The 115,343-nt window shown below is 69.7% G+C and carries 69 protein-coding genes and 6 tRNA genes (2 of these 75 only partly in view); 32 read left to right on the plus strand and 43 right to left on the minus strand.

Going from position 1 to position 115,343, the window contains the following annotated elements:
* Positions 1–425 carry the 3' portion of a hypothetical protein gene (locus tag ACG02S_RS10490; protein ID WP_394470404.1) on the plus strand. Its footprint begins 85 nt before the window's first position, so the window shows 425 of its 510 coding nt (coding positions 86–510); its start codon lies beyond the left edge, outside the window; it ends in the stop codon at positions 423–425.
* Here ACG02S_RS10490 and rtcA read toward each other — a convergent pair.
* The 4 genes from rtcA to ACG02S_RS10510 all read right to left on the minus strand — a co-directional run bounded on the left by rtcA (position 415) and on the right by ACG02S_RS10510 (position 5,888).
* On the minus strand, positions 415–1,449 hold the full coding sequence (rtcA, locus tag ACG02S_RS10495) for an RNA 3'-terminal phosphate cyclase (protein ID WP_394470405.1): 1,035 nt from the start codon (positions 1,447–1,449) through the stop codon (positions 415–417). The genes ACG02S_RS10490 and rtcA overlap by 11 nt on opposite strands.
* A gap of 20 nt (positions 1,450–1,469) precedes the next feature.
* Positions 1,470–2,285: a nucleotidyltransferase domain-containing protein gene (locus ACG02S_RS10500; protein WP_394470406.1), complete on the minus strand. Its 816-nt coding sequence runs from the start codon at positions 2,283–2,285 to the stop codon at positions 1,470–1,472.
* Positions 2,286–2,342: 57 nt separating this feature from the next.
* On the minus strand, positions 2,343–3,560 hold the full coding sequence (locus tag ACG02S_RS10505) for an RtcB family protein (RefSeq protein WP_394470407.1): 1,218 nt from the start codon (positions 3,558–3,560) through the stop codon (positions 2,343–2,345).
* A gap of 753 nt (positions 3,561–4,313) precedes the next feature.
* Positions 4,314–5,888 carry a vWA domain-containing protein gene (locus ACG02S_RS10510; RefSeq protein WP_394470408.1) on the minus strand — a complete coding sequence of 525 codons (1,575 nt, stop codon included), beginning with the start codon at positions 5,886–5,888 and terminating at the stop codon, positions 4,314–4,316.
* 207 nt (positions 5,889–6,095) lie between these two features.
* Here ACG02S_RS10510 and rtcR point away from each other — a divergent pair, with 207 nt between their 5' ends.
* Positions 6,096–7,703, plus strand: a complete 1,608-nt coding sequence (gene rtcR, locus ACG02S_RS10515) for an RNA repair transcriptional activator RtcR (RefSeq protein WP_394470409.1) — start codon at positions 6,096–6,098, stop codon at positions 7,701–7,703.
* Between the two features lie 10 nt (positions 7,704–7,713).
* Here the strand turns inward: rtcR and ACG02S_RS10520 are convergent, their stop codons facing one another.
* The 8 genes from ACG02S_RS10520 to ACG02S_RS10555 form a co-directional block, all read right to left on the minus strand.
* Positions 7,714–8,274: an HNH endonuclease gene (locus ACG02S_RS10520; RefSeq protein WP_394470410.1), complete on the minus strand. Its 561-nt coding sequence runs from the start codon at positions 8,272–8,274 to the stop codon at positions 7,714–7,716.
* Positions 8,275–8,436: 162 nt separating this feature from the next.
* Positions 8,437–8,535 (minus strand): SEC-C metal-binding domain-containing protein, encoded by a 99-nt coding sequence (locus ACG02S_RS10525; RefSeq protein ID WP_394470712.1) that lies wholly within the window; start codon positions 8,533–8,535, stop codon positions 8,437–8,439.
* 134 nt (positions 8,536–8,669) lie between these two features.
* Positions 8,670–8,751 (minus strand) — tRNA-Leu (locus tag ACG02S_RS10530).
* Positions 8,752–8,867: 116 nt separating this feature from the next.
* Positions 8,868–8,943 (minus strand) — tRNA-Asp (locus ACG02S_RS10535).
* Between the two features lie 11 nt (positions 8,944–8,954).
* Positions 8,955–9,030, minus strand: a tRNA-Arg gene (locus tag ACG02S_RS10540).
* Between the two features lie 111 nt (positions 9,031–9,141).
* A tRNA-Glu gene (locus ACG02S_RS10545) sits at positions 9,142–9,216 on the minus strand.
* A gap of 10 nt (positions 9,217–9,226) precedes the next feature.
* A tRNA-Tyr gene (locus ACG02S_RS10550) sits at positions 9,227–9,311 on the minus strand.
* A gap of 28 nt (positions 9,312–9,339) precedes the next feature.
* Positions 9,340–9,416, minus strand: a tRNA-Arg gene (locus tag ACG02S_RS10555).
* Between the two features lie 575 nt (positions 9,417–9,991).
* Here ACG02S_RS10555 and ACG02S_RS10560 point away from each other — a divergent pair.
* The 3 genes from ACG02S_RS10560 (at position 9,992) to ACG02S_RS10570 (ending at position 13,313) form a co-directional block, all read left to right on the plus strand.
* Positions 9,992–10,360, plus strand: a complete 369-nt coding sequence (locus tag ACG02S_RS10560) for a hypothetical protein (RefSeq protein WP_394470411.1) — start codon at positions 9,992–9,994, stop codon at positions 10,358–10,360.
* 282 nt (positions 10,361–10,642) lie between these two features.
* Positions 10,643–12,541: a phosphoenolpyruvate carboxykinase (GTP) gene (locus tag ACG02S_RS10565; protein ID WP_394470412.1), complete on the plus strand. Its 1,899-nt coding sequence runs from the start codon at positions 10,643–10,645 to the stop codon at positions 12,539–12,541.
* A gap of 88 nt (positions 12,542–12,629) precedes the next feature.
* Positions 12,630–13,313, plus strand: a complete 684-nt coding sequence (locus ACG02S_RS10570) for a CAAX prenyl protease-related protein (RefSeq protein WP_394470413.1) — start codon at positions 12,630–12,632, stop codon at positions 13,311–13,313.
* A 13-nt stretch (positions 13,314–13,326) separates the two neighbouring features.
* Here ACG02S_RS10570 and ACG02S_RS10575 read toward each other — a convergent pair whose 3' ends face one another.
* Complete coding sequence (locus tag ACG02S_RS10575; protein ID WP_394470414.1) at positions 13,327–14,109, minus strand: helix-turn-helix domain-containing protein; 783 nt, start codon at positions 14,107–14,109, stop codon at positions 13,327–13,329.
* Between the two features lie 125 nt (positions 14,110–14,234).
* Here ACG02S_RS10575 and ACG02S_RS10580 point away from each other — a divergent pair, with 125 nt between their 5' ends.
* The 8 genes from ACG02S_RS10580 to ACG02S_RS10615 all read left to right on the plus strand — a co-directional run bounded on the left by ACG02S_RS10580 (position 14,235) and on the right by ACG02S_RS10615 (position 21,656).
* Positions 14,235–15,458 (plus strand): amidohydrolase family protein, encoded by a 1,224-nt coding sequence (locus ACG02S_RS10580; RefSeq protein WP_394470415.1) that lies wholly within the window; start codon positions 14,235–14,237, stop codon positions 15,456–15,458.
* Between the two features lie 107 nt (positions 15,459–15,565).
* The gene (locus ACG02S_RS10585) at positions 15,566–16,036 is read left to right on the plus strand and encodes a YiaA/YiaB family inner membrane protein (RefSeq protein WP_394470416.1); all 471 of its coding nucleotides are present in this window, start codon (positions 15,566–15,568) and stop codon (positions 16,034–16,036) included.
* Positions 16,037–16,054: 18 nt separating this feature from the next.
* Complete coding sequence (locus ACG02S_RS10590; protein ID WP_394470417.1) at positions 16,055–16,495, plus strand: hypothetical protein; 441 nt, start codon at positions 16,055–16,057, stop codon at positions 16,493–16,495.
* Positions 16,492–17,274: a DUF2145 domain-containing protein gene (locus tag ACG02S_RS10595; protein ID WP_394470418.1), complete on the plus strand. Its 783-nt coding sequence runs from the start codon at positions 16,492–16,494 to the stop codon at positions 17,272–17,274. The genes ACG02S_RS10590 and ACG02S_RS10595 overlap by 4 nt, the downstream gene beginning before the upstream one ends.
* A complete protein-coding gene (locus ACG02S_RS10600) occupies positions 17,271–19,169 on the plus strand; it encodes an MFS transporter (protein ID WP_394470419.1) in 1,899 nt (632 codons plus the stop codon). Before ACG02S_RS10595 ends, ACG02S_RS10600 begins: the two co-directional genes overlap by 4 nt.
* Entirely contained in the window at positions 19,166–19,435 is a 270-nt protein-coding gene (locus ACG02S_RS10605) for a hypothetical protein (protein ID WP_394470420.1), read from the plus strand. Before ACG02S_RS10600 ends, ACG02S_RS10605 begins: the two co-directional genes overlap by 4 nt.
* Positions 19,432–20,178, plus strand: a complete 747-nt coding sequence (locus tag ACG02S_RS10610; RefSeq protein WP_394470421.1) for a prolipoprotein diacylglyceryl transferase — start codon at positions 19,432–19,434, stop codon at positions 20,176–20,178. The genes ACG02S_RS10605 and ACG02S_RS10610 overlap by 4 nt, the downstream gene beginning before the upstream one ends.
* On the plus strand, positions 20,175–21,656 hold the full coding sequence (locus tag ACG02S_RS10615; RefSeq protein WP_394470422.1) for a radical SAM protein: 1,482 nt from the start codon (positions 20,175–20,177) through the stop codon (positions 21,654–21,656). Before ACG02S_RS10610 ends, ACG02S_RS10615 begins: the two co-directional genes overlap by 4 nt.
* On the opposite strand, the gene ACG02S_RS10620 is transcribed toward ACG02S_RS10615, so the two are convergent.
* The 10 genes from ACG02S_RS10620 to tgt all read right to left on the minus strand — a co-directional run bounded on the left by ACG02S_RS10620 (position 21,620) and on the right by tgt (position 70,111).
* A complete protein-coding gene (locus ACG02S_RS10620; RefSeq protein WP_394470423.1) occupies positions 21,620–23,605 on the minus strand; it encodes a DUF2075 domain-containing protein in 1,986 nt (661 codons plus the stop codon). The two genes, ACG02S_RS10615 and ACG02S_RS10620, sit on opposite strands and share 37 nt — an antisense overlap.
* A gap of 28 nt (positions 23,606–23,633) precedes the next feature.
* The gene (locus ACG02S_RS10625) at positions 23,634–24,119 is read right to left on the minus strand and encodes a hypothetical protein (RefSeq protein ID WP_394470424.1); all 486 of its coding nucleotides are present in this window, start codon (positions 24,117–24,119) and stop codon (positions 23,634–23,636) included.
* Between the two features lie 7 nt (positions 24,120–24,126).
* Positions 24,127–24,951, minus strand: a complete 825-nt coding sequence (locus ACG02S_RS10630) for an efflux RND transporter periplasmic adaptor subunit (RefSeq protein ID WP_394470425.1) — start codon at positions 24,949–24,951, stop codon at positions 24,127–24,129.
* Positions 24,948–26,948, minus strand: a complete 2,001-nt coding sequence (locus tag ACG02S_RS10635; RefSeq protein ID WP_394470426.1) for a preprotein translocase subunit SecA — start codon at positions 26,946–26,948, stop codon at positions 24,948–24,950. The genes ACG02S_RS10630 and ACG02S_RS10635 overlap by 4 nt, the downstream gene beginning before the upstream one ends.
* On the minus strand, positions 26,941–29,103 hold the full coding sequence (locus ACG02S_RS10640; RefSeq protein WP_394470427.1) for a hypothetical protein: 2,163 nt from the start codon (positions 29,101–29,103) through the stop codon (positions 26,941–26,943). The genes ACG02S_RS10635 and ACG02S_RS10640 overlap by 8 nt, the downstream gene beginning before the upstream one ends.
* A 4-nt stretch (positions 29,104–29,107) precedes the next feature.
* Entirely contained in the window at positions 29,108–30,826 is a 1,719-nt protein-coding gene (locus ACG02S_RS10645; protein WP_394470428.1) for an HlyD family efflux transporter periplasmic adaptor subunit, read from the minus strand.
* Entirely contained in the window at positions 30,826–32,190 is a 1,365-nt protein-coding gene (locus ACG02S_RS10650; protein WP_394470429.1) for a TolC family protein, read from the minus strand. The genes ACG02S_RS10645 and ACG02S_RS10650 overlap by 1 nt, the downstream gene beginning before the upstream one ends.
* 62 nt (positions 32,191–32,252) lie before the next feature.
* The gene (locus tag ACG02S_RS10655) at positions 32,253–32,858 is read right to left on the minus strand and encodes a PEP-CTERM sorting domain-containing protein (RefSeq protein ID WP_394470430.1); all 606 of its coding nucleotides are present in this window, start codon (positions 32,856–32,858) and stop codon (positions 32,253–32,255) included.
* A gap of 175 nt (positions 32,859–33,033) precedes the next feature.
* Positions 33,034–68,766 carry a calcium-binding protein gene (locus tag ACG02S_RS10660; protein ID WP_394470431.1) on the minus strand — a complete coding sequence of 11,911 codons (35,733 nt, stop codon included), beginning with the start codon at positions 68,764–68,766 and terminating at the stop codon, positions 33,034–33,036.
* 217 nt (positions 68,767–68,983) lie between these two features.
* Positions 68,984–70,111 (minus strand): tRNA guanosine(34) transglycosylase Tgt, encoded by a 1,128-nt coding sequence (tgt, locus tag ACG02S_RS10665; protein ID WP_394470432.1) that lies wholly within the window; start codon positions 70,109–70,111, stop codon positions 68,984–68,986.
* A gap of 53 nt (positions 70,112–70,164) precedes the next feature.
* Between tgt and ACG02S_RS10670 the strand changes: the two genes are divergently transcribed.
* On the plus strand, positions 70,165–70,770 hold the full coding sequence (locus tag ACG02S_RS10670; RefSeq protein ID WP_394470433.1) for an IMPACT family protein: 606 nt from the start codon (positions 70,165–70,167) through the stop codon (positions 70,768–70,770).
* On the opposite strand, the gene queA is transcribed toward ACG02S_RS10670, so the two are convergent.
* Complete coding sequence (gene queA / locus ACG02S_RS10675) at positions 70,722–71,771, minus strand: tRNA preQ1(34) S-adenosylmethionine ribosyltransferase-isomerase QueA (protein WP_394470434.1); 1,050 nt, start codon at positions 71,769–71,771, stop codon at positions 70,722–70,724. The two genes, ACG02S_RS10670 and queA, sit on opposite strands and share 49 nt — an antisense overlap.
* Before the next feature lie 155 nt (positions 71,772–71,926).
* On the opposite strand from queA, the gene ACG02S_RS10680 reads away from it, so the two are divergent.
* From ACG02S_RS10680 to ACG02S_RS10690, 3 genes are all read left to right on the plus strand, one after another.
* A complete protein-coding gene (locus tag ACG02S_RS10680) occupies positions 71,927–72,673 on the plus strand; it encodes a substrate-binding periplasmic protein (protein ID WP_394470435.1) in 747 nt (248 codons plus the stop codon).
* A gap of 37 nt (positions 72,674–72,710) precedes the next feature.
* Positions 72,711–74,777: an ATP-dependent DNA helicase RecG gene (gene recG, locus ACG02S_RS10685; protein ID WP_394470436.1), complete on the plus strand. Its 2,067-nt coding sequence runs from the start codon at positions 72,711–72,713 to the stop codon at positions 74,775–74,777.
* Positions 74,778–74,841: 64 nt separating this feature from the next.
* Positions 74,842–76,014, plus strand: coding sequence for a GGDEF domain-containing protein (locus ACG02S_RS10690; RefSeq protein ID WP_394470437.1), 1,173 nt, complete (start codon positions 74,842–74,844; stop codon positions 76,012–76,014).
* 25 nt (positions 76,015–76,039) lie between these two features.
* Here ACG02S_RS10690 and ACG02S_RS10695 read toward each other — a convergent pair whose 3' ends face one another.
* From ACG02S_RS10695 to ACG02S_RS10715, 5 genes are all read right to left on the minus strand, one after another.
* Positions 76,040–76,234: a hypothetical protein gene (locus ACG02S_RS10695; RefSeq protein WP_394470438.1), complete on the minus strand. Its 195-nt coding sequence runs from the start codon at positions 76,232–76,234 to the stop codon at positions 76,040–76,042.
* A 110-nt stretch (positions 76,235–76,344) separates the two neighbouring features.
* Positions 76,345–77,088, minus strand: a complete 744-nt coding sequence (locus ACG02S_RS10700; RefSeq protein WP_394470439.1) for a LytR/AlgR family response regulator transcription factor — start codon at positions 77,086–77,088, stop codon at positions 76,345–76,347.
* A complete protein-coding gene (locus tag ACG02S_RS10705) occupies positions 77,085–78,134 on the minus strand; it encodes a sensor histidine kinase (protein WP_394470440.1) in 1,050 nt (349 codons plus the stop codon). The genes ACG02S_RS10700 and ACG02S_RS10705 overlap by 4 nt, the downstream gene beginning before the upstream one ends.
* 34 nt (positions 78,135–78,168) lie before the next feature.
* A complete protein-coding gene (locus ACG02S_RS10710) occupies positions 78,169–79,065 on the minus strand; it encodes an alpha/beta fold hydrolase (protein WP_394470441.1) in 897 nt (298 codons plus the stop codon).
* A gap of 122 nt (positions 79,066–79,187) precedes the next feature.
* Positions 79,188–79,898, minus strand: a complete 711-nt coding sequence (locus ACG02S_RS10715) for a peptidylprolyl isomerase (protein ID WP_394470442.1) — start codon at positions 79,896–79,898, stop codon at positions 79,188–79,190.
* 155 nt (positions 79,899–80,053) lie between these two features.
* On the opposite strand from ACG02S_RS10715, the gene ACG02S_RS10720 reads away from it, so the two are divergent.
* The gene (locus tag ACG02S_RS10720) at positions 80,054–80,884 is read left to right on the plus strand and encodes an FKBP-type peptidyl-prolyl cis-trans isomerase (RefSeq protein WP_394470443.1); all 831 of its coding nucleotides are present in this window, start codon (positions 80,054–80,056) and stop codon (positions 80,882–80,884) included.
* Here the strand turns inward: ACG02S_RS10720 and panC are convergent.
* Positions 80,877–81,713, minus strand: a complete 837-nt coding sequence (gene panC, locus ACG02S_RS10725) for a pantoate--beta-alanine ligase (protein WP_394470444.1) — start codon at positions 81,711–81,713, stop codon at positions 80,877–80,879. The genes ACG02S_RS10720 and panC overlap by 8 nt on opposite strands.
* Before the next feature lies 1 nt (position 81,714).
* Positions 81,715–82,521, minus strand: a complete 807-nt coding sequence (gene panB, locus ACG02S_RS10730; protein WP_394470445.1) for a 3-methyl-2-oxobutanoate hydroxymethyltransferase — start codon at positions 82,519–82,521, stop codon at positions 81,715–81,717.
* Between the two features lie 62 nt (positions 82,522–82,583).
* Here panB and ACG02S_RS10735 point away from each other — a divergent pair, with 62 nt between their 5' ends.
* The 5 genes from ACG02S_RS10735 to ACG02S_RS10755 all read left to right on the plus strand — a co-directional run bounded on the left by ACG02S_RS10735 (position 82,584) and on the right by ACG02S_RS10755 (position 86,703).
* Positions 82,584–83,507 carry a hydrogen peroxide-inducible genes activator gene (locus ACG02S_RS10735; RefSeq protein WP_394470446.1) on the plus strand — a complete coding sequence of 308 codons (924 nt, stop codon included), beginning with the start codon at positions 82,584–82,586 and terminating at the stop codon, positions 83,505–83,507.
* Between the two features lie 72 nt (positions 83,508–83,579).
* Entirely contained in the window at positions 83,580–84,302 is a 723-nt protein-coding gene (locus ACG02S_RS10740) for a P-loop NTPase family protein (protein ID WP_394470447.1), read from the plus strand.
* 69 nt (positions 84,303–84,371) lie between these two features.
* Positions 84,372–84,875, plus strand: coding sequence for a Dps family protein (locus tag ACG02S_RS10745; RefSeq protein WP_394470448.1), 504 nt, complete (start codon positions 84,372–84,374; stop codon positions 84,873–84,875).
* Positions 84,872–86,194 (plus strand): hypothetical protein, encoded by a 1,323-nt coding sequence (locus tag ACG02S_RS10750; RefSeq protein WP_394470449.1) that lies wholly within the window; start codon positions 84,872–84,874, stop codon positions 86,192–86,194. The genes ACG02S_RS10745 and ACG02S_RS10750 overlap by 4 nt, the downstream gene beginning before the upstream one ends.
* A 41-nt stretch (positions 86,195–86,235) precedes the next feature.
* Positions 86,236–86,703, plus strand: a complete 468-nt coding sequence (locus ACG02S_RS10755; protein ID WP_394470450.1) for a hypothetical protein — start codon at positions 86,236–86,238, stop codon at positions 86,701–86,703.
* Positions 86,704–86,948: 245 nt separating this feature from the next.
* Here ACG02S_RS10755 and ACG02S_RS10760 read toward each other — a convergent pair whose 3' ends face one another.
* A complete protein-coding gene (locus ACG02S_RS10760) occupies positions 86,949–88,769 on the minus strand; it encodes a serine hydrolase domain-containing protein (protein WP_394470451.1) in 1,821 nt (606 codons plus the stop codon).
* A gap of 140 nt (positions 88,770–88,909) precedes the next feature.
* On the opposite strand from ACG02S_RS10760, the gene ACG02S_RS10765 reads away from it, so the two are divergent.
* On the plus strand, positions 88,910–90,562 hold the full coding sequence (locus ACG02S_RS10765; protein ID WP_394470452.1) for a peptide chain release factor 3: 1,653 nt from the start codon (positions 88,910–88,912) through the stop codon (positions 90,560–90,562).
* Between the two features lie 31 nt (positions 90,563–90,593).
* Here ACG02S_RS10765 and ACG02S_RS10770 read toward each other — a convergent pair whose 3' ends face one another.
* Complete coding sequence (locus tag ACG02S_RS10770; RefSeq protein WP_394470453.1) at positions 90,594–91,142, minus strand: DUF3617 domain-containing protein; 549 nt, start codon at positions 91,140–91,142, stop codon at positions 90,594–90,596.
* A gap of 108 nt (positions 91,143–91,250) precedes the next feature.
* On the opposite strand from ACG02S_RS10770, the gene ACG02S_RS10775 reads away from it, so the two are divergent.
* From ACG02S_RS10775 to ACG02S_RS10795, 5 genes are all read left to right on the plus strand, one after another.
* Positions 91,251–91,994 carry a zf-TFIIB domain-containing protein gene (locus ACG02S_RS10775; protein ID WP_394470454.1) on the plus strand — a complete coding sequence of 248 codons (744 nt, stop codon included), beginning with the start codon at positions 91,251–91,253 and terminating at the stop codon, positions 91,992–91,994.
* On the plus strand, positions 91,987–93,174 hold the full coding sequence (locus ACG02S_RS10780; RefSeq protein ID WP_394470455.1) for a tetratricopeptide repeat protein: 1,188 nt from the start codon (positions 91,987–91,989) through the stop codon (positions 93,172–93,174). The genes ACG02S_RS10775 and ACG02S_RS10780 overlap by 8 nt, the downstream gene beginning before the upstream one ends.
* A gap of 75 nt (positions 93,175–93,249) precedes the next feature.
* Positions 93,250–94,338 carry a PQQ-dependent sugar dehydrogenase gene (locus tag ACG02S_RS10785; RefSeq protein ID WP_394470456.1) on the plus strand — a complete coding sequence of 363 codons (1,089 nt, stop codon included), beginning with the start codon at positions 93,250–93,252 and terminating at the stop codon, positions 94,336–94,338.
* On the plus strand, positions 94,335–96,311 hold the full coding sequence (locus ACG02S_RS10790; protein WP_394470457.1) for a TonB-dependent receptor family protein: 1,977 nt from the start codon (positions 94,335–94,337) through the stop codon (positions 96,309–96,311). The genes ACG02S_RS10785 and ACG02S_RS10790 overlap by 4 nt, the downstream gene beginning before the upstream one ends.
* Positions 96,312–96,508: 197 nt before the next feature.
* On the plus strand, positions 96,509–98,779 hold the full coding sequence (locus ACG02S_RS10795) for a TonB-dependent receptor plug domain-containing protein (RefSeq protein WP_394470458.1): 2,271 nt from the start codon (positions 96,509–96,511) through the stop codon (positions 98,777–98,779).
* Between the two features lie 338 nt (positions 98,780–99,117).
* Here the strand turns inward: ACG02S_RS10795 and ACG02S_RS10800 are convergent, their stop codons facing one another.
* Entirely contained in the window at positions 99,118–99,552 is a 435-nt protein-coding gene (locus tag ACG02S_RS10800) for a hypothetical protein (RefSeq protein ID WP_394470459.1), read from the minus strand.
* 210 nt (positions 99,553–99,762) lie between these two features.
* On the opposite strand from ACG02S_RS10800, the gene ACG02S_RS10805 reads away from it, so the two are divergent.
* On the plus strand, positions 99,763–103,803 hold the full coding sequence (locus ACG02S_RS10805) for a hypothetical protein (RefSeq protein WP_394470460.1): 4,041 nt from the start codon (positions 99,763–99,765) through the stop codon (positions 103,801–103,803).
* 22 nt (positions 103,804–103,825) lie between these two features.
* Positions 103,826–105,112 carry a glycosyltransferase gene (locus ACG02S_RS10810; protein ID WP_394470461.1) on the plus strand — a complete coding sequence of 429 codons (1,287 nt, stop codon included), beginning with the start codon at positions 103,826–103,828 and terminating at the stop codon, positions 105,110–105,112.
* On the opposite strand, the gene ACG02S_RS10815 is transcribed toward ACG02S_RS10810, so the two are convergent.
* The 9 genes from ACG02S_RS10815 to ACG02S_RS10855 form a co-directional block, all read right to left on the minus strand.
* A complete protein-coding gene (locus ACG02S_RS10815; protein ID WP_394470462.1) occupies positions 105,102–105,761 on the minus strand; it encodes a glutathione S-transferase in 660 nt (219 codons plus the stop codon). The genes ACG02S_RS10810 and ACG02S_RS10815 overlap by 11 nt on opposite strands.
* Positions 105,762–105,899: 138 nt before the next feature.
* Positions 105,900–107,858, minus strand: a complete 1,959-nt coding sequence (locus tag ACG02S_RS10820; protein WP_394470463.1) for an AAA family ATPase — start codon at positions 107,856–107,858, stop codon at positions 105,900–105,902.
* On the minus strand, positions 107,851–108,093 hold the full coding sequence (locus tag ACG02S_RS10825; RefSeq protein WP_394470464.1) for a hypothetical protein: 243 nt from the start codon (positions 108,091–108,093) through the stop codon (positions 107,851–107,853). Before ACG02S_RS10825 ends, ACG02S_RS10820 begins: the two co-directional genes overlap by 8 nt.
* A gap of 268 nt (positions 108,094–108,361) precedes the next feature.
* Complete coding sequence (locus ACG02S_RS10830) at positions 108,362–108,652, minus strand: chaperone modulator CbpM (RefSeq protein ID WP_394470465.1); 291 nt, start codon at positions 108,650–108,652, stop codon at positions 108,362–108,364.
* Entirely contained in the window at positions 108,649–109,608 is a 960-nt protein-coding gene (locus ACG02S_RS10835; protein ID WP_394470466.1) for a DnaJ C-terminal domain-containing protein, read from the minus strand. Before ACG02S_RS10835 ends, ACG02S_RS10830 begins: the two co-directional genes overlap by 4 nt.
* A 79-nt stretch (positions 109,609–109,687) precedes the next feature.
* The gene (locus ACG02S_RS10840; RefSeq protein ID WP_394470467.1) at positions 109,688–111,043 is read right to left on the minus strand and encodes a hypothetical protein; all 1,356 of its coding nucleotides are present in this window, start codon (positions 111,041–111,043) and stop codon (positions 109,688–109,690) included.
* A gap of 7 nt (positions 111,044–111,050) precedes the next feature.
* Positions 111,051–111,839, minus strand: a complete 789-nt coding sequence (locus ACG02S_RS10845) for a hypothetical protein (protein WP_394470468.1) — start codon at positions 111,837–111,839, stop codon at positions 111,051–111,053.
* 10 nt (positions 111,840–111,849) lie between these two features.
* Positions 111,850–113,922 (minus strand): SH3 domain-containing protein, encoded by a 2,073-nt coding sequence (locus ACG02S_RS10850; RefSeq protein WP_394470469.1) that lies wholly within the window; start codon positions 113,920–113,922, stop codon positions 111,850–111,852.
* Positions 113,923–113,937: 15 nt separating this feature from the next.
* A complete protein-coding gene (locus tag ACG02S_RS10855) occupies positions 113,938–114,579 on the minus strand; it encodes a PEP-CTERM sorting domain-containing protein (protein WP_394470470.1) in 642 nt (213 codons plus the stop codon).
* A 249-nt stretch (positions 114,580–114,828) separates the two neighbouring features.
* Between ACG02S_RS10855 and ACG02S_RS10860 the strand changes: the two genes are divergently transcribed.
* Positions 114,829–115,343, plus strand: partial view of a YgjV family protein gene (locus ACG02S_RS10860; protein WP_394470471.1) — the 5' portion only. 16 nt of this gene lie beyond the right edge of the window; 515 of the gene's 531 nt are visible here — the first part of the coding sequence; it begins with the start codon at positions 114,829–114,831; its stop codon lies beyond the right edge, outside the window.

The following is a 115,343-nucleotide window of genomic DNA, read 5'->3' on the forward strand; positions in this document are numbered from 1 at the left end:
GCACGCTCGCCGACGCGCTGGCGACGCCGCCGTATCTCGGCATGTTCGACGTCGTTCCGTCACTTGTCCAACGGTTCGAAGGGCGAGTCTGGCTGGTCTCCAAGGCCGGCCCCCGGGTTCAAGAGAAGACGCGGCATTGGCTGCGCCACCACCGCTTCTTCGAGCGAACGGGCATCCCATCTGTCAACCTGCGCTTTTGCCTGGAGCGGGCGCAGAAGGCCGGGCACTGCGCCTCGCTGGGCATTACCCATTTCATCGATGACCGGCCCGATGTGCTGGATCACCTGGAGGGCGTTGTGACGCATCGCTTCCTCTTTGGTCCGCAACGCAAGCCTGTTGGCTCCCGCGGCGCGGAGGCGGTCATCGACTGGCAAGCGGCAGGCCAGGCCGTCATGGCCCGCCTCGGCGGCCCAGTCACGGCATGACCGTGACCTGCCAACCGTCTCGGGTCTTCTCCGTCTGGATGCACACAGGCAAGAACTTCTGGATCGTCTCGAAGTTCGTTGTCGCGTGGTCCGTCAGCTCGGTGGCCGTGTAGCTGGCACTGCATTGACGCTGCCAAACCGCCAGAGCCAGCGGCAGCACCCACTGGTCCGTGAGGTGGGGCCCCAACGCTGCATGGCTGACCTGATACGCGCGGACTTCACGCACGACCTCCCTGGCCACCTGCTCGGCGCTCACGCCCTTCTCGCCGAAGGCCGTGAACACCTCGCTGACGTGCTCGTAGACGAGGGTCGCCAGCAGCGCGTTGCCCGGACCTTCGTTCTGCCGGCAGGCGGCTTCGCGCAGCTGGGCGTTGCTCCAGCCCAGGCTGGTGCCCAGTTGCTCCAGCTCGCGACGGGCGACCGAGCGCGGCAGTGCCGGTGCGAAGCATTCGGCATAGCTCTCAACTTTCGCCCCACGGTCGTTCAAGTCGAAGGGCTGCAGGCTGTCCTTGGCAGGCCAGATCGTGGCTTCGATCTCGCCTCCACCGGCGGGGTAGAAGCCCAGCCGTCGCAGCAAGAGGTCGGCCTTCGCGCCTAGCTTGTGCAGCAGCGGCGCGTAGCTGCGCTCCAGGAAGTGGAAGGGCGGCGCCATCGGGTTGTGCGTGCCGCCGCCCAGCTTCAAGCGGCTGGTTGCGTCGGCCAGCATCAGCGCGGGCCAGACGGTCTGCAGCACGAGCGTGCAGCTGCCCGCCGTGCCGACGTTGAACTCGTAGTCGCCCGCTCGAACCGGTCCCGGCCTGAACACCAGGGACTGGGAGTTCAGCTCGGCACCGTGGACATCCGCCCCGCACACCGCGGCGGCTGCGTTCACGCACGTCAGGTGTTGGCGCATGAGGCCAGGCTTGGCGCGGCCAGCGCGAATCTTCGTCAGCGTGAAGGGCTGGCCCGTGCACATGGACAGAGCCAGCGACGTCCGCAGGATTTGTCCTCCGCCCTCGCCGACGGAGCCATCGATTTCGATCATGTTCTTCTTCTCTTGTTGTTCTAGGTTTCCGCTCCGAAGTGCAGAACGGCGTCGTGCAGATACCGGTCCAGCTGCCGCGCGTCGGCCTTGGGCCCCTTGTCCGGCGTGAAGCTCGTCGCCTCGGCCAGCTCGGCCTCGATGAAGTCGTGGATGCCCACCCAGCGTGGGCTGGTCGCCGATTCACCGGCGCGCATCTTCACTTCGAGCAGCGCGTTCACCTCCTCAAGCACCGCACGGTCGGTCAGCGTCTGGCTGGCCAGCTCAGCGAAGCGCATCGGCGGCACGCCGCGGCCTTCACGAATCCAGCGCGCCGCCAGCAAAGGGCGCAGCACGTAGAGGTACTTCTTGTATCGAACGACCTCGCCGTACAGGTGCTCGCGCAAGTTCTTCTTGGCCATCGACACATAGTGGTGATAGCCCCGCACCGGCGAGAAGCCTTCCTCGGCCAGCGTGAGCAGGCGTGAGACCCACTCGGCATCCTGCTGGTAGACGATGGGCGAGCGCAGCCACTCCAGCAGCGTCGGGTTGGACTCCTTCAGCAGTTGCAGCGTCTTGCGCAGGTCCCAGCCGTTGATGTCCAGCTCGCCGCTGATGGGCTGCTCGATGACGTCGCGGCCGGGCTCCACGGTCAGGTACCAGGGCAGGCGGTTCACGTAGATGAAGCGCACGTCATAGTCGCTGTCGGGCGACGCGAAGCCCCAGCCGCGGCTGCCGGACTCGCAAGCGAACAGCACTTTCACGTCATGCTGCTGCTCCAGGGTCGCCAGGTTCTGCAGCACGGTGGCGCGCATCTCATCCGACACGGGATGGGCGCTCAGTACGGATTCTTCCTTCATGCTCTCCCTCCTCATTCTTTTCGGCTGAGTGGGTGAAAGCACGAAGCCCTCACCCGCTCATCCCTTCACGCAAACCACCTGCTTCAGCGTGTGCACTACTTCCACCAGGTCGCTCTGCGCGGCCATCACTGCGTCGATGTCCTTGTAGGCCATCGGGATCTCGTCGATGACGTCGGCATCCTTGCGGCACTCGACGCCCTCGGTGGCCTTGACCTGGTCCTCGACGGTGAACATCTTCTTGGCCTTGGTACGGCTCATGACGCGGCCGGCGCCATGGCTGCAGCTCTCGAAGCTCTCCGGGTTGCCCAGGCCGCGAACGATGTAGCTGCGCGCACCCATGCTGCCCGGGATGATGCCCATCTCGCCGCGCTTGGCGCTCACGGCGCCCTTGCGGGTCACGAAGACGTCCTCACCGAAATGGCGCTCCTGCTGCACATAGTTGTGGTGGCAGTTCACGGCTTCGACGTGCGCCTCGAAAGGCTTGGTGATGACCGAGCGCACGGTGGCGATCAGGTTGGCCATCATCACCTCGCGGTTCTTCATCGCGAACCTCTGCGCCCAGGACACGCCGCGCACGTAGTCGCCGAAGTGCTGCGCGCCTTCCTCGAAGTAGGCCAGGTCCTTGTCCGGCAGGTTGCGCATGTTGCGCTCCGCGTCCTTCTTGGCCAGCTCGATGAAGTGCGTGCCGATGGCATTGCCCACGCCGCGCGAGCCCGAGTGCAGCATGAACCAGACGAAGCCGACCTCGTCGAGGCAGACCTCGATGAAGTGGTTGCCCGTCCCCAGTGTGCCCAGGTGCTTGCGGTTGTTCGTTTTCTTCAGGCGCGGGTGCAGTTCACACAGCGCGTCGAACTCGTCCACCAGCGTGGCCCAGACTTGGTCCACCGTTTCGGGCGGGTTCTCCCAGCTGCCAGGGTCGCGGCCACGGTGCTTGGGCGCGGAGCCGTGCGGCACCGCCTTCTCGATCGCTGAGCGCAGGGCGGCCAGGCTGTCCGGCAGGTCTTCAGCGCGCAGCGTGGTCTTCGCGGCCATCATGCCGCAGCCGATGTCCACGCCGACCGCGGCCGGGATGATGGCCTTGATCGTCGGGATCACGGAGCCGACGGTCGCGCCGATGCCCAGGTGCACATCCGGCATGGCCGCGATGTGCTTGAAGATGATGGGCAGCTTGGCGGCGTTCGCGAGCTGCTGCTTGGCCTCGGGCTCGACCGGGACGCCCTGCGTCCACATCTTGATCGGCACGCCGCCTTCAGGTTGTTCGATGTTGTAGTTCATGTTGTTCTCTTGGCTTTTCATTGGTGGACGCGACGGGATTCGAACCCGCATCAATGCAGCAACCACGGTTTCTAGGCCAGTGGCATCGTCGGCGATTGGAAACGCGCGCCAGTGACGACCCGTCATCGGAGCCGGCACCTGCATCCTCAACCGTGCTCGCCGACCAACTTGCCTGCTGCACCTGGTGCTACCCAGGCTGCCGGCATGTCAATCATTTTTGGCAGTGGCGCTCCCTTCTGTGCCAGCGCGCCCGGAATCAAAAAAGTGATGCCCCGCTGCGACAAGGGGCGGTGAAACGTCGTGCTCTACCACTGAGCTACGGTCCCCCTGATTTGGGACCGGCGGGACTCGAACCCGCGACATCGAGCTTAGAAGGCTGTAGTTCCACCTGCATTCGCAGCAAGGCATCTCAAAAAACAGCGCGACAAGGGACGGCAAGACGTAGCCGAACTGGTTGCCCAGCTGGGGATTCGAACCCCTGGCGTACCCGATGTAGTCCTGCCAGCATTCGCGCAAAACCAGAGCCCCCGCGTGGCGACTAACAGGCGGTGAGACACGTTTTGGATGTAGTCCCACCTGCATTCGCCACGCGACGACGCGTGCTGTGTTGAAAGGTTGGTGCCCCGGGTGACGAGAGTTGCAAGAGCGGCCTACGGGCTCTCCGTTGCGGGCTTGCGGGCCCGCGCGGCCAAAGGGTGCTGTACTCCTGCAGGCATTCGCCCGGGACACCTTCCAAAGGTTGGTGTCGTGGCCTTACTGAGCGGCCAGCGACACCTTGTCGATCTCACCGACCCAGTGTTCGGCGTCCATCGTGCCGGCGGCGAAATTAGCCACCATCGTGAACACTGCATCCGAGAAGCCGCCGACATTCAGGATGTCGTGCCGCTCCGCCGCCTGCGTGGTCGCGGTGGGCTGGATGTCGATGCACACCAGGCGCGCCTTCGGGTTGCGCTGCTTGAGCACTTCCCACTCGCGCAAGGTCTGCGTCGCACCGCGCCGGTTGGCGTCGACCCAGGACTCGTTGTCCGAGACCAGGATCACCACGTCGACCGCCCTTCGCTCACGGTTCAGCACCGCCAGCGGCGCGCTGCAGTTGGTACCGCCGCCACCGATCTTGGCCAAGGCCTGGGCATTGGTCATCACCGAGTCGCGAGCGTTCAGCTGCAGCTTCACCACATCCTGCTCGAACGGCAGCACCCGAGCCTGCGGGTTCTTGCGCAACACCGCCGCAGCCACCAAGGCAGCCACGTCAATGCAGCGCACGCTGGACGTCGCCGAACCCCGGAGACCCGTCACCGCCGAGCTCATCGAGCCCGACACGTCGGGGCACACCACGACACGACCCGTCAGTGCCGGCACGTTGGACAGCGCCAGCTCCATCGCATCCTGCAACGCTTCGCGCACCTGCGCCGGCACCGACTCGCCGGCCGCCTTGAAGGCGGACAGCAGCTGGTACGGCATCACTCGCGCCTTGGCCACGGCCTGGGCGTCGCTCAACTTAGCGGCCACCACCTCGGTCATGCCGGGGAGGTCGAACACGCCATGCCGCGCGAAGGTGGCCAGGTTCTGGCGCACCATCTGCCACGAGCCCTGGCGAGCGATCTGCGCCCATTGGGGGGAGGTCAGCGGCAATGCGGTCAGCATCTGGAATGGCACGTCCGGCAGCTCGGCGGCCTCGCCCTGCGCGGCCGCACGCTTGAAGCGTTCGAAAGTCTGGGTGATGGTCGGCAGAGCCGCTTCATCGAAAGGCCGGCCGATGAGCCACGCAAACCATGCGGCACGCCAGACCTCGGCAGGCTTGGGGTGAACCATCTTGACCACGTCCGCCAGCGACGGCGTGTTTCCCACGGCAGCGTTCAGCAGTTGCTTCTCGGTCGCCGTCAGCAGCCACTGCTGCACCAGCTTCTTGGGGCGCGACCCCAGCGACTTTCGACCCACGGCGCCGCTGCGCAGGATCTGCACGAAGTTGCGCAGCATCTTGCCGTTGTCGACGACGCGCGAGAACACCTGGTTCAGCAGGGCGACATCGCGCACGGCCAGGCTCGCGGCCAGCAGCGCCGGCATGTCCTTCATGTAGCCGGACTGGCGACCGTAGATCGCGGTCTTGGCGATGAAGGCGGGCTCCAGCGTCTGGGTCAGCGCGAGCACCTGGTCGAGCTGCTGCTCAGCATCCGCATAGAAGGTGCGGCTAAGGCAGCCGGTAGCCGCCAGTTGGGCGAGCCGGTGGCGGGGACCGAATGCGTAGGCCGGGGCTTGCTCGGCGTTACGGGCCGTGGCTGCGGGCAGCAGGGCACCTTTGATCGTGTGGAAGAGCTGGGTGTTGACCATGAGGTTCTCCTCTTGTGCATTCAACGTTTCGTTTGTGCCTTCTTCATTGCAACGGGTGTGCCAGGTTTACGCGGGGCGACGTGCCCAAGCGGCAAGTCCTTGATCTGATTGAATAAAACTTGCGAGTCGTTAACTGATGAACCATCAGCGCGCTGTCCGAAATGCTTTGGAGACTAGACTTGTAGCTAGTCATACATCTATTTAGCTATGCCCAAGAAAACCGTCGTCATCGGCTTCCTCGGCTCCCAGCTCGACGCCGGCCAAGGCGCGGGCCGCTGGGAAAAGTGGCGCCCGACGGTGTCCCTTGTCCAGCATGAAGACACGCTGGTCGACCGTCTGGAGCTGCTGCATTCGCTCAAGCACACCGCGCTCGCGCAGCAGCTCGTGCGCGACATCGCCAGCGCCTCGCCGGACACTTTGGTCAACCTCGTGCCGATGGACGTGGCCGACCCGTGGGACTTTGGCGAGATGTATGCCGCGCTCTACGACTGGGCGCGCGCCTACCGCTTCGACCTCGCTCACGAGCAGTACTGGGCGCACATCACCACCGGCACCCACGTCGCACAGATCTGCATGTTCCTGATGGTGGAGTCGCGCTTCATCCCGGGCGTGCTGCTGCAGACGGCGCCGCCCAAGAAGCAGCAGGCGGGCAACCCGGGCAGCTACACACTCATCGACCTGGATCTGTCCCGCTACGACGTTCTGGCCCAGCGCTTCAACCAGGCCCACGCCGAGGCGCTGGACTTCCTGAAGAGCGGCATCCCCACGCGCAACCAGCGCTTCAACGCCCTCATCGAGGAGATCGAACGCGTAGCCATCCGGTCGCAGGCTCCGATCCTGCTGACGGGCCCCACGGGTGCCGGCAAATCGCATCTTGCACGGCGCATGTTCGAGCTCAAGAAGTCTCGGCACCAGGTGCAGGGCGATTTCGTGGAGGTCAACTGCGCGACGCTGCGCGGCGACAGCGCGGCTTCGACGCTGTTCGGCCACAAGAAGGGCGCCTTCACCGGTGCGGCGGCGGACCGGGCCGGCCTGCTGCGCACCGCCCACCAGGGCGTGCTCTTCCTCGACGAGATCGGCGAGTTGGGACTGGACGAGCAGGCCATGCTGCTCAAAGCGGTGGAGGAGAAGCGCTTCTTCCCGATGGGCAGCGACCGAGAGGTCAGCAGCGACTTCCAACTGATCGCCGGCACCAACCGCGACCTGCGCGTTGACGTGGCCCAGGGGCGCTTTCGAGAAGACCTGTTTGCGCGGATCAACCTGTGGGCGTACACCCTGCCGGGCCTGGCGCAGCGTCCGGAGGACATCGAGCCCAACATTGACCACTTGCTGGCACGGTTCGCGACGGAGTCCGGTCGCGCGGTGCGGTTCAACGTGGAGGCGAAGGCCAGATACCTGCGGTTCGCGCGCTCTGCGGAAGCACTTTGGAGCGGCAACTTCCGGGACCTGATGGCCAGCGTGACGCGGATGGCGACGCTGGCGGATGGCGGGCGCATCTCGACGGCCCTGGTCGATGCGGAGATTCAGCGGCTGCAGTGGCTCTGGAAGCCCGTGGGGAATCGCCAGGCCGAGGCCGCGGTTGAACTGGGCTCGCTGCTGTCGCCAGAGATCGAGGAATCGCTGGATCTGTTTGACAGCCTGCAGTTGGAGGCGGTCGTGCGCGTCTGCCAAGCATCCTCAACGCTGTCAGAAGCAGGGCGCCGGCTCTTTGATCGGTCCCGCGCGCAGCGCACGGTCATCAACGACGCCGATCGACTGCGCAAGTACCTGCTGAAGTTCGGGCTGACGTGGGACGTGGTCAAGCGCCCGGGCTGACCGCTCAGGGTCAGCTCAGGCGCGATTCCTTCGGCAGCCGGGCGGCCAGCCATTCATGCACGTCCGCCCGAATGCGCCTGCCCTTAAGCAGGAAGTCCTCGAAGCGGCTGGGTACGTAGGGCATGAACAGCAGCGGCATGCGCGCCTGTTCCGGCGTGCGGTCGGCCTTCAGCGCATTGCACGCGCGGCAGGCGGCGACCGTGTTCATCCAGCTGAGCGGCCCACCACGAGACGCGGGCAGGATGTGGTCGACGGTCAGGTCACGCCGCTCATGCCAGGTGCCGCAATAGGCACAGGTCTGGCGGTCGCGCCGCAGGACCTTGCCCTTGCTGTAGCAGGGCGTGATGTCGAACAGGTTCAGCCGCGAGCTGCCGCGCAGCGCCAGGATCGCTGGCACTTCGAGCACGGACTGGCGCCCGGTGTCGGCATTCATGCCGCCACGCAGCACGGCCAGCGGCTCGTCGCCGAGCGACCAGGCCACCGAGTGCGTGGCAACGTGCACCGCCGCCTGCTCGACCGAGATCCAGGCCTGCGGGAGGCCAGTGATGTCCAACTGCAATACGTCGTGCATGGCGGCCTCCTTTCTGCGACAGGCACGGTTCAAGTTCTCTGGCAGAGGCGGCAGGGTTCGAACCTGCAACCTGCGGAGTCAAAGTCCGCTGCTCTTCCAATTGAGCTACACCCCACCTGGTGTTTGGATCGACGCGGGATCAGCGCCGGTAGTGATGCCGGTTCACGCCGTCAAAACCAGCCGCTGCTCAAGCAGCAGCGCTTGAAACGTCCTCCCGGATCCGCAAGGGCACGGATCGTTGCGGCCGAGCTTCTCGATCAGCTCCTAGTGCGCGTCCACGATGCGGTCACCGCGCTTGACCTGCGTCTCAGAGGGGAACCCCTTGCGGCGCTTGCTCATGACCTCGAAAGCTGGCTTCGTTCTGGATCTTCTTCATGGTGTTCTCCCGGCTGTGGTGGTCCCCTCGGCCCGGGTCGAACGGGCATGCCTTGCGGCCACGGCTTCTGAGACCGTTGCGTCTGCCATGTCCGCCAGGGGGGTGCGAATGCGCTTGGGGTTGACCGACCGGCTTCGAACCGGTGATGCAAGGGTCACGACCTTGAGCCTTAGGCCACTAGGCGACGGTCAACCCCAAACGCACTGAATCTTCAAACTGGCGCCGCCAGCGGGCTTCGATCCCGCGGCCTCCGGTTCGACAGACCGGCGCTCTTCCAACTGAGCTATGGCGGCTCCTTGGCTCTTGGTCCGTGCGGCAGGACTCGAACCTGCAACCGTCTTCGCAGAGCAGCAGCGCTCCCCCGATTGCGCCACATACGGGTCATCCTTCAATGCTCGGAATGGTTGTCGGTGACGGGTTCCGACGCCGCCCAATCGTTGCGGCCGGTTTGCGCCTGTCGAAGCGAGAGCTCGACGACAGGCTTCTGGGTCTGGTATCCCGTGCGGGAGTCGAACCCGCCTCTTCGGCTTGAAGGGCCGAGGACCTCACCCGAAGTCCAACGGGACGTTGTTGATGTGGTGGACGCTGATGGATTCGAACCACCGTGCCGTGAGGACCTGGTTTACAGCCAGGCGCAATCGACCAACTCTGCCAAGCGTCCGTGATGCGAAGCCGAGCTCCGCTGTGTGTGGCGCCTCGTGAAGGGGTCGAACCTCCGACCTCCGGCTTCGTAGGCCGGCGCTCTTCTCCACTGAGCTAACGAGGCAATGTCATCTCGGCTGTGTCCGCACGCGATCCAGGCGAGGAAAGCTCGACTGAACCGCTGCATGCCGGCTCCGTCTGCAGAACGTGCTGGGGCACACATGCACACCAGGCTAGCCAGTGCTTGTGCACGGGCACACCCGAGATGGCATCAGGTACGACTCGGCCTGCAGGAACGCCCGTCAGCGCAGCTCTGAGGGAATCGACGTGAACAGCAGGAGCCAAACAAAAAGCCCGGTTCCTGGGGGAGACCGGGCTTCTGGGGATCGCGAGATCCCTGGAGGTTGAAAGCTTCAGTGGGCTGGAGCTTTCCCCGGTCGTGTTGCATCACCCTCGTATCGGTCATGGCGCGGCTGGCTCAGTGCCAGCACGCTCTCATGGCGCCCCGCGGCGACGCACAAGGCCATCTCGCCCGGGAAGGGGCGCTTGGCGTTAGTGGCGTGGACTAGGCGAGACATGATGAGACCGAATGGGTTGGGGGTGAATCAACGAATGAGCGGATTGTGAAGAGTGTTCACGTCAACGTCAACCCTGTGGGAGCACCTAGAATGAATGTGAAGTGTTTTCACAACACAAGCCGTGTCCAGCATCTCGACGTTTCGCCGACTCAACGCCCTGTCGCTCTTCCAGGCCTTCGCCGAGGAGCGCATCGCGGCGGGCGACCCGCCCAAGGGGCTCGAGGCCGCGTGGGCTGCGCGGATCGAGGTCAGTGGCGCTACGTGGTCGATGGCCAAGAGCGGCGCCCGGCCCATCGGCGACAAGCTGGCGCGACAGATTGAGCAGCACTGCGGCAAGCCAGCCGGTTGGCTGGACGATGAGCGGGCGCCGACGGGGCTGTCGCCCGGCGAGCAACAGTTCCTGGCGCTGGCTTTGAAGGCGTACAGGGGCACAAACAGTGACGGGCGCAAACGCCTCAAGCAACTGCTCAGAACGTTCGACGGCCAGTGAACCCCGATGCGGGCAGCCCGGAGAGCTTGATTGCCGCCGCCCGCTGACACCGCTGTGTTTCATCGCGTTTCACGACGAACGACCGCAAACGGTCGCCGACTGACAGGTCCACCGCGCCACAGGCGCCGCCAGCATGGACCTATTCTTGTTTTGCATGGCACCACCCGCCTTGGTGGTTACGGCGTGATTACATTGGCTCAGACAATCCTGGCCCCAGGCCCGGTGTACTTGGGCCAGCTCCAGGGGCTGTCCCAAACACATCCCCATGATTGGAGCTTTCCCATGAACCAACCCGCCATGCAGGGCCTGCGGCTGAACCTGCCTGATTACGTGAAGAACGCCCGGCTCATCGCCTGGGTCGCCGAGATCGCGGCGCTGACCGAGGCCACCAACGTCTACTGGTGCGACGGCAGCACCGATGAGTACCAGCGCCTGTGCGACCAGCTCGTCGCTGCCGGCACCTTCAAGCAGCTGAACCCGGCGCTGCGCCCGGGCAGCTACCTCGCCAACTCCGACCCCAGCGACGTCGCCCGCGTTGAGGATCGCACCTTCATCTGCTCGGAACGTCAGGACGACGCCGGCCCCACCAACAACTGGATGGCCCCGGCCGCCATGCGCGAGCTGCTGCAGACCGGCCAGGCTGACGGAACCCCCGCGCTGTTCAAAGGCTGCATGCGCGGCCGCACGCTGTACGTCGTGCCGTTCAGCATGGGTCCGCTGGGCAGCCCCATCGCCCACATCGGCGTGGAGCTGAGCGACAGCCCGTACGTGGCTGTCAACATGCGCACGATGACGCGCATGGGCCGCGCCGTCGTCGAGTTGCTGGGCACCGATGGCGAGTTCGTGCCCTGCGTGCACACGGTCGGCGCGCCGCTGCAGCCGGGTCAGGCCGACGTGAGCTGGCCGTGCAACGCCACCAAGTACATCGTCCACTACCCCGAGACGCGCGAGATCTGGAGCTACGGCTCGGGCTACGGCGGCAACGCGCTGCTGGGCAAGAAGTGCTTCGCGCTGCGCATCGCGTCCACCATGGGCAGAGACCAAGGCTGGCTGGCCGAGCACATGCTGGTGCTGGGCGTCGAAAGCCCCACCGGTCAGAAGCGCCACATCGCCGCCGCCTTCCCCAGCGCCTGCGGCAAGACCAACTTCGCGATGCTGATCCCGCCCGCCGCGTTCGACGGCTGGAAGATCACCACCATCGGCGACGACATCGCCTGGATCAAGCCGGGCAGCGACGGCCGCCTGTACGCCATCAACCCCGAGGCCGGCTACTTTGGCGTGGCGCCCGGCACCAACGCGCACACCAACCCAAACTGCATGGCCAGCCTGCAGCGCGACGTGATCTTCACGAACGTGGCGCTGACGGATGACGGCGACGTCTGGTGGGAAGGCATGACGGACACGCCGCCCGCCCACTGCATCGACTGGCAGGGCAAGGACTGGACGCCCGAGATCGCCAAGGCCACCGGCGAGAACGGAAAGGCGAGGCCGGCGGCCCACCCGAACGCGCGCTTCACGATCGCCGCCACCAACAACCCGGCGCTCGACGAGAACTGGGACAACCCAGCCGGTGTCGCCATCGACGCGTTCATCTTCGGCGGACGCCGCTCGACGACGGTGCCGCTGGTGACCGAAGCGCGCGACTGGGCCGAAGGCGTCTACATGGCCGCCACGATGGGCAGCGAGACCACCGCCGCCGCCGCAGGCCAGCAGGGCGTGGTGCGCCGCGACCCGTTCGCGATGTTGCCCTTCATGGGCTACAACATGGCCGACTACTTCCAGCACTGGCTGGACCTGGGCGCCAAGCTGCAAGCGTCCGGCGCCAAGCTGCCGGCCATCTACTGCGTCAACTGGTTCCGCAAGGGTGACGACGGCAAGTTCGTCTGGCCCGGCTACGGCGAGAACATGCGCGTGCTGAAGTGGATGCTGGACCGCCTGGACGGCAACGGAGGCGGCACCGAGCACGTGTTCGGCGTGACACCCGGCTACGCCGACCTGAACTGGCAGGGGCTGGACTTCTCGCCGGCCCAGTTCGACGCCGTGACCCGCATCGACACCGCCGAGTGGCAGGCCGAGATGCGGCTGCACGACGAGCTGTTCGCGCAGCTTGCCCAGGGGCTGCCAGCCGCGCTGCCGCAGACGCGCGAGCGCATCCAGGCCCGCCTGGCCGCCTTGGGCTGACGCGGCGCCGTCGCCCGCCGCCCGGCACCCCGAACCTGGGGGCCGGGCGCGGCCGGGTCTTCATCTGCTGCGGCTAAGCTGGCGCTCGATGTCCAGCTCCGCCCCCCTCTTCAGCCCGGCCGCGCAGGCCCGCTGCATCCCCTTCATCGTCTTCATGGCCTTCCTGGCGCTGCGGGGTTACCTGCCCGCCGACCTGGGGCTGGACGCGCGCTGGATCTACGGCGTCCAGACCGTCGTCGTCGCCGGCCTGATGGCCTGGTACTGGCGTGGCTACGGCGAGCTGGTGCGGCAGAACCTGCCGGACGCCAGCGAGGCCGCCTGGGCCGTCATCGTCGGCATCATCGTGTTCGTCATCTGGATCCAGCTGGACGCGCCGTGGATGCAGCTGGGCAGCGCCACCGCCAGCTTCGTGCCGCTGGACGCCCAGGGCCAGCCCATCTGGCCGCTGATCGCGCTGCGCCTCATCGGCGCGGCGCTGGTGGTGCCGCTGATGGAGGAGCTGTTCTGGCGCTCCTTCCTGATGCGCTGGATCGAGAACCCCGTTTTCGAGCGCGTGGACCCGCAGCAGGTGGGCGCGCGCGCCATCGTGCTGTCGACCTTCGTCTTCACGCTCGCGCACACGCTGTGGCTGGCGGCCATCGTCGCGGGCCTGGCCTACGCGTGGCTGTACCGCAAGACCGGCAAACTGTGGATGGCGGTCATCGCGCATGCAGTGACCAACGGCATGCTGGGAGTGTGGGTCATCGCGACCGGCCGCTGGGAGTTCTGGTAAACCGCGAGTCGCGTCAGGCGCGTGTGCCGCCACCCGCCACGCCCTTGCGCTGGCCCAGCCCCGGCCGCTCCAGATCGCGGAACGCCTCGAACACCCATGACCGCAGGCCAATGACGACGCTGTAGGGCCGCTTTTCGGCCGACGGCAGCTTCTGGTCCAGCAGGTGCTGGCGCGCGAAGTCGTCGGCGGTGCGCTGCAGCCGCTCGGCCAGCTCGCGCGCATGGCCGGCGCCGAACTCGCCGTGCACCAGCGTCAGCAGTTCGCCCTCGCCGTCGAATCCGCCGGCGAAGAAGTCGGCCATCACGCACTCGCGGAAGAAGGTCATCACCGGACCCTGCGGGCGCCAGCGCAGCGTCTTAGCGACCTTCAACTTGTAGCGGTTGTGCGGGCGCAGCTCGATGACACCGAGCCGGTCCAGCTTGGCCAGCGCCGCGACCGCATCGGCCTCGCTGAGCCGGTAGCGCGCCAGCACGTCCTCCAGCGCCCACAGGCTCAGGCAGCAGATGGCCACCAGCAGCAGCTTGGGATCGGCCACGACCGCCTTTTCCTGCTCCAGGCTCAGCTCGCGCTGCGCGGGCGCCTCGCGCGCCAGCCGCGCGGCCAGCTCGGCGAAGTCCAGCTTCAGCACGCGGCAGATCTCATCCACGCGCGACAGCGGCATCTCGCCGCCCGGCGCCAGCATGCGTTTCACACTGGACTCGGACAGGTCCAGTTCGCGCGCCAGCTCGGCATAGCTGCGGCCCTGGCTCTTCAGTTCGGCCTTGATGAGGGCCACCAGCGATTGCGTGCTCGACATGGGCGCGAACGGTAGCGCATGCCGGCACCGGCGGACGCAGCCGCCGCGACGCCGCGACAAAACGACGGCTGATGCAGGGCGCGCCGTGAAGCTCGCGGCCCTCGGCAACCCCTGACCCTTCGCCTATGCTCAATCGACGCCACCTGCTGTGCTGCGGCGCCGCCGCCGGCCTGTTCACCGCGCTCGCCGCTCCCGCACGCGCCGGCCTGCTCAAATCCTGCCGCAGCGGCATTCCCGACGTGCTGCGGCCGCTGCTCGCGCGCACCTTCGACGGGGTGGATGTGCAGCAGCTGTGGGACGTGCACACCCACCTGCTGGGCACCGGTGATTCAGGTTCCGGCTGCACGGTCAACGCGCAGCTGAGCCAGTGGTGGCACCCGGTGGAGATGCTGCGCAAGCGCTTCATCCTGAACGCCGCCTGCGTGCCGGCCGACGCGCCCAGCGTCGACCGCGTCTATGTGCAGCGGCTGCGCGCGCTGGCCGACGAGTTCCCGGTCGGCGCGCGCTGGCTGCTGTTCGCGTTCGACCACGCCTGCGACGACGCCGGCCGGCCGCACGCGGCGCACACCACCTTCCACGTGCCCGACGCCTACGCCGCGCGCATCGCCGCCGAGCATGCGCAGCGATTCGCCTGGGTCGCGTCCATCCATCCCTACCGGCCCGATGCGCTGGCGCGGCTGGATGCGGCCCTCGCGGGCGGCGCCGTCGCGCTGAAATGGCTGCCGTCCAGCATGAACATCGACCTGCGCGACCCGCGGCTGCGCCCGTTCTACGACCGCCTGGCGGCCACGCGGCTGCCGGTCATCGTGCACTGCGGCGAGGAGCGCGCCGTGCCCGGCGCCGGCCGCGACGAGCTGGGCAACCCGCTGCTGGTGCGCGCGGCGCTGGAGCGCGGCGTACGTGTGGTCATCGCGCATTGCGCGTCGCTGGGTAGCGCGCTGGATCTGGACCAGATTCGCCCGCGCGAGGTCCCGGCCTTCTCGCTGTTCGCGCGGCTGATGGACGAGGACTGGGGCGGCCGGCTGCTGGGCGACATCTCCGTCGTGCTGCAGACCAACCGCCAGCCCCACGTCGGCCGCACGCTGCTGGCGCGCGACGACTGGCACCCGCGGCTGTTACACGGCTCCGACTACCCACTACCGGGCATTCCCGCCGCCGTACGCCTGCCCCGGCTGGTGGATGCCGGGCTGCTGGACGCCACCGACGCACCCGCCCTGGCGCAACTGCGCGAGCACAACCCGCTGCTGTTCGACCTGGCGCTGAAACGGCTGGCGCGCTGGCGCGGCGCGCGGTGGTCGGCAGCGGTTTTTGCGACCCGGCCGCACTTCGATCAGGCACCGGTATCGTGAAACGCTACTCCGCGGCGCTCGCCGCGCGCCTCGGAACTATTCCCGCGTGCACACCCCCCGGCTTCGCGCAACATCGCGCCCATTCCAAAACCAGCCAGGGAGCCACCATGTCATCCACCCCGTACATCCGCCGCGACAGCAGCGCCTGGCGCCTGCAGGTCTGGATCTCGTTCGGCCTCAGCGTGATGCTGTGCGGCTCCGGCCTGGCCTGGCTGCCAGGCCAAGACCTGGACCGTGCCTTCATGGTGATGGGCTACGTGTTCTGCCTGTCCACCGCGTTCGCGCTTGCCAAGTTCATCCGCGACAACCAGGACCGCACGGTCGATACGCCGATGTGGCGCATCGTTGTGTGGGCGGGCTTCGCGCTGGCCATGGGTCTGACGGGCTGGGGCCTGTGGCGCATGGAGATCCAGCCGGTGTGGAAGGCCTATCTGGGCGTCAGCTGGCTGTACCTGATCTCGAACGTGTTCACGCTGGCCAAGATGCTGCGCGACGCGCACGAGGCCGACCTGCTGCAAGCCCGCATGCAGGGCCGTCGCGAAGCGGCGGCTGCGCAACCTGACATCGGCAACGCCTGACCCCTAGGAGTCATCGACATGAAAACCCTGTTCGCCATCACCACACTCGCGCTGGCCCTCGGCCAGCCTGCCCACGCGCAGCTCAACCCGTCGGAGATGAGCGCGGCGCTGTCCGTCGCGCCCATCGTGCTGTCGGTCGGCGCGGTCAGCGCCACCGGCGCCGCGCTGAGCGCGTTGCCAGCCGGCATCCTGTCGGCCGGCGTCACGCTGACGGTGGTCAGCGTCGAGATCGTCGGCGACGCCACGGTCTGGGTGCTGGAGCGCGCGTCCGACGGCGCCCGCATCAGCCTCAGGACCACCGGCAAGCTCGCCGCGAGCGCCTTCATCAACACGGGCATCGCCGTGACCGTCTCCGTGGTCGGCGCCGGCACGGTGCTGTCCGCCGCGGGCCAGGTGATCGCCTTCATCCCGAACGAGATCGGCAAGGCGCTGCTGCACAACGAGCGGGTGAGCCGTTGAGGCTGACGCTCGCCATCGCCGCGCTGGCGCTCGCGACGGCCGCCCACGCCGGCCGCCCCTGCGAAGAGACGCCGCAGACCACGCGCCAGATCGAGCAGGGCCTCAACCTCGCGCAGGCCACAGCCAAGCGGCTGGACGCCAGCGGCGCGCAGGTGCTGATCCTGGCCCGCGCCGGGCAGGACCTGTCCAAGTACGGGCTGCGCTGGTCGCACCTGGGGTTCGTCTACAAGGACACGACGCAGCAGCCGGCCGTCTGGCGCGTCATGCACAAGCTCAACCAGTGCGGCACCGACCACGCCGCGCTGTTCCGCCAGGGGCTGGGCGAGTTCTTCCTGGACAACCCGCACCGCTACGAGGCCGCGTTCGTCGCGCTGAAGCCGGAGCTGCAGCAGGCGCTGCTGCCGCTGCTGGCGGACAACACCCACGTGCAACACCTCAACGAGCGGCGCTACAGCATGGTGGCCTATGCCTTCGGCACGACCTACCAGCAGAGCAACCAGTGGGTGCTGGAGACGCTGGCCGCCGCCGCCGCGCCAGGCATCGTCAGCCGCCGCGCGGCGCATGACTGGCTGCGCGCCCAGGGCTACCAGCCTACCGACCTGCGCCTGTCGGCCATGACCCGGCTGGGCGGCCGGCTCACGCAGGCCAACATCGCTTTCGACGATCATCCGACCGCGCGCCGCATGACCCGGCACATCGACACGGTCACCGTCGACTCGATGTTCGCCTGGCTGCCGCGCGCCGGCCTCTCCGAACCACCGCAACTCGTCCAGCCATGAGCACCGAACATCCGAACCAGTTTGCACTGCTGGGCCAGCGCCGCTTCGCGCCCTTCTTCTGGACGCAGTTCCTGGGCGCCGCGAACGACAACGTCTTCAAGTTCGCATTCACGCTGATGGTGACCTACCAGCTGCAGCTGGACTGGATGCCGCCCAGCCACGCGGGGCTGGTCATCGGCGCGCTGTTCATCCTGCCGTTCGTGCTGTTCTCCGCCACCAGCGGCCAGCTCGCCGACAAGCACGACAAGGCGCGGCTGATGCAGCTGGTGAAGAGCCTGGAGATCGCCATCATGGCGCTCGCGGCCTGGGGCTTCTATGCCAGTCACGTGCCGACGCTGCTGGCCTGCGTGTTCCTGATGGGCCTGCACTCCACGCTGTTCGGCCCGGTCAAGTACGCCTACATGCCGCAGCACCTCAACGAGCGCGAGCTGACCGGCGGAAATGGCATGGTGGAGATGGGCACCTTCGTCGCCATCCTGCTGGGCCAACTGGCCGGCGGTATCCTGGTCGACACGCCGGTCGTCGGCCCGCACCACGTCGCCTGGGCCTGCCTGGTGCTGGCCGTGCTGGGCCGCGTGACCGCACAGGCGCTGCCGCACAGCCCGTCCACCGACCCCGGCCTAGTCATCAACTGGAACCCAGTCAGCGAGACCTGGCGAAACCTCAAGCTGGCGCACGGGCAGCTGGCGGTGTTCCGCTCGCTGCTGGGCATCTCGTGGATGTGGTTCTTCGGTGCGGTCTTCCTGGCCAACTTCCCCGCCTTTGCGAAGGAGGTGCTGCACGGCAGCCCGCAGGTGGCGTCGCTGCTGCTGGCGGTGTTCTCCATCGGCATCGGCATCGGCTCGCTGATGTGCGAGATGCTGTCCAAGCGCCAGGTCGAGATCGGCCTGGTGCCGCTGGGCGCGCTCGGCATGAGCGTGTTCGCCATCGACCTGTACTTCGCCGCCAGCGGCCTGCCGGCCAGCGCGCCTTACAGCGTCAGCGCCTTCCTGGCCGTCACCGCGCACTGGCGCGTGCTGGCCGACCTGGCTTTGCTGGCGCTGTTCGCCGGCCTGTACAGCGTGCCGATGTACGCGCTGATCCAGCTGCGCGCGCAGCCCACGCACCGCGCCCGCATCATCGCGGCCAACAACATCCTGAACGCGCTGTTCATGATCGCCAGCTCCATCATTGCCGGCGCGATGCTCAGCGCGGGTCTCACCATCCCGCAGATCTTCCTGGCGGTCGGCATCGCCAACGCCGTCGTGGGCATCTACATCTTCCTGATCGTGCCGGAGTACCTGCTGCGCTTCGTCGCCTTCGTGCTGACGCGGCTGGTCTACCGCTTCAAGATCGTCAACGACCAGCGCATCCCGACGACCGGCCCGGCCGTGCTGGTGTGCAACCACGTGTCATTTGTGGACGCCGTGCTGCTGATGGCCGCCAGCCCGCGCCCGATCCGCTTCCTGATGGACGCGCAGATCTTCAAGACGCCGGTGCTGGGCTGGATGTTCAAGCTGGCCAAAGCCATTCCCATCGCGCCGGCCAAGACCGACCCGGCCACCTACGAGGCCGCCTTCACCGCCGCCCGCGCCGTGCTGGAGGACGGAGAGATGGTCTGCATCTTCCCGGAGGGCGGCATCACGCGTGACGGCACGCTGCAGCCGTTCAAGGGCGGCGTCATGAAGCTGATCGAAGACCTGCCGGACGTGCCCGTCATCCCGATGGCGCTGGGCAACCTGTGGGGCAGCTACTTCTCGCGCGTGGAGGGTGGCAAGGCGATGGTGAAGCCGTTGCGGCGCGGGTTCTGGAGCCCCGTGTCGCTGAAGGTGGATGAGCCGATGAAGCCGGCTCAGGTGTCGCCCGAGGTGCTGCGCGAGCGCGTGGCCTCGCTGCTGATGGCGTCGTCGACATGAGCGGCAACACCGGCTCCAAGGTTTGGCGCACCGTCGTCATCAGCCTGCTGATGATGGGCACGCTGGGATTCGGCCTCGCCAGTTTGTGCGGCACGATCTTCACGGCCATCGGCGTGGCCGGCGTGACGTCGGAACAGCGCGATCCTTACGCCATGGCCATCTTCGTCTTCTCCGTGCCCAGCCTGTTGATCGGCGGCGGGCTGGCCTGGTGGTGCGTGTCCGCGCTGCGCAAGCGGCTGCATGACGACAAACCGCCTTCCGCATGAGCGACAGCGCCTGGTCCACCGCCGCGTGGACGCACAGCGCCTTTGCATGGGCTGGCATGGCGCTGGGCGCAGCGATGTGGCGCCGCACGCTAAAGCACCAGCAACGCGGCGGCGCGCTGGCGCCAGGCAACTTCGGTGTGCTCGTGGGGCTGCTGATCGGCGCAGCGCTGGGCAACAAGCTGGTCTTCTTCATCGAACGGCCGGACATCGCGCTGTCTCTCTGGCAGACCCGCACCCTCGCCTGGCCCGGCCAAAGCGTCGTCGGCGGCCTGCTGGGCGGCCTCATCGGCGTAGAGATCGCCAAGACGCTGACTGGCCAGACCCGCAGCACCGGCGATGCAATGGTGCTGCCCATCGCCACCGGCCTGTGCATCGGCCGCATCGGCTGCTTCCTCGCCGGCCTGCATGACGACACCTACGGCGTGCCAACGACTGCCCCGTGGGGCGTGGACTTTGGTGACGGCACGCCGCGCCATCCGACGCAGCTCTACGAGATCGCGGTCGTGCTGACCCTAGGCCTGGCACTGCACCGCACCCGCTTCGCCACGCCGGGCCAGGCCTTCAAGTTGTTCCTGAGCGCCTACCTGCTGTGGCGCTTCGGCGTCGAGTTCCTCAAGCCGGTGCCCGTCGCGTATCCGCTGGGTTTGTCGGGCATCCAGTGGACCTGCCTCATCGCACTGGCCGTCTACACACCCCTCGTGCTGCGCGCCTGGCGCCGCCCATCTCGATTGGCCACGCCATGACACGCAAGGTCCGCCCCTACCTGTTCTACGGCACGACGCAGTCCGTCTGCACGACCTGCCTGCGCCCCGTCGAGGCCAAGATCGTCATCAAGGACGACAAGGTCTACATGGACAAGTGGTGCCCGGCGCATGGGACCGAGCGCGTGCTCGTGGCAGACGACGCGGCCTACTACCGCCAGTGCCGCGAGGTGTTCGTCAAGCCGCCCGAGATGCCGCAGCGCTTCGCGACACCGATGCAGTACGGATGCCCCTACGACTGCGGCCTGTGCCCCGACCACATGCAGCACAGCTGCCTGTCGCTCATCGAGATCAGCGACCACTGCAACCTGCGCTGCCCGACCTGCTACGCGGGCTCGGGGCCGGAACGCCTGAGCCACCGCACGATGGACGAGGTCATCGCGATGCTGGACGCCGTCGTCGCCAGCGAAGGCGAAGCCGATGTGGTGCAGATCTCCGGCGGCGAGCCGACGCTGCACCCGCAGTTCTTCGACATCCTCGACGCGGCCAAGGCCCGACCCATCAAGCACCTGATGGTCAACACCAACGGTCTGCGCATCGCGCTGGACGCGGCTTTTGCGGAGCGGCTGGCCAGCTATGCGCCGGGGCTGGAGGTCTATTTGCAGTTCGACTCGCTGCGGCGCGACGCACTGATGGACTTGCGCGGCGCCGACCTGCGCCGCCCGCACGATGAGGCGCTCGCGCGGCTGGATGCGCTGGGCCTCTCGACAACGCTGGTGATGACGGTCAAGCGAGGTATCAACGACGACGAAATCGGCGACGTGATCCGCCACGGCCAGCGCTACGGCTGCGTGCGCGGCGTGACGCTGCAACCCATCCAGAACGCCGGTCGCGTGGAGGCCTACGACGCGGCGAAGCACCGCCTGACCGTCAGCGAACTGCGGCGCCTCATCGCCGAGCAGAGCGGCATCTTCACGCTGGCCGACGTGCTGCCCGTGCCCTGCAACCCGGACACGCTGGCCATGGCTTATGCGCTGCGTGGACCGGACGGCCTCGTGCCGCTGACCCGCCATCTCGACGCCGCGACGCTGTTGTCCGGCGACCGCAGCACCATCGTGTTCGAAGGCGACCCGGCGCTGAAGTCGGCGGTGTTCCAGCTGTTCTCCACCAACCACTCGCCCGAGAGCCAGGCCAACTGCCTGTCCGAGCTGCTGTGTTGCCTGCCCAAGATCGCCGCGCCCCAGCTCAGCTACCGCGACGTGTTCCGCGTGCTCATCGTGCAGTTCATGGACGCGCAGTCGCTGGACATCCGCGCGCTGAAGAAAAGCTGCATCCACATCGCCCGGCCCGATGGACGCATGGTGCCGTTCGAGGCGTACAACCTGTTCTACCGGGATGAGCGGCAGGCGGAGCTTGAACGGATCCGCGCGGAGATTGATGGGCAGCGGGAGCAGCGGCTGCGTGTCGGGCCGAAGGCTGCCACTCACAGCGTTGGAATGCCGACGTCGCTTAAGTACTGAAAGATGGGGTCGTAGAACGCCGGCGCGCGCGTCGGGTCCTCGGGGTCGCCAGGCGGCACGACGATGACCATGCCTTGCCGAGCCCGCGTCAGCAGCACCCGATAGGCATTCTTCAGGTACAGCTGGCGCTCTGGCTTGTGGATGTGCTGCCACTTGTTGCCGACAAACTGGTGGTGACGCCAACCGCCGCTGCCGACTCGCAAGTCGGCATCCCACGCCACGCAGGCCCAGTCAAGCTCAAGCCCCTGGACGTGAAACTCCGTGGCGACATCCTCCAGGTAGTAAGAAGAACGCACATCGTCCTTGTCATCCAAGAACCAGTGCACCGGGTCCATTGGTGAGCGCACGTTGATGGCATGTGGCTTGAGCCGCTCGGCCTGGGATGACACGACGATGCCGTAGCGCTCCGTGCCGCGCGCCTGAGACTTGAGCCACTTCTTGGCCGCCGACAAGTCGCGCGTGGCAACGATCGGATAGCGACGCTGAACGGCGTTCAATGCCACGACCGCCTGGGCCGTGTCGCGGTCGAGCAAGTGCTTCACGAAGGTCGAGACATGCTCGGCCCTGAACGAGCGCATGGAAACGGCCAGGTGCAGGCCTTCGTCGAACACCACCTCGGCATGCTGCTGCAACGATGCGATCGCAGCCGTTGCCGCGTACTCGCTGTCGGTCAGATGCGGTGACACATAGACCTGCCAAGACGGGAAATGCCGTTCTATGGCCTGCAGCCATTCGCCGATGCCGGCCTCGCCCGTATTGATCTCCTGCCCACCGCCGACCAGGCAGACCACCACTGCCCAGTCCGGGTGACGGTCCATGCAGGAGATGAGGAACTCGGGCTCGGACCGATTGAAGTTGGGCCGGCCCTTCTTTTGCGCCATGAACTTGGCTGACTGTTCCAGCGTCCACGCGCGCTGCGCTTCATCGAAGATCACCACATGGTCAACGGGCGCCCGCTCGTCCGCCAGATAGGCATCGCGGAAGTGATGCACGTTCTGAATGAACGCCTCCACGGCTTTGCTCGCCTCACCTTTTCGCAGACGCATGTTCCTGGCTTTGGCCCGGGCGACTTCGTCACGGGTCAGCGCCTCACACAGAATCTTGACCAGCGGTCCATTCCCAGACAGGTAAACGCTGTGCAGCTCGCTGCTGGCGTCCATGTGCTTGGTCGCGACATCCAAGCCCACCAAGGTCTTCCCGGCGCCGGGGACGCCCGTGATGAAGCAGATGGCTTTTCGCCGCTGCCGACGTGCCGATTCGATGACCTGATCGACGACCGTCGAGGTGACCGACAGGTTCTTGGCGCCCGCATCACTGCGTGACAAGTCTGCAACCGAGTGCTGGCCATACAGAGCTGACGCAGCCTCCACGATCGTCGGCGTGGGCTTGTAGCGGCCGCGCACCCAGCCTTCCGGGTCAATGTCGGCGCCCTCACTCAAGGACAGCACTTGTTGGATGCACAAGCTCAGCGAGGCTGGCCCCGTGCTGATCGGCAACAGCACCCCGTCGTTGTGATGGCTGGCGGCGATCACGCTGACGCCGGCGGGCGCCTCTGTCGCCACGAGCACCGGCGCAATCGTCACGGCATGGCTGGGCTCGTGAAAGTTCTTCAGATCCAGCGCGTAGTCCCAGACCTGATCGAGTGCGGCGCGGTTGAAGTTCGATTCACCCACCTTGAACTCGATGACCAGCACGGTGTTGCGGATGATCACCAGCACGTCGATGCGGCGCCCCATCCGAGGCACGACGAACTCAAAGAAGATGTGGCCCGCGTGCGCCCAGTCCTCGAGCTGATGTTGGAGGATGTCGATCTGTCGAAGCCACGCATTGCGCTGCGTCGGCTCAATCGCAAAGCCCGAGTTGCGCGCCAATGCACCGAGCACGCCGACTGCCTCCGCGCGCAGGAATTCGTCCAGATTCGATGCGTAGTAGGCGCGGCTGACATTCATGCCGTTCAGTATCGAGTCTTCATCGAATTCAGCGTTGCCTGAACATCCGCCTCACCCGCAACTTGATCGCCCGCGCCCAGCGCCACACCGCGCTCGCCCGCACCCAGGCAAGCAGCTCGGCCTTCCAGTAGGTCCAACGCGCGTAAACACGCGCGAACCAGCCCAGCTGCATCAGCGCCGGCTGGATGATCTGGAACAACCAGGCCAGCAGCGCCGTGCCGACGAGCTTGGCGGCCACGATGACCGCCACGCCCAGCGTCACGCGGCCCTCGGCCACCAGCCACAGCGCCAGCAGCTTGACCGGCAGGATCAGCAGGCTGGGCAGCACCAGCACGACCAGCGCCCACCGGGGCGGCAGGCGCTTCAGCAACGCCTCGAACTGCCGCACGAGCGGCAGCTTCGCGATCAGCGCAAAGACGCGCCGCAGCGGCTCCCAGCCCCATTCCTCGAAGAGGATGAGCAGCGCCAGGACGACCCGGACGAGCCAGCGCAGCGGGGCCAGCAGGTGCTTCATCGGCGCGCTACAGCCTGACCTTGCACCGCAACCCCGCCGGCAGCTCACCCTTGACGTTGTCGATCTCCGCCACGATGCCGAAGGTGCCGGCCGCGGCGTCCAGCACCCGGTCTACCGTGCGCACCTTGGCCTGGATGGGCTTGTCGGCGAACGGCGCCTCGGGCGTCACGCTCACCATCTGCCCCGGCCTGACCTGCGTGAACGCCTTCACCGGCAGCAGCGCCTGCACCTTCAGCGGGTGCGTCTGCGCAATCTTCAGCACGGGCTTCTTGGTGTCGCTGCTGTCCATCAGCGCGCCGGGGTAGAGGTACTGGTCCACCACCACGCCGCTGAACGGCGCCAGGATCTGGCGGCGACGCAGCTGGTCGACGGCCTGGCGGTGATCCAGGCGGGCGATCTGGTTGTTCTCGGTGGCGGTCTTCAGTTCCGCTTCGGCCAGCTTGAGTTCGGCCTGCGCGTCTTCCACCGCCTGAGCCGAGACGAACTCCTCGGCGAGCAGGTCCTGCAGGCGCCGGGCCTTCTCGCGCAGCGCGCTGACCTTCGCACCCGCCAGCTGCGCCTGGCCTTGCGCCTCGGCTCGCGCCTTGGCCGAGTCCGCCGCACTGGCCTCCACGCTGCTCTCGATGCTGACCAGCACCTGGCCCTGCCGGATGGCCTCGCCACGGCGCGCGTGAACGCGCTCCAGGATGCCGACAACCGGACTGCGGATCTCCACGGTCTGCGCGGGCTCGATCATGCAGTCGTAGTCGGCGGCGGCGAAGGCTGGACCCGCGACCAGCAGGGCCGCCCAGGGCAGCAAGGCGAGGCGGGCAGGAGAGGTGTGAGGTGTCATGTCGTTGAACCGGCGATGCCGATGATGCGATGCAGCTCGCGATCCTGGCGGAGAGTTTGCTTGCGTGCGGCCCAGGCGCGGCGTTGCGCATCCTGCTGCGCCAGGCGCAGCGCCAGCCGCAGGCCGAGGCCACGCGCCAGCGCAGTGCGCAGCGGGGCGGGCAGCGTTCTGAACAGCGGGTCGTCGGCCGCCACCAGCGCGCGCACGCTGCCGACCTGGCCCTGCCGGCCGCTGCGGCCGAACAGCTGGCGGTCCACGCGCGGGGACTCGTGGTACTCGGTCAGGATGACGTGCAGCCCGCCGGCCGCGAGCGCCGCCTGGTCGGGCTTGATGTCGGTGCCGCGGCCGGCCATGTTGGTGGCCACGGTGATGCGGCCCGACGCCCCGGCGCGGCCGACGATGGCGGCTTCTTGCGCGTCCTGCCGCGCGTTCAGCACGGTGGCTTCCACGCCGCGCGCGAGCAGCGCCGTGGTGGCCGCCTCGCTGGCCTCAACGCTGCGCGTGCCCACCAGCACGGCCTGGCCGCGCGCGGCAGCGGCGATGGCGTCGTCGGCCACGGCCTGCCACTTGGCGGCGGCATCGGCGAAGCAGACCGCGGGCAGCTCGCGACGCTGCACAGGCCGGTGCGTGGGCAGCCGGCGCACGCGCAGCCGGTACGTGGCCCACAGCTCGGTGGCGGCCTCGGCCGCGGTGCCGGTCAGGCCGGCGAGCAGGTAGTAGCGGCGGAAGAAGCGCTGGAAGGTCATGCGCGCGAGCGTGTCGCGGCCCTTGGTGAGCGGCACGCCCTCCTTGGTCTCGATGAGCTGGTGCAGGCCCTGCTCCCAGCTGCGGTCGGCCATCACGCGGCCGGTGCTCTCGTCGACGATCTGCACCTTCAGCCCCTCTTCGGGCTTCTCGCCGGGCGCGAGGATGTAGTGCTGGTCACGCTGGTACAGGTGCAGCGCCGTCAGCGCCTGGCGCAGCACCTGCTCGCGCCAGGCGCGGGCGCGCCACACGGGGCGCACGCCGGCAGGCACTGGCGGGCACGCGTCCAGGGCGGCGGGCAGCAGCTCGATCTCGCGCCGGCCGTCGGCGCGGCGGAAGTGCGTGCCCTCGCGCAGCGCCTGCGCGCCGGCCATGGCCCAGTCCAGCAGCGCCGGCTCGTGGAGGCCCTCGGCCTCCTGCGACAGGATCATCGGCGTGCGCGCCTCGTCGATGAGCACGCTGTCGGCCTCGTCGACGATGGCGAAGTGCAGCGCGGGGATCAGTGGCTCGGCGGCCTCGCCTTTCACGAAGCCGCGCAGCCCCGCCACGCGCGCCGGCAGCAGGCCGTGGCCGGCGAGACGGTCCTTCAGGTAGTCGAACACCAGCTCCTTGCCGCTGACGTAGCAGACGGCATGGCGGTAGGCGGCGCGGCGCTCGTCGGGCTTCATGCCGCCCTTCACGAAGCCGCCGGCCAGGCCGAAGAACGCGAACAGCGGCCGCATTTCCTCGCAGTCGCGCTCGGCCAGGTAGTCGTTGGTGCTGACGACGTGCACGCCGGCGCCACTGGCGGCCATCACGGTGGCGGCCAGTGCGGCCACCAGCGTCTTGCCCTCGCCGGTGCGCATCTCGGCCAGGCGCCCGCTGATGAGCAGGCGCGCGCCGGCAAACTGCACCGCGTGCGGCCACAGGCCCAGCGTGCGCCGCGCGCCCTCGCCGACGGCCCCCAGCGCCTGCGCCAGCGCGACCCCGTCGCGCGCATCGGCGCGCAGCGCGGCCATCGCGTCACGCAAGCGCTGCGCCAGAACCTCGTCGCTCGCCTCGCGCAGCGGCAGCGCCGTGATGGCGGCGTTCAGCGCAGCGATGCTGCGGGCGGACTCGCTGCGCACCGGCAGCCACCCCACCGCATCGCGCAGCCAGCGCTCCAGCTTGGCATCGCCCTCGGCGCCGCGCTCGTCGCGCAGCGTGTCGGCACGGCGGAACTCGGGGCCGGCCAGCGCGCGCAGCCAGCGCAGATCGGCAACGGCGCTAGACATTCAGGCGTGACAGGAAGGCTTGGCGCAGCCGCAGCAGCCACTGCACGGCCAGCGGCGTGGCGCCGAGGTCAAAGCGCACCCAGACCTTGTCGCCGAACACCGCGCTGGGCGACGGCTGGGCCAGCTGAAGCTCGATGTCGAACACGCGGCGCAGGCTGTGGCGGCCGCCTTCATGGGTCGGGTCAACGCCGATCTCGCCGCCACCCGACGAGCCCAAAGCGGGCGACACCAGCTCGAAACCACCACCCGGCACCTCGCGGCGCACGCGGGCGTCGAGCATCGCGTACGGCGCCTGCATCAGCCGCACCTGCGCGGACTGCCCGCGGTGCTTGACCATGTCCGCGTCTTCCTGCGTGATGGCCACGCGCACGCGGTCGGTCGGGCCGGCGACGAGATACCCCAGCATCTCGCCGCGCTTGACGGCGCGGCCAGTCAGCTCGGTGGGCGCGTCAGGCAGCCAGCGGCCCGCCGTGGCGGCCGTCACGCCTAAAGCGGCGACACGCGCGCTCGCCTCGTCGAAGCGCCGCTGCCGCGCCGCCAGCTCGCTGCGCAGCGGGATGGCGCGGGCCGGCTCCGCCACCTCGGCGCGGCGCAGGCTGGCCTCGGTCTGCGCCAGCGCGGCGGCCGCCTGCGTCAGCTCCGCCTGCAGCGGCAGGTTGTCTATCTTCAGCAGCGGCGCACCGCGCGCCACCGCGCTGCCCGGCACGGCCTGCACTGCGCTGATCTGGCCGGGCGCCTCGGCGCGCACCAGCGCCTCGTCGGGCAGCCAGACGACCCCCTGGTGCACCGAGTAGAACGGCAGCGGCACCAGCCCCATGAACCCCAGCACGCCGGCCAGCAGCAGCAGCGTGCGGCGCTTGGCCAGGTCGCGCCGACGCGCCAGCGAGCCACCTTCGTCGAGATGCTTCCAGGCCTTCCAGAGCGGCATGACCAGCGCCTGCCAGCCGGCCATGATGGCCATGAGGGTGCCGACCAGCAGGTACTCGCTGGCCACGAACCAGATCAGGCCTACGGTGATGAGCAAGCGGTAGACCGGCGCGATGGCGCCGTAGACGAACAGGATGCCGCGCTCGCCGTTGGAGGCCAGCGGCGGCTCGGCGTCGCGGGCGCCGAACAGCCAGCGGTCGCTCAGGTAGACCCAGTAGGCCTGAGCGCGCTGTGCCAGGTTGGGCAGCTCCAGCAGGTCGGTGGCGATGAAGTAGCCGTCGTAGCGCATCAGCGGGTTGCCGTTGACGAGCAGCGTCGACACACCGGCAATCAGGATGACGTTGTACGCAATCGCCGTCACCAGCCCCGGCTCGGCCGCCAGCCACACGTAGACGGCCACTGCGCCCAGCGCCAGCTCGGCCAGGATGCCCGCCGCCGCCACCTGCGCCCGCGCCCACTTGGACGGGAAGCGGTACGACGAGGTTGCATCCACATAAGGCACCGGCGCGAAGATGATGAACAGCAGGCCGATCTCGCGCACCGTGCCGCCGCGCGCCTTCACGGCCAGGCCGTGCGCCCACTCGTGCACCGCCTTCACGGCCGGGTAGACGAACCACAGCAGCACGAGGTTGCTGGCAGACAGCACCCGGTCCGACAGGTTCTCGGTCAGCGCCTGCCAGTGCTGCGCGCCCAGCACCGCGGCCGGCAAGACCAGGGCCAGCCACAGCAGCGCGACCGGCGTGCTGAACAGCATGCGCGCCAGGCCCGTCTGCTTGTCGAACCACGCATCGGGGTGGAACAGCGGCAGGCGCAGGCTCATCGGGTTGAGCCAGTTCTGCTTGAACTTGGCCTTGCGCTGGCGCTCGAAGCGCTCGAACACCTCGCCGGCATCGGGCGACACCTGGCTCTGCAGCAGGTCGTTCGAATGCAGCGACGACACCAGCTGCACCAGCTCGTGCTGAGAGATGCTGGCGGCGCCGTCCTCGTGGCCCTCGCTGGCGGCGGCGCAGGCGGCATCCCAGACTTCGTCCAGCGTGCGGCGGCCGTCGCACAGCGACAGCACCCGCCAGACCTCGGGCGTCATGCGGTGAAAGCGCTGGCTGACGGGGTCGGACAGCAGCACCCAGGAACGGCCGCGCAGGCGGCGGTGCAGGGGTTCGACACCGTCGCGCAGGCGGGGGCGCAAGTGGCGAAGGGCATGCCAGTGCTCGGAGAGGAGCGCTTGCATCGATCTAGATCCAGTACTGCCAGAGCTTGAGCCGCAGCCAGGCGACGGATTCGCGCGTCCAGATCGTCAGCAGGTTGGACCGGCCCACGACGACCTTGGCCACGCCCTGCATGCCGGGGCTCAGCGCCGGCACCTCGCCCACCCACGCAGCCTCGGCGCGGAAGCCGTTGCTGCCCTCCTGCACGCTGGCCGTGGCGGTCACGCGGCTCAACTCGAAGTCGTGGCCCGCATGCGGCTGGCCGGCCAGGCGCAGCACGCCGGGCTGGCCGGTGCGCACGCGGGCGATGTCGCGCTCGGGCACATGCAGCACCACGCGGTAGCCCTCGGCGGCGATCTCGAACATCTCCTTGCCCAGCTCGACCGGCGCCCCCAGCTGCTGCACCCAGTCGCCGGTGACGACGAGGCCGTCGAGGGGCGCGACGAGCTGCGTGCGCGCCAGCTTCGCCTCCACCAGCGCGAGCTGGCCCTCGGCGCCCTGCAGCTCGGCGCCGGCCAGCGCCACGCTGGCGGCCTCGCGGTCGGCCATGGCCTGGCGCAGCTTGGCGGCGGCCTGGTCGCGCTCGCCGCGCAGCCGGGCCTGTTCCAGCTGCAGCTCGCGGTCGTCCAGCTTCAGCATGACCTGGCCCTGGCGCACCCGGTCGCCCGGCCGCACCAGCGCCTGGGCGATGAAGCCCTCGAACGGCGCCGTGACGAGCTGGCGGGTGCGGCCTTCGATGACGGTGGGGGCGGTGACGCGGTCGTCCACAGGAACCAGCAGCAGCACCGCCAGCACCAGCACTGCGGCCACGGCACCGCCTTTCCAGACCCAGTGGCCGGGGCCACGCAGCCGGGCGCCGACGCGGCGCAGCGCGCGCCACGCCTGCACCGGCAGCGGCAGCTCGGCAGCCCGCCAGTGGCGCAGCAGCGGTTCGGCCAGCGCGGCGCTGGTGCGCAACACCTGCCGGGCGGCGGGCGACGCGTCGCCCTGTGCAACCAGCACGGCGACGACCTCGCCCCGGTCCAGCAGCGGCAGCGCCCAGGCTTCGGGCTCGGTCAGCTCGCGGCCTTCGACGAAGGCGCGCTGGGCAATCTCGGTGGCCGCCTGCACGGCCGGGCTGCCGCTCTCGGCGTGGGCGACATCGGCCGCCACCCACCAGCGCGCGCGCTCGTGGCGCACCTCGAACAGCGCCAGCCTCAGGTCGGCTTCGGGGGCCAGCTCGCGCCGCGCCCAGGCCGCGGTGCGGTTGACCCAGTCCTGCGCGGCCGCGCGTGCGTCTTTATGCGAGGCGACGTGGCCCATCAGCTCCAGCAGCTCGGCCGCGCGCTGGTTGTGCGCCAGGCTGGCCGCGCTCAGCGTCAGCTGCAGCCAGCCCAGCGACAGCAGCAGCAACTGCAGGCTGCGGTCGTTGTGCGGGGCCTCAAGCAGCGCGCCGACGATGCCCGGCTGGCCGCTGGGCAGTGCCAGGTGCGTCGCGACCATCAGCTCGCCGGTCGCCACGCGGCTCAGCGCCACCGGGCTGTCGCGCGTGACGCGGGCGCGGGCTTCTGCCCAGGCGTCGGCCACGTCGGCACGCTCGAACGGCGCACGCCATGCCGCATCGGCCGCGTGCAGCGCCACGCCCTGGCAGCCCAGGCCTGCGGCATGCAGCCGCTGCAGCCACAGGGCCAGCGCAGGCGCCAGCTCGGCCGCCGGCGGCGTGGCCGCGGGAGGCGGCAGCACGGCCTCGTGGTCGCCCGTCGCCATCATGGGCCGTTCCCGCCGCGCTCGCGCGCCCGGCCGATCTCGCCCGGCTGGTGGGCGACAAGCTGCGCGTCGAGCGCCTGCCAGTCGCCCTCGCCCAGCGCGCCGCTGAGCGCGCGCAGCCTGAAATAACCCGCCCACGCATCGTGCCGCGCACGGGACAGGTCGCGCCGCGCCTCGAACAGCCGGCCCTGCGCCTCCAGCACATCGGCATTGGTCTTGATGCCCACCTCGAAGCCGCGCTGGTTGGCACGCACCGACAGCGCCTGCGAGCGCTCGGCCGTGGCCAGCGCCTTGGCCTGCGACAGCGCCGACAGCGTCGCCACGAAGGCCTGGCGCACGCCGATGACCAGCGTGCGGCGCGCCAGGTCCAGCTCACCGGCGGCCTTGTCGCGCAGCGCCAGTGTCTCGGCCACGCGCGACTGCGTGGCGCCGCTGGCGAACAGCGGGATGGTCAGCGTGGCGCCCACCGCGGTGGACGTGCCGCGGCGCGGGAAGATGCTGGTCACCGTGCCGGTGTCGCTGGAGCGCGTGTAGCTGGCGTTCAGGTCCACGGTGGGGGCATGCGCCATCGAGGCCTTGCGCGTCTCGGCCTCGGCCGTCTCCACGGCCAGCCGCGCCTGGCGCAGCTGCGGGCTCTCGACCTCGGCGCGCGACAGCCAGTCCAGCACGCTGTCGGCCCGCAGCGGCGGCAGCGCGTCCGCCACGACGCCGCGGGCCAGCAGCGCAGCCACGGGGCCGTTGGCCACCTCGACGAGCACCTGCTGGCGCAGATCCAGCTCGGCCTCGGCGGCGAGCGCCTGCGCGACGGCGCCGTCCACGCGCGCCTCGGCCTCGCGCACCTCGGGGGCTGCCGCGCGGCCGACCTGGAAGCTGCGCCGGGCCGAGGCGAGCTGCTCGCCGTAGGCCTCGCGCAGCGCGGTGGCATGGGCCAGCACGTCGCGCGACTTGAACACTTCCAGCACCGCCTCGGCCACGCGCTGCTGGGCCTCCTGCCGCGCCTGCTGCAGCGCGCCGTCGGCCTGCTCAAGCTGGCTGCGCGCGGCCTGCAGGGCCGGGTACAGCGCGCCGCGCCACAGTGGCTGGCTGACCTGGACGACGTACTGGTCGGACCGGAACGGCCGCGCCTGCTCGGCCACACCCTCGCGGTAGCGCGTGTCGCTGCTGGTGGCGGTCAGGTGGGCCGTCGGGCCATACGCTGCCCGGGCCTGGTACAGCCGCTCCTCGGCGGCCCGCAGCGACGCGCTGGTGGCGCGCACGGCGGGGTCGGCGGCCAGGGCGCGGTCGGCCAGTTCGGGCAGCGTCTGCGCGGCGACCGGCAGGGCAATGAACAGCGGAAGGAGGCGAACGACGGCAGAGCGGATCACGGCAGGCCTGAAACGGACGCGCCGGCTGCGAGGGCCGGCGCGTGAGTGTGCGCGAATGGAGCTCAGTCGCGGCGGCGACGGCGCGTGGTCAGCGCGACGCCGGCCAGCGCCACGGCGGCCAGGGCCAGGCTGGCAGGTTCGGGCACGGTGCCGCCGGTGGCGTCCTGGGTTTGCAGCGTGAGCTTGACGTAGCCCAGGCTGCCGAAGTCGCCCGCATCGACGGTGCGGATCTCGACGGTGTTGCTGCTGCCGATCAGGCCCAGGAGGCTGGCCAGGTCGTAGCTGTCCAGCCAGGCGGTGTTGACGAGGTCCACGCTTTCGTCGGCGTCCCCGTTGGTCAGCAGCCCGACGAGCTGGTTGTTCAGGTAGACGCTGGCGTTGCCGCCGAAGCCCCAGCCGCCGGAGAAGATCTGCAGCGAGGCACCGGTCACGCTGCCGCTGAAGGGCAGCAGGTTCAACGGCGCGGCGAAGCCGCCGGGCTGCCAGTCATTGGTGCCGTCGGCTTGCGGGTCGGCCAGGTCGAAGAACTCGAACGAGTCGCCACTGGCCAGTCCGATGCCGAGGCCGTCGGTGCTACCGAAGCGGGTCTCCACGACGCCAGCCTGCGAGGCCGAACCGATCACGGCCAACGCGAGGGCAAACAGATGAGTGCGGATCTTTGAGGTCATGGGATGGGGCAAACGTAATCGAGCGGGATCGTAGGTACGCCAGAGGAAGCCGACCACCCCGGAGAGCGGGGGTCAGGGAGGCTGAAATCGGGGTCACGTGGATGCGTGGCCCCGGGCACGGATGCCCGGGGTGCCTGCCATGCGCCCTGCAGGGCGGGGTTCAGGGCAGCCGATGTCATTTGCCACCCACGAGCGACTGCCACTGGGCCTTGGCACGCGCTTCCAGCTCCTTGAGCCACGCATCGCCCGAGGCGTTCGCCCGCTCCAGTTCGGCTTGGGCGATCTCCGCGGCTGTCTTGGGCAACACCGCCGCAACGGTCGTCGAACCGAGCTGCCCCTGACCGTCGGCCAGCAGCGCCATGGCCGCCACCGGGGTGACTGCGCCGTTGCCGGCCTGGATGCTCCGGACCTGCTCTGCCGCGGTCACCACGAACGGGTTGACGCCGGCCGGCGTGGGCACCGCCGTGCCGGGCAGCACCCGCACGACCATCGCTTGCTCGACGCTGGCGCTGGCGCCGTTGCTGGTTTCGGCACTGGTGACTCGCACGGTCAGCGACAGGCTGCCCGTGAAGCCCGCCGCCGGTGTGACCGAGAGCTGGGTCCAATCCCAGCCGGCCAGGTCGACCGGGCCGCCAGCGGTCACGCTGCGTGCGCCGTCGCTGAGTAAAACGCCCGCGGGCAAGCCCAGCAAGGTCACGCTCAACGTTTCCTGGCCGGTGGTGTCGGTTGACGTTGCCAGGATCCGGGGCAGCGCGATGACGGTGTCGGCCAGGCCGTACACCACCGCCGCGCCCGTGGGCAGCGTCTCGATCAGGCGGATGTCGTCGATGTTTGCCGAGCGTTGCGGCACGCCGCCGCCCGCCACCACATCGCCGCCCTCCAGCACGATGGCGATGCGGCGAACCTGGCCGTTGCCCTCGAACTTGAAGCTGAGCGATTCCCAGTTCAGTGCCGTGGCCAGGCTGGTGCCGGCGTGGCCACCCACCTTGACGCCGTCGACGTAGATGCCGATGGCGGTACCCGCGATGGGGAAGCCCAGGCCGCCCGCGTAGTCCAGGCTCAGCGTGTAGATGGCGCCCTGGATGGTGTCGACGCTGTGCTCGATGCCCGGTGTCTGGTAGGCCAGGCCGGCGCGGCTGTTGCGCAGCGTCAGCCACTGACCCCCGTTGCCTGCCATCGGTTGCACGACGACCTGGTTGCCGCCGTAGGTCATCACGCGGTCACCCGCAGCCTGGATCTCGAAGGCGCCCGTCTTGCTTGACGCCGTCGATGTGACGGTCCAGCCCTCCAGCGCCGGGCCGGCCACGATGGTGGCGGCCGTGTTCACGTTGGCCGGCGTCTCCCAGCCGGTCGCAAGCAGTTCACGGCTGACCACCACGTCACGCGGGTTCAACGTCAGCGTCGGGGCGTCGGCGACCGCGACGAACCCGGCCGTCAGCACCTGCGTGGTCGTGGCGTACGCGCCGGTCGCGCCTTCGATGGCTGTGGCCTGCAGCTGCAGGGCCACGCTGCCGTTGAAGTCGCGCGGCGGCGTCACGACGAGGGCTTCGAGCTGCCAGCCGGCGAGGTTGACCGAGCGCTGCGCGGCCGACGGCGTGAAGCTGCGCGTGCCGTCGCTGAGCGTGAAACCGTCTGGCAAGCCTGTCAGCGTCAACACCAGCGTCTCGGAGCCGTCGTTGTCGACCAGGCTGGCGACGATGGCGTGCAGTGCCAGCGCCACGTCTTCCAGCCCGGTGGCGGTGTTGCCGCCCGTGATGGTCAGCGTCGGCAGGTCGGCCACGGCAGCGATGTCGATGACCAAGCTGGCCGCCGGGCTGTACAGCGCGCCGTCGAAGGCCTTGAAGGCGAGGCGGGCGTAATGCGCCTGGCCGTTGCCCACACCCGAGCCGAAGTAGCCCGCGCCACCCGAGGCGTTGGCGGCTGGCACGAAGCGCAGGCCGCGTGCCGCGAGGCCCGTCTGGCTGAAGCGCTCGCCCACCACGACCGCCGCCCAGCTGCCGTCGACCTGCTCGCGCTGCAGCATGCCGTCGACCGGCAGGGCCGTGATCTCGACCTGCAGCAGGTCGGGCCCGCTGTCCGGGTCGACCACCGCGAAGTGCGCCCAGGTCAGCGCGAGTGCCTCATCCTCGGTGCCGGTGGCCTGGCTGTCGGCGGCCGTCGGCGCCGCGTTGGGCGTGCCGTCGTTGCTGACGGTGATGGCCACGGTGACGACGTTGGAATCGGCCTGGCCGTCGCTGACGCGATAGCTGAAGCTGTCTGCCCCGGCGAAGCCGCTGGCGGCCTTGTAGCTGAAGCTGCCGTCGGCCAGCACCAGCAGCACGCCATGCGCAGGACCACTGACCACCGAGGCGGTCAGCAGATCGCCATCGACATCGAACGCCGAGCTGAGCGGGTTCATCACCACGGTCTGGCCGGCGGGGGTCGCGAGGCTGCGGCCGGTCAGGGTCGGGGCGTCGTTGACCGGTCGCACCGTCAGCGTCACAGTGGCCATGTTGCTGGGCTGGCCGTCGATGACGAAGCGGTAGCTGAAACTGTCGGTGCCGTTGAAATCGGCAAACGGCACGTAGCTGAACTGGCCGTTGGCCAGCAGCGTCAAGGTGCCGTGCGCAGGGCCGTCCACCTGCTCGATGACGACGCTGGCCGCACCCGGCACCAGGTCGTTGGCGAGCACATCGAGTGTCGCTGCGGTGTCCTCATCGAGCGCCGCGGTGTCGCCCACCGCCAGCGCATCGGCCACCAGCTGCACGTCGCGCACGGTCATCGTGCTGGTCTGTCCGGCAAAGCCGAGCAGATCAAAGCTCAGCAGCACGGCCTTGCCGGCCAACTCTGGCGCCAACGTGACGAAGTACGTCGCACTGCCATCGACATTGACTTGCTTGCGCACCGTGCTGGCCAGGCGCTCGCGGCCATTCGTCTGCAGGTTCAGCAGCGCGTCCGAACCCGACAGGTCGATACGGCCGGCCAGCGGCAGGCCGGTGGTGGCGTCCAGCAACGCCACTTCGAAGGCGTCCATCGGCCCCATCGTGTTGGCCAGCAGGTGCGAGGCCTCGAGCGTGAAGCTCAGCAGCTTGTCGCGGGCGCCCAGTGTGAACACCTGCGACAGCTGGGCCTGGCGCGTGGCCGATTCGCCCAGCACGGCCTTGCCCTCCTGAATGACGACGTTGCCACGCACGCTCCAGCCGGCGGCATCGGTCAGGTCGCCACCACGCAGCGTCGCGTTTACCGGCAGGCCAGCGGCGAAGCTGGGGGCGGCGGCGCTGGCCGCTGCGACGGCGACAGCCTGGCGCTCGGTGCCGACCGGCGACGCGGCGGCCACGCCGGCTGCCGTGTGCTGCGTCACCGGTGGCGCGCCGAAATAGGCGTTCTGGCTGGCCAGCGCCTGCATGTAGCGGATCAGGCTGTCCACCTGCTGGTGGGTCAGCTTCTCTTCACGGTCTCCGCGGTTCAGCGCCAGGTGCAGCAGCTGGTTCACCTCGTCCGAACGCTGGCGCGAGTTGGCCTCGGCCATGAAGGTCGGCGTGGGCACGAGGACCTGCGGCCGGCCGCCGGCGTCGAGCTTGTACTCGTCGGGCAGGCCCAGGCTGTGCCCCAGCTCATGCGCGAACAACCAGCCGAAATAGCGGCCCAGCGCGACCATGCGCTGGTGGCGGTCCTCGATACCGCCCACCAGCTCCAGGCCTTGTCGCAGCGCGGCCGGCACGGAGACGAACGGGGCATCGCCGAACGCAGTGCCGTTCTGCTGCTGGTTGATCAGCCGGCTCAGCACGTATTCCTTGCTGCGGATGCTGTGCTCGTTGGTGACGGCGCCGCTGCCGGAGGTCAGCAGCGTGCCCATCTGCTGGGTGGCGAAGTCCCAGCCCGAGCGACCCGCCTCGCCCGCGTGACCGGCGATGCCGGATACCAGGCCGATGTTGGTGGTGCGCGCAGCGGTCGGGGCGTCCAGGTTGCCGGCGCTGACGAAGGAGAAGTCGATGGAGCGGTAGTAGATGTCGCGCAGGTAGATGCCGCCGTTCGGGCCGAGCGATTCCTTCACGCCGCTGGCAAGCGTTGCCAGATCGCCGGCGCCGAGGTCGGCGGGCAGCTTGTCAGCCAGGCCGGCGAGCAGGTTGTAGACGGCGAGGTCATCGCCACTCAGCGAAGCCACGGCATCGGTCTCGGTGTGCGCCAGCGCCGCCGCATTCAAAACCAGGGCACCGAGCTGTCCGAGATCAACGTTGACTTGCTGCGTCGCGCGCACGTCCACCCGCACCTTGGCGCTGAAGTAGGTCTGGTTGTTCAGCCTGAAATTCAGCGTGCTCTCGATGCGGCCACGGTCCTGCGCTGTCGAGACCAGCGTCAGCGTGGTCGTCGTTTCCACCGTCTTGACCTGCCAGCGGCCATCGCTCTCGATGACGACGCCATCGGGGTTGTGGATCCTCACCGTGCGGGTGTCGCCGGCACGCAGCGTCATGCCGGTCAGCACGCCGTCGATCTGGTTCAGGTTGGTCAGCTCGCCGAAGTAGTAGGTGCGCAACGTGACGGCGCCCGCGTCCACAGCACCGTCGGGCGTGCTGCGGGTGGCGTCGAAGCGCATCAGGCCGGACAGCAGCACGGCGTCGAACTCCGCGCCCCACTTCTGGCGCGCCTCGTCCGTCAGGCGCGCGGTGACGTCCAGCGTTGCCGACGCGCCGGCCGCCAGCGTGCGACCGCTGAACAGCTGCTTCTCGCCGCTGGCCACCGCGTCAGAAGGGCCACTGCTGCTGCTCGCCAGATGCAGGTACTCGTTGGCCAGCGCGGTGCCGCTGTAGGTCAGCGTGTCGCTGCTGCCATTCTTCAGCGTCAGCTGATGCTGGTTGGCGCGATAGAAGTCGCCCGGCCTGGACCAGGCCAGCGCCTCGTCGGCATCGACGGAGGCACTGGTGGGCCGGTCGTGCAGGAAGATGGTCTGGTCCTCGGCCTGTCCACTGGTCTCGGTGAGGCTCAGCGAGGCGCCGAGGCGGATGTTGTCGATCACCACCTCGTCACCAGCCGCCAGCGCCTTGCGCTCGCCGGTGACGTAGTCGGTGTTGACCAGCTCGAAGCGCAGCTTGACCGCCTGGCTGGACTGGCCACGCACGCTGTCCGGGATCCGCAGGTTGAACATCGCCTTGCCGTCCGGCAGGCCTGCCAGGCTGACCGGGTCCAGCAGCGTGACCCTCTCGGTGCCGTCGGCGGCCAGCGTGATGACGCTCACCTGAAGCTGCGGCGCGCTGTAGGGCGCCCGCTCGGCCAGTTCGACCTGGAAGCTCAGCATCTGGTCGTTGCGCTGCAGGCTCATCCAGTTGTGGGTCAGCTGGCCGTAGTCAGCATCGAGCTGGAAACCCCACTCCGCCACCTTCTCCAGCGTGAGGCCGAAGTCGCCCACCTCTTGGGCGAGGCCAAGGTCTGTCTTGAAGTACTCATGGTCGACCAGCTTCTGGCCGATCAGCTCGCTGACGGCCTGGATGAGCTTGCTGCCCACCTCCATCACCTTGGCCAGCTCGCCCACCACCTCGCCGACCACGTAGTCGCGCGCGAACTCCGCCGCCTGTGCCGCACGGACAGCGTTCGCCAGACTGCCCAGCATGAAGTTGTCGCCGTACACGATCTTGTAGCGCGCCAGCGTGCGCTCGAAGTCCGCCTTCTCCTTCGCGCCAAGCGCGTCCAGCCGCGTCTGGTCGACACCCTTGAACACCAGTCGCAAGGCCTGCTGGTCATCCTTGTAGTCCGGGTTGCGCGCGTCGTTGGCGTCCAGCAGCGCATTGCCGTTGTGGAAGGACCAGCCCGGCAGTTCGTAGGTCGTCATGAAGCGGCCGAAGAACGGCCGGATGCTGGATTGGAAGTCACCGTTGAACACGCTCGGGGCCGCTGAGCCCTTGGCGCCGAACTCGGTGTTGTCCATGTCCACGTCGACGCGCTGGCCCAGCCCGTCGGTGGGCCGCTCGTCGGCGCCGCCGCCCAGGCGCGTGAAGAAGAAGCCCGCACCCACGCCCTCCCAGGTGTCGGCAATTTCCTTCTTCTTCTCCGCCTCGGCAGCGATGCCGGACTTCTGCGGCGTACCGGTGATGACGGCGCCAACCAGCTCGTCCAGGCGCTGCAGATACCAGGGCGACTGTTCCTTGCCGTACCAGGCCGGGTCCAGGACCTGGCTGACGAGGTTCTTCAGGAACAGCGGCACCTCGGGGCGGTTGCGCTCGTAAGCACCATCCGCACGACGCTTGATGATCCAGTCCCGGCCGGACGGCGCCGTCGTGCCCTGGATGTCTCCGGCGCCGAAATACTGCTGGCTGGCCGTGATGGTGCCCGCATACCAGGCATGTGGCCGGGAGTGCGTCTCGGCCTTGGAGCCTGCGATGGGCACCTCGTCGTCCACCGTGAAACCCTTCAGGCCTGTCAGGTTGAAGTCGATGTCGAAGCCGTTGTGTGGCCGCCCGGGTCGCTGGCCCGCCAGCGAGGTGCCGTTGGGCGTCACCGTGTTGCCGGGTGCGGCCTTCTCGTCGGCCACCAGCTGGTAGTAGTTGTCGGCAAAGTTGACGCCGGACCAAGCCTGCACGTCGGGGTCGAAGAACTCGGCGAAGTCGATGTTCTTCAGCCCCAGCTTGCCCGGGTCCATCTCGGTCAGCTGCTTGAGCTTGATGGCCAGGTCGGCCGCCTTGCCGGCCTTGCCGGCGAGCTTGAGCAGCGTGTCCTGCACGACCTTGGCCACATTGGCTTCCATGTCGGCGCTGTTGATGCCCAGGGAGGTCAGCAGGCCACTGATACCCAGCCCCTGCATCAGGCTCTCCACCGGCAGGTCGACCAGACCGGCCAGCGCGGCCGAGAAGTACTGTCCCTGTTCCAGGTTGCCCAGGATCTTGGACAGCGCCTGTTCCATGATCAGCGAGTCCTGCTTGAAGTCGTGCGGGTCCAGCGTCGTGACCTGCAGATCGACCGGACGCGGCATGCCGTGCTTCTCGACGCCCAGCAGGATGCGCTGGCTCAGCTCCGAGTTGACGACGGTGCCGCGGCTGTGGCCGATCAGGTGCAGGTTGCCGTTGAGCAGCTTGCCACCGCTCAGCGTGTGGGCACTCAGCAACGATGCGTAGATCGCGTCGGCGGCGGCCTCCGCAAAACCCGAGTCGCTGAGGCCGGACTCCAGCACCCAGTCGGGCACCAGCGCCACCGGTTTACCGGCCGCCAGCGCGTCCTTCAGCTCCATGAACGGCGCGCCGCTGTCGGGGTCCAACACGGTCCACTTGCTGGTGTCCTTGTCGTAGCGGTAGGCATAGCCGCGCTGGTCGCGCGCGATCTGGCGCGCCAGCTCGGCCGACGCCGTGGCGCTGGGGTCCGTGCGCGTGCCGTTCATGAACGACGAGGCCGCATCGGTGCCCGACAGCAGCGGCGGTTGGTAGCCGTGCGTGACGATGGTGACCGAGCTGCCGGTGAAGCCCGCCTGCTCGTAGGCGCGCTTGACGGTGAAGGGCTGCGACGCTGTGACCTTGGTGCCGTTTGCCAGCACTGCCTCGGCGGCCCACCAGTATTGCTGGCCGGCCGTGAGCTTGAAGTTGGCGTAGGCTTCCAGCTCGGCGAAATCCTTGAACGTGAACACCTCACCGGCCTTCAGGCTCTCGCTGCCGGGCAACAGTTCCTTGGTGGTGAGGATGCGCTGATCGTGTGCCGGACCCTTGTCCCGCGGCTGACCTTCGATGACACCGCCATGCCAGTCGGGCAGCATGGGCTTGTCGCTCGGGAACAGGCCTTCGCCGGGCCCGAAGGAGCTGACGTAGATGCGCAGCGAGTTGAGGTCACGCGTCGCCTTCAGCTCGAACACCGGCCGCGAGTCGGCATTGATCAGCGGGCTGATCAGCTGCAGGTCGCCGTTGTTGGCGATGCTGTCCACCGCCCATGACTTCAGCAGTGGCTCGTCGCCGCCGGTCTCGCTGGCGGGCAGGCTGGTGTAGCGCTTGGGCAGCAGGCCCTCTACGCCCAGCCCGATGGGCTTGCGCAGGTCGGTGTGCTGCGTGGACGCCACGATCAGGCCTGGCACGTTGAACTCGTACAGCGCCGAGAAGAAGCGGCTGTAGTAGCCGTCGTCCGGGCCGCCGTACTCCTCGGTCATCGCGGTGGCCCACAGGCGGGTGCCGTCAGCCGAGAGGGACAGACTCTCCAGGCTGGCGCCCTCGATGGGCGTCGTCGAGCCCAGATACTTCGGGTTGGGGCCGAAAGGGTCCTTGATGATGCCTATCTTGCCGCCGACCTGCTTGTTGGCCAGCAAGCCGTCCATGAAGCCGATCTCATCGAAGATGTGGTTGTAGTCGGCGACGAAGGCGTACTGGCCGTCCGCGCTGACCACCACCCCGGCCGACCGCTGCACGTTCGGCATGAACGACGTGTACTTGCCGGTCGAGGGGTCCTGGAATCTGTTGTTCCACCACTGACTCTCGCCGGGCTTCAGGTAGGGCGCGGCGATGACAGGGTCGTTCCACGCCGCGGTCTCTTCGTCGCGCGACACGGTGAATGCCGCGAAGCCCTTGTTGTAGGCCTGCGTCGTGCTCAGCACGAACTGGCCGTCCTGCGGACCGTTGTCGATGTAGTAGGGCAGCTGGCCGGTGCGCGCCTCGACGTTGCCGAAGTCCAGCACCTTGACGTCGGCCGCATCGACACGCAACGCCGTGTCCGCGCCCAGCGTCGCCTCCAGCTGAGCGTCGTGGGCGTCCTGCATGGCCTCGAGGTCGATGACGTAGACGCCCCCCTTCTCGCGGCCGGCGAAGCCGAAACGGGTGAAGCGGTCCACCGGTGCCGTGATGGCCAGGTAGCGGCCGGCGCTGACAGCCAGGTCGAGGAAGCCATTGGGGCCCGGCGGCAGGTTGGCCGGCAGCATCAGCTGCTGCACCTGATCCATGAAGCGCGGATCCTTGCCGTTGATGTTCACGCGCAGCAGGCGCGGCGTGCCGGCCATGCCGTAGCCACTCCCCTCGGCCACGTAGAGCCAGTCGCCCGCGACGGCCAGCGACGTGATGTTGGTCGTCGCGTCGCCCACGTCCAGCGTGTAGGTCAGCTTGCGCGTGACCATGTCGATCATGTAGACCTTGCCGGCGCCAGCGACGAACAGCTCGCGATGGTTGGGGCCGTAGACCAGCGCGTCGGTCTTGGTGCCGGTCAGGTAGCCCGGCAGCGACACCGCATCAGCCAGCACCTTCAGCGTCTCGGCCGTGTCCGGCGGCGGCAGGTTGCCGTTCTCGTCCGGATGCAGGCCGAAGCTGTCCGTGAATTGCACCGTGGTGCGGTCCAGCACGACGCCCAGCTCGCGCTGCGGCTTGAACTCCACGCGGTTGCTGGGGTTGCCGCTGAACAAGCCGAACAGCCCGCCGCCCGCGCCATCACGTGCCGGTTCGTCGAACACGCGCTGCACCCACACCTCGTGCAGGCCGAGCGCGACGCCGTCCGGCACCTTGAAAGTGACGCTGCTCACATCGCTTCTCAGCACCTCCATGAAGCCGTAGTACAGGCCGCGGTCCGGCTGCGCCGTCATCTCGTCCAGCGCGCTGCCGACCGGCTTCAGCCGCACCTGCAGGCGGGTCTGCATGCCGACCAGCGTGAAGCCGCTGCCATGCAGCTTGAAGACGTTGGACTCCAGCTGCTCCAAGCGCGTGATGCTCGGGTCGGTCAGCAGAAGCGGCGGCGGTGCGCTGACGTCGATGCTCAGCTTGTCGCCGTCCATGCGACTGACACCGGTCTGCGAGTACTGCGCCGTCGTCGTGAAGGTCTTGAGATGGAAGGTCGTGATCGGCAGCATGGACATCAGTCCGATCGCCACCGAGCTGCCGCCCGGCATCGCCGAGACGCTCATCGCCATGTTGTACTGGGCGAACCACAGCATCTGCCAGTTGGCGTCCAGCGCGACGAACCGGGTCTCGGACGCACCGGTCTTCGGGTCCTTGCTGGTGCGACGGGCGGACACGAGGTAGTCGCCGCCGGCCGTCACGCCCGGATAGGGCGGGCTGGCGGTGCGGCCCATGCCGTCGGCGCCGATGTGGCCGTTGTCGACCACCCACCAGGTGTCCTGCACCGTGCCGTCGGCCAATGTGATGCTGCCGCGCCGCAGGATGAGGATCTCGTACTCGGCCGGGTTCAGGCCCTGCGCGTTCACGGCCAGCTGGATGGGCTGGGTGCTGCGCTCGGCGCCGATGTCCAGGTGGAAGCCAGCCAGCACCTCGAAGCCGTCGAAGCTGGGCGCCGCCAGCGGCAGGTTGTCCAGGTCCAGATCGCGCACGCTGACCTGGCGCTTCGCGTCGAACGCGCCGGCGGCAATCGCCACCTGCACGCCACCCGCCGTTTGCAGCACGGCACCGCCGCCGTCGACCTCGATGGCCTGCGCACCGGCCACCGTCGGCGCCGCGACATGCACCGTCAGCTCCACCTGACCGGACTTGTGCAGCACGTAGATGCGGGTGGTGCCCGCCGCCTTGGCCTTGATCAGACCTTCACGCGTCACCTCGACGACGCGGTCGTCACCCACCACATAGCGGGTGTAGATCGAATCGGCCAGGCTCACGTCGCCCAGCACGCCCGTCAGCTTGATCTGGCGCTGCCCGCCGCCGTCGACGCCCGGCGCCACCAGCGTGACCGAGCCGGGGTAGAGGTCCAGCCCGCCAAGCGCGATGGCCAGCGTCGCCTCGCTGGGCCCGTCGATCTCGAAGCTGCGCACGCCCTTCAGGTCTCCGCGCTGGGCCACGACGTGGCCCCAGCCGCTGCTCCGACCGGCCAGCAGGGTGTCACCGGGCGTGGTGATCACCGCGGCAGCACCTTCGTGCCAGTTCTTGACGCTCCACTGCAGGTAATTCCCCGTCAGCGCCACGCCCTTCTCGTCGGCAAAGTCGCCGTAGGCCTGCAGCTGGCGTGTCTCGCCGGAGCGCAGCGGGCCCATGTCGACGATGTTGATCGCCAGCAGCGCCGCCGAGCTGACGTTGAACTGCAGCACGATGGGGCCGCTGGAGCCCCAGCCGTCGTCGGCCTCGATGGTGACGGCGGCCGCGCCGGCATAGCCCGGCTCCGGCTTGAACAGCAGCGTGCGGCCATCGGCCGCCAGTTGCGCCGTGCCGTGGGTCGCGCCAATGACACGCCAGAACACGCTGTCGCCTTCGCGGTCGAGCGCGACGTTGTCGAGCGCCAGCCACTTGCTGAGGTCGGTGTGCGTGAGCACCGGCGTGGCGCCGGCCGCGCTGACCGGCGCGAGATTGGCGCGCCAGCCGTAGTTGGCGTACAGCACCTGGCGGTCGGTGTCGTTGGCCGTGCCGTCGCCGTTCAGGTCGACGCCCAAGGCCGCGAAGGCGGTGGAGTCGCTGCCGTCGATGCGGCCGTCGCGGTTCAGGTCGCCGGCAATGCTGACCTGGATGCTGGCCGCCCCGTTGCCGGTCAGCGTCAGCAACTTCAGGCCGGCCTCGGTCACGCGCACCAGCGTGACGGTCTTGCCGCCGTTGGCCACCTGGCCCAGCAAGGTGGCGCCCTCGATGGCCAGGCTCGTGCCGGCCGCGGTTTCGATGGCGTAGACGATCGCACCTGCGGCGCCGGGCGCCTTGATGGTGCTGGCGAGTTCGCTGTCGCGCACGACGAAGCTGAAGCGCGCGGGCGTGCCGGTGTTCAGCGTGCCGCTCCAGGCGTTGTTGGGCGTGGCCGTACTGGCCAGCCAGCCCGCCGCCGTGCCGAACTGGGCCGTGATGGGCTCGCTGATGACGCTGCCGTCGGCGTGGTAGCCGATGCTCAGGTTCAGGTTGCCGTCGCCATACAGGCTGCGCGCCAGTGCGAGGCGGCCGGTGCTGTCGTAGCGGTAGACGATGGCCGCGTCGGCCGTCGCCGTCTGGCGGCCGACCACGCGCTCGATGCGGCCCTGGCTGTCGCGCTCGAAGACGAGCCTCGCGTTCGGGTCGCTGCTGCCAACGAGAGCCACGCCCGCGTCGGACACCAGCCACTGCTGGCCGTCAGCAAAGCGCACGCTCTGCACCTGGCCGCGCGCATCGAGCCTGTAGCTGGTGCCGTCAGGGCCGGTCAGCAGATAGGCCGTCGGCTGCCACGGCAGGCCGGTGACGCGGTCCAGCAGGCGCTGGCCCTGGGGCAGCAGCGCGACGGGCATGGTCGGGTCCGCGTTGACCACCGACAGGCTCCAGCCCGCCGTGCTGCCCGTGAAGACCGGGCGCTGCACCAGCGGCGAGGTCGGGTCGCTGGACAGCGGCGTGCTGGTGGTGCCGAGCGTGAAGCTCAGGTACTCGGTGGCCGCGTTGGCGGCGGACAGGCTGGTGGGCAGCTGCAGCCAGACGCGCGCGCCCAGCGTCCAGGCGGCGGCCGCGCCGAGGGCGTCGCTGCCGGCCTGGTCGTGGCTGAGGCGGGTGTCCAGCAGCGGCAGCGTCCAGTTGCCGAAGTCACCGGTGCCGTTGACGTCCAGGCTGCGGGTCAGCGCGAGGTCGTGGTTGCCGAGGCGGAAGACCGCGTCGGTGGCCTGGGCCTGCACGAGCTGCTTGGCGGTCGAGTCGACCAGGATTCGGGTGGTGATCTCGGTCGTACGGCCGGCCAGGTCCCAGCCGCGCAGGCGCAGCTGGTAGACGCCGTTGGCCCAACGCGCGGGGTCCAGCGTCGCCAGCGTCAGGTCGCCGTTGGCGGCGGCGGCGCCGAAGTCGACCGACGCCAGCGTGCGCCAGGCGGACTCATCCAGGCGGTCGCCATTGGACGGTGCGGCTTCGAGCACATAACCCATCAACTGCAGGTCGGCCACGCGGGCGGTCAGCGTGGTGGCGCTGCCGATGACGGCGGGGGCGAGGCCGCCCGTGTCCAGCGCGCCGGTGAAGGCCAGCGTCGGCGCGGTCGCGTCCAGCGGGTCGCGCACGCGCACGGTCTGCGTCGTCGTGGCCGAGAAGCCGTCGGCATCGACGGCCGTCACGCGCAGCTCGATGAGGCCGGGCTGACTGGGCGTGATGCGCACGCGGCCGAGGCCGTCCAGCGTGACCGGCACCCAATCGGCCTGACCGATGCCTGCGCCACGCGCCTGCACCGTGATGCTGGCGATGGGGCTGAAGGCGTCGGCGCGCACGGTGGCGAGCACGACCTGGCCGGGCAGCACAGGGCTGCTGGGCGTCAGGTTGACGAGCAGCTTGGGTGCGTTGGCGCTGGCGTCGGCAACGACGCGCAGCACGAAGCTGTTGGTGGTCGTGTTCTTGCCGTCGCTGACCATGGCCAGCACGGTGAAGTCGCCCACTTGGCCGGGGCCGGGCGTCCAGTTCAGGCGGCCGGAGGCGGCGTCATAGGCCGCGCCCTCGGGCAGGCCGATGAAGCTGACGGCGAGTGCGGCCGTCTGGGCCGCGCCGTCGGCGTCGAACAGGCGCATCGCACCGGCCGGGGCTGCTGAGCCCTTGACGACCGGCAGCGAGAAGCTCTGGCCCACCAGCAGCGCTCGGCTGGCGGTGCTGATCTGCGGTGACTGGTTCACGTCGAAGACGCGCACCTGCACCGTGCGCGTGACGGTGGCCGTGCCGTCCGTCGCGCTGAAGTTGAAGGTGTAGGCCCGCGTGTCAGCGGTCGCGTTGTCGACGATGTCGGCGCCGGGCGTCCATTCGAAGTAGCCGGTTGCAGCGTCGAAGAACACACCGCTGGGCATGTCGGCGTCGTAGATCAGCGCCAGCTGCGCGGCGTCGTTGTCGCCATCGGTGGTGCGCAAGTTGAACGACAGCGTCTGGCCCTCGGGCACCAGTTGCAGCGGCATCGGGATCAGCACCGGCGCCTGGTTGACGTTGGCGACGACGATCTCGACGTCGCGCGTGAAGCTGGCGGCGCCGTCGCTGGCCGTCAGCTTGAGCAGGTAGCGGCCGGGCGCGGCGCCATTCTGGTTGTCACTCTGCGCGGCGAAGAGGCCGGGCGTCCAGCGCAGCTGCAGGCGGGTCTGGCCGCCACTGCCGGCGCTGGGCACCAGCAGCATGCCGGCAGGCAAGCCTTGCACGGTCCAGTGCAGCAGGTCGAGGTCGGCATCAAGACCGGACAGGTCGATGGCCAGCGGCGAGCCTTCGTCGACCTTGACGACGGTGCGCGTGCCGGCGAGCGGGTCGCCCTGCACCGTGCCACCGGTGGCTGCGACGGCAAACAGCGTCGGCGCGGCGTTGGCCGCGCGCACGATGATGCGCAGGTCCTTGACGGAGGTGCTGGGCACCGGTGGGTTCAGCGGGTCGACGACATAGCCGGCGTCGGCCGGCGGCAGGCCCGAGTCGGTGACGGCCAGGCTGATGTCGAAGTTGCCCGTCAGCCCGGCGGCCGGCGCCCACACCAGCGTGGCGTGGCCGTAGCGCGGGTCGCTCTCGATGCGCGCGCCTGCGGGCAGGTTGGTCGCGGCGTAGGTCAGCGCGTCCTGGTCCATGTCCGAGACGAGGATGGGCACGCGCAGCTCGGTGCCGGCCACGGCGACGACCTGCGTCGGCAGCGTGATGACGGGCGCCTCGCTGGGGCTCTTGACGGTGACGACGAAGCTCCTGGCCGTGGCCAGCACCTGGTTCACGTCGCCATCGCCGTTGTCCTGCGCAACGACCGTCAGCATGTAGTCGCCGCGATGGCCCGCGCCGGGCGCGAAGCGGATGACGCCGGTCAGGCGGCCGGCGCTGTTCAGGGTCTGCCTGTAGGTGGCAAAGCTGGGCAGGCCGCTAACGGTCAATGTCAGCGGGTTGCCGTCGGCGTCCAGCGCTTCCAGCGGGATCTCCAGCACCGCGCCGCGGTCGACGAAGGCATTGGTGAGGTTGCCGATCTCGGGCGCGCGGTTGGCGTTGGCGACGACGATGGGCAGCGTGATCTGGCTGGTCAGCGGCGTGCCTGTGCCATTGCCGTCATCGGTGGCCTTGACGGTCACGTAGTAGGTGCCGGCCTGGGCGTAGCCCGGCGTCCAGATCAGCTCCAGCGTCTCCTCGTCGAAGCTCGCACCCGGCGGCAGGCCGGTGACGGTGTAGCTGACGCTGCTCGTGGCGCCCGCGGGCCCGCTGGCCTCGCCGCCGGGTGTCAGACGGACCTTGGGCTCAAAGGTCGGGTTGTCGGGGTCGAAAGCGAACACGCTGATGCGCAGCGGCTGGCCTTCCAGCACGGCCCAGGTCTGTACCGGGTCGAAGACCGGCGCGCCGTTGGCGTTGCGCACGTCGAACTTGAGTTCGCGCTTCACGGCGGTGACGTACTTGCTGCCGTCCGCCGCGGTGAAGGTGGCGATCAGCGTGACCGGCAGCGTCAACACGCCTGCCTGCGCATAGCCCGGCGTCCAGGCCAGCCAGCCGGTGTCGGCGTCCAGCGTGGCGCCGCCGGGCAGCGCCTCCGCGCTCCACTTCAGCGTGACGCGGCTGCCGTCGGCTTGCAGCAGGCCGCCCGGCACGGCGCCGGGCAGTTGCAGGCCAAAGCGGTCGCCTTCGCGCAGCACCTGGGCTTCAAGCCCGGGGAAGATCGGCGCGGGGTAGCCTTGCTTGACGGTCAGGTTGAAGCGGCGCTGCACCTCGTGTTTGCCGTCACTGGCAACAACGGTGATGTCCTTGTAAACGCCCGCCTGGTCGTAGCCCGGCGTCCAGCTGAGGATGCCGGTGGCCGCATCGAAGAAGGCGCCGGCCGGCAGGTTGCGCACGAGGATCGTGACGGTGTCGCCGTCCTCGTCGCTGGCCAGCAGCGGCAGTTGCAGGCTGTCGCCTTCTTCCAGCGTCAGGTTCTGCACGGCGTCGACCACCGGCACGTGGTTCGCGCCGGCCACGTCGAGCGTGAAGCGGCGCAGCGCAACGCCACCGCGGCTGTCGATGACGCGCAGCAGGATCTGGTTGTCGCTGCGGTCGGTGGCGCGCGGCGTCCAGTGCAGCTTGGCATGGTTGCCATAGCCGCTGGCGCTGCTTTCCACCCGCGGATCCTGCGTGATGCCCATGCCTGAAGGCCCGCTGACCAGCTCCCAGTAGAACAGGCGGCCATCAATGTCCCGGGCACCCAGTTCGACACTCCAGTCCATGCCTGCTGTGGCGGCCGGCAGCGCGACGGTGGCGAGGTCCAGGCTGCCGTCGGCCTTGATCTGCCCCAGCACCGGCGGCGTGTTGTCGTAGGGCAGTGCGTAGACGCCATGGCCCAGGTTGGCCTTGACGATCTGGCCCGAGCCCGGCGTGGTGCCGAAGCTGCTCGCCGGGCGCACGGTGACCGTGCGGTTGGACAAGGTCTCGCCGGTCTTCAACGGCCGGCCCTGCAGCGCGGCCGTCAGGTCCAGCACCCACAGCTCAGCCAGGGCGCCGTCGCCCTGGGCGGCGCCGAGGATGCTGTCGCCGAAGTAGCGGCCCGGGTCCAGCAGCAGCATCAGCGGACCCTTAAGGTCGTCCACGCCGATGTTGGTGATGTTGACGTCGTAGCTGATGGCGCCGGTGAGGCGGTCGGCGCGGGTGTCGGCGAACTCCAGCCGCACGAGGTTGGAGATGTCGGTGACGGCCGTGAAGACCAGGCCCCAGGCTTCGCCCAGCGTGACCTGGGCGCTGCTGCGCACCGTGTTGACGATCTCGACGCGCCAGCCGCCGGCCGGCAGGTTGGGCAGCGTCAGGATGACGCTCTTGCTCGCCGCGTCCCAGCGCACGCTCTCGGGCGTGAGGATCAGGTGGCTGTTGGCGCCGGTGGCGATGAGGCTGTAGTTCTTCGGGTTCAGCACCGAGGACGCAACCGTGGTGTCGGCACCATCCGCGCCCGTCCACATCGCCTGGTCGAAGCTGATGGCCAGCTGCGTCAGCGGCAGCGGCACCAGGGCGCCGTCGGCGACGCTGGCGGCCACGACCTTGGGCGCCTTGATGGGCGCGAGCTCGTCGATGCGATTCGTCTGCGCGACCAGCACGCGGCCGTCGGCCGTGGCGACGATGCTCTCGCCGCGCGTGCCGCCTTCGGCGAGCTTGAGGCTGCGGCGGCTTTGCAGCTCGATGGCCCAGACCGCGCTCGTGTGCGCGACGGCCGTGCTGCCGTCTGCCGCCACAGGCCGCTGCGCCGTGTTGCTGCTGGCCAGCAACAGGCCGGCCAGGCCGGTTCCAGCCTGGCCGAAGCTGATGCTGTCGACCAGACCGGGCAGGCGGTATTCCAGCTCGGCGCGGCCCACGGTGCGGCCGCTCATCGGGAAGCTGACGATGTCGGTCGTCGCCTCGGGCAGCGCGCCCTTCACATCACTGCCGGTCCAGCGCACCGCCCACAGGCGGCCGTCCGGCCCGAAGGCGAGGTCGCCGACGCGGGTGTTGCTGAAGTGCTTCCAGGTCTGGGCGGCGCTGGTGGCCTTGGGGTCGAAGATCTCGACGCCGTTGCCGCTGGCCACATAGATAAGGCCGGTGCCGGGCTGGATGGCCAGCGCATGCGTCAGCGGCTCGCCCGCCGGTGCGTGGGTGCGGCTGATGACGGCGCCACTGGCGGCGTCGACCAGCAGCAGCTCGGCGCCGGTCATGACCCACAGGTTGCCGACGGCATCCACGGCCATATCGAGCACGGCGGTGGCGGTCGTGAACAGCGGCTGCACGGAGCGGCCGCCCTCCTTGGCGAAACGGAAGACCTGGTTGCGCTCGGCGCCCGCGCTGGCCAGCACCGAGCCGTCGGCCAGCTCGACCATGGCGAGCGCGCCGATGGCGCCCTGGCTGGCGCCGAACCCGCTGGCAAAGCCGCGCAGTTGCAGCGGCGCGAGCACCGATTGCAGGTCGCTGCCGAGACCACCGAGGGCCGGCGTGATGACGAAGCCGGGCAGCCGCTGCGCGGCTTGCGCGAACAGGTCGCTGGGGCTGTAGTTGCGGTCGGGTGCGGCGGCTGGCAGTTCGCCGGTCTGATCGAGCGTGTCAGTGACGCCCAGGCCTTGCTGGGCCTCGGTGCGGCTGCCGTCGTCGGGCAGCACGGCATTGCTTATGCTGGCAGCCTCGCGGTTGCCGGCGTTGTCGGTGGCGACGGCCAGGAACTCGTAGGTCTTGCCGGCCTGGCCCGCGAAGATGGCCGTGCTCTCGGCCCCGGCCACCTGCTTCTGCCAGATCCTGAAGTCGCCGCCGTCCTCGGCGACGTAGACGGTGACGTGCTTGACGCCGGCCGCGTCGTCCACGGCCTTCCAGTTCAGCTTGTAGGTGGGCTGGCCGGCGGCGTTGTTGCCGTTGCTGGCCACGGTCAGCGTCGTCACGGGTGCATCGGCGTCCAGCGTGTGGCTGATGGCCGAGCTGACGATGGGCGGCGTGGCGTCGAAGAACACGCGGGCCGACGCGCTGATGTTGGCACCGCTTTGCGCCGTGTCGCTGGCGCTGATCGTGTAGCTGGCGAAACCGCCGGTGGCCTTGCCATTCGCGTCCGGCGGCAGCAGGCCGCGCTGCGGGTCGCGCAGCACCTCGCCGGTGTCGGGGTCGATGGCCTGCAGCAGCCAGGTGGCCACGCGGGCCTCGGCATCGATGCCGGCGCTGACGCGCAGCACATAGCCCTTGCCCGGCGCGCCGGTGAAATCGAAGTCGCCCTGGAAGACGGCCTGGCCGGCGGGCACATGGATGTTGATGTCGCCGATCTTCAGGTCGCCCAGGCGCAGGCTGCGCGCGTCGAGGTCGGGGTCGATGGCCGTCACGAGACGGATTTCTCCCACGGCGGCGCTGGTGGGGTTGTTGAAGCTGATCGTGTACGGCAGCGCGTAGTCGGTCGGGATGTAGGTGGACCCGTTGGCTGCGGGCAGGGCCTGCGGGCCGCGCACGCTGACGGCAGCGCCGGCGTTGGCCTGCGCCTGCGCGGCCTGCTGCAGGTAGTTGGTGAGGTTGAGCGCCTGCGGGCCGACGGGGCGGAACTCGGCGTCCAGCACGCCGATGTGGCGCAGGTATTCCAGCTCGGCGCGGTTGCCGGCGAAGACGTCGAAACTGATGAAGTGGGTGGACTGGCCCGCGTGCTGGTCGTAGTCGGCCGGATTGGGCGCCACGGGCACCGGCACCTCGACGGTGACCTCGTCGGACACGCGGATTTCCTCGTAGTCGACCGGCGCATGTGCGGCATTGCGGTCACCGGCGTACTTGGCCGTGTCGCCGTACCACTGCTGCACCTTGGCGAAGAAGCCGAGCAGGTCGTTCTGCGTGCGGTAGCTCTCACCGGCCTTGGCCATCAGGATGCCGGTGGCCAGCGTCGCGTTCAGGCTCAGCACCAGCTCGTCGCTGCGGATGGCTGGGGCCTGGCCCTCGGGGCGCAGCAGCCCAGCGGCTTCCAGCGCGCCCAGCCAGCCCTTGACCCACTGCGCCTCGTCTGCCGCCAGCACGGCCAGCGTGTTGGGCGCGGTGGTGTCGGCCAGGATGGCCGCGCGCAGCCGCTTGGCGTGGGCGGTCTGGTCGGCGATGAATTCGGCGCGGGTCAGCGTCGTCACGCTGGCCAGCGTGTCGAAGCGGAAGGGCATCGCCAGCGCCTCTTCCTTGGTGATGTGCACCTCGGGGTCGGTGGACAGGAACTTGGCGGTCAGCCCCGGCGAGATCTTGTTCAGGCCGGTGACGCCCTCGTCGAGGATGCCGGCGGCCTTCCAGTCCGGACGGATGGCGTAGAGCTTGTCGCGCAGTCCTTCGAAGTCGTAGTTGATCCACTCCTGCAGGCCGGGGTAGGTCTGCACCTTGAACGTGGCGCCGGCAAAGCCATTCGCGGCCAGGTCGAAGGCATAGCCGGGCGCGAGGTTCCATCCGTTCGTGTTGGTCATGCCGTCCAGCGCGGCCCAGGGCACGTCGGCGCGCACGCCGGTGGTGGGCGTGGTGCCGTACTGCTGGTTGTTGCCGTCGCCAGCCGCGACGGCGCCGTCGGGCCTGCCGCCCACGTTGGTGCCGAACACCACGTAGGGCAGGTTCAGGCCTTCCAGCACGTACTTGCTATTGCCCATGTCGGTGGCGCCGACGTCGAAGCGCACATAGGGCGTGTCGACGTTGGTCAGGCTCTGCAGGCTGACGCTGTAGGTCGCCGCGTCGCCCGGCTCGATGTTGCGCGGGCCGCCGACGCCGATGGCGGCGTCGACCTCGATCATGCGTTCGACCAGGTAGCGGTAGGGCTCGACGACGCGCGAGCCGTCGGGGTTGGTGACGACGACGTCGTACAGGCCCAGCGGCACATGGCGCAGGTCGAAGACGGCGCGGATGCGGGTGGCGTCCAGGACTTGCCAGCGCTCGGGTTCGATCTCGAACTCTCCCGGGCGTGCCAGCTTGACCAGCGCGCCCGCCGCGAAGCGGGCGCCCTCAATGTCCATCGTCACCCAGCGGTGGTCGTCGTTGCCGACGCCGCCCTGGTCGGGCGTGACCTTGGTGATGGACAGCGGCAGCAGGTCGGCGCGCAGCGTCACCGGCGTCGCATTGCTGCCCTGGCGGGCGCGCACCAGGATGTAGTAGTCGCCGGCCTTGGTGGTGGGCACCACCAGCGTCTGGTCTGGCGAGACCGGGTTGCTGTAGGCCACGTCGAAGGCGCTGCCGGTGGGCACGTCGTTCCAGCGGATGTAGACCTCGTTGGCGCCGGCGGCGGCGGTCGAGTCGAGCAGCACACGCAGCGTCTCGCCGGCGCCGACGCTGACCTTGTAGACCTGGGTCTGGCCGGTGGTCAGCGTGGTGGCGAGCGTCTGCGCGACGGTCAGCACCGGCACGGTGACGTTCAGCGTCGCGCCCGAGGCGCTGCGGTTGTTGGCCTCGCCGGGCGGCAGGTTCAGGCCGGTGTCGGTGTAGGTGATGCGGCCTTCAAAGACCTCGTTGTAGAGGTCCGGGCGCACGATGACGCGCCAGCCGCCGTCCTTGAGCGCCGGCAGCTTGGTGGTGAGCTTGGCGGTGTAGGTGCCGTCCTGGTTCAAGTCGCCGACATGGGCGACCTTGCCGAGCAGGATGTCGTTCAGGTCCCAGGCGTTGTCGGCCGACAGGTAGAGCGCATCGGTCCAGCGGCCGTAGGCGGGGTTGATGGAGGTGTTCTGGATCGTGAAGACGATCTCGACCTCGTCGCCCACCTTGGCGCTGGGCGGCACGATGACGTTGGTGACGACCAGGTCGGCCGGCGGCGGCGTCTCGATGCGCATGGGCTGGATGGCCGCCGCGTTGTTGTTGTCGTCCTTGCCGAACTCCAGCACCTGGCCGGTCTCGCCACTGCTCCAGATGCGGGCCGGGTCGGTCACCACGAAGACGTAGTAAGGCCCTTCGAGGTCGCGCGGCGCGGTGTAGGTCAGGCTGCCGGTGTAGCTGGCGCCGGCGGCCAGGCCGCCGCCATGCTGCACATAGCCGAGGTAGCGGTCCTTGTTCAGGTCCAGGAAGCGGTCCTTGGACAGGTAGACCATGTCGTACCACGTGCCCTGGTCGACCGGTGTCTTGCCGCCCAGGTTCTCGACCTTGTAGGAGACCGTGAAGTTCTGGCCGGCGATGACGGCGTCGGGCGCCGTGACGCTGGTGACCTGCAGGTCGGGCGGCGCGGCCAGCGTGATGGGCAACGCGATCTGCGCGGTGTTGTTGGCCTCGTCCTGAAACTCCAGCACGCCGTTGGCACCGCTTTCCTCGATGACCGTCAGCCCGGCGCGGATGGAGCTGGGCACCTGGCTGCGGAAGTCCTTGAAGACGCCGGTGTCGGCCTTGACGATGAGCTTGAAGTCGCCGCTGATCGAGGTCGGGATCGCGAAGGTCGCGCTCTGCGTGTAGCTCTCGCCCGGCTTCAGGAAACGTGGCTTGCCGAGCGCGTCGGTCAGGTAGACCTGGCGGGCGCGCAGCAGCACTTCGGCCTCGCTGCCACGGTCCACCAGCGGGTAGTCGCTCGGGTCCAGCGTCGCGTCGCGCGACAGGTAGACGCCGTCGAACCAGCCCGGCACGCGGGTATCGCGCGTGCCGCGGTTGGTGACCGTCCAGGTCGCGGTGATCGTGTCGCCCGAGCCCGGGTTGGGGTTGTCGACCGAGATCTGGTCGATCTGCAGGTCGGGCTCGCGGTAGACGATGTTCAGCGTGCCCTGGCCCAGGTTGTTGTCGCGGCGCTCGCCTTCGAAGACCGAGGTGGTGTAGTAGATGTTGCGCGTGTAGGCGTTGTAGTCGCTGTGCGGCGTGGGAGGCGCGACGATCTCGTCTTGCGACTGGTAGCGCGGGTCGGTGCTTTCGCCACCGCCCAGCTGGGGCGCTAGCGACTCGGGGGAGTGCTTGCCGTCCGCCATCACGTAGATGTAGTAGACGCCGTCGGTGCCCGGCGGCAGCTTGACGACGGCGCTGGCGGTGTAGCTTTCACCTGTGCCAAGCGTCGTCGTGTTGCTGTGCACGACCGAGCCGATCTGCGTGGCGCGGTGCGGGATGAAGGTCGGGTCGGGGCTGACCCAGATGTTGTCCAGCCAGCCCTTGGTGCCGCTCCACACGGCGGCGCCGACGTTCTGCACGGTCCAGGTGACGGTGGTGTCTTCGCCGGAGTAGTTGGTCGGCAGCGTCGTGACGTTGGTGACGCGCAGGTCGGCCGGCATGTTGGTGACGCTGGACGCGGCGCGGTTAACGTTGTTGTCCTCCGCCACCTCGGTCACGTCGTTGCGGCCGGTGAAGCTGTAGCCGGCATCGGTCTGCACGACAAGGTAGGCGCCGCTGACCGACGGGCCCAGGTCGACCGTCTGGCTGACGCTGTAGCTCTCGCCATTGCCCAGGGCGCGCTGCTGCTTGAACTCGCCCAGCAGCCAGTAGACCTTGGCCTGCGTCGGGTCGGGGTTGTCCATCAGCCAGACCTTGTCGGTCCAGGCGCCGTCGAAAGCGTCGCCACGGTTCTTCACCGTGTAGTTGAAGGTGTAGCTGCCGGTAGCCACCGCGTTGGTGGGCGCGATGACGCTGGTGACCTGCAGGTCGGGCGGCGTGGTGCCCAGCACGCTTATCGCGCGGGCCTTGTAGTTGTTGTTGTCGATCTGGGTCGGATCGTCGGGATTGATGTTGCTGGAGAGGGTGTCCTCCAGCATCGCGTCGTAGGTGTCGCTCCAGACGGTGACGAAGTAGTTGCCGCTGCGCACGCCATCGGGGATCTGCGCGTTGACCAGGCCGAGGTAGTCCTCGCCGATGGCGAGGTGGCCGGTGTGCGTGACCTGGCCGATCTTGATGTCGCCCTTGCTGGGGTTGGGGCGGGTCTTGTCGACGGTCAGCCAGATGGTGTCGGTCCAGCTGTTGGTCGTCGCGGCATCGCCGCGCGTGGTGGCCGAGCCCTTGTTGGTGACCTTGTAGCGCACCTCGATGCTGGCGCCGTGCACGGCCTGGTCGGGCGCAACGACATCGCTGGTGACGAGGTCGGCGAACGGGATGGGCGTGATGTAGATGCGCTCGGCGCGGACGTTGTTGGCCTCGCTGGGGTACTCGTCGACACGGTTGCCGCCGTCGGCCGCCACGATGATGTAGACGTCGCCGCGGTAGCGGATCGGGATGTCGACACCGTTGACGGTGGTCGTGTACGGGTCGCCGCCCGGGCTCAGCGCCGAGCCGCTGTCGACACGGGCCAGCAGCACGTCGTCGGCGCTGACGATGCCGTCCAGCGACAGGTAGACGTAGTCCTGCCACTGGCCGCTGGTGGCCTCTTGCCCGTAGTTGCCGACCGTGAATTTCAGGCCCAGGCTGGTGCCGGCCGTCACGCTGGCGGGCAGGTCGATGTCGGTGACGCGCAGGTCGGGCCGGTCGTTCAGGCGGACGACGATGGCATCGGTGTCCGTCGTCGTGTTGTTGTTGCGGGCATCGCCGAACTCGTAGACCTGCGGGCTGCCGCTGCTGCCCACCAGGCTGTTGGTGACGACGCGCAGGCGGTAGCCGCCCTCGATCTTGCTGGGCAGGCGGACCTGCTCGGTGCGCGTGTAGCGCAGGCCGGCTTCCAGGCCGCGGTCATAGACGTAGTTGCCCAGCACGACGGTGGAGCCGTTGGGCGCCAGCAGCAGCACGGTGTCCTGCCACTGGCCGGCGGCGCGGGCGATGCCTTGGTTGAGCACCGTCCAAGTGATGTCGACGAGTGCGCCTTCCTGCGCGGTGGCCGGCGCGTCCAGCGCCTCGACGACGAGGTCGGGCGAATCGCTCAGCGTGACCGGCACGGCCAGCGAGCGGCCCACGTTGTTGTTGCCGTAGATGAACTCGTAGGGGCCGCTGGTGGAGACGTTCAGGAACCAGTCGCCCGAGATGCCCTCGGGCAGGCGCACGTTGATGCTGCGGTTGTAGGTGTCGCCCACGGCCATCTGGCCGAGGTGGCCGGCGCTGCCAAGCTCGAAGCGCTGGCCGCTGCCGTCGGCGTTGCGGCTGAGCCAGACGCTGTCGTTCCAGCTGCCGGTGTTGGTGATGCCGATGCCGCGGTTGGCGACCGTCCAGTTCACCATGAGGTCGCGGCCGCTGTAGGCCGTGCCGGTCGTGCTGACCGCCTCGACGCGCATGTCCGCGTAAGGGATGGGCATCACGTCAGTCGCGTGGCCGGCGTCCTGGGTGTTGTTGTTCTCGCTGCCGTTTTCCCACACCGCACCCGTGGCATCCGACTTCACGAAGATCGTGCCATGGCGGCTGAAGGCCGGGCCGAAGGCGTAGTCCAGGCGGCCGGTGTAGCTGGCGCCCGCGGCGAGCGCGCCATGGCGCTCGACGTTGCCCAGCACGATGTCGTCGCCGTCGCCCAGCACGGCGTTGGTGCTGTAGATGACGCGGTCGGTCCAGCGGGTCGCGCGGCCGGCGCCGGGGCCGTCGTTGCGGACGGTCCACTCCACCGTGATGCTGGCCGGGTCGTCGATGACCTGCGTGGGCGCGCTGACGCTGAGCACGGCCAGGTCGGCATAGGCATCCATGGCCACGTCGATGGCCAGGCCGTCCTGGTTGTTGGCCTCGTTCGTGGCCTCGTCGTTGGCCTTGTCGGTGTCGGTGACGACGATGAGACGCCAGGCGCCCGACAGGTCGACCGGCAGCGTGAAGCTCAGGCTGCCATCGCTGGACGCGCCAGCAGCCAGGCTGTCAATGAGGCGCTCGCCCAGCAGCGTGTCGGCGGCATCGACCAGCCCGTCGCGAGACAGGTAGACCTTGTCGCGGATGTTGACGGCCGGCGCACTGCCGGTGTTGCGCGTGAGCCAGTTCAGCGTGATGGCCTCGCCGCCCTGCAGCAGGCCGGTGGTGCTGAGGTTGCCGACGACGAGGTCGGGGGCGATGACGGCGACCGCTGCCGTGGCGATGTTGTCGGCCTCGTTGGACTCGACGACGTAGTTGCCCTTGTCGGCTGCGATCTCCAGGCGCCAGTTGCCCGGCGGGATGGCGGGCACGGCCAGGTTGAGGTTCTGCACCGCCGTGCCGCCGGCGGCCAGTGTCTGGAAGGCCCAGGTGCTGGTGAGCACCTGCGTGGGCGCCAGGCCCAGCGTGTCGACAAGGCGAATCTCTTCGCCGAAGAAGCCGCTGATGGCGTCGTTGCCGGCGTTGCGCACCGTGTAACTGAGCTGCACGGTCTGACCAACGCGCCAGCTGGCGGGCGCACTGACGCCTTCGATCAAGAGGTTAGGTTTCGGCTCGGCCTTGACCAAAGTCGCGTCGGTCGCGACGACGACGTTGTTGTCGGTGCGGCCCAGTTCATAGACCGCTGTGAAGGCGTCGGACTTGACGATGAAGTAGCGCTGGCCAGCGGCATCGCGTGGCACGGTGAAGTCCAGGCCAGCGGCATAGCTGTCGCCCACGGCCAGCGTGCCCACGCGGGTCACGGAGCCCAGCAGCGTGGACTGCGCGGTCAAGCTCGGCGTGCTGCTCAGGTAGACCTGGTCGACCCAGCGGTTCACATCGGTGGCGACGGTGCCCGAATTGCGGACGGACCACTCCACGCGCGCGCTGCGGCCCGCAAAGACTTCGGCCGGCACGACGGTCAGCGTGGGCGCTAGGTCGGCAAACGTCTGGGTGATGGCGATGGCCGCCGACAGCATCGCGTTGTCGGCGCGGGTATCAGGCTCGGTGACCTTGGCGGTGGCGTCACTGATGACGGCGATGCGGTAGGCACCGTCGATGCGCGACGGGATGCGCACGGTGGCGGTCTGGCTGTACTCGCCGCCGGCAGCCAGTGCGCTGCCGCGCGGGATCTCCGCCAGCACCACGTCATCGCCATTGCCAACGATGGCGTCACGGCTCAGCACGATGCGGTCGACCCAGCCGGTGGCGGAAGTCGCGGCAGCCGCGCCGTTGTTCTTGACGGTCCAGCCGACGCTGATGTCCGTGCCCGAGCTGGCGCTGGGCGGCACGTCAATCACGGAGACGGCGAGGTCGGCATAGGTGCGCAGCGCGGCCGTGAAGGCCCACGTCGCATCGTTGTTGGTCTCGGCCGTGCCGTCGGCATTGGCCTCGAACAGAACGCCCTGGCCGGTGCTGCTGCGGTCGACGCTGACAGTCACATCAAACGTGCCCGCGCCACGCAGGCCTTGCGGCAGCGCGAAGCCGTAGCTGCGCTGGCGCACCTCGCCGGCGGCCATGGGCAGTGCGGCTGCGCCGGTGAAGCTGACCAGCGTGTCCACAAGCACCGGGCCGGCGCTGCCGTCGGCATTGCGCTGGCGGATGACGACGCGGTCCTGGTGGCTCAGGTTGGTGGCGACGCGGCCCTGGTTGACGTCCTCCCAGCGCAGCGTCAACACGTCGCCGGACGTGGGCGTGACCGAGTCCAGGCTGAGGTTGCGCGCGATCAGGTCGCTGCCGACGTTGACGATGGTCTGCAGCTGGTTGTCGTTCTCAAGCGTGCCGGTGCTGTTGAACTCGGCGATCTCGTTGCCGGCGTCGACGATGACGCGCAGGCGGATGGCGCCCGCCGCGTTGGCGCCGCCGGGCCAAACGAAGGTCGCCGTGCGGCCGACGCTGGCGCCGGGTGCGGCTTCGTCCGGCATGCCGGTCAGTGCGACGCTGGCGATGACGACGCCGGTGGTCTGGTTGAGCACCTCGACGCGCTCGGTCCAGTTGCGGCCGGGCGGAATGGTGCCGGCGTTGGTGGTCGTCCAGCCGACGGTGACGGTGTCGCCGTTCTGCCAGTCGCTGGCGGGGCTGATGCTGAGGTTGCTGGCGGCGAGGTTGACGTAGTTGACGTACTCGGCCAGCGTGCTGGTGAAGGCGACCTGGCCGCGGTTGTTGGTCTCGGTGACGCCGCCTTCCTTCTGCGTGTTGCCGAAATCGCTCTCGATGACGGCCAGCAGGCTGCCCGCACCGGTCGGGCCGTCGGGCAGCTTCAGCGTGGCCGTGCGCGTGATGCTGGCGCCGGACGCGAGCGCGCCCGAAGTCGCCTCGACGTAGGGCAACAGGAACTCGGCCAGCACGTCGCCGCCGGCGGTGCGCAGCGTGACGCGGTCGGCGAAGTCGCCGATGGTGGCGGTGGGGCCCTGGTTCAGCGTCGTCCAGGTGACGGTGACCTGGCCGCCGGACAGGAACTGACTGGCGCCGGCGGCCGGCACAACGCTCGCGTTGCGAACGACGAGGTCCATGCCCACGGCCTTGTCGACCTCGGCGACGAGGGCGTTCAAATCCCAGGTCGTGCCGTCGTCGAACTTCACCTGCTGCAGCGGGTTGTAGCCGTTCTTCGGGTCGTTGTTGTAGAAGAAGTAGGAGACGGTCAGCTTGTCGTCGCTGTTGGCCAGGCCGATGCTGATGGCCGTGTACTGGGCCGTGCGGTAGTCGAAGACGCGGCGCACGATGACGTCGGCCGGCGTGATGCCCGGCTTGAACTGCAGCGTGTTGAGCTTGCCGGTGTTGTACGGGCTCTCCAGCAGCGTGTCCTGCCCGTCACCGCGACCGAACAGGTAGGTGTTGTTGCCGGCGCCGGGGTTCAGCGTGTCGTTGCCCGCGCCGCCGTCGAGGCTGTCATTGCCCTCTTCACCGGCGAGGCTGTCGTCGCCCGCACCACCCAGCAGCGTGTCGTTGCCCAGGCCCGCACTGATGCTGTCGTTGCCGCCAGCGCCGTCCAGCGTCTCCGACCAGTTGGTGCCGGTGATGCTGTCATTGCCCGGCGTGCCCGCCAGCGCGCGCGCGACGATGTCGGCCAACGCCCAGACCGTGCCGTCGGCGAACTGGATCTTCTGCAGCGGGTTGTAGCCGCGACTGGGGTCGTCGCTTTCGAAGAACGCGTTGACGGTGAGCTTGTCACCACCGTTGCCGTAGGCCACCTCCAGCGCGCGGTAGCTGCGCGCGCCTTCCTCCAGCACGCGCTTCAGGCGCACGTCGGCCGGCGAGATGCCGGGCTTGAACACCAGCGTGTTGGTCTTGGCGGTGTCGTAGTCGGTGGCGGCCAGCGTGTCCTGGCCGTCGCCCAGCCCGAGCAACAGCGTGTTGTTGCCGTTGCCAAAGCTGAAGTAGTCGTTGCCCGCGCCACCGTCCAGCGTGTCGGCGTCGCTGCCGCCGTAGAGCAGGTCGTCGCCATCGTCGCCTTCCAGCGTGTCGACGCCTGCCTCCCCGGACAGCACGTCGTTGCCGGCGCCACCGCGGATCGTGTCGTTGCCACCACGGCCGGCCAGGCTGTCGTTGCCCGTGCCGCCTGCCAGCGTCTCGCCGGCCACCGTGCCGGTGAGGTTGTCGTTGCCGTCGGTGCCGGCATTCACGCGGGCGACGATGTCGGCCAGGCTCCACACCGTGCCGTCGGCGAACGCGATGCGCTGCAGCGGGTTGTAGCCGCGGTTGGGGTCGTCACTCTCGAAGAAGGCGTTGACGGTGAGCTTGTCGCCGCCGTTGCCATAGGACACCTCCAGCGCGCGGTAGCTGCGCGCGCCTTCCTCCAGCACCCGCTTCAGCCGCACATCGGCCGGCGTTATGCCGGCCTTGAACGCCAGCGTGTTGGTCTTGGCGGTGTTGTAGTCGGTGGCGGCCAGCGTGTCCTGGCCGTCGCCCAGGCCCAGCACGACGGTGTTGTTGCCGGCACCCACGCTTAGCCAGTCGTTGCCCGCGCCACCCTCCAGCGTGTCGTCGCCTGCGCCGCCGTACAGCACGTCGTCACCCTCGCTGCCCCGCAGCGTGTCGTTGCCATTGCCGCCGTTCAGGGTGTCGTTGCCGGCGCCTCCGTCCAGCGTATCAGGCCCGCTGGTGCCGTCGACCACGTCAGCGCCGGTCGAGCCGGCCAGCGTGCGCGCAACGATCTCGTCCAGCGACCAGACGGTGCCGTCGGCGAACTGGATCTTCTGCAGCGGGTTGTAGCCGCGGTTGGGGTCGTCACTCTCGAAGAAGGCGTTGACGGTGAGCTTGTCGCCGCCGTTGCCGTAGGCCACCTCCAGCGCGCGGTAGCTGCGCGCGCCTTCCTCCAGCACCCGCTTCAGGCGCACGTCGGCCGGCGTGATACCGGCCTTGAACACCAGCGTGTTGGTCTTGGCGGTGTTGTAGTCGGTGGCGGCCAGCGTGTCCTGGCCGTCGCCCAGGCCCAGCACGACGGTGTTGTTGCCGGCACCCACGCTCAGCCAGTCGTTGCCCGCGCCACCCTCCAGCGTGTCGTCGCCCGCGCCGCCGTAGAGCACGTCGTCGCCGTCGCCACCCAGCAGCGCGTCATTGCCGTTGCCGCCGTTCAAGGTGTCGTCGCCGGCGCCGCCGTCCAGCGTCTCGGCGGCGGTGGAGCCGGTCAGCGAGTCGTCGCCCGCAGTCGGCAGGTTCAGCCGGGCAAACAGCTCGGTGGCGGTCCAGATCGTGCCGTCGGCGAACTGCAGCTGCTGGACGGGGTTGTAGCTGTTGGTCGGGCTGTCGTTCTCGACGAAGTAGTTGATGACGAGCCGGTCGGCCGTGCCGCGCAGGTCGATCTGCAGCGCGCTGTAGCGGTTGGTCTGGCTGTCCAGCGCGCGCGAGAGCACGAGGTCGCCAGGCAGGATGCCCGGCCCCAGGCGCACGACGTTGAGCCGGCTGCCGCTGGTGTCGCCGCTGTAGAGGATGGTGTCGGCACCGTCACCGCGGTTGAACAGGTAGGTGTTGTTGCCGGTGCCGCCGGACAGGAAGTCCGTCCCCGCGCCTCCGGCGATCACGTCGTTGCCGCCGAGGCCGGTGATCGTCTCGTCGGCCGGTGTGCCGGTCAGCGTGTCGGCCAGGTTGCTGCCGTTGATGGCCGTCGTGGCCGGCGCCGTCTCGACGCGCACGGCGATGGCGGCCAGGTCCCACGCCGTGCCGTCGTCGAAGCGCAGCTGCTGCACCGGGTTGTACGGGCTGACCGTGCTGCCGCCCTGGAAGAAGTGGTTGACGATCAGCCGGTCATTGCCACCGGCCAGCGTGATCTCCAGCGACTCGTTCGCGCCGCCCTGCGTGCCGGTCACGCGGCGCAGCACCACGTCCGTGGCGGCCACGCCGGCCTTGAACTGCACCGTGTTGAGCTTGCCCGCCGCCGCGTCGTGCTGCGAGATCACCACGTCCTGCCCGTCACCGCGGCCGAACAGGTAGGTGTTGTTGCCCGTGCCGCCATCCAGCGTGTCGTTGCCTGCGCCGCCGTCCAGCGTGTCGCTGCCCGTGCCGCCGTACAGCGCGTCATTGCCTTCGCCGCCAACCAGCGTGTCGTTGCCGGCCAGCCCTTCCAGGCTGTCGTGGCCGCGCCCGCCGGTCAGCGTGTCGGCGCCGGTCGTGCCGCGCAGCGCGTCGTCGCGCGCCGTGCCCGCGCCCAGCGTCGCCAGCAGGTCGCCGATGCTCCACGTCGTGCCGTCGTCGAACCGCACCTGCTGCACCGGGTTGTACGCGCTGCCCGGGTTGTCGTCCTGGAAGAAGTGGTTGATCAGCACACGGTCGCCGCTGTCGGCGATGACCAGCTCCAGCGATTCGTGCGCGCTGCCCTGCGTGCCCTGCACGCGCCGCACCAGCACGTCGCCCACGGCCACGCCGGCCTTGAACTGCACCGTGTTGAGCTTGCCCGCCGCCGCGTCGTACTGCGAGATCACCACGTCCTGCCCGTCACCGCGGCCGAACAGGTAGGTGTTGTTGCCCGTGCCGCCATCCAGCGTGTCGTTGCCTGCGCCGCCGTCCAGCGTGTCGCTGCCCGTGCCGCCGTACAGCGCGTCATTGCCTTCGCCGCCAACCAGCGTGTCGTTGCCGGCCAGCCCTTCCAGGCTGTCGTGGCCGCGCCCGCCGGTCAGCGTGTCGGCGCCGGTCGTGCCGCGCAGCGCGTCGTCGCGCGCCGTGCCCGCGCCCAGCGTCGCCAGCAGGTCGCCGATGCTCCACGTCGTGCCGTCGTCGAACCGCACCTGCTGCACCGGGTTGTACGCGCTGCCCGGGTTGTCGTCCTGGAAGAAGTGGTTGATCAGCACACGGTCGCCGCTGTCGGCGATGACCAGCTCCAGCGATTCGTGCGCGCTGCCCTGCGTGCCCTGCACGCGCCGCACCAGCACGTCGCCCACGGCCACGCCGGCCTTGAACTGCACCGTGTTGAGCTTGCCCGCCGCCGCGTCGTGCTGCGAGATCACCACGTCCTGGCCGTCACCGCGACCGAACAGGTAGGTGTTATTGCCGTAGCTGCCGTCGAGGTAGTCGTTGCCGGCGCCACCGTCCAGCGTGTCGTTGCCGTAGCCGCCGTACAGCGCGTCGTTGCCCTCGCCGCCGAGCAGGCGGTCGTTGCCGTCATTGCCGGAGAGGAGGTCGTCACCACGGCCGCCGCTCAGCACGTCGGCACCCGTCGTGCCACGCAGGTTGTCGTTCGCCGGGCTGCCGGCGCTCATCAGCTCCAGCAGGCGGGCGATGTTCCAGACCGTGCCGTCGGCGAACGTGACCTGCTGCAGCGAGTTGTAGGGGTTGGCCGGGTCGTCGTTGTAGAAGAAGTAGTTGGCCGTGATGCGGTCGTTGCTGCCGACGATGGCCAGCTCCAGGCCATTGACGGTGCCGCTCTGGCTCTCGTGGACACGGCGCACCGTGACATCACCCGGCAACACGTCGGCGCGGAACTGGATCGTGTTGAGCTTGCCCGCCGCCGTGTCGTAGCGGCCGGCGATGCTGTCCTGGCCGTCGCCGCGGCCGAAGACGTAGACGTTGTTGCCTGTGCCGCCGTCGAGGCTGTCATTGCCGGCGCCGCCAATCAGCGTGTCGTCGCCGCCCTCGCCGTACAGCGCGTCGTTGCCCTCTTCGCCATACAGCGTGTCGTTGCCGCCGCGGCCGGCCAGCGTGTCGTTGCCAGCGCCGCCATGGATCTCGTCGGCGGCCCAGGTGCCGGCGACGTTGTCGTCGCCGGGCGTGCCGGCCAGCAGCGTGGCGACCAGGTGCGCGACGTCCCACTCGGTGCCGTCGTCGAAACGCACGGTGGTGAGGCCGTTGTAGGCGCTGGCCGGGTCGTCGTTGTAGAAGACGCCGTTGACCGTGACCTTGTCGGTCGTGCCCGCGATGCTCAGCTCCAGCGCGCGGTTGCCGCCGAAGTAGTTGTCGTAGGCCTGCTTGATGATCACTTCGCCAGGGGCTACGCCGGCCTTGAACTGCAGCGTGTTAACGCGCGCCTGGCCGCCGCTGTGGTTGTAGTACAGCCGGTCCTGGCCATCGCCGCGGCCGAACAGGAAGGTGTTGCTGCCATGGCCCGCGTTCAGCGTGTCGTTGCCGGCGCCGCCGTCCAGCGTGTCGTCGCCATCGCCGCCATCCAGCGTGTCGTCGCCGTCGCCGCCTTGCAGCGTGTCGGCGCCACCTTCGCCGCTGAGGCTGTCATTCCCGTCGCCGCCCTGCAGCAGGTCGGCGCCGTTGCCGCCGCTGAGGCCGTCGTCGCCACTGCCGCCGCTGAGCTGGTCGTCGCCGTCGTCGCCCGCCAGGCTGTCGTTGCCAGCGCCGCCGTCGATGACATCGTTGCCGCCCGCACCGGCGATGGTGTCATTGCCCAGGCCACCGCTGAAGACGTCGTCCACGTTGGTGCCGCGCACGTTGTCGTCGCCGTCGGTGAAGGTCTGCACCTTGGCCACCAGCGCGGCGATGTCCCACTCGGTGCCATCGTCGAAGCGCACCTTCTGCAGGCCGTTGTAGGCGCTGGCCGGGTCGTCGTTATAGAAGAAGCCGTTGACCGTGACCTTGTCGGTCGTGCCCGCGATGCTCAGCTCCAGCGCGCGGTTGCCGCCCCAATAGTTGTCGTGGGCCTGCCGGACGATCACATCGCCAGGGGCCACACCGGCCTTGAACTGCAGCGTGTTGACGCGCGCCTGGCCGCCGCTGTGGTTGTAGTACAGCCGGTCCTCGCCGTCGCCGCGGCCGAACAGAAAGGTGTTGCTGCCGTGGCCCGCGTTCAGCGTGTCGTTGCCGGCGCCGCCGTCCAGCGTGTCGTCGCCATCGCCGCCGTCCAGCGTGTCGTCACCGTCGCCGCCCTGCAGCAGATCCTTGCCGTTGCCCCCGCTGAGGCTGTCGTTGCCACTGCCGCCGATCAGCGTGTCGTCGCCGTCCTCACCCGACAGGTAGTCATGTCCCGCACCTCCGTCGATGACGTCATTGCCGCCCGCACCGGCAATGCTGTCGTTGCCGCCCAGGCCGCTGAAGCTCTCGTCGGCATACGTGCCGCGCCAGTCGTCGTCGCCCTCGGTGCCGACGTACAGGCGCCCCAGCAGGGCCGCGATGTCCCACTCGGTGCCGTCGTCGAAGCGGACCTTCTGCAGGCCGTTGTAGGCGCTGGCCGGGTCGTCGTTGTAGAAGACGCCGTTGACCGTGACCTTGTCGGTCGTGCCCGCGATGCTCAGCTCCAGCGCGCGGTTGCCGCCGAAGTAGTTGTCGTAGGCCTGCTTGATGATCACTTCGCCAGGGGCTACGCCGGCCTTGAACTGCAGCGTGTTAACGCGCGCCTGGCCGCCGCTGTGGTTGTAGTACAGCCGGTCCTGGCCATCGCCGCGGCCGAACAGGAAGGTGTTGCTGCCATGGCCCGCGTTCAGCGTGTCGTTGCCGGCGCCGCCGTCCAGCGTGTCGTCGCCATCGCCGCCATCCAGCGTGTCGTCGCCGTCGCCGCCTTGCAGCGTGTCGGCGCCACCTTCGCCGCTGAGGTTGTCGTTGCCGCTGCCGCCCGAGATGACGTCGTCGCCGGCGGCACCCTCGATGCTGTCATTGCCGGCGCCGCCGGTGATGGTGTCGGCCGCCACCGTACCGCGCAGCTGGTCGTCGCCGGGCGTGCCGGCCAGCAGCATGGCCACCAGCGTGGCCGCGTCCCACTCGGTGCCGTCAGCGAACCGCACGCGCTGCAACCCGTTGTAGGCGCTGGCGGGGTCGTCGCCGTAGAAGAAGCCGTTGACGGTGACTTTGTCGGCCGTCCCGGCGATGCTCAGCTCCAGCGCGCGGTTGCCGCCGAAGTAGTTGTCGTAGGCTTGGCGGATGACGATTTCGCCCGGCGCGATGCCGGCCTTGAAAGCCAGCACATTGATGCGCGCCTGACCGCCGCTGTGGTTGTAGTAGAGGCGGTCCTGTCCGTCGCCGCGCCCGAACAGGAAGGTGTTGCTGCCGGCACCGGCGTTCAGCATGTCGTTGCCCGCGCCGCCGTCGAGCGTGTCGTTGCCGTCGCCCCCGTCCAGCGTGTCGTCGCCGTCGCCGCCCTGCAGCGTGTCCGCGCCCGCTTCGCCGTACAGCGCGTCGTTGCCGGTGCCACCCGACATGACGTCGTCGCCGCCGGCGCCGTTCAGCGTGTCGTTGCCGGCGCCGCCGCTGATGTTGTCCGCCGCCGCGGTACCGCGCAGGTTGTCGTCACCGGGCGTGCCGGCGAGCAGCATCGTCACGATCTGGTGCGCCGTCCATTCGGTGCCGTCGTCGAAGCGCACGCGCTGGATGCCGGCGTAGGCGTTGGCCGGGTCATCGTTGTAGAAGAACGCGTTAACCGTGACCTTGTCGGCGGTGCCCGCGATGGCCAGCTCCAGCGCACGGTTGCCGCCGAAGTAGTTGTCGGCGGCCTGTCGGATGACGATGTCCGCCGGTGCCACGCCCGCCTTGAACTGCAGCGTGTTGACTCGCGCCTGGCCGGCGTTGTGGTTGTAGTACAGCCAGTCCGCGCCGTCGCCGCGGCCGAACAGGAAGACGTTGCTGCCCGCGCCGCCGTTGATGGTGTCGTCGCCCGTGCCGCCTTCCAGGAAGTCGTCGCCCGCGCTGCCGTCCAGCGTGTCGTTGCCGGCGCCGCCATACAGCGAATCGTTGCCTCCGCCGCCGGTCAGCGTGTCATTGCCGCCCGCGCCGTTGAGCAGGTCGGCGCCGTTGCCGCCGTTCAGCGTCTCGCCAGCCGCCGTGCCCATACCCAGCAGGAACAGCAGGTGCGACACGTCCCAGACCGTGCCGTCCGCAAAGCTGACACGCTGCAGGCTGTTGAACGCGTTGGCCGGCGTCCCGCCGTACAAGAAACCGTTGAAGGTGATGACATCGGCCGTGCCGGCGATGGCCAGCGCCAGCGCCACATCGCCGCCCGCCTGCGCATCGGCCGCGCGCGCGGCGACGATGTCCGCTGGCAGCACGCCGGCCCGGAACTGCAGCGTGTTGACCTTGCCGAGGTTGGGGTCGGCGTAGGAGGACACGGTCGTCGCACCGTCGCCCCGGCCGAACACGTAGAGGTTGTTGCCCGGTCCGTTGGCGATGCTGGCCTGTGCCTGCATCGGCGCGGCACCGGACTCGATCAGGTCGGGCAGCGCCTGCGCACTCCAGCGCGTGCCGTCGGCAAAGGCAACGGCCTGCACCGGGTTGGCCTCGGTGAAGAAGCCGCGGATCTGCACGCGATCGGACGTGCCGCGCAGCGCCAGTTCCAGCGCCGTCGCCTCGCCACTGGCGTCGTCCACCACACGGCGCACGGCCACGTCCGCCGGCGCGATGCCGGCGCCCAACTGCAGCAGGCCGCCGGCGTCGTCGCCCGCCAGCCGCGCATCCACCCAGGCCGCCCCCTCGCCGCGCTCGAACGCATAGACCTTGGGCGCAGTCGACTCGCTCTGCGTGGCCGCCAGATGAGCCGCGGGCAGCGCGTCGGCCGACAGCAGCAGCTTGGGCTCCAGCGTCTCGATCTTCCAAGCCTGTCGCGGTTGCGGCGCCACACGGCTGGACGCATTCTTGGAAGCACGGCGCAGGGCCGCCGCCGCACGGGCGCGCAAGGACTTGATCGACATTCGGGAACCCTCAGAAGTTCAACGCCCATGCGCCGCTTGTTACCGCCTGAAACAGGCGCATGCGGCCGGCCGCTCCAGCGGCGGGGCCGCCGGATTCTGAGGGGGCAGGTGTGACGACTTAACGTTGCTTCACCTGCAAACATGGGGGCGATTCCCCGTGTGCGTCGCGCGCCCCCCTAGTGTTTGGGAGACCCGGACCTCGCGCGCCGCCGCGCCATCACACGCCCCGCGCGCGGTCCGCGTGGAACTGCGCGCGCCAGGCCTCGAAGCGGCCGGCGTCCAGCGCGTCGCGCATCTCCTGCATCAGGTTCAGGTAGTAGTGCAGGTTGTGCACGCTGGTCAGCATGGGGCCCAGCATCTCGCCGCAGCGGTCCAGGTGGTGCAGGTAGGCGCGGCTGAAGCCGGTGCAGCATTCGCAGCTGCAGGTGGCGTCCACCGGCGTCTCGTCGGCCTTGTAGCGGGCGTTGCGCACGCGCAGGTCGCCAAAGCGCGTGAACAGGTGGCCGTTGCGTGCGTTGCGGGTGGGCATCACGCAGTCGAACATGTCGATGCCCTGGCTGACGCCCTCCACCAGGTCCTCCGGCGTGCCCACGCCCATCAGGTAGCGCGGCTTGTTCGCCGGCAGCTGGTGGCCGGTGTGTTCCAGGATGCGCTGCATCTCGGCCTTGGGCTCGCCCACCGACAGGCCGCCGATGGCGTAGCCCGGCAGGTCCAGCTCGGCCAGGCCCGCCAGCGACGCATCGCGCAGGTTCGTGAACATGCCGCCCTGCACGATGCCGAACAGCGCGTTGGGGTTCTCCAGCCGGTTGAACTCGGTGATGCAACGCCTGGCCCAGCGCAGCGACATCTCCATCGACTGCTGCGCCTCGCGCTCGGTCGTCAGCTTGCCCTTGCTCTCGTAGGGCGTGCATTCGTCGAACTGCATGACGATGTCGGAGTTCAACTTCGTCTGGATTTGCATGCTGATCTCGGGCGTCAGGAACAGCTTGTCGCCGTTGACGGGCGAGGCGAACTTGACGCCCTCCTCGCTGATCTTGCGCATCTCGCCCAGGCTCCAGACCTGAAAGCCGCCGCTGTCGGTCAGGATGGGCTTGTTCCAGCTCTCGAAGCGGTGCAGGCCGCCGAACTGCGTGATGACGTCCAGGCCCGGACGCATCCACAGGTGGAAGGTGTTGCCCAGGATGATCTGCGCGCCCATCTCGTTCAGCGAGCGCGGCGTGACGCCCTTGACCGTGCCATAGGTGCCCACCGGCATGAAGATGGGCGTCTGCACGACGCCGTGGTTCAGGGTCAGCGTGCCGCGGCGGGCGCGGCCTTCGGTCTTGAGGAGGTCGAACTTCAGCATGGGACGCGGATTGTCGCAGCCCGCTTCCGGAGGTGACGGGGACAATCGCCACCATGTCCCTGACCCTGGCCGCGCCCGCGCAGCACGAGCTGATCATCAAGAAGAGCCGCTTCCTCGGCCGCGTGGAGCCCTGTGCCGACCGCGCCGCGGCGCTGGCCCGCGTGGCGCAGCTGCGCGCCGAGCACCCCGGCGCGGCGCATGTCTGCTGGGCGCTGCTGGCCGGCGGCCACTCGGCCGCGAACGACGACGGCGAGCCCGGCGGCACTGCCGGGCGGCCCATGCTGGATGTGCTGCGCCACCAGGGGCTGGACGGCGTGCTGGCCACGGCGGTGCGCTACTGGGGCGGCGTGAAGCTGGGTGCCGGCGGTCTGGTGCGCGCATACACAGACTGCATTGCGCAGGCGCTGCTGACGGCCGAGAAGATCGCGCGCGTCGCGCAGGCGGAGCTGGGCTGCGATCTGCCCTACGAGCTGGAAGGCCGCCTGCGCCGGCTGGCCGAGCAGCATGGTGCGGTGCTGGTGGACGTGCGGCACGAGGCGCGCGTGCACATGCGATTCTCTCTGCCGGTCACGGCGAAGCCTGCGTTCACGGCCGCCGTCGACGAAGCCGCTCAGGGCCGCGTCGCGTGGGCGCGCGACAGCAGCATCGCGTCGCCGTAGCTGAAGAAGCGGTAGCGCTCGCGAATGGCATGGCGGTACAGCGCCATGACCTGGTCGTAGCCTGCAAACGCGCTGACCAACATCATCAGCGTGCTCCTGGGCAGGTGGAAGTTCGTGACCAGCCGGTCCACGACGCGGAACTGGAAGCCCGGCGTGATGAAGATGTCGGTCTCGCGCGCGCCGGCCGTCAGCTGGCCGCCGAGCGCTGCGGACTCCAGCGCCCGCAGCGTCGTCGTGCCGACAGCCACCACGCGCCCACCGCGCGCGCGGCAGGCGGCCACGGCGTCCACGGTCGCCTGCGGCACGTCGAACCACTCGCTGTGCATCTGGTGGTCGGCGATCTGCTCCACGCGCACCGGCTGGAAGGTGCCGGCGCCGACGTGCAGCGTCACGTGCGCGGTCGCCACGCCGTTGTCGGCGAGCCGGGCCAGCAGCGCCTCGTCGAAATGCAGCGCCGCCGTTGGTGCGGCCACGGCGCCGGGTTCCTTGGCGAATACGGTCTGGTAGCGGCGCTCGTCTTCGGCGTCGTCGGCATGCGCGATGTACGGCGGCAGCGGCACATGGCCGTGCACCTCCAGCAGCGCAAACGGGTCGCCATCGAAGCGCAGGTGGAACAGGCCGTTGTCCGGCCCGCAACGGCCCAGGACCTCGGCGTCGAAGGCGTCGGCGAAGCGCACGCGGCTGCCCGGCTTGGGGCTCTTGCTGGCACGCAAATGCATCCAGACTTCCCGCGTGCCCGGCAGCACGCGTTCCACCAGCGCCTCCACGTTGCCGCCGGTCGCCTTCGCACCGAACAGGCGCGCCTTGATGACCTTGGTGTTGTTGAAGATCAGCAAGTCGCCGGCCTGCAGCAGCCCGGGCAGCTCGCGGAAGACGCGGTCCACCGGTTCGGCGCCGCCGGCGTCCAGCAACCGGGAGGCCGTGCGCTCGGCAGCGGGGTGTTGGGCGATCAGCTCGGGCGGGAGGTCGAAATCGAAATCGGCGACCGTGTGGGCAGTCATATGCACTGTTTGAGGGCCGGACAGACCCGTGCCAACGAAGGAGCGCGGCATTGTCCCATCGCGCCGGGTGCGGCTTTTTGCACATCTGGCGGCGGTCGGTCACACAGTCGTCAGCAGCGCCCGCCTAGACTGGATCGGCCCTAGCTATCCGACTCGTGAAGCGCCGCAGCTGTCTCGCCCTTGCCGCCCTCCTCGGCCCGGATATGCAGGCCGTGGCGGCAGCGCGGTCGCTGGTGGGCTTCACCGAGAACTTGCCGCCGCTGAACTACCAGGACGGCACGCAGGTGCAGGGCTTCAGCGTCGAGCTGCTGCGCAAGATGGCCGCCAGCATCAGGCAACCGCTGGAACTGCAGGTGCTGCCCTGGCAACGCGCCATGCAGATGGCCGAGGGCGAGCCTGCCAGCGTGCTGTTCTCGCTGACGCGCACACCGGAGCGTGAGGCGCAGTTCCAGTGGGTGGGGCCGATCGCCCAGCGGCGCATCCTGATCTACCGCCTGGCCCGCCGTACGGACCTGAAGCTGGCGCAGCTGGAGGATCTCGGCGAGCGGCGCATCGGCGTGGTGCGCGACTCCGCCGCCGACCGGCTGCTGCAGGCTTCGGGCCTGCGCCCAGGCGTGCAGCTGGAGCACGGCCTGGACGACGCCACCAACGTGCGCAAGCTGCTGGCCGAGCGCATGGAATTCATCGTGCTGCTGGACTGGGCAGCCGCCTGGGCCATGCGCCAACACCACCTGCCCTACGCGACGCTGCAGCCAGTCATGGACCTGGACGTCGGCCGGGCCTACTGGTACGGTCTGCGGCCCGACGCCGACCCGGCGCTGGTGCGGCGGCTGCAGGTCGCGCTGGACGCGATGAAGCGCGACGGCCGCTACGACCGGCTGCGGCAGCGCTACTTTCTTTAGGAGGCTGTCGAGCGACCGACCGGCACAATGCCCGCCCATGCCCGAGGCCGCCGCCAGCCCCAAGCCCGCCGCCCCAACCGTCGCCAAGTCCGCGCCGCAGAAGGCGATGGAGAAGCTCGGCCTGCTGCGCGACATTGACCTGGCCCTGCACCTGCCGCTGCGCTATGAGGACGAAACACGCATCACGCCCATCGCCGCGCTGCAGGACAACGAGCCCGCGCAGGTGGAAGGCGTCGTCATCGACTGCCAGATCGAGCTGCGCAGCCGCCGCCAGCTGCTCGTGCGCGTGAAGGACGACTCGGGCTCGCTGCTGCTGCGCTTCCTGCACTTCTACCCGTCGCAGCAGAAGCAGATGGCGGCCGGCAGCCGGCTGCGCTTGCGCGGCGAGGCGCGCATCGGCTTCTTCGGGCGCGAGATGGTGCACCCGGTCGTCAAGGTGGTGGACGAGGACACGCCGCTGGCGCAATCGCTGACCCCTGTGTACCCCGCATCGGCGCAGCTGCCACAGGCCTATCTGCGCAAGGCCGTCGCGTCGGGGCTGGCGCGGGCGGACCTGCGCGAGATCCTGCCGGCGGGCGTCGTGCCGGCGGGGCTGCCGTCGCTGAAAGAGGCGCTGACCTACCTGCACCACCCACCGCCGGACGCGTCGCAGGACGCGCTGCACGAGCACCACCACCCGGCCTGGCACCGGCTCAAGTTCGAGGAGCTGCTGGCCCAGCAGCTGTCGCAGCTGCAGGCGCAGCGAGAGCGGGCGCTGCTGGTGGCACCACCATTGAAGGGCCGCCGCGGCGGCCTGCACGAGAAGCTGCTGGCGGCGCTGCCTTTCCAGCTGACCGCTGCCCAACAGCGCGTGTGCGAGGAGATCGCGCAAGACCTGGCACGGCCGCAGCCCACGCACCGGCTGCTCCAGGGCGACGTGGGCTCGGGCAAGACCGTCGTCGCCGCACTGGCGGCGGCCGTGGCCATCGACGCCGGCTGGCAGTGCGCGCTGATGGCACCTACCGAGATCCTGGCCGAGCAGCATTTCCGCAAGCTCATCGGTTGGCTGGAGCCGCTGGGGCTGAAGGTCGCGTGGATCACCGGCAGCGTGAAAGGCAAGGCGCGGCAGAAGATGCTGGACGCCGCCGCGTCCGGCCAGGCGCAGCTCATCGTCGGCACGCACGCAGTCATCGAGGACAAGGTCAAGTTCGCGAAGCTGGGCCTGGCCGTCATCGACGAGCAGCACCGCTTCGGCGTGGCGCAGCGCCTCGCACTGAGGAACAAGCTGAAGGCGATGGACCTGGAGCCCCACATGCTGATGATGAGCGCGACACCGATTCCCCGGACTTTGGCGATGACCTACTTCGCCGACCTGGACGTGTCCACCATCGACGAGCTGCCGCCCGGCCGCAGCCCCATCGTCACCAAGGTGTTTACCGAGGCCAAACGGCATGACGTGGTCGACAAGATCCGCATGGCGGTGGCGGACGGCGCGCAGGTCTACTGGGTCTGCCCGTTGGTGGAGGAGAGCGAGGCGGTGGACCTGCGAAACGCCACCGAGACGCACGCCGAGCTGAGCGAGACGCTGGTCGGCACGTCGGTGGGCCTGCTGCACGGCCGCATGTCACCGGCCGACAAGGCCGCGGTGATGGCGCAGTTCGCCAGCGGCGCGATGAGCGTGCTGGTGGCCACCACCGTCATCGAGGTGGGCGTGGACGTGCCCAACGCCAGCCTGATGGTCATCGAGCACGCCGAGCGCTTCGGCCTGGCGCAGCTGCACCAGCTGCGCGGTCGCGTGGGGCGCGGATCGAAAGCCAGCGTGTGCGTGCTGATCTACAGCCCGCCGCTGTCCGACACCGGCAAGTCGCGGCTGAAGGCGATGGCCGAGACGACGGACGGCTTCGAGATCGCGCGGCGCGACCTGGACATCCGCGGCCCCGGCGAGTTCATGGGCTCGCGCCAGAGCGGTGCGGAGCTGCTGCGCTTTGCCGACCTGCAGGAAGACGCACCGCTGCTGGTGGCTGCCCGCGCAATGGCGCCACGGCTGCTGGACGCGCACCCGGAGGCCGCGCGACGTCAGGTGGCGCGCTGGCTCGGGACGAAGGCGGAGTTCCTGAAAGCCTGAGCCGAGCCCGGCGCGGCCTGTCACAACGTCCCCATAATGCGCGGCCCCTGCCATCGCCGCGCCCATGCCCTACGAATTGCTCTGCAGTCTTCAGTTTGCGCTGTACGGCGGCTGCTGGGCCCTGGCCGCATGGCTCATCCCGGAGGAGCGCCCGGCGCTGCTGCACTGGGCCGCCAACGGCCTGCTGCAGACCCTGGCGGGTTTGGTGGCCATGCAGGCACTGGCCCAGAACCAGCTCCCACCTGTGCCCTGCCTGATGGCGGCCTTGCTGGGGGCCGGGCTGTCGGTGCGGGGCATCGACTGCTTCCTGCACGGGCAGGCCCGGTTCGACAGGACCGGCCTGCTGCTGGGCCTGCCGGCGCTGGCGACGCTCGCGGCGCTGGACATTGCACTGCCCGCCGGCCCCGAGCGCATGCGCTGGCAGGGCCTGGCGTACACCGTGGGCATGGCGAGCCTGCTGCTGCTGTACGGCTGGCACTGCTGGCCGGCGCTGCGCCGCCACCAGGGCCGTGTCGTGGCCATCGTGGTGCTCGCACCGCAGTGGGTGACGGGACTGGCGGCGGTGCTGTCGCTGTGGCCCCGGCTGACGATGGATGCCGAGCACATGGCGCTGATGCGCGAAGGCAGCCGCCTGCCGGGCGCCATCGCCTCGCTGGTGACCGCCGGCGTGTTCAACCTGAGCTACCTGGTGCTGCTGATGGCGCGGCTGCTCGGCCGGCTGCGCGAGCACGCCCGCACCGACCACGTGACCGGCGTGCTCAACCGTCGGGCCATCGAGGACGCCTTGCAGGCCGCCTGGGAGCGCCACCGGCGCAAGGGCACGGCGCTGGCCGTGGTGGTGCTGGACGTGGACCACTTCAAGCAGATCAACGACCGATTCGGCCACACCGCGGGTGATGCGGTGCTGGCCGGCGTAGGCGCCTGCCTGCAGCAACAGATCCGCCCCTACGACCACTTGGGTCGCTGGGGTGGGGAGGAATTCCTGCTGGTGCTGCACGACCAGCTCGGGGACAGCGCGGTGCGCACCTGCGAGCGGCTGCGCACCGCGCTGAGCCAGGCCACGGCCGCCCTGCCGGGCGGGCCCGTGACTGCCAGCCTGGGACTGGCCTTGGCGCAAGCCGGTGATGAGTCGGCGATGGCGCTGGTCCAGCGCGCCGATGCAGCCATGTATCGAGCCAAGGGCGCCGGGCGCAACCGCGTCTGCAGCGACGACGTGCCGGCCGTGCTGGCGGCCTGAGTGCCGCCAGCACGGCGGCCGGACCTCACTTGCAGCTGAAGCTCTTGGCGCTGACTTCCTTGACGTTGCCGGCGCCGCAGGCGACCAGCGCGCGCTCGCTGTTCTTGGCCAGCGCGTCCGCGTCGAAGGCGTTGGACGAGCCGGACGGCGGGGCGAAAACGCAGGCGCTGAGCAGGAAGGCAGCGGTGACGGCGGCAGCAAAGGGGGCGAAACGGTTCATTCGTGTTCTCGGAGGCAGGTGTGGAGGGAGCTGGATCGTCGCGGACGGCAGCGGCCGATGAACGCAGCTTGCGACGAACCGCACAACGCCTGGGACAGGCTGCACGCCGACTACAGCTCCAGCTTTTCTCGCAGCAGCCTGGCCTGGCGCCGCGACACCTCGACCTGGTGGCCGTCGCGCAGCGTGACGCGGTAGCCCTCGTTGCTGGATAGCGCGATGGTCTGGATCCAGCGCAGGTTGATCAGGTGGCTGCGGCTGGCGCGGAAGAACAGCTGCGGGTCCAGCCGCTCCTCCAGCTGGGTCAGCGTGCGGCTGATGAGTGGCCGCTGGCCGTCGAACCAGGCCTGCGCATAGTTGCCGCAGGCCTCGAAGCCGGCAATGTCGCCCAGCCGCACGAACCAGCAGCGCTCACCGTCGCGCAGGAAGACCATGTCGTCGGCGCCCTTCGTCGTCGTGTTCAGCGCCAGGTTCGTCGCCGTGGCGCTGGCGGCCGCAGACTTCGGCCGCAGCCGCTCGCGCGCCTTGGCCAGCGCAGCCTCCAGCCGCTGCGGTTCGATGGGCTTGAGCAGGTAGTCCAGCGCGTTGCGCTCGAAAGCAGCCAGCGCATGCTGGTCGTAGGCGGTCGTGAAGACGACCAGCGGCAGGTGCTCCAGCTGGTCCAGCAGGTCGAAGCCGGTGGCGCCGGGCAGTTCCACATCCAGCAGCAGCAGCTCGGGCCGCAGCTGCTCGACAGCCTCGCGGGCGGGCGCTAGCTCGGCGGCCTCGCCGACGATGTCGGCGTCGGGAATAGCGGCCAGCAGCGTGCGCAGCTCCTGGCGGGCCAGGCGCGAGTCTTCGACGATGAATATCTTCATGCGGCGTTCAGGTCCACGGTGACGGTCACGGTGACGCGCCCGCCGTCAGTGTCGATGCGGCAAGCCGCACCCTCGCCACCGCTGCGGGCGAGGCGCTCGCGCAGGTTGGCCAGCCCCAGCCCGGTGCCTTCGGTGCTGCCGGGCGCCCAGCGACCGGGATTGGACACGACGAGGGTCAGCAGCGCGCCCTGCCGGCAAATGGCGATGTCCACGACGCCGCCGCCCGGCGTGCGGGCGATGCCGTGCTTGATGGCGTTCTCCACCAGCAGCTGCAGCAGCATGGGCGGCACGCTGGCGCCAGCGGCGGCCGGATCGACCTGCCAGTCCACGCGCAGCCGCTCCTCGTGGTGCAGCTGCTCCAGCGCGATGTAGTCTCGCACCACGGCCAGCTCGTCTGTCAGCGGCACGCGCTCCCGGGTGCTGTGCGTCAACGTGTGGCGCAGCGTGTTGGACAAGCGCGTCAGCATCTCGCGGGCGCGGGCCGGGTCTTCGTTGATGAGGGCGCGCAGGTTGTTCAGCGCGTTGAACAGGAAGTGCGGATTGACCTGCGCCCGCAGCACCTGCAGTTCCAGCGCGCGGGCCGCGGCCTCGGCCTGCCACTTGGCAATCTCGCCCAGGCGCCAGCGCGTCAGCAGCTGCACGCCCACCCACACGGCCAGCCACAGCCACAGCAGGATGCTGGTGTTGACCGTGTAGGTGACCAGCGCCATCAGGCCGTGCGGCATGCCGGGCGGAAACTGCAGCAACCCCAGCCGCAGGCCGGTCCAATTGATGCCGTACAGCAGCAGCTGCAGTCCCATCGCGAACAGCGGCGGCAGCAACACCAGGCGCAGCACCAGCGCACGGGGCGAGCCGTCCAGCCAGCCGCTGCGCAGCACCAGCACGCGCAGCGCTTCGCTGACACCCCACAGCCCCGCACCCACGCAGCCCATCACGAAGACCAGCGAGCCGCTGATCGGCTGGAAGCTGGCGAGCATCACCAGCGAGAGGGCCACGTACAGGCCCCACACCAGGGCCTGCCAGATCTGGCGTCGGCGTGTCGTCATCTCCCCCTCGTTGCCCCGGTCTCGCGGCGTGCGTTCAGCGCGCGCTGATGAACGCCTTGACCTCGCCGACCAGCCAGTTGGCATCGTCCCACATGAGGAAGTGGTGACCGCGCGCGCTCATCCGGACCTGCACGCCGCGCAGGCCGGCGTACTGCGTCTCGAAGGTCTTCTTCGTGCTGTCCAGCGTGGCGCCCATGGATTCGTAGGCGGCCCAGGCGCCGAGCACCAGCGTGGGCGCGGTGATGCGCGGCAGCAGCGGGCGCAGGTCGCCGCCCCACAGCTCGGACATCGCCTGCGCGGTGGTCGCGCGGTCGCTGGCCAGGCCCCAGGCGACGATGCGCTCGACGTTGGCCGGATCGCGGCTCATGCCGCCCGCGCCCTGGCGGGTGCCGGCTTCCCATTGCTCTTTCGTGCCAGCCAGCATCTGCTGGCGCATGCCGGCCGCCATGCCTTTCGCCTGCTCGGGCGTCATGCCGCGCAGGCCGGCGAAGAAGGGCAGCGAGTCGACAATGACCAGCCGCTCGATGCGGCCCGGCTGCTCGGCCGCCATTTGCAGCGCCAGCGCGCCGCCCAGGCTGTGGCCCAGGACGACCGGTTGGCGCAACTGGCGGTCGTCCAGGTAGGCCAGCAGGCGGTCGCGCATGGCGGGCAGGAACTGCTCGGTGGCCACAGCCGGTGCGCCCGCAAAGCCGGGCAGCTGCACGATGTGGCATTGCACGCCGGGCTGCAATGCGGCGCAAGTCTCGGTCCAGACGCTGGCGGCACTGTTCAGGCCCGGGATCATGACGACCGGCCGGCCGGTGCCGACGACCTCGACGCGCAGGTCACGGAAGTCGGCCGTCGCCGCCTGGCCGTTGCCTACGTACAGTGCCGTCGCCATGCCGACCGCGGCACCGAACAGGGCCATCCAGGAACGCTTGCGAGAGGTCATGCGGATCTCCATCGAGGTTGTGATGGAGCGCATGGTGCCGATGGGGGCACCGGTCGAGCGGGGGGGCGATGACGAACGGCGACGAGCCGTGATGAACGGCAAGCCGCCGGGATGGACTGTGTCTACTTCAGCCGCTGCGCCCAGTACACCAGCACTTCGGTGCGCGGCTGGATGTCCGTTGAGCTGTAGCGGTAGACCGGCACCACGTTGATCGCGTCCAGCGTGTTCAGGCCCGAGATGATGCGACCGAACACCGCGTAGCCGGGGTTGGCGGCGCTCTGGTAGTCCAGGCTGGTGTTGTCCACCACGTTGAAGAAGAACTGGCTGGTGGCAGAGTCCGGGTCGCTGCGGCGCGCCATCGCGATCGTGCCGCGCAGGTTGGAGAGATCGTTGTTGCTCTCCAGCTTGATGGGCGCGTACAGCGGCTGCTTCTCGACCATGCCGCTGCGGTAGCCGCCGCCCTGCGCGACGAAGTCGCGGTCCACGCGGTGGATCAGCGTGTTGGCATAGAAGCCGGCCGACACGTACTTGTAGAAGTTGGCGACCGTCTGCGGCGCATAGGTGTCGTACAGCTCGACGACGATCTCGCCGCTGCTGGTCAGCATGCAGACCGTGCCCCACTGGCTCGCGGCCGACGCGGCCAGGCCGGCTGCGCTGCAGGACTGCGTGGGTGGGTTGGGATTCGGGTTGGGACGCGGATACGTGCCGCCGCCGCCCCCACCCCCGCCTCCGCCCACGCCGACCTCGACAGAGGCACCGCCGCCGCAGGCAGTCATCAAGGTAGCAGCGCCCAGCGTGAGGAAAAGGCTGGCAAGGCGGGCAGTCAGGCGCATGGCGGTCTCCGTGGTTGCGGGCTCAACGGTTGCCGCGCCCATCTGTTGACGTGCATTACATGCCCTTACCTGCGTCCAGCTGACGGCGCCGTTGCTGGTGCTGGCTATAGTGCGCCGCCGCCAACAGCGGCGTGTCTTCACTTTGCCGCACCGTCATGCTCAAGTCTGTTTCCCGCCGCTCCACACTCCTGGTCGCCCTCAGCTCCGTGCTTGCGCTCGCCGCCTGCGGCGGCGGTGGAGGTGACTCAGGCACGCCCATCACCAGCGACCCGAATGGGTGGAATGCGGTGACCACACTGAAGACGGTGGATGCGACCGTCGGCACCGGTGCAACCGCAGACGCCGGGAAACCCGTGACGGTGACCTACACCGGCTGGCTGTACGACGTGCGCAACACCAACACCAAAGGCACCCAGTTCGACAGCAACGCTACCGCTACCGGCTCGCCGCTGTACGTGCTGGTCGGTGCGGGCAATGTCATCAAGGGCTTCGACCAGGGCGTGCAGGGCATGAAGGTCGGCGGCAAGCGCACGGTGACCATGCCGGCCAGCCTGGCCTACGGCAGCACGGGTGCCGGCAACGGCGTCATCCCCGCCAACGCGGCGCTGGTGTTCGACATCGAACTGACGGCCGTGGACCCGAACGGCTGGCTGGCCGTCACGGCGCTGAAGACGCAGGACTCTCTGGTTGGCGTGGGCACCCTTGCCGACACGGGCAAGACCGCGACTGTCACCTACAGCGGCTATCTGTACGACGCGCGCGTGGCTGACACCCGCGGCACCAAGTTCGACGCCGGCTCGTTCCCGTTCAAGCTGGGCGGCGGCACGGTCATCTCCGGGTTCGACGCGGGCGTCCAGGGCATGCGGGTGGGCGGCAAGCGCACCATCACCATCCCGGCCGCCCAGGCCTACGGCAACGCCGGCCAGGGCACGATCCCCGGTGGCGCGGCGCTCGTTTTCGACGTCGAAGTGACCGCCGTCAACTGACCTCAAGATTGTCAATGAGCCGCGTGGTGCCAAGCCGCGCGGCGGCCAGCGCCACCAGGGGCTGGCCGTCCACGGCGCCGCTGAGGTCGTGGCGGACCCGAAGTGTGACGTAATCCGGCAACCAACCGGCGTCGCGCAGCGACTGCATGGCGTCGGCCTCCATCGCCGGCAGGTCGCGCTCGCCCGCCTGCCAACGCGCGATCAGGGCCTTCAGCGTGCGCGACAGCCGCAGCGCCTCCGTCTTCTCAGCGTTGCTCAGGTAGCCGTTGCGTGACGACAGCGCCAGGCCATCCGGGCTGCGGCGCGTCTCGCCACCGTGAATCTCGATGGGCAGCGCCATCTGCGCGGTCATGCGGCGCAACACCATCAGTTGCTGGTAGTCCTTCTTGCCGAACACGGCCAGCGTCGGCTGCACGATGTTGAACAGCTTGTGCACGACGGTGCAGACGCCGGTGAAGAAGCCGGGGCGGAAATGGCCTTCCAGGATGTCGGCCAGCTCGGGCGGGGGCACCACCTTGTAGCCCTGCGGCTCGGGGTACAGCTCTTTCTCGCTGGGCGCGAAGACGATGTCGCAGCCGGCGCCTTGCAGCAGTTCGCAGTCGCGCTCCAAAGTGCGCGGGTAGGTGTCGAAGTCCTCGTGCGGCGCGAACTGCAGCCGGTTCACGAAGATGCTGGCGACGACCGCACCGGCCGGCCCGACGAGTTCGCGCGCCTGCCGCACCAGCTGCAGGTGCCCCTCGTGCAGGTTGCCCATGGTGGGCACGAAGCCGCGCTGGCGGTGAATGGCGAGCGCCTCGCGCAGCTCGCTGATCGAGTGGATCACCTGCATGTCAGAACCCGTGCACCGCGTCGACCGGAAAACTCCCGGCCCTCACGGCGTCCACATAGCCCTTCACGCCCGCCAGCACCGAGTCCTTGCCGGCCATGAAGTCCTTGACGAAGCGCGGCTTGCGGCCCGGCGTGATGTTCAGCATGTCGTGCAGCACCAGCACCTGGCCCGAGCAGCCGACGCCGGCGCCAATGCCGATGACGGGCACGGGCGACGTGGCCGTGATGTCCGCGGCCAGCGCAGCCGGCACCATCTCGTACAGCAGCATGGCAGCGCCGGCCTCGATGGCCTGTTGCGACTCGCGCCGGATGCGCGCGGCGCTGACCTCGTCGCGGCCCTGCACCTTGAAGCCGCCCAGCGACGTGACTGTCTGCGGCGTGAACCCCAGGTGCACGCACACCGGGATGCCCCGCTCGCTCAGAAAGCGCACGGTCTCCGCCGTCCAGCCACCGCCTTCGAGCTTGACCATGTGGGCGCCCGCCTTCACCAGCGCGGCGGCGCTCTTCCACGCCTCTTCCTTGCTCACGTGGTAACTGTCGAAAGGCAGGTCGGCGACGACGAAGGCGTACTTCACACCGCGGCGCACGCAGGTGGTGTGGTACAGCATGTCGTCCAGGCTGACCGGCGCCGTGGAGCCGCGGCCCTGCAGCACATTGGCCAGCGAATCGCCGACCAGCAGCATGTCCACGCCGGCTTCATCCAGCAGGCTGGCGAAGGCCGCGTCGTAGCAGGTCAGCATCGCGATCTTCTCGCCGCCGGCATGCATCTGCGCCAGGCGGGGCAGGGTCATCAGCTTGCGTTCAGTCATGCGGTTCTCCGTATAAACCCTGAAGACCCTCGTGGGGCGGCGGCAGTGTAGCGTTCGGCCCCATGACCCTGACTGAACTGCGCTACATCGTCGCCGTTGCCCGCGAACGCCATTTCGGCCGCGCGGCTGAGGCCTGCTTCGTGTCGCAGCCGACGCTGTCCGTCGCCATCAAGAAGCTGGAAGAAGAGCTGGACCTGAAGATCTTCGAGCGCGGCGGCAACGAGGTGTCGGTGACGCCGCTGGGCGAGGAAATCGTGCGCCAGGCGCAGTCGGTGCTGGACCAGGCCGGCGCCATCAAGGAGATCGCCAAGCGCGGCAAGGACCCGCTGGCCGGCGCGCTGCGGCTGGGCATCATCTACACCATCGGCCCCTACCTGCTGCCCGAGCTGGTCAAGCACACCATCGAGCAGTACCCGCAGATGCCGCTGATGCTGCAGGAGAACTTCACGGTGAAGCTGCTGGAGATGCTGCGCACCGGCGAGCTGGACTGCGCCATCATGGCCGAGCCGTTCCCGGACACCGGCCTGGCCACGGCGCCGCTGTACGACGAGCCCTTTGTCGTCGCGCTGCCGGCCGCACACCCGCTGGCCACGCGCGAGAGCATCAGCGCCGAGGAACTCAAGCGCGAGACCATGCTGCTACTGGGCACGGGCCACTGCTTCCGCGACCACGTGCTGGAGGTCTGCCCAGAGTTCGCGCGCTTTTCCAGCGACGCCGAGGGCATACGCCGCAGCTTCGAGGGCTCGTCGCTCGAGACCATCAAGCACATGGTTGCCTCCGGCATGGGCGTGACGGTGGTGCCGCATCTTTCGGTCGCGCGCGACCCGTCCAGCCACTTGCGCTTCGTGCCCTTCAGCGACCCCGTGCCCACGCGGCGCGTCGTGCTGGCGTGGCGGCGCAGCTTCACGCGCTACGAGGCCATCGCGGCGCTGCGCAATGCCATTTACGCCTGCGAGCTGGGCGGCGTGGCGAGGCTGTCGCAATAACAAACATCGCGCCAGCATGCTGCGCTGCACAATCCGCCGCATCCTCACATTGCGCCACGCGCGCCTGACGCCATGAGCCACCCTCCCGTCGAGCCCACGAACGGCGCCATCCATTTCGTCGGTGGCGAGAAGGGCGGCGTCGGCAAGTCGCTGCTGTCGCGCCTGCTGGCTCAGTACCTGATCGACCGCGGCATCCCGTTCACCGGCTTCGACACCGACCGCTCGCACGGCGCGCTGCTGCGCTTCTACGCCGACTACGCGTCGCCCGCGCTGATCGACAACTTCGCGGCGCTGGACGCCATCGTCGAGAGCGCCGTGGCCGATCCGGGCCGGCGTGTGCTGGTGGACCTGGCCGCGCAGACGCACGACGCGCTGGCGCGGTGGATGGACGAGTCCGGCGTGCTGGACCTGGCCGCCGAGTCGGGCCTGGCCGTGCGCTACTGGCATGTGATGGACGCCGGCCGCGACTCGGTGGACCTGCTGGCCCGGCTGCTGGACCGCTTCGGCGGCCGGCTGGACTACGTGCTGGTGCTGAACCAGCTGCGTGGCGACGACTTCTCGCAGCTCGAACGCTCCGGCCAGCTCGAACGCGCGCTGGGCCTGGGTGCCCGCACGATGCCGCTGAAGCACCTGCAGGACATCGTGCTGCGCAAGATCGACGCGGCCGACGCCAGCTTCTGGTCGGCCCGCAACGCGCCCGGCAGCGAGGGCGCCAGGCTGGGCCTGCTGGAGCGCCAGCGCCTGCGCGTGTGGCTGGCGCAGGTGGAGAGCGAGTTCGAGCGGCTGGGCGTGTAAGTCCTTTGGACGATAGCCTCGCAGCCCGAATCCGTTAGGCTTCCCGCCATCTCGTTTTTGGAGCCCTCCATGGCCAAGAAATCCGCAACCCCCGCCCCCCAGACCATCAGCATCGGCATCAGCGACAAGGACCGTGCGGCCATCGTGGCCGGCCTGTCCAAGCTGCTGGCCGAGACCTACACGCTGTACCTGACCACGCACAACTTCCACTGGAACGTCACCGGGCCGATGTTCAACAGCCTGCACGCGATGTTCATGGCGCAGTACACCGAGCTGTGGAACGCGGTGGACCCGGTGGCTGAACGCATCCGCTCGCTGGGCCACCCGGCGCCAGGCAGCTACGCGCAGTTCGCCAAGCTCAGCGGCCTGCCCGATGCGCCCACCACGCCGCCCAAAGCGCTGGAAATGGTGCGCATCCTGAAAGAAGGCCACGAAGCCGTCGCCCGCACCGCGCGCCAGCTGTTCCCCACCGTCGACAAGGCCGGCGACGAACCCACCGCCGACCTGCTGACGCAGCGCATCACGGTGCATGAACAGACCGCATGGATGCTCCGTAGCTTGCTGGAGGAGTGAGCGCGGCAGCCCGCCCGGGCCGACTGCGCGCCGCGCTGCGGCTGAGCCTGAAGGCAGTCGCCTGGACAGCCCTGGCGCTGGCGTTTGCCGGCCTGGTGGCGCTGGCGCTGGCGGTCCAGGCATCGCCGCGCTGGCCGGGGCCGGCGGCGGTGTCGGCGCTGGACATCGCGCGGGCGCGCAGCTTTCTGCAGCGCAACGACCCGCGCCGGCCGGCGACCGGGCCGCTGCGCACGCTGGTCGCCACCGAGCGCGAAGCCAACCTGATGCTGAGCCAGCTGTCCCGCCGTCTCGCACCCGGCGCGTCGGCGCAGTTGATGCTGGCCGGCGGCAGCGCCATCCTGCAGGCCAGCATGCCGGTGCCCCACAGCCCCGTCGCCGCCTGGCTGAACATCAGCGTGACGCTGCACGAGACCCCGGGCCTGCCCACCCTCGACGACCTGCGCGTGGGCCGGCTGCCGGTGCCGGCCTGGGTGGCCGAACGGTTGCTGCCGCATCTGTTGGAGCGCCTGCATGCCACGCCCGAGGGCGCGCTGGCGCTGGACATGGTGCGGCGCGTTCGCCTGACGCCGACGCGCGTCGAGGTCATCTACGAATGGGGTGACGACGGCCTGCAGCGCCTGCTGGGCACCTTGCTGCCGCCCGCTGAGCAGGCGCGGCTGACCGCCTATGCCCAGGCGCTGGCCGGTGCGCTGCAGGCGCACGCCGCGGCGGGCGGCGGCGGCGCCGTGCCGCTGGCCCGCCTGCTGCCGCCGCTGTTCACGCTCGCCAGTCAGCGCAGCGCCGGTGGCGCCGATGCGCTGGCAGAGAACCGCGCCGCGCTGCTGACGCTGGCACTGCAGGCCACCGGCCGGCGCATGGCCGACCTGGTGCCGGCCATCCAGGCCGCGCCACTGCCGCAGCCCGTGTCGGTGACGCTGGCCGGCCGCGACGACTTCGCGCAGCATTTCCTGATCTCCGCCGTGGTGGCGCTGGAGGGCGGCGGCCCGCTGGCCGACGCCATCGGCGTCTACAAGGAAGTGGCCGACCTGCGCGACGGCAGCGGGTTCAGCTTCAACGACATCGCCGCCGACCGCGCCGGCACGCGCTTTGGGCTGCTGGCCCGGCGGGACCCGCGGACGCTGCAGGACCGACTGGCGCGCGGCGCGCCCGAGAGCGACTTCATGCCCGACGTGGCCGACCTGCCGGAGTTCCTGGGCCGCAAGGACTTCCTCGCCACCTATGGCGGCGTCGATGCGCCGCCGTACCGCCGCATGTTGGCCGACATCGACAGGCGGCTGGACGCGCTGCCGCTGCTTGGCGCATCCGCGCCGCAGCGCTGACCACTCCGATGCCGGTGCAACACCCCAACGGCCCGGATTTTATGCAGCGACATGACAAGGTGCTCTTCACGCAGACGCAGGAGGGCTTGCTCTACGAAGAGGCGCGCTGGCCGCAGCACAAACGCCTGGCTCTGGTCAGCTTCGGCGCGGCCTTCTGCCTTTTGCCGACTCCGTTTCTGTGGCATGACGCGGCGGCCTTCGCCCTGCTGGCCGTGGTCAGCGGTGCGCTCGGTTTGACCTTCATCGCAATAGGGCTGGTGCAACCGCAGCAACTGCGGTTCGACGCCCGAAAGCGCCGCATCGTGCGCCGCTGTGGCCTGCGCCGCGAGACCCTGACCTTCGACCACGTGACCGCCATCACCGTGCTGCGGCACGCGGGCTTGGAAGATCCCGACTGGTTCCAGGTGTGCCTGCACCTCGTCGGTCGCCGGCCCATCATGCTCGGCATCTTCAACACGCACGATGCCGCCGCTCAATGGCAGCAGCGCCTACAGGCGCTCATCGGTTGATGCGCGCCTGCGGCCGCTGCAGCACACCCCGCCGATACCCGCACCTGCGCGCAGACCTGGGGCGATAAGCGCCCCATGTTCTCGGTCGAATGCGATGAGCCAAATGGCCTCGATGGCCGGTGCTCCGCTGACGATTTGCGGCTGGACCGGGGCGTCTGGCGCGCGGGAGGCGCCCGCCCTGCCAAGGCGCGCTGCCGGTGCGGCTGGCCCGGCAGCGGTTCGGGTCGCCAGGAGGCAATCCGCGCCTAGTTGCCCAGCCCGAGCAACGCCGCCTTCGCGGACGCCATGTCCGGCTGCAGCGCCAGCGCCTTGCGGTAGGCCGCACGGGCGTTCGCGGGGTCGCCCTGCGTCAACAGCACTTCGCCCAGGCTGTCCCAGGCGTTGGCTGATTCGGGATACAGCGCGGTGTTCAGCTGCAGCAACGCCAGCGCGGGCCCCGGCCGGCCACGACCAACCAGCGCGTAGGCCTGATCGTTCAGGTAGGCCTCCTGGCCCGCCGCATCGCCGCTGTCACGCAGCGCCCGGTACGCGGCCAGCGCGGCGGCCTGGTCGCCGGCCAACAGCAGTTCACGCGGCGCGCGATGCGTGTCTGCCAGCCGGGGCAGCAATTGCGCACCACCTTGAGGGCGCTCCATGCGCAGGCCCCACTGGCCGTCCGCATCGGACTCGAAGCTGCGCGCCTGCTCATGCTCGCGCTGCAGGTAGCGGCCATCCGCAACCGGCACCAGTTCCTTGGCGGGCTCGCCCACCAGGCTCATGAACAGCCGCTCGCCCTGGCGCGTCACCACCATCACCTGCTCTGCATTGACGCGGTAGCGGCCAGGCGCCTTCTGCAGCGCCTCGACGCTGGCCGGCAGCGGCACCCGCGTCTTGAAGCCCGGCCAGCCGTACTCGTGCGCCACGGCCCGGCGCAGCTCGTCCATCAGAGCGGGCTGGTTGCCGTTGATCATGATGGCCACGCCCTGGCCGACCGTCTGGCTGGCCATCAGGCTCGCGCAGAAGCCCTCGTTCCAGCCCCCATGCGCAAAGTAGGCCTCGCCGTTTTCCCGCGGCAGGCCGAAGCCCAGGCCATAGTCGCCACCGGCGCGGCCGGTCAGCATGTCGCGCGCCAGCGCCGCGGACACGTGCTGGCTCTGGCCGTGCAGGGCCCGCTGCACGCCGAGGGCGAAGCGGGCCAGGTCTTGCGAGGTGGTCCACAGGCCGGCGGCGGCCAGCTCGGGATAGATGTGGCGCTGGCCCGCCACATCGCTGCCATCGACCCGCACGCCGGCCGCGGCGCGCGCCAGCTGCGCGGCCGGCATGGGTTGTTCGAAGCTGCTGTCCGCCATACCCAGGGGGCCGAGCACCCGCTGCTGCATCAGCTGCGCGAACGGCTGGCCGCCAGCCTCGCTCATCAGCAGCTGGGCCACCGTGTAGCCGCCGCCCGAGTAGCGGAAGGCCTGGCCCGGCAGCTGATCCACCCGCACGGCGGGCGAGTTGGCCGGTGGGGTGCCGTCCAGCACCGCGAGCACGTCTGGCACGGCGGCCCCCGACGCATAGCCGGCAAAGCCGTGGACGGTGAGCCCGCCAGTGTGGCTGAGCAGATGGTCGAGCGTGACCGGCACCTGGCGCGTCAAATCGTTGTCGGGGATGCGCCAGGCCTTCAACCGCGCGTTGACCGGCGACTGCAACGTCAGCTTGCCGGCCTGCACCAGCGCCAGCGCGCCGAACGCGGCCACCGGCTTGCTGATCGAGGCGGCCTGGAACAGCGTGTCGGATCTGACGGGAACGCCCCGCTTGCGGTCGGCCAGGCCGTAGACCCGGGTCCAGGCCAGGCCGTCTTGGTCGATGACGGTGACGGTGAGCCCCGGCACACCGTAGTGCTGCATGCGCTCCTGCAGCGTCCAGGTGGCGTCGCCCGTGAAGCTGACAGGTGGCCGCAGCCCGGCCAGCACACGGGCGATGCGGGCCTCCCGGTCGTCGTCCGGCGGGGCGGCGGCGGTCATGCCGGCGTGGGCCGCGCAGACGGCCAGCGCCAGCCAGGGCCGCCAGTACGGAGCGCGACGACGGTTCGAGAGTGAGGTCATGGGGGCAGGCTGGCAGCGGAAAGAGCGCGCAGCCTAGTCACCCAGGGGCCTGCGGTCCATCTTGACGGGACGGATTGCAGCCACACCGCCCCCAAATGCGGCTAGCGCCGACAATCGCAGGTCAGACCCCTTCCCTCACCATGTCCGCCGACCTGCCCACCCGCATCCAGACCGAAGTCCGCCGCCGCCGCACCTTCGCCATCATCAGCCACCCCGACGCCGGCAAGACCACGCTGACCGAGAAACTGCTGCTGTTCTCGGGCGCGATCCAGATCGCCGGCTCGGTGAAGGCGCGCAAGGCCACACGGCATGCGACGTCGGACTGGATGGAAATCGAAAAGCAGCGCGGCATCTCGGTGGCGTCGTCGGTCATGCAGATGGAGTACCGCGACTGCGTCATCAACCTGCTGGACACCCCCGGCCACCAGGACTTCTCGGAAGATACCTATCGCGTGCTGACCGCCGTGGACGCGGCGCTGATGGTCATCGACGCGGCCAACGGCGTGGAGCCGCAGACGCGCCGCCTGCTGCAGGTATGCCGCGCGCGCAACACGCCCATCCTCACGTTCGTCAACAAGATGGACCGCGAGGTGAAGGACCCGCTGGCGCTGATGGACGAGATCGAGCAGGAGCTGGGCATGACCGTCGTGCCCTTCACCTGGCCGGTGGGCATGGGCAAGCAGTTCCACGGCGTGATGGACCTGCGCCAACAGCGCATGCGCGTGTTCGCGCCCGGCGAGGACCGCGCGGCCGGCACGGAGGAGGTGCTGGAAGGCCTGAACAACCCGGCGTATGCGGAGCGCTTCGGCATGCAGTACGAGCAGGCCGAAGGCGAGATCGAGCTGGTGCGCGAAGCCGCGCCTGAGTTCGTGCACGGCGACTTCCTGAGCGGCAAGCAGACGCCGATGTTCTTCGGCTCTGCCGTCAACAACTTCGGCGTGCAGGAAGTGCTGGACGCGCTCGTCGAGCTGGCGCCGCCCCCCGACGTTCGCGAAGCCATGCAGCGCACCGTCAAGCCGGAAGAGCCCAAGTTCACCGGCGTGGTGTTCAAGATCCAGGCCAACATGGACCCGGCCCACCGCGACCGCATCGCGTTCGTGCGCGTGGCGTCGGGCCGCTTCGAGCGCGGCATGAACCTGAAGGTGGTGCGCTCGGGCAAGAGCCTGCGGCCCAACTCGGTCGTCACCTTCATGAGCCAGAAGCGCGAGCTGCTGGACGAGGCGTTTGCCGGCGACATCATCGGCATTCCCAACCACGGCGTGCTGCAGCTGGGCGACACCATCACCGAGGGCGAGGCGCTGCAGTACACCGGCCTGCCGTTCTTCGCCCCGGAAATGTTCCGGTCCGTGGAAGTGGCCGACCCGCTGCGCACCAAGCAGCTGCGCGAAGGGCTGCGCCAGCTCGGCGAGGAAGGTGCCATCCAGGTGTTCCGCCCTGAGGCCGGCAGCGTGCTGCTGCTGGGCGCGGTGGGCCAGCTGCAGTTCGAGGTCGTCGCGCACCGGCTGGAGCACGAGTACGGCTGCAAGGCGCGCGTGATGCCGGCGCGCTACAACGTCGCGCGCTGGGTGACGTGCGACGACGCCGAGGGTCAGCCCGGCAGCGGCGAGAAGGAGCTGCGCCGCTTCATCGACCACAACGCCCACCGCGTGGCGTGGGACGCGGTCAACGCGCCCACCGTGCTGCTGGAGTACGCCGGCGAGCTGCGCGCGATGCAGGAGAACTGGCCGCGCATCAAGTTCCACGCGCTGCGCGAGCATGCGGGGCTGGTGTTTCAGCAGCGCATGGAGGGCTGACGGCGCGCGTCGGCGCCGTTCGATCAGCGCGTCAGCAGGACCCGCTCAGCCAGCGGCCCGTGGACAGCAGACGCTGCTCCATGTCGCCGCCGGGCAGTGCCTCGCCGGTGCGGCCGTCCACCACGTTGCCGCGGCCGTTGAGCTCCAGCTTGTACTGCGTCGCCCCGTAGGTGGCCGAGAACTTGCCCTGCGTGAGCCCGCCACCGCCGGTGCGGCAGGCGTAGCTGCCGTTCGCGTTGCCGCCGTCCAGTTGGGAGGCATGGGTTTCGCAGCGCCACGGGCCGGAGTCGGCCAGCGCGGTTTCCAGGTAGCGGGCGAGGTCGATGCGCGCCTGCTGTGGCGTCAGGCAAGCCTGCCCGTCCGGCGCGTCGACGGCGCCATCGCGCTGGCTGCGCGCCTTGGAGCGCAAGGCCTGCATGGCCGGCTTCAGCGACTGGCCGTTGATCCAGACCTCGCTGTCATGCACCCACAGGCCTGGCTTGAGTTCGAGGACCGGCGCGGCAGCGGCCGGCAGCAACAGCGCAGACAGCGCCGCCGCCGTCATGGCGGTGCGCAGGCGAGGGGAAACGTGTGTGGGCATGGGCAGGGGCATAAGGCGAAAGTGGAAAGCGCCGCATTGAAGCAGCGCTGCCCCGAAACCGACATCCCCTGATCGCAACCGCGCGGCGAGCGCCACTACCATTCGCGCATGTCCCGCCTTGCCCACCGCCCCTGTCCCTCCTGCGGCGACACGCTGCAGGTGCACGTGCTGCCGGCTCAGTACGGCGGCACGGTCGAGATCGACTTCTGCTTTGCCTGCCACGGCATCTGGTTCGACCAGATGGAGAACCTGAAGCTGGCGCCCGAAGCCATCGCCACGGTGTTCAAGGAGATGCACCGCCACCACGGTGAGCCGCGCACGCCGCTGGCCAGCCGCATGAACTGCCCCGAGTGCCGCAGCCGGCTGGTGCAGGGCTTCGACATCGTGCGCAGCGGGCGCTACATCACGCACCGCTGCGCCGAGCGGCATGGCCGCTTCAGCAGCTTCTCGTCGTTCATGATCGAGAAGGGCTTCGTGCGTCAACTCACGAAGCCCGAGATCGCCGACATCGCGAAGAAGGTCGGCAGCATCCACTGCAGCGCCTGCGGTGCGCCGGTGGACCTGCGCAAGGAAGACGCCTGTTCGCACTGCCGCACGGCGCTGTCGCTGCTGGACCCCCAGGCCGTCGAGAAGGCCTTGCAGGCCTACGCCCCTGCGCCGGCGCGGCCGACGCCGCCTTCCTGGGGCAGCCCCGAAGACATCGCCAATGCGGTGCTGGCCGTGGAGAAGGAGCGCTGCCGGGTGCAACGCGAGGCCCCCCGGCCCCGCATGACCGTGCAGCAGGCGGGCGCGCTGGGCGTGGACCTGCTCAGCGTCGGGCTCGTGATGCTCAGCAGTCTCTGGGATGACTGACCCCGCGAACACCGACTTCCAGCGCGGGCTGGCCCTGCACCAGCAGGGCCGGCTGGCCGAGGCCGAGGCGCTGTACCGCCGGGTGCTGCGGCTCGCGCCCACGCATTTCGACGCGCTGCACCTGCTGGGCGTCATCGCCGGCCAGACCGACCGCTTCGACGAAGGCCACGCGCTGCTGACCCGCGCACTGGCCCAGCGCCCGGACAGCGCCGCCGCGCTGACCAACCTGGGCAACATGCTGGGCAACCTGGGCCGCCACGAAGAGGCCGTGCAGACGTTCGAGCGGGCGCTGGCGCTGCGCCCCGACGACGCCAAGGCCTTGCGCAACCGCGGCACCAGCCTGCGCGCGCTGGAGCGGCCCGAGGAAGCGCTGGCCAGCTTCGACGCCGCGCTGGCGTTGAAGCCCGACTACGCCGAGGCGCTGATCGGCCGCGCCGAGGCGCTGCTGACGCTGCACCGCAAGGCCCAGGCCATCGCAGCTTTCCGCCAAGCGCTGCCGCTGGGGCTGGACGTGGAGCAGATCCACTACGTGCTGGCGTCGCTGGGCGAGGAACCAGCACCGCCTACGGCGCCCGCCGCCTACGTGGAGGCACTGTTCGACAGCTACTCGCAGAACTTCGACCAGCACCTGGTGCAGAAGCTGGCCTACCGCACGCCCGAGCTGCTGATGGCCGAGCTGCAACGTGCGCAGCCCGCGCCGCAGGCCGACGTCATCGACCTGGGCTGCGGCACCGGCCTGTGCGGCCCGCTGCTGCGCCCGCTGGCGCGTCGGCTGACCGGCGTGGACCTGTCCCGCCTGATGCTGGCCCGCGCACAGGCACTGGGCGCGTACGACGAGCTGCTGCACGCCGACATCACGGCCGCACTGGCCGGCCCGGCCGCGCGCTTCGACATCGCCGTCGCCGCCGACGTGTTCGTCTACATCGGCGACCTGGACGCCGTCTTCGCCGCCACTGCTGCGGCGCTGCGGCCCGGCGGGCTGTTTGCGTTCTCGGTAGAGGCCAGCAACGGCGCGGATTTCCTGCTCAATGCGCGCCGCCGCTATGCGCACTCGCTGCCCTACCTGCAGCGCCTGGCCGCGGCGCACGGGTTCTCCGTCGAATCCGCCACACAGAGCGCCATCCGCAAGGAAAGCGACGAGCCCGTGCAGGGGCTGCTGGTCGTCATGCGCAGAGGCTGAAAGGCCCGCCCGCACACGGTGCGCCGCGCGGCTGCGATGATGCGCGCCCCGTCCCTGCAGCCACGAGCCGTACCGATGAGCAAGCGCCTCCTACCCCTTCTTCTGACGCTGGGCGTCGCCCACGCCGCCCCGTCCCTGGAAACCGTCGTCGAAGGCCTGAAGACCCCCTGGGCCCTGGCCTTCTTGCCGGACGGCCAGTTCCTCGTCACCGAGCGCGACGGCACGCTGCGCATGGCCAAAGCCGGTGCCAAGCCGGGCGCGCCGATCGCCGGCGTGCCTGCCGTCGACGCGGTCGGCCAGGGCGGCCTGCTGGACGTCGTCACCGACAGCGACTTCGCCAGCAACCGCACCGTATACCTCTGCTACGCCGAGCCTAGCGCCGACAAGAAGACCAACGGCACCGCCCTGGCCAGCGCCAAGCTCAGCGCCGACAACAAGCGCCTGACCGACGTGAAGGTCATCTTCAGCCAGAAGCCCAAGATGGACAGCCGCCTGCACTTCGGCTGCCGCATCGTCGAGGCGCCGGACGGCAAGCTGTTCCTGAGCCTGGGCGAGCGCTACAAGGGCATGGCCCAGGCGCAGACGCTGGACAACCACTTCGGCAAGATCGTGCGCATCGGCAAGGACGGCAGCGTGCCGGCCGACAACCCGTTCGTCGCCACCGCCGGCGCGCTGCCCGAGATCTGGAGCTACGGCCACCGCAACTCGCAAGGCCTGGCACTGGACGCCAAGGGCCAGCTGTGGGAGCACGAGCACGGCCCCCAGGGCGGCGACGAGCTGAACCTCATCAAACCGAAGCTGAACTACGGCTGGCCCGTCATCACCTACGGCGAGAACTACGGCGGCGGCAAGATCGGTGACGGCATGGCCGCCAAGGGCGGCATGGAGCAGCCCAACGTGAAGTGGGTGCCGTCCATTGCGCCGGCGGGCCTGGTGCAGCTCAAGAGCGTCCAGTACGGCGCCGCGTGGCAGGGCAGCTTCTTCATCGGCTCGCTGAAGTTCGGCCACCTGGAACGCGTGAAGCTGGGCGCCGACAACCGCGTCGTCGAGCAGGAGCGCCTGTTCCCCGACACCGGCCGCATGCGCGACGTGCGCGAGGGCCCGGACGGCCTGCTCTACCTCGTGCTGGAGAGCGCCGGCAAGATCGTCCGCGTCAAGCCTTGAGCCTGATCGCCACACTGGCGCTGGCCGGCGCCGCCGCCCAGCAGCTCGATACCGTCGTGCTGCACGGCCACGCGGCTGCGCCCGTGCTGGCGCTGGAGCGGCTGGACGCCGCCACGCTGGCCCGCGACGCCGACGCGCAAGACCCGGCGCAGGCGCTGGCCCGCACGCTGGCGCGCATCCCGGGCATCTACGCCGCCAACCGCGGCAACGACGCGCAGGACCTGCAGCTGTCCAGCCGCGGCTACGGCGCGCGCGCCAGCTTCGGCGTGCGCGGCCTGCGGCTGGTGGCAGATGGCATCCCGGCCAGCACGCCTGACGGCCAGGGCCAGCTGGGCCATTGGCTGATCGCCGACGCCGCTTCGCTGGAAGTGCTGCGCGGCCCGTTTTCGGCGCTGTACGGCAGCGCCAGCGGGGGTGTCGTCGCGCTGAACAGCCGCTGGCCGGCCGAGGCCCGCACGCAGGCCGGCTTCACGCTGGGCGCATTCGGCCTGCGCCAGATCAGCGCGAGCGTGGACCGACTGCCGGCTGAGGACCAGGCCCTGAGCCTGATGGCGCAGGTCACGCAGCGCGACGGCTGGCGCGCGCACAGCGCCAGCGAGCGCCGCCTGGCGCAGGCACGCTGGCAGCTGCGCACGCCCGGGCAGCAACTGATGCTGGTGGCGCAGCTGCAGAGCCAGCCGGCCGACGACCCGCTGGGCCTGACGGCCGAGCAGTTCGCCGCCGACCCACGCCAGACCGCGCCGCAGGCCACCGCCTTCAACACCCGCAAGACGGCCGAACAGCAGCAGATGGGGCTGCGCTGGCAGCGCGACGTCAGCGCGGCCACGCGCGTGCAGGTCGCCGGCTGGCTGGGCGCCCGCGCGGTGGACCAGTGGCAGTCCATCCCCGCCAACGTGCAGACCGCGCCGACTCACCCGGGCGGCGTCATCGAGCTGCGGCGGCGCTTCGGCGGCGTCGATGCGCGGCTGAACTGGGCGCCGGCCGCGCAGCACGAGCTGACGCTGGGCTGGGCCTTCGAGGCGCAGCGCGATGCGCGGCGCGGCTACTTCAGCGACGCCGGCGTGACGGGCGCGCTGAAGCGCGACGAGACCAACCGGGCGCTGAGCAGCGAGCCCTACGCGCAGTGGCGCTGGACGCCCACGCCAGACTGGGAGCTGCTGGCCGGCCTGCGCGGCAGCCAGCTGCGCATGGACAGCAGCGACCGGTATCTTGCCAACGGCGACGACAGCGGCGACCGGCGCTTCAGCGGCGTGCAGCCGGTGCTGGGCGTGGCCTGGCGTCCGGCCGAGGGCCAGGTGTTGCGCCTGGCGCTCGGCCGCGCGGCCGAGTCGCCGACGCTGACCGAGCTGGCCTACCGCGCCCAGGGCACGGGCTTCAACACCGAGCTGCGCCAGCAGCGCAGCAAGCAGGTCGAACTCGGCTGGGAAGCGCGCGACGGTGAGCGCCGCATCGCGTTGACTGCCTTCCATGCCGAGACGCGCGACGAGATCAGCGTGCTGCAGAGCAGCGGTGGCCGCACGGTGTTCACCAACGCCGCGCGCACGCGCCGCACCGGCCTGGAAGCCGCTGCCAGCCTGCCGCTGGCGCGCGACTGGGCGCTGGACCTCGCCGCCACGCGGCTGTCCACGCGCGTGCTGACCACCGGCCAGCCGCTGCCCGGCGTGCCCGCCAGCTACGGCAGCGCCGAACTGCGCTGGCAGGGAGAGCAAGGGCTGGACGCTTCGCTGAGCCTGCAAGCCCGCGCGCGCCTGCCGGCCGACGACGTGGGCACCGCGTCCGCCGCGGGCGGTGGCCTGTGGGGCTTCAGCGTGGGCGGGCCGCTGGCGAGCAACTGGCGCTGGCGCGTGCGCGCCGACAACCTGCTGGACCGCGTCACGGCCGCCAGCGTCATCGTCAACGACGCCAACCGGCGCTTCTTCGAGCCGGCTGCACCGCGCGGCTGGAGCGTCAGCCTGAGCTGGCAGCCGCGCTGACGGCGCGCGGGCCGATGCCAAGTTGGCACGCGGCCATAACGGCAGCCTATGCCGCCCGGGCAGCGCAGCGGGCGGCGGCCTGCGCGGCGGACCCGACGGGCGCCGCAACGGCGCGAGCGGCTCTTACAGTTCGACCTCCCCTGACCCCCGGTGCCTCGGCCGACCGCGCATTGCCTGCGAAACGCACCCGAGTCGGCATGACCGCAACCCGCCACCTCCTCGTCCTCACGCTGCTGCTGGGCCCGCTGGGCATCCAGGCCCAGACACCGCCGCCGCCCCAGCCCGCAGCCTCCGCGCCCGCCACCGCGGCATCGGCGGCCTCCGCGCCGGCCCGGCCCGCCGACGCACCGCAGACCAACGCGCTGGACCGCGTGCAGGTCACCGCCGCCGCCGAGACCGACGACGGCCTGCGCCGGCGCCAGTCCATCGCCATGTCCATCTACGGCCGCGAGGAGCTGGACCGGCAGGGCGACATCGACGTGACCGACGTGCTCAAGCGCCTGCCCGGCGTGTCCATGGACGGCGGCGCGCCGCGCCTGCGCGGCCTGGGCGGCGGCTACACGCAGATTCTCATCAACGGCGAGCCGGCGCCGCCAGGCTTCTCGCTGGACTCGCTGGCGCCGGCCGACGTGGAGCGCATCGAGGTCGTCAGCGGTGCCACGGCCGAGTACCCCGGTGTGGCCGGCACCATCAACGTCGTGCTTCGCGAGCCGCCACGCACGCAGCAGCGCGAATGGCGCAGCAACCTGAACTACCGCGCGCTGCAGCCCGGCGGCAGCACGGCTTTCCAGTGGGGCGACCGCATCGGCGCGCTGTCCTTCGTCGTGCCGCTGAGCGTGTCGCGCTCGGCGCACGCCTCGGACTACGAGCAGGTGCGCCTCTCGCGCACGCCCGGCGGCCAGGTGCAGTCGCAGGCGATCCGGGGCCGCGACGAGGGCCGCAGCACCACCGCGCAGATCGCGCCGCGGCTGCAGTGGAAGGCTTCTGACTGGGACACGATCAACCTCAGCGCCTTCTGGCAGCACGGCCAGTCGCGCAACGCCAGCGAGCGCAGCATCGTGGCGCTGCTGGGCACGCCGTGGGCGACCGCCCGCGACGAGGCCGCTTCCGAAGGTTCCAGCGACGTGAAGCGGGCCGCGGCCAACTGGGTGCACAAGCAGCAGGACGGCGGCAAGGTCGAGGTGAAGGGCTCCTGGCAGGACACCACGCGCGACAACACGCTGCACTACGACAGCTACCGCGCCGACGGCCGGCTGCTGGTGACGCGCGAGACGCAGACCGACTTCGGCGAGGCGCGCGGGGCTTTAGGCGGCCGCTGGACCCAGCCCGTGGCGGACGACCACACCGTTGTCGCCGGCTGGGACGTCGAGACCCGCGAGCGCGATGAGCTGCGCCGCGTGTGGGACTTCGGCGTCGAGCGCCTGGACAGCGCCACCGGCATCCCCTTCGCGGCGCGCATCGGCCGCGCCGCGGTGTTCGTGCAGGACGATTGGACCATCAGCCCGCAATGGGGCGTGCAGCCGGGCCTGCGGCTGGAGGAGGTGCGCACGCGCAGCGACGACGGCAGCAACACCATCGACAACCGCGCCCGCGTCGTCGCGCCGACGCTGCACGTCAACTACAAGTTCGACCCCAAGGGCCGCGACCAGATCCGCGCCAGCGTGACGCGCAGCTTCAAGATGCCGGACCTGTCGGCGCTGGTGGGCCGCTACGTGCTGAACGGCAACTACGAACGCACCGAGACCAACACGCCCATCGCCGCCGATTCGGCCGGCAACCCGCAGCTGCAGCCCGAGCTGTCCACCGGCTTCGACCTGCGCTTCGAGCACTACCCGGCCAGCGGCGGCGTGTTCAGCGTCGGCGTGTTCTACCGCCAGATCGACGACCTCATCCGCCGGGGCGTGCGGCTGGAAAGCGGCATGGCGCCGGACATCACCAACGTGCCGCGCTGGGTGTCGCGTCCCATGAACATCGGCCAGGCCAGCACGCGCGGGCTGGAGCTGGAGATCAAGGGCCGCGGCGAGGAATGGCTGCCCGCGCTGTTCGACAAGGACAGCGGCGTCAACCTTCGCGCCGCGCTGAACCTTTACCGCTCCGAAGTCGAGCAGGTGGACGGGCCCGACAACCGGCTGGAGGCGCAACCGCCCTGGCTGTCCAACATGGGCTTCGACTGGCGCATCCCTGACAGCGGCTGGACCGTGGGCGCCAGCCTGGTGCTGCAGCCCGGCTACACGACCAACCAGACCGACCTGCAGGTCGCACGCCGCAGCGCGGTGCGCACGCTGGACGCGTTTGCGGCCTGGAAGGTGGACCGCTTCTCGCAGGTCCGCGTGGGCCTGACCAACCTGCTGGCCCGCGACAACGTGGTTGCCAGTGCCGTCGAGGACCTGGACGGCTTCTCGGCGGGCAGCAGCACAAGGCGGAATACGCTGAGGGCGGTGAATGCGAGTTGGGTGGTGAGGTTTTGAGGGTGAGAGCCCGCGTCGTGTTGACGTTCGCGACGCCGTTATGCCGGGCGACCAACGCTGAAGCTGAGCCGCGAGCGACGAATTGCCGAAGAGGTCATGGACAGTCTGTCACCCGATATGTACAACAATCCGTACACATCGCATCTTCCCGCCGCTTAACGCCGCTTAACGCCGCTTAACGCCGGCTGCACGCCGGGCTCACCAGAAATGCAACTTAGCGTCGCTTGGGCGACGCGACGGCACTTGCGCGAAATGTCTGCATGTAGGTTGGGGTGAACGACGTGAACCCGAGCGGCTCGGGGTCGGTGCCTTGGGGTCACTGCGCCTATCCCGTTAGCCTACGGCGCTGACACGGTGCGGCGCACGAACAACGGGACGGGCTGCCCGGTGACCAGCGCGATGACCACGTAGTTCGGTGCCGCGGCGGTGTTGCCCTTGGCGCTGTAGCGACAGAACGCCTGCGCGACGTTGCGGATGCAGGTGAAGTCAGCACGCTCGCGCCATGCAGACGGCACATGGGCTTGCACCTCCGCGTCGGTCGACGCGCGGTACTCGCAGCCTGTCTCGCAGCTGAGGTCGGTCCAGGGCGCGCCGGCCTGCTTGCCCTCCATCAGCCACTTGCCGTCCTTCAGCGACAGGGGGTAGTAGATCTGCGTCGGCGCTTGCTGACGGTCCAGCACGGCGAAGGTGCCGCCGTCGGCGGCCGTCAGCTCGACGGCCGAGGCAGTGAGCGAGATCGCGAGCAAGGCGGCAAGTGCCCCAGGTGATTTCATGCAAAAAGCTCCGGGTGATGAGGTGGCGGACTGTGCGTTCATGCCACGACCAGCGGGGCGGAAATCCATATCGGGCGCGTTTCTCTGCACCGACGGCTGTGCCGCACGCGCCTCACCAACTTCCTCTCCTGACTGCATTGCACGCTGTGTTGGAATCGCCCGCGATCCGGTCGCACGCGAGGTGCCCGGGCCACGCAAGGGAGAGAACCCATGAAGCGCCTCACGACGACTTTGCTGTTGCTGCTGTGCAGCCTGGCTGCGCAAGCCGCGCCGCTGACCCCCGCCGACCTCCCCCCCGCCGCGCGCGACTGGCTGCCTTGGGCGCTGCAGGGCCAGGCACCGCTGGGCTGCCCGACGCCGCCGGAGGGCGACGCCGCGTGCGTGTGGCCCGGCCGGTTGCAGCTCAACGTGAACCCGCGCGAGGCTACGTTCCGGCTCGACGTGCAGGTGTTCGGCGCGCCCGCCCGCGTGGCGCTGCCGGGTGAAGCCGGCGCGTGGCCGCAGGATGTGAAGACCAGCGGCCGGGCGCTGCCGGTCACCGAGGCGGACGCCCAGCCTGGGGTGTGGCTGGTGCCGGGCACGCATGTCGTCGAAGGCCGCATCGGCTGGGGCGACGCCATGCCGCAGAACCTGGCGGTGCCGGCCGGCGTGGGCGCCATCGTCGTGACCAGCGACGGCGCCACGCAGGCGCGCCAGCCGGACGGCGATGGCCGGCTGTGGCTGCGTGCCATGGCCAGCCCGGCCGCGGCGACGGACAGCGTGTCGGTGCAGACCGTGCGCCTCGTCGAGGATGAGCTGCCGCTGACCGTCACCACCGCCTTCGAGCTGCGCGTGGCCGGCCGCGCACGCGCGGTGGAGTTGCCGCTGGCACTGCTGCCCGGCCTGGTGGCGATGCAGCTGGAAAGCCCGCTGCCCGCCCGGCTGGCCGAGGACGGCCGGCTCATCGTGCAGGCCCGGCCGGGTGCCTGGCGCATCACGCTGACCGCGCGGATGAACGCGCCGATGCAAGCCCTGACCCTGCCCAAGACGGCCGCCGACGAGGAGGTCTGGGCGGTGAAGGCGGCGCCTGCGCTGCGGCTGATCCGGCCCGAGGGCGTGGCCAGCGTCGACCCGCGCCAAGTCGAGATGCCCGAGGCCTGGCGGGCGCTGCCGGCCTTCCGCCTGAAGCCCGGCGAGACGCTGAAGCTGACCGAGCTGCAGCGCGGCAACGCGAAGCCCGCGCCCGACACGCTGACGCTGAAGCGCCGGCTGTGGCTGGACTTCGACGGCCGCGCGCTGACCGCCAGCGACCGCTTCAGCGGTGAGCTGTCGGCCAGCTCGCGCCTGGCCATGGCCGCGCCGGGCCAGCTGGGCCGCGCGGCGTTGGGCGGCGAGGACCAGCCCATCACCCGGCTGGCGAAGGACGGCCCGGCCGGCTTCGAGGTGCGGGCCCGCCAGCCCAGCATCGAGGCCGACAGCCGCTGGCCGCGCGACGACACGCTGCCGGCCAGCGGCTGGAGCGCTGCCGTGGACGACCTGGACGCCACGCTGCAGCTGCCGCCCGGCTGGCGGCTGCTGCACGCGCAAGGCCCCAGCCGCGCCGACGGTGCGTGGGTGTCGATGTGGACGCTGTGGGACTTCTTCTTCGTGCTGCTGGCCGCGCTGGCGGCGTTCAAGCTGCTGGGCTGGCGCACCGGCGTGCTGGTGGGCGTGGCCCTGGCGCTGACCTGGCACACGCCGGGCAGCCCGCCGGCCGCGCTGTGGTTCGGGCTGCTGGCGCTGACGGCGCTGGCGCGCGTGCTGCCGCCGGGGCGGGCGCAGGTCGCGTTCGCGCGCGGCCGGCTGGCCGTGGCCGCGCTGCTGGGGCTGGTGCTGCTGCCCTATGCAGTGGACGAGATCCGGCTGGCGATCTACCCGAGCCTGGACCGGCAAGGCCAAGTCCCGATGATGGCGGAGCAGGCCGATGTGGCCGAACCGGCGTTGGTGCCGCCACCCGATCTCAGGGCGCCTGCGCCGCCGAGTCGCAAGATGGCTGTGCCGCCGATGCCGGAGAAAGTGGTGTCGCCCTACGCCAGCAGCGAACTGTCGCGCGTCGACCCCGGCGCTCGCGTGCAGACCGGCCCCGGTCTGCCGACGTGGACCTGGCGCGCCCACCAGCTGAGCTGGAGCGGTCCCGTCACGCCCGAGCAGACGCTGAATCTGTGGTTGCTGCCGCCGTGGGCCACGGCGCTGCTGAAGCTGGTCGGACTGGTGCTGCTGGCGCTGGCGCTGGTGGTGGTGGCCGGCTTCAGGCCGCCCGCGCTGCCGCGCCGTGGCGCGGGGGCCGTGGCGGCTGCGTTGTGCCTCGTGCTGGGCTCGTCACCCAAGCCGGCCGACGCGGCCGATGACAACACCGCCGCCGCGGCGCCCTGGCCCAGCGACGCGCAATTGCAGACCCTGCGCGGCAAGCTGGCCGCGCCGCCCGAGTGCCAGCCGCGCTGCGCCGGCCTGGCGCGCCTCATCGTCAGCGCGGCCGGCTCGACCGTGCAGTTGCGCGCCGAGATCCATGCGCAGGCGCTGGTGGCCGTGCCGCTGCCGGGCCAGGGCACGGGCTGGCAGCCGGGCAGCGTGACGCTGGACGGCCAGCCCGCCGCCACGCGCCGCGATGCCGAGGGCCGCCTGTGGGCCGCCGTGCCGGCCGGCGTGCACCAGCTGGTGCTGGCCGCCGACGTGGGCACGGCCAGTGGCCTGGACATCTCGCTGCCGTTGCCCCCGCGCGCGCTGCAGGCCGAGCTGCAGGGCTGGACGCTGGCCGGGCTGGATCCGCGCGGCCAGAGCACCGGCGCCATCACGCTGAGCCGCGAGGCTCAGGCCGGCGCCGCCCGCGCAGAGGACATGGGCACGCAGCGCGACGCGCTGGCGCCGCTGGTGCGCGTGGACCGGCGCCTGGAGCTGGGCTTGCGCTGGCAGGTGCAGACGCGCATCGAGCGCATCGCCCCCAGCCGTGCGCCGCTGCGCGTGCGCTGGGCGCTGCTGCCGGGCGAGGCCATCGGCGATGCGCGCGTGACCGTTGACAACGGCTTTGCCACGCTGCAGCTCGGCGGCGACGACAGCGCCGACGTCACCAGCACGCTGCTGCCCGCCGCCACGCTGATGCTGGTGGCCGGCAAGGAGAACAACCAGGTGGAGCGCTGGACGCTGGCCGCGTCGCCGCAATGGCATGTCGAGGCCAGCGGCCTGGCCGCCACCGCGCTGCAGCAGGGCGGCGAGTGGCAGCCCGAATGGCGCCCCTGGCCCGGCGAGACCCTGAAGCTGGCCGTCACCAAACCGGCCGGTGTGGCCGGCCAGACGCTGACGCTGGACGACGTGAAGACGACGCTGGAACCCGGCGAGCGCAGCACGCAGACGCACCTGCAGCTGTCGCTGCGCACCAGCCTCGGCGGGCCGCACGTGCTGAAGCTGCCGCCGGGTGCCGAACTGCAGAGCGTGCAGATCAGCGGCCAGACGCTGGCCTTGCAGCCGCGCGACGGCGCGCTGAGTCTGCCGCTGACGCCCGGCGCGCAGCAGGTCGACATCCGCTGGCGCACGCCCGAGGGCATGGGCCCACTGTGGCGCCACGACGGCCTGGCGCTGGGGCTGCCCGGCGTCAACGACCGGCTGCAGCTGGAGGTGCCCGAGGACCGCATCGTGCTGGCCGTGGGCGGCCCGCTGATCGGCCCGGCGGTGCTGATCTGGGGCGTGCTGGCGGTCGTGTTGGTGCTGGCATGGTTCGCACCGCGCGGATTGCCGGGCGTCATGACCCGGCCGGCCTGGATCATCCTGGCGCTGGGTGTGGCGCCTGTCTCGCTGTGGGCGCTGCTGCTGCTGGCCGGCTGGTTCGGCCTGCTTGAAGCGCGCCGCCGCTGGATGCTGACGCTGCCCGGTGGCAAACGCTGGCAGCGCATCCTCGTGCAGCTGCTGCTGGTGCTGTGGACGCTGTTCGCCATCGGCGCGCTGCTGGACGTGCTGCGCACCGGCCTGCTGGGCTACCCGGACCTGATGGTTGCGGGGCCGGGCTCCAGCAGCCACCTGCTGAGCTGGGTGTCCGACCGCTTCACCGAGCACACGGCGGGCGCCTGGGTGCTGAGTGCGCCGGTGTGGCTGTACCGCGTGCTGATGCTGCTGTGGGCGCTGTGGCTGGCCACGTCGCTGCTGAAGTGGGTGGGCTGGGCCTGGGCCGCGTTCAGCGCGGGCGGGGCATGGCCCGAGAAGGCGGTGGCACTCGCCCCCGAGCAGAAAGCGGCAGGCGAGTGAGCGAACGCTCGGCGCAGCCGCCATGAAGATCCTGATCGGCGCTGCAGGCAGCCTCGGTGACACACTGCCCTTCGTGGCGCTGGGCCTGGCGCTGCAGCGGCGCGGCCATCAGGTGCAGCTGTTCGCCAGCGAGAGCTATGGGGGCCACGCTGCCGGCCTGCCGTTCACGCCGGTCGCGAGCATCGCCGAGACCGATGCGCTGCTGCGCGACCCGCGCGTGACCGACCCGCGGCGGGGCATGGCGCTCATCGGCGAGGCCTTCGCCGCCGGCCTGCCACGTGCCTTCGACGCGATGCGCGCGGAAGTCGTGCCCGGCCAGACGCTGGCAGTGGGCAGCACGCTGGCCTTCGCCACACGGCTGCTCGGGGACGCACTCGGCGTGCCCACCGTCACCGTGCACCTTGCGCCGGCGGTGTTCCGATCCGTCCGCCAGCCACCGCGCCTGGACGCCCATGGCACGCTCGCCAAGCTGCCCGCCAGCCTGCAGCGCGCGGCGTGGTGGCTGATCGACCGTCTGGTGCTGGACCGCCTGTTCACCCGGCCGTTCAACGCCTACCGCCGCCAGCTCGGCCTCGGCCGCGTCGACCGCCTGCTCGGCGCGTGGCTGCACCAGGCCGACCTCACGCTCTGCATGTTCCCGCCGTGGTTCGCGCCGCCCCCCGTCGATTGGCCCGCCCGCCTGGTGTGCACCGGATTCCCGCTGTACGACAACGGCGACACGCACCCGTTGCCGCCCGAGCTGGCAGCCTTCCTGGCAGCGGGCGAGCCGCCCGTCGGGTTCACGTCAGGCACCGCCAACGCGACGTCGCACGCCTTCTTCGCCGCATCGGCCGCCGCGTGCGCGCTCAGCGGCCGCCGCGGCCTGCTGATCACGAAGGTGGGTGCGCAGCTACCGACACCGCTGCCGCCCGGCGTGCTGCACGTGCCGTACGCGCCGTTCAGCCAGCTGCTGCCGCGCCTGGCGGCCTTCGTCCACCACGGCGGCATCGGCACGACGAGCCAGGCGCTGCGCGCCGGCGTGCCGCAACTCGTGCGGCCGATGGCGTATGACCAGTTCGACAACGCCCATCAGGTGCAGCGGCTGGGCGTGGGGGCGCGAGTGCTGCCGGTGGACTACACGCCGGCGGTCGTCGCGCAGGCGCTGGAACGGCTGACCGCAGATGGCGCGCTTCGCAACCGATGCGAAGAAGTGGCTGCGCGGTGCCGGGCGGATGGCGATGCGATCTCAGCGGCGTGCGACGCGGTGTTGTCCGTCATTCGCGGGGCCCAGCCCACTCTCGGAGATGGGGCCGCTGCGTTCACAAAATAGGCTCGGCATCACCCGGCTGCCAGGCGGGGAACTTGGTCATCACCGCGTCGAACAAGCCGGAAGACACGATGCGTTGCGTCCATGCCTGCAGCGGTGCGAACGGCGCGCCATCGAACCAGCGCGGCTCAACGGCCGCGAACTGCCGGATGAAGGGCACGATGGCCATGTCCGCCAGCGAGGGTGTGTCCCGCAGCAAAAACAGCCGATCCGCCAAACGCGCGTTCAACGGCGCCAGCATCAGGTCGACCGCGTCGTCGCGCCAGGCGTGCGCCGGGCGCTCGGGGTGGCGCGACGCGTACTTGTAGCGGTCGAGCGCCTGCTTGAAGGGCCCGTCGTTGAGCGCGATCAGCGCCAGCGTTTCCTCGTGCTCCTGAGAGCAAAGCCAGCCTTGCGGGTCATGCTGTTCAAGTGCCCAGCGCATGATGTCCAGACTCTGCTCCAGCACGCGGCCATCGCGCAGTTGCAGCACCGGCACCGTCCCTTTGGCGGAGGCCTGCAGCAGCGCGGCAGGCTTGTCGCGCAGCACCACCTCGCGCACGGCCACCCGCATGCCCGACACCTTGATGGCAAGCCGGGCACGGATGGCGTACGGACAGCGGCGAAAGGAGTACAGGATGGGCGCGCGGCCCGACGCAGAACTGGAGAGCATCGCGCGGGATTCTGAACGAGTGCGTTGCTGTCGATGCCGCCGCGCACGGTTCAAACCGCGGCGCTGCATCCTTCAGCGCAATCCGAAGGAGGCGTTCCAGACCCTGGTTCGTCCTGCATTGCACGGCCACGCGGATGCTCAAGCAGTCGCCTCGACAAGCGAGCGCGGTCGTGGTGGCGTGAGCAACGCGGGCCTGACCAGAGGCAGGCCTGCCTGCCCCTGCATTCGGAACGCCGCCAGCCGCTCCGCATACGGGTCCAGCGCATCCTCAGGCCGCTCCAGCGGCAGCGCCGTCACCACGGCGAAGCGAGCCGGTGTGACCTGACCCTGCGCCATCAGCTCGTCCACCAGCGCCAGCAGCGCCACGCGATGCGTCTGCAGCAGCCGCGTGGCGCGCGCGTGCTCAGACTGCAGCAGCGCCTCCACGGCGGCGTTGCTGGCTTCCACGTCGGTCAGCACATGCTCATCGCTGTTTGTCGACACGTCGCAGCGACCGATGCGTTCGCCATGCCCCGAATGGCGCAGCATGCGGGCCGCCGTCTCGGTGGCCTTGCGCAGGTCGCTCTCGGAGCCGCTGGAGGCCATCGCCGGTCCGAACACCAGCAGCTCGGCGGCTCGGCCGGCGAGGCTGGTGCAGATGCTGTCGAGCAAGTTCTGGCGCGACCACACCTTACGCGACGTGTAGGCGTTGTAGCCGCCCTCAAAGCTGGCCACGTGGATCTTGATCTCGGTCGGCGCGCGCCCGAACAGCAGCGCATGCACCAGTCCGTGGCCGGCCTCGTGCACCGCCAGCAGCGCGCGAAAGTCGGCGTTGTTGCGCTGGCGCAGCCGGTTGATCTCGAACGGCGCGGCAATTGCCTGCGACTGCCCGCGCCAGTGCGCGATCAGGGTGCGCCCGTCGGCGGTGAGGGCCACGGTGTCACCGGGGGCGGCGCCGCACTCCAGCGCCCACAGCGCGGCTTTGGCGAGGCCGACCCCCAGGATCGCATGCAACGACGAGAACAGCGGGCGCGTGCCCTGGGCAGGGAACACCGCGTTGGCGTAGATCTGCTCGCGCACGCTGGCGTCCGGCTCGAAGTGCAGCCCGCAGCGCGCTGCGGTCTCGCGGGCGTATCGTACGCAGCCCTGGTCGACAAGCTGTTCGTAGGCGCGGCGCGACAGCGACGGGTAGACGATGTGCTCATTGCCCAGCCGCGCCACCTGCTCGGGCTTGAAGCGCCGGCTCAACGCCTGCTTCACGTCGATGACGCTGAGCTTGGCCGTCAACGCATGGAAGGTGTCGGCGTCGCTGTCGCAGTCGTCCACGCTGGTGGCCAGGTCCTCGTACATCTCGTCGAGATTGCCGCAGACGAACACGAGCAGCCGGCTGTAGTCGGTGTCCCACTGCTGCTGGCCCTGCTCGCGGAAGGCACGCAGTCGGTCCTGGATCTGCTCGGGCGTCCAGGCCATGATCTCCAGCAGCGGCTCGGTGAGCTTGAGCGTGCGCCGCAGCGTCTTGGCATCCCAGCTGCTCAGCTTGAAACGCAGCTTGCGGTCGTCGTCCTCGTCCGCGCGCTCGGCATCGAACGCGGCCTCGGCGAGGGTCGACTCGATGTCACTCAGCAGCGACAGCGCCGGCGGCAGGCGGCCGTCGGACAGCAGCGCCCAGACATCCTGGTAGCGCTCGACACGCAGCTCGCTGCGCTTGTTGTCAATGGTGCGGAAGCGCTGGAACTCGTCCAGCGCCAGGATGCCCGGCTCACCCTCGCGCACGCCGCTTTGCGACAGCATGCCGGAGATGCTTTGCGCACCGCGCCAGCTGGCGCCGTTGGAGAAGCCATCCATCTGCACCTCGACGAAGCGGTCGTAGAAGCCCAGCAGCTGTGCCAAGCGGCGCACCAGCTGGGTCTTGCCGGTGCCGGTCAGGCCCCACAGGCAGACGATGACGGGTCGCGCCACCAGCTCGGGCAGCACGTACCACGCACGCACCGAGTCGATGACGCGGTCAATGATGGCGTCGATGCCGAACAGTTCGGTCTTGATCTGGGCGGCCGCGTCTTGCAGCAGCTGGTTCCTCAGCGCCAGCTGCACGCGCAGTTCTTTCTGGGAATCACTCATCCCAATCCTTTCTTCGCAGCAGCGCCTGCAGCGCCACGCGGTCGGCACGGCGTTGCGCGCCGCGGCTCTGGATGTGTTGGCCCGCGCCGCGCGAGCCGCGCTGTGCGAGCGCCCGTGCCACGGGATCACGCACACCAACGCTGGTTTCGATCACCAGCGTCATCGGCTGTTTCATGCGGCGCAGGGCCTTGACCCGGCCTTCTTGCAAGGCGCGGGAACGGAGTTGTGCACTCATTCGGTTTCCGAAAAGCAAAAGCCCCGGCTCGAGGGCGGCGGGGCTTTGCGTGCCGCGCGGTCTGAGGCCGTATCTGGGAACAGACACGGTTCAGCCGGGGCTCGGGAACCGTGTTCAGTCGATGGTCGAGATGAACAGGGAGGACATAGCAGGGATCTCCGTCATGCGGGCGCTGTCGTGGGCGCCTGCTGCAATGGGGGCGGGATGATGGATGCGTTAGCGGCCGGATGCAAGCACTGCTGCCCGTTAGCGTTGCAGCGCGCCAACGCTAGCGCGCCGCGCGCAGCCGGTGGATCTCGTCGATCAGGTCCACCACCAGTGCCGCCAGCTCCGGGTTGGCGTCGAAGTCCTGCTCGACGGCGCGCAGCCGGCGCGCGCGCTGGAGTTGCGCGCTGGCGAAGCGGCCCTGCGCGCCCTCGCCGCTGCAACAACCCAGCAGGCCGGCCGCCAGCCGCTGGCCCAGCCAGCCGGCATCCACGCCACAGGCGCAGGCCAGTTCGTCCAGCGTCAATGTCTGTTCGTCGATGACGACGCCGACCAGCACCGTCGTGTCGGTCATGGCGAACCCTCCACGCGCGGGTGGAAATCGCGGCCCAGCGCGGCGGCCATGGTCTCGTAGACCGCGCGGGCGCCCGGCAGCGTGGACGGCGGCAGCTTCACGTCGACCTGCAGCACCAAGTCTCCCGTCGTGTCGCCGGGCAGGCCCCGCCCCTTCAGCCGCAGGCGCTTGCCGTGCGGCGTGTCCGGCGGCACGGTCAGGCTGACGGTGCCGGCCGGCGTCGTGGTGGTCACGTCCGCGCCCAGTGCGGCCTCCCACGGCGACAGCGGCAGCGCGTCGTGCACGTCGCGGCTGTCGGCGCGCTCGGCGTCCTTGAACTGGATCTCCAGGTACAGGTCGCCCGCGGCCGCACCGCCACGGCCCGCCGCCCCCTGGCCCGCCACGCGGAGGTGCTGGCCGGCGCGTATGCCCTTGGGGATGCGGACCTGCAGGTTGCGCGTGACGACGCTGCGATGCCCCTGGTCATCCGGCGCCAGCGTGCGCAAGGTGATCGCACGCAGCGCGCCGTCCACCGCGTCCGATGCGTCGACCACCAGCCGGATGTGCTCGTCGGCGCCGCGCTCGGGGGAGACATCCGCCGGGTCTGGACGGGCGGCGCGGCCGAACATGCTGGTGAAGAAGTCGCTGAAACCTTCGCCGTTGCGGTTCGCACGCGGCGCGCCTTCGTACTGGAAGCCCTGCTGCCAGTCGCTGTTCAGGTCGGGTTGCGCTGGCTGGCCTGCCGCCGCCTGCAAAGCCTGGTGACGGCGGCGCACGCCGTCGTAGGAAGCGCGGCGCTGCGGGTCCGACAGCGCCTCGTAGGCCTCGTTGATGCGCGCCATGGACGCATGCGCGTCAGGCGTGGTGTTCACGTCCGGGTGCAGCAGGCGCGCCTGGCGCCGGTAGGCCGCCTTGATGGCAGCCGCGTCGGCGTCGGCGTTCACGCCCAGCGTCTGGTAGTAGTCCTCGAAGCGCATCGACCCAGTATGAGAATCCTGCGCGCAGGCGATGTCGGACGACGCCGCGTCAGCGCGCGGGTTCAGTCGCCTGCCGGCATCAATCCTCGACCTGGAGCCTGTAGCGGCCGGGCGGGAGCATCAGGCGGGCGGGCTCCTGCCCGGGCCGCAGCAGCACGGCATCGACAGGAATCGCCTCCAGGCTTCGGTCATCGGCCCGAAAAGCGTAGACCACACGCGGCGCTTCGGTCGGGACAAGCGCCGGCGGGATGTCCGCCGGCTGGCGCCCGGCAACTGACATGAGCCACGCCGGCCTGCCATCCACGTTGCCGTAGGGCGGGTGGATGATCTGCAAATCGATGGCGCTTTGCGGTGTGCCTAGCATGAATGCCGTGCCGTCCGCCTTTCTCAGCACGGACGCAATGCGGATCGCCTTGGCGTTGATCAACTGGCGATACGACCCGGGCTCCATGGCTGGATGAGGGTGGCTGTAAAGGGTGCTCTGGTCGACAGCCAGCGGCTCTGTCGCCCCCAGCTCACGCAGCATCGCACCCATCAACTTCAGCCCTGCGCTGTTGCCGGCGGGGCGCTTGTCCAGATGGAAGTAGCCCACGTGCACAAGCAGCTTGGCCGACGGGTGCGGTTTCAACACCTTCTCGACCAGATTCCTGGCTTGAGCGGTTTCCCTGAGCTGCAGCCGCTGCAGCCCTGACACGGCGTCTTCCGGTGCCGCCAACCATTCGTAGGCCACCACCTTCCAGCCGTCGCGGCCCACGTCGCGCAGCAATTCTGCGTAGTTGGGCTCGTGAATTAAGGCGCCGTCCCGCTGCGTGACCTCGCTGCCCGGGGCGCCGACACCGTCACGGATCAACGTCTCGGCGGCGAAGTACTCGTAGCCGATCTTTCGCAGTTCGCGCGCCAGCTTCATCGTGAAAGCGCGGTGCAGCGGCACATGGTGCGCCTCGTTGATGAGCACGACGCGCCGGCTCCTGGCCTGCTCGACGATGGCCTGGATCGCCTCTTCGGCAACCAGGCCTTCCAGCGCGGCGTCGCTGATGGCCGGCAGGCGCGGGCGGCGCTTGCTTTCCCGCAGGTCGAAGGTCGCCATCGCACCGTCCGTATCGCCAACGAACGACTGCAGGATGCCCATCATTTCAAGCAGGTTCGCACCTTCTGCAGTGCGCAGGTCGCCACGTTCATTGACGCTGGCGGTGGCAGCGGCCTCGGCGGTGGCGGCGTTGAGCTTCTTGAGGAAGCCGAGCCTGGAGACGCCGTTGCGCGCCTGCTCCAGCGTGGTGGCTTCCAGCGCGATGCCCGGTCCAGCGAACGACGGCGGAAACAATGCGCAGAGCGCGAACAGGCTGGCGCAAAGAGGAATGCGACGCATGACACTCTCGGTGACGATGGCGGAGAAGCCATGGTATCGGCGGGTTATGCATGGAACCCGCACCCACACTGCCGCCTCATCCCCCCTGCTGCTGCAACCGATAGTCCCGCAGCGACCGCAGCAGCGCCTGTTGCCGCGCGCCCGGTTGCAGCTCGCGCGCGACCTGCTCGAAGCGGGTCACGTTGCCGGCGTTCAGGAACGGGCCGACGTTCTCAGCCACGGACTGGGCAGCCTGCCAGCCGCCGGTATAGACAAGGCCGACGAACATGTCGTCGTAGCCGGCCGTAAGGCCCAGCTGCTGCCACTGGCGCAGCACGGGGTAGGCCTTGTCCAGTAGCACGGCGTCGTAGGTCTTGCCCAGTGCCGACACGGCGGCGGACTGAGTTTCGACGGACGGCGGCAGCCTGGCGGCCAGCGCGAGCGCGGCGGCCTGCACGTGGCCATCGGGGAAGCCGAGCAGCTCGCGCGCCCATGCGGCCTGCTCGGCGGGATTGCCCTGCGCGGCGAGTCGCTCCAGCTGCTGCGTCAGCGCCGCCACGATCTCGAAGTGCCCGTCCAGGCCCTCCTGGCTGGTGACGCGGCAGGTGTTGGCCGCATGGCATTGCGTCAGCGCACGCAGCGCTTGGGCGGGCGGCATGGCGGCCAGCGCGGCGGAGCTGGCTGGCGCGACCGCCACCGCCGCCGCTTCGGCAGACGCCGCCGAGGCCGCCGGCCACGCCAGCGGCGACACACTCGCCGGCAGCCCCGGCCCGGTGGCCACGCCGGCGCCGGGCACGGTGGCGGCGGCCGGCGCGTCGCCGCGCTGCGCCCACCACCACCCCATGGCCAGCGCCGCGGCCACCGCGACGGCGAGTGCGGTCTTCATGCCCATGCGGTCAGGGCTGCAGCGCCAGGAAGGCCGCCGACGGCCAGCGGTTGGTGCGGCAGTACGCGGCATTGCCCGAGCCCGCGAGGCAGGCGTTGACCAGCGCCGTGCCGAAGGGTCCGTACACGTCGGTCTCGGTCACGCCGTTGCGCGTGACGGCCTCGGTGCAGTGGAAGCGGTGCGCCATGGAGCGCGTCGCGCCGCGCGGGCAGTCGCCGTTGCCGGTGGCTGCAGCGGCCAGCGCCTTGCCCCAGACCTGCGTCGCCACGGCCACGCCGTCGATGACGGTCGGCCGGTTGGCCGTGCAGACCGCGCCGCCGCCGGCATTCAGGCAGGCCTGCGTGCTGGCGGCCGTGAACGGGCCGTACGTCTGGCTGGCGCTCATGCACTGGCGCACGTGGTGGTCGTAGCGGGTGCCGTTAGGGCAATGCGCGGCCTTCTGTGCGGACGGTGCCGCGGTGGGCACGAGCCAGTTCGCCAGCGTGGACACCGGGTACAGGTTGCCGCCGAACACCCAGCCCTCGCGCAGTTTGCCGTCGGTGTGCGTGTACTCCAGCCGGTAGTAGAGGTTGTTGGCCGAGGCGGTACCGTACACCTCCTTGACCTGCACGGCGGTGCCGGCCGGGATGGACATCAGCACGGTGCCGTTGGGCGTGGCGCGCATGTTGAGGTTGGGCACGACCTTGCCCCAGTCGCCGGCGTAGGGGATGGTGCCGGCGGCGACAGGCGCGGCGCCCGTTGCCAGCGCCGCATGCGTGGCGACGGTCCCGGCGTCGATCCAGCCGTCGGTCGACGCGCCGTTGATGCTGGCGCGGATGCGGTACAGGCGCTTTTGCGTCTGCGCGCCCACCACCATGAAGTCCAGCACCTGGTAGGTGCCCGCGGCCGCCTGACCCAGCACCATGCCGTCGGGCGTGGCACGCAGATCCAGCGGCTGGGTCGTGGCGATGGCGCTGCCCAGCGACTGCAGGCCCGCGACCGCGCCGCGGCACAGCTGGTGGCGGTTGTGGTCGATGCGCGGGAAGGCGGTCGTCTGCGCCACATAGACAGGCGTGATGCTGTTCTCGTCGAAGCTGGCGCGGCCGCCCAGGCAGGCGGCGTCGCGCACGTCGTCCACGCATTCCAGCGTGCCGGCAGGGGTCAGCACGCAGGCGGCGGTGCCCACCTGCAGCAGCTTGCCGGGCTCGACGGCGCCGGCCGTGGGCACAGGGCAAGAGGGCCCGTTGTCCATCAGGCAGTTGACGTCGATGGCGGCGGCCTTGGTCAGGTCGGCCACGTCCACCAGCCACAGGCGGTTGTCGTAGTTGTCGCGGTAGCCGTTGTCCTTGCCGACGTTGGCGTCCGCCGGGTTCTGCCAGCGGCACACGCGCGTGGGGCCGCCGTTGTAGGCGCTCCAGGCCGAGCGCGCGCGGCTGCGCCAGTAGGCGTCGATGTCGGCGGTGGTGCCGATGGGCTCCACCACGCCACCCAGGCATGCGGCGGGGGCGGCCTGCCACGCGGCGTAGTAGATGTCGATGGCGTAGGTGAAGTTCTGCATCATGTTCCAGCCCTTGCCCTCCTGGAGCCGGACGAAGTGATAGCGGTCGTCGACCTGCATCATTCCGTGGCCGTGGCCGCTGTCACCGCGCATCATCTTCAGCACGTAGGGCTGGCCGGCCGCGAGCTGGGCGTCGCGGTAGTGCGACCAGAAGGTCTCCTGGCGCAGCGTGGCGTAGGTGCCGCGCTGGAAGGCCTCCAGCTCGCGCGCCGATGCACCCGGCTTGCGCGCCAGCAGGTAGCGCTGGCTGGCGTCGCGGATGACCGGGTACATGGCCTGCATGTAGCGCTTGCGCTCGGTGGCGTTGCTCAGGGCATGGGACGCGTCGTCGTAGATGACGCCGGTGTAGTTGCCGCGCACGAAGCTGTCGGGCCCGAAGGCCGACGCGTCGCAGCCCGACGGCGCGCGGCCATGCGTCCAGGTGCCGCCGACCTTGCCGGTGCAGGCCCAGTCGTTGGGGGTGGGGGTGTACTGGGCCTGGGCCGTACCGACGAGGCCAAGGCACAGCGTGGCCAGCAGGGTGGCGAGGGCAGAGAAGCGCTTCATGGCGGACCTTCCGTTTCAGTTCGAACGACGACGGCGCGAGACACCTGCGACGCCGGCCAGACCGGCCAGCAGCAGCGCGATGCTGCCCGGCTCGGGCACGGCGGCCACGTCGCCCACGCGCACGGCCCAGGCGTGCGCCAGCGTGTCGCCGGCCAGCTGGTCCTGCATGCCCATGCCCATGTAGAAGGCCAGGCTCCAGCCCGTCTCCACCGGTGAGGAGGTGTCGGTCCAGAACACCGGGCCGATGGCGTCAGCCGGGTCCACGAGGCCGCTGAACGGGCCGGCATTCGTTAGGCCGAAGGCGGCGTTGCCCAGGCTGGCGTAGTACAGGTGACCCAGCTGCGTGTTGAGGCCGGCGTTGTTGACGCCAATGTCGGTGGAGCCGTCCTCGCTGTAGTCCATCTGCAGCGCGCTGCCGTTGACGGGCGCGACAGTGGGGAGGGCCCAGTCGTCGAAGCCGCCGAAGCTCAAAGACGCTGCCCACGCCGCCGCGTCGGCCTGCGTGCGCAGGCCGCCCTCGGCGGCATTGGTGATCCAGGTCAGGTTGGTCACGGTGTCGTAGACCATCGTGCCGCCGGCACGCAACTGCAGGTCGGCCGACGCCGGAGTGGCGATCAGGCAGCCCGTCAATGCCAGGGCGGCGGACAGCTTGTTCATCAACGAGTTCATGGCAGGGGCGACGTGGTCGCTGAGCTGAGGCGGCGCGATGGTCCGCAAAGCCGCCACGCAGGCGTCAGCGGGTTAGTCCGTGGCCTCGCTGCCAATTCGAGCGGGCCGCATAACCCCGGCGAATGAGCCCGGCCACCGCCCAAAGGCCGCCCGCCCTGGCGTCAGCAGGACAATCCGCCGCCTCTGCCGCCCACCCCCCTTGTTTGCGGGAGTCCCCCACTCCGCGCCGCTGACTGCATGCCCGCCACCGACTGGTTTTCTCCCGCCCAACTGTTCGGCTACGTCGCCTTCGTGCTGGGTGTCGGCTGCTTCCTGCAGACCGACGACCGCCGCTTCAAATGGTTCATGACCGGCGAGTGCCTGGCCTACGTCGTGCACTTCGCGCTGCTGGGCAACCCGACGGCGGTGGCCAGCTCGCTGATTTCGATGACGCGCTCGCTGCTGTCGCTGCGCACGCGCTCGCCGTGGGTGGCCGTCGCGGTGGTGGCGGCCAACATCGGCTTCGGGCTGGCCATCGCCGAGAAACCGACCGACTGGCTGCCGCTGACCGCCTCGTGCCTGGGCACCATCGCGCTGTTCACGCTGCAAGGCATCCGCATGCGGCTGCTGATGCTGTGCGGCACGGGGTTGTGGGTCGCCAACAACATCGTCGTGGGCTCTATCGGCGGCACGGCGCTGGAGATCGTCATTGCGGCCATCAACCTGACCACCATCGCACGCATGGCACGCGAGGCGCGGGCCGCGCGCGCAGA

The sequence above is a fragment of the Pelomonas dachongensis genome (assembly GCF_043555865.1).
GTDB classification, from domain to species: Bacteria; Pseudomonadota; Gammaproteobacteria; order Burkholderiales; family Burkholderiaceae_C; genus Pelomonas; species Pelomonas dachongensis.

What these genes read in the sequence shown, in the direction of transcription:
- rtcA (WP_394470405.1), bottom strand. Translation starts at nt 1,449, where the DNA reads ATGATCGAAATCGATGGCTCCGTCGGCGAGGGCGGAGGACAAATCCTG.
- ACG02S_RS10500 (WP_394470406.1), bottom strand. Translation starts at nt 2,285, where the DNA reads ATGAAGGAAGAATCCGTACTGAGCGCCCATCCCGTGTCGGATGAGATG.
- ACG02S_RS10505 (WP_394470407.1), bottom strand. Translation starts at nt 3,560, where the DNA reads ATGAACTACAACATCGAACAACCTGAAGGCGGCGTGCCGATCAAGATG.
- ACG02S_RS10510 (WP_394470408.1), bottom strand. Translation starts at nt 5,888, where the DNA reads ATGGTCAACACCCAGCTCTTCCACACGATCAAAGGTGCCCTGCTGCCC.
- rtcR (WP_394470409.1), top strand. Translation starts at nt 6,096, where the DNA reads ATGCCCAAGAAAACCGTCGTCATCGGCTTCCTCGGCTCCCAGCTCGAC.
- ACG02S_RS10520 (WP_394470410.1), bottom strand. Translation starts at nt 8,274, where the DNA reads ATGCACGACGTATTGCAGTTGGACATCACTGGCCTCCCGCAGGCCTGG.
- ACG02S_RS10565 (WP_394470412.1), top strand. Translation starts at nt 10,643, where the DNA reads ATGAACCAACCCGCCATGCAGGGCCTGCGGCTGAACCTGCCTGATTAC.
- ACG02S_RS10570 (WP_394470413.1), top strand. Translation starts at nt 12,630, where the DNA reads ATGTCCAGCTCCGCCCCCCTCTTCAGCCCGGCCGCGCAGGCCCGCTGC.
- ACG02S_RS10575 (WP_394470414.1), bottom strand. Translation starts at nt 14,109, where the DNA reads ATGTCGAGCACGCAATCGCTGGTGGCCCTCATCAAGGCCGAACTGAAG.
- ACG02S_RS10580 (WP_394470415.1), top strand. Translation starts at nt 14,235, where the DNA reads ATGCTCAATCGACGCCACCTGCTGTGCTGCGGCGCCGCCGCCGGCCTG.
- ACG02S_RS10585 (WP_394470416.1), top strand. Translation starts at nt 15,566, where the DNA reads ATGTCATCCACCCCGTACATCCGCCGCGACAGCAGCGCCTGGCGCCTG.
- ACG02S_RS10590 (WP_394470417.1), top strand. Translation starts at nt 16,055, where the DNA reads ATGAAAACCCTGTTCGCCATCACCACACTCGCGCTGGCCCTCGGCCAG.
- ACG02S_RS10600 (WP_394470419.1), top strand. Translation starts at nt 17,271, where the DNA reads ATGAGCACCGAACATCCGAACCAGTTTGCACTGCTGGGCCAGCGCCGC.
- ACG02S_RS10605 (WP_394470420.1), top strand. Translation starts at nt 19,166, where the DNA reads ATGAGCGGCAACACCGGCTCCAAGGTTTGGCGCACCGTCGTCATCAGC.
- ACG02S_RS10610 (WP_394470421.1), top strand. Translation starts at nt 19,432, where the DNA reads ATGAGCGACAGCGCCTGGTCCACCGCCGCGTGGACGCACAGCGCCTTT.
- ACG02S_RS10615 (WP_394470422.1), top strand. Translation starts at nt 20,175, where the DNA reads ATGACACGCAAGGTCCGCCCCTACCTGTTCTACGGCACGACGCAGTCC.
- ACG02S_RS10620 (WP_394470423.1), bottom strand. Translation starts at nt 23,605, where the DNA reads ATGAATGTCAGCCGCGCCTACTACGCATCGAATCTGGACGAATTCCTG.
- ACG02S_RS10625 (WP_394470424.1), bottom strand. Translation starts at nt 24,119, where the DNA reads ATGAAGCACCTGCTGGCCCCGCTGCGCTGGCTCGTCCGGGTCGTCCTG.
- ACG02S_RS10630 (WP_394470425.1), bottom strand. Translation starts at nt 24,951, where the DNA reads ATGACACCTCACACCTCTCCTGCCCGCCTCGCCTTGCTGCCCTGGGCG.
- ACG02S_RS10635 (WP_394470426.1), bottom strand. Translation starts at nt 26,948, where the DNA reads ATGTCTAGCGCCGTTGCCGATCTGCGCTGGCTGCGCGCGCTGGCCGGC.
- ACG02S_RS10640 (WP_394470427.1), bottom strand. Translation starts at nt 29,103, where the DNA reads ATGCAAGCGCTCCTCTCCGAGCACTGGCATGCCCTTCGCCACTTGCGC.
- ACG02S_RS10645 (WP_394470428.1), bottom strand. Translation starts at nt 30,826, where the DNA reads ATGGCGACGGGCGACCACGAGGCCGTGCTGCCGCCTCCCGCGGCCACG.
- ACG02S_RS10655 (WP_394470430.1), bottom strand. Translation starts at nt 32,858, where the DNA reads ATGACCTCAAAGATCCGCACTCATCTGTTTGCCCTCGCGTTGGCCGTG.
- ACG02S_RS10660 (WP_394470431.1), bottom strand. Translation starts at nt 68,766, where the DNA reads ATGTCGATCAAGTCCTTGCGCGCCCGTGCGGCGGCGGCCCTGCGCCGT.
- tgt (WP_394470432.1), bottom strand. Translation starts at nt 70,111, where the DNA reads ATGCTGAAGTTCGACCTCCTCAAGACCGAAGGCCGCGCCCGCCGCGGC.
- ACG02S_RS10670 (WP_394470433.1), top strand. Translation starts at nt 70,165, where the DNA reads ATGTCCCTGACCCTGGCCGCGCCCGCGCAGCACGAGCTGATCATCAAG.
- queA (WP_394470434.1), bottom strand. Translation starts at nt 71,771, where the DNA reads ATGACTGCCCACACGGTCGCCGATTTCGATTTCGACCTCCCGCCCGAG.
- recG (WP_394470436.1), top strand. Translation starts at nt 72,711, where the DNA reads ATGCCCGAGGCCGCCGCCAGCCCCAAGCCCGCCGCCCCAACCGTCGCC.
- ACG02S_RS10690 (WP_394470437.1), top strand. Translation starts at nt 74,842, where the DNA reads ATGCCCTACGAATTGCTCTGCAGTCTTCAGTTTGCGCTGTACGGCGGC.
- ACG02S_RS10695 (WP_394470438.1), bottom strand. Translation starts at nt 76,234, where the DNA reads ATGAACCGTTTCGCCCCCTTTGCTGCCGCCGTCACCGCTGCCTTCCTG.
- ACG02S_RS10700 (WP_394470439.1), bottom strand. Translation starts at nt 77,088, where the DNA reads ATGAAGATATTCATCGTCGAAGACTCGCGCCTGGCCCGCCAGGAGCTG.
- ACG02S_RS10705 (WP_394470440.1), bottom strand. Translation starts at nt 78,134, where the DNA reads ATGACGACACGCCGACGCCAGATCTGGCAGGCCCTGGTGTGGGGCCTG.
- ACG02S_RS10710 (WP_394470441.1), bottom strand. Translation starts at nt 79,065, where the DNA reads ATGACCTCTCGCAAGCGTTCCTGGATGGCCCTGTTCGGTGCCGCGGTC.
- ACG02S_RS10715 (WP_394470442.1), bottom strand. Translation starts at nt 79,898, where the DNA reads ATGCGCCTGACTGCCCGCCTTGCCAGCCTTTTCCTCACGCTGGGCGCT.
- ACG02S_RS10720 (WP_394470443.1), top strand. Translation starts at nt 80,054, where the DNA reads ATGCTCAAGTCTGTTTCCCGCCGCTCCACACTCCTGGTCGCCCTCAGC.
- panC (WP_394470444.1), bottom strand. Translation starts at nt 81,713, where the DNA reads ATGCAGGTGATCCACTCGATCAGCGAGCTGCGCGAGGCGCTCGCCATT.
- panB (WP_394470445.1), bottom strand. Translation starts at nt 82,521, where the DNA reads ATGACTGAACGCAAGCTGATGACCCTGCCCCGCCTGGCGCAGATGCAT.
- ACG02S_RS10735 (WP_394470446.1), top strand. Translation starts at nt 82,584, where the DNA reads ATGACCCTGACTGAACTGCGCTACATCGTCGCCGTTGCCCGCGAACGC.
- ACG02S_RS10740 (WP_394470447.1), top strand. Translation starts at nt 83,580, where the DNA reads ATGAGCCACCCTCCCGTCGAGCCCACGAACGGCGCCATCCATTTCGTC.
- ACG02S_RS10745 (WP_394470448.1), top strand. Translation starts at nt 84,372, where the DNA reads ATGGCCAAGAAATCCGCAACCCCCGCCCCCCAGACCATCAGCATCGGC.
- ACG02S_RS10755 (WP_394470450.1), top strand. Translation starts at nt 86,236, where the DNA reads ATGCAGCGACATGACAAGGTGCTCTTCACGCAGACGCAGGAGGGCTTG.
- ACG02S_RS10760 (WP_394470451.1), bottom strand. Translation starts at nt 88,769, where the DNA reads ATGACCTCACTCTCGAACCGTCGTCGCGCTCCGTACTGGCGGCCCTGG.
- ACG02S_RS10765 (WP_394470452.1), top strand. Translation starts at nt 88,910, where the DNA reads ATGTCCGCCGACCTGCCCACCCGCATCCAGACCGAAGTCCGCCGCCGC.
- ACG02S_RS10770 (WP_394470453.1), bottom strand. Translation starts at nt 91,142, where the DNA reads ATGCCCACACACGTTTCCCCTCGCCTGCGCACCGCCATGACGGCGGCG.
- ACG02S_RS10775 (WP_394470454.1), top strand. Translation starts at nt 91,251, where the DNA reads ATGTCCCGCCTTGCCCACCGCCCCTGTCCCTCCTGCGGCGACACGCTG.
- ACG02S_RS10780 (WP_394470455.1), top strand. Translation starts at nt 91,987, where the DNA reads ATGACTGACCCCGCGAACACCGACTTCCAGCGCGGGCTGGCCCTGCAC.
- ACG02S_RS10785 (WP_394470456.1), top strand. Translation starts at nt 93,250, where the DNA reads ATGAGCAAGCGCCTCCTACCCCTTCTTCTGACGCTGGGCGTCGCCCAC.
- ACG02S_RS10795 (WP_394470458.1), top strand. Translation starts at nt 96,509, where the DNA reads ATGACCGCAACCCGCCACCTCCTCGTCCTCACGCTGCTGCTGGGCCCG.
- ACG02S_RS10800 (WP_394470459.1), bottom strand. Translation starts at nt 99,552, where the DNA reads ATGAAATCACCTGGGGCACTTGCCGCCTTGCTCGCGATCTCGCTCACT.
- ACG02S_RS10805 (WP_394470460.1), top strand. Translation starts at nt 99,763, where the DNA reads ATGAAGCGCCTCACGACGACTTTGCTGTTGCTGCTGTGCAGCCTGGCT.
- ACG02S_RS10810 (WP_394470461.1), top strand. Translation starts at nt 103,826, where the DNA reads ATGAAGATCCTGATCGGCGCTGCAGGCAGCCTCGGTGACACACTGCCC.
- ACG02S_RS10815 (WP_394470462.1), bottom strand. Translation starts at nt 105,761, where the DNA reads ATGCTCTCCAGTTCTGCGTCGGGCCGCGCGCCCATCCTGTACTCCTTT.
- ACG02S_RS10820 (WP_394470463.1), bottom strand. Translation starts at nt 107,858, where the DNA reads ATGAGTGATTCCCAGAAAGAACTGCGCGTGCAGCTGGCGCTGAGGAAC.
- ACG02S_RS10825 (WP_394470464.1), bottom strand. Translation starts at nt 108,093, where the DNA reads ATGAGTGCACAACTCCGTTCCCGCGCCTTGCAAGAAGGCCGGGTCAAG.
- ACG02S_RS10830 (WP_394470465.1), bottom strand. Translation starts at nt 108,652, where the DNA reads ATGACCGACACGACGGTGCTGGTCGGCGTCGTCATCGACGAACAGACA.
- ACG02S_RS10835 (WP_394470466.1), bottom strand. Translation starts at nt 109,608, where the DNA reads ATGCGCTTCGAGGACTACTACCAGACGCTGGGCGTGAACGCCGACGCC.
- ACG02S_RS10845 (WP_394470468.1), bottom strand. Translation starts at nt 111,839, where the DNA reads ATGAAGACCGCACTCGCCGTCGCGGTGGCCGCGGCGCTGGCCATGGGG.
- ACG02S_RS10850 (WP_394470469.1), bottom strand. Translation starts at nt 113,922, where the DNA reads ATGAAGCGCTTCTCTGCCCTCGCCACCCTGCTGGCCACGCTGTGCCTT.
- ACG02S_RS10855 (WP_394470470.1), bottom strand. Translation starts at nt 114,579, where the DNA reads ATGAACAAGCTGTCCGCCGCCCTGGCATTGACGGGCTGCCTGATCGCC.